Source organism: Pseudoalteromonas amylolytica, from assembly GCF_001854605.1.
In the GTDB taxonomy this organism is placed as follows: domain Bacteria; phylum Pseudomonadota; class Gammaproteobacteria; order Enterobacterales; family Alteromonadaceae; genus Pseudoalteromonas; species Pseudoalteromonas amylolytica.
Map to the genome: position 1 here is coordinate 183,511 of NZ_MKJU01000030.1, position 115,343 is coordinate 298,853.

The following is a 115,343-nucleotide window of genomic DNA, read 5'->3' on the forward strand; positions in this document are numbered from 1 at the left end:
AGTGTAGAACGTCTATTTGAGAACTTGTCTCAGTCTATTAATGCGATGGGTCTTGACAGTGATGCTTCAGAAGCTGGAAGAAGACAGCTAATTGAAACTAGCATAATGATGTATGACGTATAGCTCTCACCCGATGAGAAAACCCGAATCTGGATGATTCGGGTTTTTTTGCTCTAATCAGAGGGTATAAAATGAGGGCATGTAACACGGTATAGGTAAATACGTTATTACCCTTGCTGTTGCATGACATGAGTGTAAATTTGTGCTGTGCATACGCGTAATGAAGCAACTGGCAGTATCAACCAAAATTGCTAGATGGCGCTGCTGTCAGGCAGCATGACCTAGCGGTTAGGCTTGATTTTGCAGCCAATGTAGATAATAACTGACAAGATACTTTCTTTAGGAGTTTACTATGAGATACAAGCACATCAGAGCAGGCGCCGCTGAAGCGTACCACCTAGACGGTGGTGAAGTGACCTCAATTCTTGCCTCAGGCAGTGATACAGATAATCGCGTGTCGATTTTTGATAGTGTGCTCCCTAAAGGTAATGAAGCGCCGTGGCATTATCATGAAATTGATGACGAAATTTTTTATATCATTTCCGGTGAAGTCGAATTTGGTGTCGATAAAGAAGAGCTGATTGCAAAGCCCGGTGACTTAGTAATAGCTGGGCCAAATGTGCCAAGACGGTTTAAAGCTTTGCAAGACAGCAAAGTGCTTGTTATTAACACGCCATCAGGCCCATCGGAAGGCTTTATTAGAGATATTTCTAAGTTTAATCAAGACAACCCGCCAACAGAGTCTGATCGCCAACTATTTGTGCAAAAGTACAAAATACATTTACTTTAGTGTTTTAAAATCAAAGGCTCCATCAGTGATAAAGTACAAGGATTGATTGAGTCATAAAAAATAGCAGGTTATATATGTTTATCATTTCTTTGGCTTATCGTGTGCCACTCTCAGAGGTCGATCGGTTTATTCCAGAGCACATTGACTATCTGAATGAACAGTACCAGCAGGGCCATTTTATTTTGTCAGGTCGCAAAGAACCCAGAACGGGAGGTGTGATCATCTCAACGATAGAAGACCGTCAAAAGTTAAACAACGTGCTGGCCCAAGATCCTTTTTATAGAGAAGGGTTAGCCAGCTATGACATCACTGAAATGGTGCCCACAAAATCTTCTGAGCAGCTGGCGTTTCTGGTATCGAATACAACAGACAACTAGCGTGCTGGGTGGTCATTAGTCGCTAATCGAATTTTCTTAATATATAACTGTATAAATAAACAGTATTTGTGTTATGGTCTCTAATAATTAATAACAATACATAAGGTAGAATAATGTTAATGGATTTAGAGCCCAACGCCCCCAAGGATTTTGATGTCATCATCGGACAGTGGAATGTTAAACATCGCCGCTTAAAGGATATTTTGAATGGTGGCGAACAATGGATTGAATTTGAGGGGCAGTCTTCAACGGTTAAGACCCTTGGTGGGTTTGGTAATGTTGAGGACAATCACTTGCATCTTCCTGATGCTTCAATAAGAGCAAAGGCCATACGTTCTTACAACCCAGAAACCGCACAATGGTCAATTTGGTGGTTAGACGGGCGTAACCCACATAATCTAGACACCCCAGTGGTAGGTAAGTTTGCAAACGGTGTAGGGCACTTTTATGCAGACGAGGTATATAACGGCCAAACAATTAAAGTTAGATTTATTTGGGATTTCACTCATCCTGATGCGCCAAAGTGGGAGCAGGCATTTTCTGCAGATGATGGGAAAACTTGGGAAGTTAACTGGCAAATGGAGTTTACGCCTCGCTGTTAATAGGAGCAAAGCCCCATGAGTGCTGAACGATGGGGCTTTATTGTTGATGTGTAGTCTTAACGGGCTGTCGAGTGTCATACTGCTGCAAGGTGGGTGTAGCTTTTTCAACTTACAATACGTGAATTGAACAGCGGCTACCGAGTAGCCACTACGGAGTAGCCACTACCACGGGCTTGTTAATCGTCCTCTAAGCCTTCTTCCATCAGTTCAATGGCAACGATTTCAGAGCGATTCATGGTGAGTTTATAGCGCTCAAGTTGGGTGCCTTGCTCGGAGGTAAAACGCAACACAAGATTAATTTGATAACGCCGCTCTACAGACTTTTTCGATACCTTTTGCCCATCCAAGGTGTAGAGCTTTCCTGCGCCTTTTTTAAGGTAGCGAACAAATGAAGCCATGTTAAAGGTAAAGCGCTGCTGTACTTCATCATAGCCGGGTAAAAATTCACTGATATTAACTTGGTTCTTACTACAAAAATGCATCAAGTTGGCAGCTTGTTTATTTTGCTGTCTTCTTTGTTTGAGTATTTTTACCACGTCTTTGGGTAGGTCTTTTTTGCGAATATGCTCCAGCCAAATGGTTTGTGAACAGATGATGTCATCACCCACAGAACTTTTAAACTTATTACGCCATTTTGGCCGACCTCTTTGAATTAAGCGCCACGCCCATTGGGTTAAGTCTTCTTTAAAGGTTTCTCTAAGGCCATAGATGGCACCAAGTAAAGCGATCAGCGCAATGGTAACTTCTTGAAAGTTGGAGCGGGCATTGAGTACGATAAACATCACAAATGCCATAATAACGCCGGTCACTAGGCCTTTGACCAACCGCTTCAAATTAAGCGTTAAGTCAATGGTTTGCTTTTTGAATACCACGCCATACTCAATCAATCTCGCAAGCAGCTTCATTTTATTGGTGATCCGATTAGGGTCATCCAATGTTACCTGCGAATTATAGGTTTGCTCTGTTCGGTATTGATTTTCTTGTTGGCAAAACTCAATAAGCACTGCGCGTTCGTCACTAAATTCGCTAGACTTTGGACCATTAGCCAACAGCTTTAAAAAGGCCTGCTCGGTATGCCAGCTGAGGTAGTTATCCGCGTTTTGAAAGTAAGACTTTAGTTTGTTGTCAGGGGGCGTATAGCGGCGCAGCTTTTTCAGCAGACGATCTGTTTGCTCAACCAACATTGCTGCGGCAGGAAAGAATTCTTCAGGCTCTTTCAGTTGCAGTGTGGCTTTCACATCGGAATCAAGCGCGATTTTTATCTGATAACAAAACAGGTTGAGATTGAGTCGATAACCCGTTTTTTGCCCTTTACTTTGACTAATAAAGCGGCTGTGCACCAGCGGCAAATGTAGCTGCTCTGAGTAATAGGCGCTGTGGCTTTCTATATTGGCATTAAAAAAGTCTACTTCATTGAGCGTATTTTCGTTGATCCCCATATCGGTTGGAATGGAAAAATACAGGTCGAGTTGACAGGTCTCTTTGGGTAGGAGTTGGTAGTGGATTTTAAAGGATAGATTTTCATCTTGGCTTAATTGGGCTCTGCTCACGCTATATCATTACCTCCTTAAATGTATACCCGTTCATTTTAGCACAAATCCTTACGTTACATTGGCTTAAGTTTAACATTATGAAGTAAAAAACGTGATTTTTATCTTAAGCGATGATATTAAGTTCAAAGTAACAACAAAGTGACCCACCAAGGAAAACTTATGACACACACATCAAGCGAAACCGATATTAAAGCATTTATAGCGCGGCTAAACAGCGATGCGCTTAACATCGAGTTTGAGCACACTATGGCATTGATTGAGCAACACTACCTTTTTACACCTGTGGCGTTTAGCAATGGCGAGCAGCATAATGAGGCAGGCACTAACCTCGGCTCTTGTAAAATACTGGCGTTTGCACAGTTACACGAGCTTGGCGAGCAAGCAACGTTAAACTGCTTTGGACGCTTTTATCGAGAAGACGTGCTGCAACATCCAGATGGCAGCGATCACGGTAATATTAGAAACTTTATAAAGTTTGGCTGGGATGGCGTGTCGTTTACTGAACCTGCTTTAAAAGCACGTTAGCTTGGGTGTAAGGGTAGATAAGTGGCGATGCCGATAGAGTACAAGTAACACATATATTATGGAAACATATAAACCGCTGAAGCTGCGTACACCAGCGGTTGTTATGTTAGGCAACTTTACTTAGGGTTTTTTGGCATACTTACGCCAAGGTTTAAATGTTCTGAACTTGACGAATTACCACCAACGACTTTTTGGCAAGTTTTTAGGTTTAGTTCTTTCATGTTTCTTTCCTTGTGTTTAAGTAATTACAAACAACAATAAGGGAGCAAGACTTGTTAATTCAAGGTGGGCCCTTATTAGAGACAAAGTTAGCATCGTTTTGGTTGCATGTGAAGTATTGAAAGGTTGAAAATCACTCATTTCATGGCCTCGTTGACCATGTTATTCAGCCCTATTCAAACAAGGGAGGCATAATTGTTAGCGAATGAGGCGTTGAGGCTTGATAATTAGCTATCAAGCCTGATGGATTTTAAACCATATAACTAACTGTCTATTTCTGTTGTACTTTCTTGCGCTCTTGCCGCTTTGGTGAGCTTCACCAGTGCTTTACGTACATCAATGCTCTCTAAGCAGGGATTATCAAACTGTATATAGTAGTTTTTTTCGTTGGCACGCAAGTAACAACCATCGCTCACAAGCGTGGTCATCACCACCTCGTCGCAGTCTATACCATGAATAAGTTTTAAGATAAGGCGGTTGGCATCGCTGTGATCCTCATTCATATGATTAACCATATGGGCTTCATCCTCTAAATCCCATTGTGGAGCTGCCTGATACCATTCGTCTTTTTCAATCCAGAAAATATGACCAAAACCACCAATGTAACGTACTCGTTTAACGTCCATGCGCCAAAGTTGAAAGTCATGCGCTTGGCGGTAGCTTATGGCCTCTGGGTATTGGCGTTCGTAGCGAGTCAACAGAGCATCATGTTCATCGGCAGGCACGGGCGCGGCATCACCTACCACGGTTACGCGGGCATGGGCATTTTGATCCCCTTGTTCGGCGGCGTCAAAAACGGTCGCGCACATTTTACCGTCTTCAGATAAATTGCGAGAATGCTGGGCAATGCCTGCAATGTAAAAAATTAAGCGTCCTTCGTTGTCACTCATAAACGGTGAAACTGAGCCAAACGGATATCCAGCTAAGTTTTTTGATATGGTTGAGATCACGCAAACATTGGATTGTCTGACTAAAGTGCGTGCTTCAAAAGCAGCTTGTTCACGCATGGGTAACTCCTAGTTGTGGTTCCGAAAATATCATGGGTATTTGATAAGTTGGATGCGTTGTTATTTGCATATGTGTTTTATAAATCGGTTGTAATACTGAGGATTGTAAAACCTCTTGGGGTGTGCCGTCATGGCATAGTTGTCCTTTGTTGAGTAGCAATACACGATCAGCGTACAAAGATGTTAAGTTTAGATCATGTAACACGGCAATAACGATATTACCTTGTTTGGCAAATGCCTTGGCTTTACTGAGCGTGAGGTGCTGGTGGTGCATATCAAGGGCTGATGTGGGTTCATCCAGTAGCATTAGTTTACCCTTAGTATCAGCCTTATGGGCATTGAGTTGTGCCAAACAGCGTGCGAACTGTACCCGTTGGAATTCACCACCCGAGAGCGCTGTAACATCTCGTAGCGCCAGCTTTTCAAGGGCTAATTGAGCAATGAGTTGCTCAACCACTTGGGTTTGCTCATGTATTGATTCATGATAGGGGTAGCGGCCCATTGCGATAAGCTCCTCGGTGCTAAATGAAAAGTTAACGCGATTGTTTTGTAATAGCACAGCACGCTTTTGTGCCAAGGTCTGCTCATCAAAACTTTGTATAGGTTGCTCGTCGATTTTTATCTGACCTGAAAACGAGATATCGTTACAAATGGCGCTTAATAGCGTTGATTTACCCGCACCATTTTCACCCAGCAGCACAATCAACTCACCGTTATTTGCTTTCAAGTTGATATTGTTCAAGATAGGTCTGCAACCGCGCTCAATCGAGACATTGTGACAGCTAAGCATGTTGACCTCGCTTTTGTTTTAACAGTTGATAGATAAAAAATGGGCTACCAAAGAGTGCTGTGACAATGCCTATGGGTAATTCAGAAGGTGCAACAATCAATCGTGACACCCAATCTGCAAGCAACATGGCAACGCAGCCAAGTAAAATACTCAGTGGTAACATGCGCTTTAAATCAGGCCCCACCAACAACCGCGCGATATGTGGCACAAGCAGGCCAACAAAACCAATCATGCCAGACAGCGCCACCGCGCCTCCTACACCCAGTGCCACGATAAACACAATTTCTGATTTTAGCCGTTTAACGTTAACACCTAAGTGGCGGGCTTCAAGCTCTCCTAGCATTAAGACATTAATTTTTTTACGGCGTACAAATAGCGAATAGATACTTAATAGAATTAAGGGTGCGCCATATTGCATCGCAGGCCAGTTTGCGCCACCCAAAGATCCCATTTGCCAATAAGTCATTAAACGCAGCGAGCTGTCGTCGGCAAAAAAGCTAAACAAGCCAATAATTGCCATGGCCATCGCGTTGATTGCCACACCTGCCAACAATAACGTGGTGATTTGCACCTGACCATGGTGATTAGAAATCTTGTAAATCAGCGTTGTGACGGCCAGTGCGCCTAAAAATGCAGCAGGTGCCACCATGGCTTCGTGAACAAAGCTGACTTGTGCCGATAGTGCTATGACTGACACCGCGCCAACCGCAGCACCACCTGTGATACCCATCAGACTCGGGTCGGCGAGCGGGTTTCTGCATAGTGCCTGGGTTGCCGCGCCTGCGCTGGCAAGCATAGAACCGACTAAAATTGCCAGTAGTAGCCTTGGCAGACGAATTTGTGTCATGACAGTCAGGTGTAGTGGCTGTACATCGCTAGTCATTGAATCGGGTAACAACCAGACAATAGGCATTTTCCAATCCCAACCAAGTGCACCACTGCTAAGCGATAACCAAGCGAGTAGCCCTAGCAGCGTACAACTGAACCAATACCATTGTACATAGCGTTTGGTGTCAACGAATGTAGATGCCAAAGTGCTCATAACATCTCTCGTTGAAAGGCACTAAGTTGAGCGATGGCCTCAGGCAAGCGAGAAGTCATGCCAATTGAGATAAGTGAGTCCATCACCAGTAAACGACATTCTTGTGCCGCGCTTAGCAGTGCAAGGGCGGGCAATTGACAAAACTTTTCCGCTCCGCCGAGCGATTCGACCGTATGACTAGGGGCGACGATAAAGTCTGGGTTAGCGCTCACCAGCGACTCAATATTGTAAGGCTTGAATCCTGCCTCAGTAGCCAAGTTCTCAATGCCGGTGTAACCGAACAGAATATCGGGCACCGTATCTGTGCCCGCCACTAACACACCTCGTTCACTGGCAGAGAGAATAAACATCGCCTTATTGTGCGTTGGTGCAGCTTTGTCAGGGAGTTGCTGTTGTAACTTACGAATGAGTGCTCTGGCATTGTGTTGTTTATTCAGGTCATTACCTAGTCGCTCGATAAGGGCAAACAATTCTTTTACTTGTGTTGGCTTGGGGTAGTGAGTTACACGCACGCCTGTGCTTCTAAGCTGGGTAAGTACTTCGGGGCGGCCACTGCCTTCAAGTGTTAAAACCAGTGTCGGTGATTGTGATAACACGCCTTCGGCTGCTAAATCACGATAATAGCCAACTTTAGGCAGTGATTGTGCACGAGCAGGAGAGGTACTTGAGGTATCAATTGCAACCACTTGGTCACCTGCACCAATTGCAAAAACAATGTCTGTCAGTGTACCGCCGGCTATCACGACTCGCTCAGCGTGAACTGTAAAGCTTTGGCTGAATAAAGCAATGAACAGATATAAACGTAATTTCATACAGGACCTTTTTAGTTGTCATTAAATAGAGCGCTAAACATTAGGCCTTAAGCCATGAGCGCACTTAGGTTACGAGTGTATGAGCGAATAATACCGAATACGCAGACTCAAATCTACACAAATATACAAATGATAACTATTTTTATTTGCAATTAAATGTAAGGGCTTTTATAGTGCAAAAATAATGAAGCGTTCCCTTTTTGAGGTATTTACAGATGATATTAAAACACACGGCAATTTCATTGGGCATTCTAGTCGCTTGGTCGGGGGCACCCAGTGTACAAGCCGAAGAATTTGAGAAAAATAAGGAGGTGATCGTTGTCACCGGTTCGCGTATAGAGCAAGCCTTGGGTAATGTTGCTGGCAGTGTAAGTGTTGTCACCGAGCAAGACTTGAAAGAGGAGCTTGCAATCGACCTTAACACAGCATTTCGTTATCAAACAGGAGTCAGCGCAACAGGCAGTGCCGGACAGGCGCAAGCGCTGAATATAAGAGGTATGGGCGGCAATCGAGTGGTCTATATTAAAGATGGCCGCAGAGTTAATGACGCCTATGAGGGTGGACAAGGGCTGCTGGTTGGCCGTGGCTATTTAGATGTCGATGGTATTCGTCAAATAGAAGTGGCAAAAGGTGCGGCGTCATCGCTTTATGGTTCTGATGCGCTCGGTGGCATTGTGGTGATCACCACCAAAACGCCAAGCGACTATCTAAACGCTCGTGAGCAGTATACGAGTGTGCAAGCTGGATTTAATGGCTTAAGTGATGAAGCGTCACTTTCGGGTGTATTTGCAAAGCGCTTTGGTGATAATGCCACTTCAATTCAACTGACCCGCCGTGAAGGTAAAGAAACGCAAAATTATCATGAAACGCTCCCTGAATTTGATTATCAAAGTACGGCATTAATCTTAAAGTCTGAACATGATTTGACAGATACCAGCACGCTATTGGCCTCGGTGGATTATTTTGCGCAAGAAACCGAACAATTAATTGACCGTGGTACTCATGAAACCCTAGATGACAATAGCAATGTGTCACTCTCATTGGGGTATAAAAGTACACACCCAGTGCAGGTCTATGACAACCTAGACGCACTGGTTTATGTCACAAACTTTGAACAGCAGAGCGATCAGCTACGCGCTGGTAATGGACGTACAGGCTCATATATCGATCACAACGATTATCGTTTTGAACAGCAAATATTGGGGGCCAAACTGGTACTAGATAAAGCGTGGGCAACAGGCAGCATCAATCACCAGTTTGTATATGGCCTAGACTTTGAGCGTTATGACACGATACGTCCACGTACAAAATCACGTTTTGATGTATCTGGACAAAATGTGTTTGCAGGTGAGCCACAAAAGGCTTTTCCGGGGGCTGATACCGATATGCTGGGAATATTTGTGCAAAACAACGCGGCATTAATGGCAGACACGCTTGATTTGCAAATAGCACTGCGCTGGGACAGATTCGATATGCGTGCCAAGCGCAGTGATTTATACAGCACTGAATTTAAAGATATCGACGAAACCGCGTTTTCACCAAAAGTTGGCCTCGTTTATACACTGACTGACAACTTGCGTATGTATGCACAGTACGCAGAAGGGTTTAAGATCCCACCGCATGATCAAGCATACCAAAGCCATGGTGTAGAGCCATTCTATCAAATATTGCCCAATGCAGAGCTAGATTCTGAGTACAGCAAAGGTGTAGAGCTGGGCTTGCGTGGTGATTTTGACGATCACCAGTTTGTGCTTACTACCTTCAAGACACAGTTTGATGGTTTTATTGCTTCTGAGTTGGTGCGCAGCGAGGCCACCCGTATTCCTGGTGTGAACAAAGCTTACTACCAATATCGAAATTTGTCTGATGTTGAGATAGAAGGAGTAGAGGCTTCCTATAGCATTTGGTTGAACGATCAGTTTGCCGTTGATGGTGGTATCACATATGTAGATGGCAAAGATAAGGTGAATAATACTTACCTAGAATCGATTAGCCCGTTAAATGGCTACGTTAAGGCCAAATATGACGTCGGTGACTTGTCGGTGACGGCAGCACTTAGAGCGGCGCAAAAGATGGACAAAGTACCAGATGCTAGTAATGCGCAAACCCATGGTTGGGGCAGTGTAGACTTATTTGCACAATATCGTATTGGCCGCTGGCAGCTAAATGGCGGGTTATTTAACGTATTTGATAAGCAGTTTACGCTATATAATAATGTGGCGGGTCAAAATGCAGCGGATGATTTGAGCCAATATACGCAGCCTGGTCGCCATTTTGCGGTAAATATTAAGTTTACGCTGTAAGTAATATATAGTGGAGGTGAGCTTTGTTTAATAGCCACCTCTATTTGTGTACTCCATATACTTTATACACATTTGGCGCTGTGAGTGCCGTTGTAAGTGCGCACAATTCAACTCTTGAGGCGAGAAAAGTCAATTCTTACTTGCATTGTTGAAAAAAACTCGTACAATTCCCCAGCTTCCCAATAGTGGGAAGTAAATCTTATTAATGAAAACAGTCAATCTATTCAGAGGACGGTATGGTAACTATTCGTTTGCAACGTGGTGGCGCTAAAAAGCGTCCTTTCTATCAAATTGTGGTTGCGGATAGCCGTTTCTCGCGTGACGGTCGTTTCATCGAGAAAGTAGGTTTCTTTAACCCTATCGCTGCTGGTCAAGAAGAAAAACTTCGTCTAGACCTTGCCCGTGTTGATCACTGGGTAGGTCAAGGTGCAGGTCTTTCTGATCGTGTAGCTAAGTTAGTTAAAGACGCTCGTAAAGCGGCTTAATAGGCGTAAGTGTAACCATGAGTCAAGAAAACACCACGATTATTGTAGTAGGTAAGCTTGGTGCCCCTTATGGTATTAAGGGCTGGCTTAAGGTGCATTCATTTACTGATGATCCCCAAGGGATCTTCGATTTCAGCCCATGGTTGATAGGGCAACAAGGTAAATGGCAAACCCTTGAAGTAAGCGACTGGCGTCGCCACAACAAGGGCTTTATCGCCAAGTTTGCGCAAGTAAACGACAGAGACCAAGCAATGGCTTTAACCAATGCTGAAATTTCTGTAGATGCTGCGCAACTGCCAGAATTACCCGAAGGGGAGTTCTATTGGCGAGATCTCATCGGCATGTCTGTTGTAACCGATAAAGGTTACGACTTAGGACAAGTTGATGACTTGATGGAGACAGGCTCAAATGACGTTTTGGTTGTTAAAGCAAACAAAAAAGATGCATTTGGTCAGTCTGAGCGTTTGATTCCTTTTTTAACTGATTCAGTGATTAAAGAAGTTAAACACGAAGACAAACAAATTATTGTTGATTGGGATCCTAGCTTTTAATGAGCCAGGAAGACTCGTTGCAACAACATTCGCTATGGGTAGGAGTGATTTCACTGTTTCCTGAAATGTTTGATGCAATAACCCAACAAGGCGTTACAGGCCGCGCAGTTAAAAACGGTTTAATCGATTTTAACTGTTGGAATCCACGAGACTATGCCACTGATAAGCATAGGACTGTAGATGACAGACCTTACGGCGGTGGTCCTGGTATGTTGATGATGGTTGAACCATTACAACAAGCAATACTTGCAGCTAAAGCAGCCGCAGGTGAAAACGCTAAAGTAATTTATATGTCCCCTCAAGGGCGAAAACTAGATCAACAAGGCGCGGCCGAATTGGCCAAGTCAGAAAAATTGATTTTAGTAGCTGGTCGCTACGAAGGTATAGACGAGCGGATCATCGAGTCTCATGTAGACGAAGAATGGTCCATCGGTGATTTTATCCTCAGCGGGGGTGAACTACCGGCCATGACATTAATTGATGCAGTAGCGCGATTAGTGCCAGGGGTGTTAGGTCATAACCAATCTGCGGAGCAAGATTCATTTTCGGATGGCTTGTTAGATTGCCCTCACTATACTCGGCCAGAAACATTGGATGGCAAACGGGTACCTGCTGTATTACTCAGTGGTAACCACCAAGAGATAGCCAAATGGCGCACTAAGCAGTCATTAGGTAGAACTTGGTTACGACGTCCAGACTTGTTGCGTAACCTAGCTCTGACTGAGGAGCAAGCGACACTACTCGCTGAATTTCAGCACGAGTACCAAAAAGCTTGTGGCTAGAAGACAGTTACACCTAGGAATGTGAGAAATAAAATGGCAAAAGTAAACCAAAATATTATTAAAGAGCTTGAAGCTGAACAGCTAAAGCAAGACGTACCTGCGTTCGGCGCTGGTGACACAGTTGTTGTACAGGTACGCGTAAAAGAGGGTAACAAAGAGCGTCTACAGGCCTTTGAAGGTGTTGTAATCGCTAAGCGTAACCGTGGTCTACACTCAGCTTTCACAGTTCGTAAAATCTCGAGCGGTGAAGGTGTTGAGCGTGTATTCCAAACGCACAGCCCACTTGTAGATAGCATTGCAGTTAAGCGTCGTGGTGCGGTTCGCCGTGCTAAGCTTTACTACTTGCGTGAGCGTTCAGGTAAATCAGCACGTATTAAAGAGAAACTTAACTAATACGCGCGTTTACCACGCAAAAAAAAACAGGCCACTCATTGAGTGGCCTGTTTTGGTTTGTAACCCTGAAAATTTCATCTAACATAAAGTGGCTTTGCGCTTTTATCCTCCTTACTATCTTGGTAGACTCTCTGTATCATATTTTTTACTGCTGTAATTTTATCTTTACACCTTGTGGCGAGCGTAATGGATTTAAATGAATTAAGACAAGGTATCGACGAGTGCGATACCGAGCTAGTTAACTTATTGGCAAAACGCCGTGCTTTGACCGAGCAGGTCGGGGTTATCAAGCAACAAACGGGCGCGCCGTTACATGCACCAGAGCGAGAGGCACAGCTGATCGCATCAAGACGTGAACAAGCGCAAAACCTGAATGTAAATCCTGATTTGGTAGAAGATATTCTGCGCAGAATGATGCGTGAGGCATATGAAAATCAACAAGGCAGGCTGGCGTGTGTTGCTCCAGAGCTATCCCCCGTCGTGATTGTTGGTGGTAAAGGCGCTATGGGTCAGCTGTTTGCAAAGCAGCTTGAACGCTCAGGCTATGAAGTTAGAATTTTGGATAGGGAAGAGCAGGCTCAGGCTGGTGCTTTGTTAGCGGATGCTAAGTTGGTGCTGATCAGTGTGCCTATCAATGCTATCGAAGAGGTCGTCAACCATCTGCCTACTTTACCCGAAGATTGTATTTTGGCTGATATTACCTCGGTAAAACAACAGCCACTCAAGGTTTTGTTAAACAAGCATAGTGGGCCTGTGGTTGGGTTACATCCTATGTTTGGCCCTGATATCTCCCACTGGGTAAAGCAAACCATAGTTGTGTGCGAAGGGCGTGCTCATGAGAGATGTACAGGCTTGTTAGAGCAGCTCAGTGTTTGGGGAAGTCAATTGGTTGAAATAGATGCCAAGAAACATGACCAAGCCATGCAAATCATTCAGGTTATGCGACATTTGACCACGTTTGTATATGGTCAGTTTTTATCTAAGCAGTGTCATACGTTGGAAGAGCTACGAAGCTGTTCGTCACCTATCTATCAGTTAGAATTAATGATGGTAGGGCGACTGTTTGCACAATCCCCTGAATTATACTCGGACATTATGCTTGCGCAATTTGACGATGTTGAAGGACTACTTGCTAGCTACCAAGAAACCTTTGCCAGTACCTTAGAGAAGCTAAAAATGGGGGATAAGAGCGCACTTATCGAGGCATTTAGCCAGGCAAAGCATTACTTCTCCGACAGTGCCGCGCAGTTTTTAACACAAAGCCGTGGTTTATTGAACAAAGCCAATGATGCCAAAGTGTTGGATTAACTCGTGTGAAGAGACTTCTCCGATGAGAGATGTTTTTCAGAGGAGTTCGAAAGACGAATGTCAACAACGAAGTATCAAGCTCAAGCAAAGGAAGGTTTACTCCCTTTGCTTGGCAATTACTAAAATCGATTAACCTACCTCAACCGCCTTGATTGATTCGCTTTGATAGCAGCCTAAGATGCGCACATACTGGGTATGGTCCTTAAGCTCTTCCAGTGCTCTTTGCACATCTGGTGATGAAAGGTTAGCCACAAGGTCAACGTAAAAGACTTCTTCCCAAGGGTTACCAGGCACAGGGCGAGACTCAAGTTTCACCATATTAATGTTGTGTTGTTTAAATACCATTAATGCATCAGCCAGTGAACCCACTTGCTGTTTGGTCGCCATTATCAGGCTGGTTTTGGTTGGAATTTGTGTAGATACTTGTAGCGCTTTGCGTGCCACGACAATGAACCGACTATGGTTTTCGGCCTGATTGGCTAAGCCTGTTTTGATAACTTCAAGGCCAATATCTCTGCCCGCCTGTGCAGATCCAATAGCTGCACTATTTGGCGTATTCAAGGCGCTTTGTAGTGCGCTTGATGTTGAGTCGCACGTTTCGTGTAAGACATCGCCCAAGCCTTGAACAAACTTACTACATTGGGCAAAAGGTTGTGGATGCGCAAATAGTTTATTCACCTCTTTGAGCTGTGTATCTGGCAAAGCGAGCAGGCAGTGTTCAACGGTATGTGTTACTTCACCTACAATTGATACTTGGGCGTGCTGTAGTAAGTCAAACACTTCGTTGATACTGCCAGAGCTGGTGTTCTCTATCGGCAGTAGGCCAAAGTCTGCTTGACCTTTTTCCACTTGTTCGGTGATTTGCTCAAAACTCTGACAGCCCATCTCAATAAGCTTGCCAGGTCTGCGACTAAAATACTTATGACAGGCTAGTTGACTGTAGGAACCAGGGCCCCCTAAGTAGGCTACACGGTGGGTGTCACCCACAGCTTCTGGGTTTAAGCTTTTTTGTAGTAATGCTTGTTGGTTTAAAACCGAGTCTTCAAGAATGATCTGAAAAACATTATTGATATAAAACGCATCTAGCCCCAGTGATTTGCCATAACTTATCAGTTTTTCCAGCAGAATTTGTTCGCGATGCTCGTCACGAATAGGCTTCTGGTTGGCTATTTTATATTCAAGTACGCTGTAGCTTATGCGGCGGCGTTTGGCTAATAGGATTAACAGTTCGGAGTCAATCTCGTTTATGTCGCTACGCAGTGCGTTTAATGTATCTTCAGTCATAGGTCCTCATTCCCATTGGCAAAAAAAAACCTCCCAGTTGGGAGGCTTACTATTTGGTGTTACGCGCAAACAGACAAGCCTCCTCACCGAAAGAAGCTAAAAAAGAAAAATGCGTAAATGCGTGTAACAATTGAATTCATGTTTAAACTTTTAAGGATAATATTAAGTAGTCCGAGTACATTATTAACATACTTTAATTTGTTTCCACAAGTATTAGTTTTGTAAAAGGCGTATTAAAAACTTATTTAAGCTTGTTTGAGGCTTTATGGGCTTGGCGTCTGCGTTAAGTATCTGTTATATTTGTTCGATTAAAAGTTTTAAAAATAACAACTAATATAAGGGTTTAGCTGTGGTCAATCGCCGACCCCCTTCACGATTTGGAATACACTCGCTCAGTGTTAAGTTATCTGTACTTATCTCGGCAGTGTGCGTGATCGCGGGAATTTTTGCTGCGGCACTTATGCTGAAATCTGAAGAACGACAACTGATCCACGAAGAGTATAATGAACTTAGACGTGTGAGTAATCAGCTTATTTTACAGTTCAATCATCACCTTGAGCACAAAACAAATCTAGCAGAGCAAGCAAATGCCATCGTGGCGAAGGAGTTGTATTCAGAAGTCAGTAGCACCATTGACGCGCCGTTTATCGAAATTAAGCGAGACGAAGGCGTATACACCAGCACCGCAAGCAATGGTTTATCAGCGGCACAGCTGACGTCGGATGCGAAATTGGCTGAACAGCATAAGCAGCTATTTGCTCAGTCTGAATCTTTATGGAATGTAATAGCCCCGCCATTACTGCAAGATTTCTTCAATTTTTATTTATACACCAAAGACGATTTTGTGCGAGTTGCGCCGCCGAATGTGTTGATTAATCAAATTGATAGGCAAAAGGTGCTCAATGCGCACATTTTACCTATGCTCAGAGAAGAACTTAATCCAACTAGAGAAGCTCTGTGGTCGGATGTTCACTTCGATAAGGTTTGGAATAAGTGGGTGATTAGCGTGCTAGTGCCACTATATCACAAAGATGAATATCTTGGTTTCACAGGCTCAGACATCGAAGTAAACCATATGTTGGCGCAGATACTCCCTCTTGATGAGCATCAAGGCTACGTTATCTTCAGTGCTCAAGGTGAAATTATTGCGGCGCCAAGCCTAGGAAAAGCAGCATTACACGGTCATGATACCGAAAAAGCATCGGAGTTATTTCCGGCGTTGAACAAGGTTTTTCAACCGGTATTATCTTCTAAGCTGGCAGAGTACCAAGGTGAGTTTGAACGCGATGGACAAGGCCATATCATCAATATTACAGCGTTGAAAAAACTGGGTTGGTATATTGGCACCTACAAAAAACGAGATTTTACACTTTCCACCATTCAAGCGTTAAAAGTAAAGCTATTTGGGTTGTTTATTCTGTACGCGGTGTTTGTTGCACTGCTGTTGCACCAAGTGTTATATCAATTAGTTTTAAGTCGTATCAATGCGTTGCTCGGGGCTGTATCTGGGTTTGGTAAAGGGCAATGGGAGACGCCAAACTTGCCCAGTAGCAACGATGAAATAGGCTTATTGAATGATGCCTTCAACAAAATGAGTGGTGAAATCAAAGCACTAGTAGGTGGTTTGAACCAACGTATACAAGAAAAAGAAAAAGCAGAGAAGCAAGCTAATCGGTTATCAAAGGCGGTATCTTTCTCTGGTACTGCGGTGGCCATTACCAATGGTAATTTTGAAATTGAATACGTAAACCCAAAGATGATCGAAATGACAGGGTTCGAAGAAGAGCGATTTATCCATGCTCCGCTTTTGAGCATTATTTCATCGGATATGGCCATTTTAGTTGATGATATAGATATAGACTTGAGAAGCCGCAATTATTGGCGTGGAGATACTGTGTTAGAAGGGGCAGGTGTTGATCCTATCTGGGTTAGTTTGAGCATTTCACCGATACGTGAAGCTGATGGCACTATCTCAAGTTATGTGGCGTCAGCACAAGATATTTCGTTTGTTAAAGAAAGTCAGCGAAAAATGGAAGAGTTGGCTTATTTTGATACACTGACTGGGCTCGCAAATAGAACGTTTTTTAGAATGCAGCTGCGCAAATCGATGGCCTTGGCTGGTCGCGGTCATTATGCGTTTGCGCTGTTTTATTTTGATTTGGATGAATTCAAACGCATCAATGATACTTTAGGCCATGACGCTGGAGACAGACTTTTAGTAGAAGTTGCTGAGAGACTAAAGAACCGTTTACGAGCAGAGGATACCATAGCGCGCTTAGGTGGCGATGAGTTTGCTGTGCTGCTAAGTGGTATCGACAGCCGTGATAACGCAATGGAAGTGGCACACATTATCCAGCGGACTATCAATAAACCAATCAAGCTTGGCAATAACGAAGTGATAGTTAGTGCCAGTATTGGTATCACGATGGCACCGTTTGATAGTCAAGAAGAAGAACAGTTACTGAAACATGCCGACTTGGCGATGTATGAAGCAAAGGCCAAGGGGCGCAATACCTTTCACTTTTATTCACAAGAGCTGGATGCAGCCGCTAATGAAAGACTGTTTATCGAAAATGAATTGCGCATTGCCCTTAAAGCAAAGCAATTTAAGCTGCATTACCAGCCACAGGTTAACAGCCAGACCTTAGAAGTGATAGGGTATGAAGCTCTTATCAGATGGTATCACCCAGAAAAGGGTTATATCCCGCCCGATAAATTTATTCATATTGCAGAGGCAACCGGCATGATTGTGGAACTCGGCGAGTGGGTCATTGAAGAAGCATGTCGTTTTTCTATGCAATTACAAACACTCGGACAAGCGGGCAATATGTCGATTAATTTGTCAGCGCGGCAGTTTAAAGACGACCGTTTAATAAGCACCCTGTCCGATGTGCTAGAACGCACACAAATGCCACCGCATTTACTTCACTTAGAGCTCACTGAAAGTATGCTAATGGGTGATGTTGAAGCGGCGATAACACAATTGCATGAAATCAAGAAATTGGGTGTGGCTTTGTCGATTGACGATTTTGGCACAGGCTATTCATCGTTAAGTTATTTGAAACGCTTCCCAGTAGATATGCTTAAAGTTGACCGCTCATTTGTACAAGATATACCTGAGGATCAAAATGATATGGAGATCACAGCTGCGATAATCGCAATGGCCCAAAAACTTAAGCTTCAAGTGGTCGCTGAGGGAGTAGAAACGCAGGAGCAAATGGAGTTCCTACAAAAGAATAACTGCTTTATTGTACAAGGCTATTTTTATAGTCCACCCATTAAAGCATCTGAAGTTCATAGCTTTTACCAAAGCCTGCAACATCAGTCGTGACCAGAATAGCCAGTTATCCGCAGCAGAAGTTAATTAATTGACCGAAAATATGTAATAACTGGCTTTAGAGCACAGCTAAGCTTTTATTCACCGATGCAATCGCATAAAATGCTCCGCTATTGTGTTTGGAGGTAGTAGTCAGTATGCGTGTAGCATTAGGTATCGAATATAACGGTGCGAATTATAGTGGTTGGCAAAGACAGTCACATGTAAACAGTATTCAGCAAGAATTAGAAACCGCATTATCGCGGATCTGTAACCATCCTATCGATATCGTTTGTGCCGGTCGTACTGATGCAGGTGTTCATGCTACAGGTCAAGTTGTGCACTTTGATACCCATGCTCAGCGTGATATGAGTGCCTTTACCTTAGGTCTCAACTCTCAGTTACCCGATGACATAGCCATCCGCTATGCGCAACAAGTAGATGATGAATTTCACGCTCGTTTTAGTGCTACGGCGAGACGATATAGGTATGTCATTTATAATCATCCATTTCGCCCAGGTATTTTACGCAGTGGCGTGACGCATTATCACCACCAACTGGATGAAAAACTCATGCAGGCGGCGTGCCCTGCAATGATAGGTGAACAAGACTTTACTTCTTTTCGTGCTGTACATTGTCAATCCAATACTCCGTTTCGCAACATCCATCACCTCAATGTGGAACGTGTAGGGAACTATGTGGTGATAGATATAAAGGCTAATGCATTTTTACATCATATGGTCCGTAACATCACAGGCTGTTTGATAGACATTGGCATTGGTAAAGAGTCTCCCGATTGGATGCAGCACTTACTTGATATTAAAGATAGAACGCAAGCAAGCGCAACGGCTAAGCCAAATGGCTTATATTTAGTAGACGTAGATTATCCAGAGAAATGGGAGATCCCTTCGACACCGTTGGGGCCGCTGTTTTTACCTGAATAAATAGTTTTCAGAGAATGTAATAATATCGGACTACTAAGACCAGTTTTTTATATCTCTGATAACTAATTCATGTTTTAATTAGGAAAATTTGTCTGTATAGATACAGACTAGCGACACAGATTAGCAATAAGAGAGTTGCCATGAGTTGGTTAGAAAAAATCTTACCTAAGACCACAAAATCGTCAGGTAAAAAAGAGATCCCTGAGGGTGTTTGGGCTAAATGTACAGATTGTGATTCTATTTTATACAAAGCAGAATTAGAAAAGTCTTTGAATGTATGTCCTAAGTGTGATCATCACATGCGTTTGAGTGCGAGAAAACGTCTTGAGTTATTTTTGGATGACGCAGATCGTCAAGAATTAGGAGCGCATCATGAGCCAAAAGATGTACTCAAGTTTAAAGACTCAAAAAAGTACTCAGATCGAATCACGGCAGCGCAAAAGGTAAGCGGTGAAAAAGATGCATTAGTAGCAATGAAGGGTCGCCTAAAGGGCATGCCTGTTGCGGCGGTTTCTTTTGAATTTGCTTTTATGGGTGGTTCAATGGCATCAGTTGTTGGTGCTCGCTTTGTTGACGCCGTTGATGAGTGTTTAGCGCACAATATGCCGCTAATATGCTTTTCAGCATCGGGTGGTGCGCGCATGCAAGAAGCCCTTATGTCTTTAATGCAAATGGCTAAAACCAGTGCTGCACTTGCTAAAATGTCAGAGCGTGGTTTACCGTTTATCTCTGTTTTGACTGACCCGACTATGGGTGGGGTATCAGCGTCACTAGCAATGCTAGGTGATATTAATGTTGCTGAGCCAAAAGCACTTATTGGTTTCGCAGGCCCTCGTGTTATCGAACAAACAGTACGTGAGACGTTACCTGAGGGCTTCCAGCGCAGTGAGTTCTTACTTGAACACGGCGCTATTGATATGATTGTCGACCGTAGAGAAATGCGTGACACCTTGGCACGTGTTTTAGCTAAGTTTATGAACTTGCCTTCTACCGAACAAGAGCATAGAGTAGCGTAAATTTTTTAATTGAAGCTATTTTATCAATGACAGTTAAGACTCCTAGCCAATCATCTAGCCTTGATGATTGGCTTTGTTATTTAGAGGGTGTTCACCCTGCAAACATTGAAATGGGTTTGGAGCGTGTAAAACATGTTGCCGAACGCACCCAGTTACATAATACGCCAAGTAAAATTATCCTCATTGGTGGAACCAATGGCAAAGGCACAACAGCACGTTGTTTAGAATCGTTATTGCTTGCCCAAGGCCATAGCGTTGGTACATACGCCTCACCACACTTAGTTCGATACAATGAGCGTGTACGCATAAATGGCGCGCAGCTTGGTGATCAGGACCATGTTGACGCTTTTCATATGCTAGAGCAGGGTAGAGGCGAGACACAACTGACTTATTTTGAATATGGCACACTCGGCGCTCTGGCTATTTTTAAGCGCTATGCAGTGGACTTTATTCTACTGGAAGTCGGTCTCGGTGGTCGTTTTGATGCAACTAATATTGTCACACCTTATGCCAGTGTAATAACGACGATAGATTTAGATCATAAAGAATATCTGGGTGATACCCGAGAGCTTGTAGGGTATGACAAAGCAGGCATTTTCAGAGCTGCTACACCCGCTATTGTGGGTGACTTAGATATTCCTCACACTGTGACTGACTACGGTAATGAAATCAATGCAGATATGGTGCTAGCAAATAGAGACTTTAGCCATACTGTGACTGAGCAAGGATTCAAGTGGCATTATCAAAATTATTGCTATGAATTTGCCACGCCAGCTATTCCAATGCAGAATGTGGCCACAGCTTTGACTACATTGGCAAAGCTTGAGCTATTACCAAGTGAACAGCTGATCCGCTCATGTTTGTCACAATTGCAAGTTGAAGGGCGCTTTCAACAGCTCAGCGAATCGCCTAAAGTTTATACGGATGTGGCACATAACCCTGAATCAGCACGATATTTGCGGCAAAAGCTGGCATCATTTAAGGAACGAGGGTTTAAAATCCATGCATTAATCGCTATGCTTGCAGACAAGGAAAAAGCAAACGTTATCCAAGAAGTCTCTGATGTGATTGATGTTTGGTCGTGCGCTTCATTGCATGGGCCAAGAGCGGAGCAAGCCAAGAACTTGCAAGCTTTGGTGGTACAGCATACACAAACAGAGTGCTTGGGATATGACAACGTGACGGTGGCATTGGACAATATAATAGCCACACAGAACGATGATACTGTGTTAATTATATTTGGTTCATTTCTCACGGTGGCTGACGCCATTAAATATTGGCAAAAATAGAGAGTAGTAAAGTGGATTCAGGATTTATAAATCGCTTAGTGGGTACCAGTATTGTTGTGGTAGCCGCCATAATTTTTATTCCTAATATTCTTGATGGTGAAAAAGTTCACTATAAAGAGGGGTTTAAAGCTATTCCTGAGCGTCCTGAATTCACTACTGTTGATTTACAAAGCGTCATTGATGAAAGAGCTGAATTGGCGCCTGAGGTTAAAGGTACGCCAGTTGAAGACATCGCCTCAGACGACCAGCAGTTTGTAGCCGCCAGCACCGATGATGGACTTTCAAAAACGCAAAATGTATCGTCAGCAGAACCTACTATAACTAAGGCAAAACAGCCCGACAGTCAGCCAAAAGCTGCACCAAAAGCTTCAGCGCCTAAACGAAGTGCAGACTCAAACCTAACGAGTATGGCCTATGTGATACAACTAGGAAGCTTTTCGCATAAACCTAATGTGGATGCGCTCGTTGAAAAGTTGACCAGTAATGGCTTCAAAGCGTTCACCCGTCCGGTACAAACCCCGAATGGCACACTGACAAAAGTCTTCGTCGGGCCTGATTTAAATAAAGCTAAACTTGAAGCTAAGTTACCAGAATTAAAGAAATTAACTAAGCTAAACGGCCGTTTGACACAATTCGAAATTGCAAAATGATCTGGTAATTGCCCTACGGCTCTTATAGAATGCGCCCCAAATTAACGACTTATTGGTTTATATGAACTGGGTTGATTACACAATTCTTGGTATTGTCGGTTTATCGACATTCTTCGGATTAATTCGTGGCTTTGTAAAAGAAGCTATGTCATTAGCCGTTTGGATTGGTGCCTTTTTCATCTCCAGCTTATTTTATCAATATCTAGCAACCTTCCTAACTCCCATTTCAGAACCCCTTTTAAGAAATGCAGCCGCAATAACCATATTATTTTTTGCGACCTTACTGTTGGGCGGGTTTGTTAACTATATTTTAGGTGAGATTGTGCAACGCACAGGCTTGACCGGTACCGATCGGATCTTCGGACTCGTATTTGGTGCGTTACGGGGCGTGTTGGTCGTAAGCGCCTTATTGTTTTTTCTCGATGCATTCACCGGTGCGCCAAGTACGCAGTGGTGGCCAGCATCAACTTTGATCCCTGAATTTGGCTTTGTTATAGAGTGGTTTTTTACCTACCTAGAACATAACTCTAGCTTTTTGAATTCAGTAAACCGTTAATCGGCGAGGAAATTTTAATGTGTGGTATCGTTGGGATAGTCGGAAAGTCTCCTGTTAATCAGGCGATCTATGATGGCTTAACTGTTTTGCAGCACCGTGGCCAAGATGCGGCAGGTATTATTACCATTGACAACAATACGTTTAGTTTGCGTAAAGCAAATGGCTTAGTGAAGGATGTATTTCATACTCGTCACATGAAGCGACTACAGGGCAGCATCGGTATCGGCCATGTGCGTTATCCTACAGCGGGTTCTTCAAGCTCGGCAGAAGCGCAGCCTTTCTATGTTAACTCACCGTTCGGTATTGCGCTTGCGCATAACGGTAACTTGACCAACGCGGAAGCATTGAAAGAGCGTTTGTTCACTTTGGCTCGCCGTCATGTTAACACCACATCGGATTCAGAAATTCTACTGAATATCTTAGCCCATGAGCTTGGTAAGTCAGAAAAAATGAAGCTTGATGCTGAAGATATGTTTGCTGCCATCAATGAAGTGAACAGCCTAGCAACAGGTGGTTATGCAAGTATTGCGATGATCATCGGCCATGGTATTTTAGCGTTTAGAGACCCAAGCGGTATTCGCCCATTAGTATTTGGTAAGCGTGAGACTGAGCAGGGAACAGAATATATGTTCGCCTCAGAGAGCGTTGCTCTAAAAATAGATGGTTATGATTTTGTACGTGATGTTGCACCAGGTGAAGCGATTTACGTGACAGAAGACGGTGAGTTCCATTCACAGCTGTGTGCTAAACAGACGACACACGCACCGTGTATTTTTGAGTTTGTTTATTTTGCGCGTCCAGATTCAGTGATCGATAAAATGTCTGTATACGCAACTCGCGTAAATATGGGTACCAAGCTTGGCGAGAAAATTGCCAGAGAGTGGTCAGACAAAGAAATTGACGTGGTTATTCCTATTCCAGAAACATCATGTGATATCGCACTAGAGATTGCATCAGTGCTTGATTTGCCGTATCGTCAAGGCTTTGTGAAAAACCGCTACATCGGTCGTACCTTCATTATGCCAGGCCAAGAAATGCGTAAGAAGTCTGTACGCCGTAAGCTCAATGCTATCGACAGCGAATTCAAAGGCAAGAATGTTCTGCTGGTTGATGATTCGATTGTACGTGGCACAACCTCTGCGCAAATCGTAGAGATGGCACGTGAAGCCGGCGCAAAGAATGTGTATTTTGCATCCGCAGCACCTGAGGTACGCTTCCCGAATGTTTATGGTATTGATATGCCATCAGCCGCTGAGTTAATTGCTCATGGTCGTGAAGTGGAAGATATCAATGCGAGCATTGGTTCTGATGGTCTAATTTATCAATCATTACCTGATCTAATCGCTGCTGTACGTGAAGAAAACCCAGAAATTACCCGTTTTGAAACGTCAGTGTTTGATGGTCAATACATCACAGGTGATATCGATCAAAACTATCTAAACCGCGTCGATGCATTGCGTAACGATTCTGCAAAATCGACACGTGAAAAAGCAATGTCTGCGAGTTTAGAATTACATAATCAAGAGGCGGGAGAGGAGTGATCCTTACCTAGCTGAAAAAAGGAGCGTTTACGCTCCTTTTTTTGTGTCTCATTTATAAGTCAATAAGTTAACTGAAAGTTGGGCTGATGATGCCGTTTGTCCACAAGATGGCTGTAGCAGCTAAAATGATCACCAACAGAATGAGTCCACAGGTAACGACAGAACTTGCGTAGATAAAGCCACGCTCCTCAGGGATGTGCATAAGAATTGGCACGCCTGTATAGAGTAGGTAGACAGAGTAAGCCAGCGCAACAAGCCCGACGCTTGCCACAAACCATAGCTCCGGATAGAAGGCCGAAAACGCTGACATAAACATAGGCGTCGCAGTGTAAGCGGATAACTCTAGTGTTTGTGTAAACGTTGGCTTAGCACCAAAAGTTACCGCCATCCAATGTGAAAGATAAGACAAAGCAAAAATACCCACGATTAACGCGCAGTACATAGCAACACCAATCATTAAGGCACTATCATGGGTGAGAAATACCGCGTCTCCTGCGCCAATTCTCCAACCTAAATGAACTGATGAGTAATACCCCATAATGCTTGGAATAAGCGCTATAAGGGCGATGTGAGATAAACTATATTTGATGCTTTCGTGACGATTGTCGATAGTTTGCCACTCTTCGAGTGGGTGAGCATACAAGCCCCATAAATGATTAAGGATCATAACCTGTCCCTCATAAAATGTGTTGTGTTATTTTTATACAGTACCTTTTTAGTTATGAGAGACGGTCTGATTTTTGTCAAGATTAGGTTAAACTTTTGTCTAATTGAAACTTTCAGAATTGATCGAAATCAACTAATCTTTGGTGTTCGTTCCGCTGATGCAGGCTTCTAGAGCGAAACAGATATGTTACATAAACCACTTTTTAGAAACTTTTGTTATCACGCGTAGCCCAACCCAAACAAATAGCACAACTTTTAACACTAAAATAAACCTACTGCCTCCTGCGATCATATTAAGAAGATCGGCACATACGGCATCACAATTGTGAACTCCCCAAGCGTAAGAAAGCGGCATGAACAAGACCAACTATAAGAAAAATATACATTTTTATGTGTTTGTTTAGCGCTCCTGCGTTATTTGAGTATATGAGGCAACTCATCGAGCAACGCATAATGTACCTGTATAATCGGAGTGGCTTGGCTAATTTTTAGCTTGGTGTGGTTTGACTACGATTGTTGCCGATACGAAATTGATCCCAGTTAATTCGAACCAATTAGGTTTGTGATAGAATACTGTCCATATTGTATTAAGAGTTGCTGTAGCTGCTAAAAAGCAGTTGCTTATGTAGAGATAGAAAATTGGAAGAACTGTTAAAACCAATCAAAACTTTTTTGGGCTGCGAAACGCCTAATCAATGGATCGAAGAAGCCGCCAAAGAAGAAAACTTGTCTGTTGTATTAATAGATCACTTAATATGTGAATTGAAGGCTGCTCAATCAGCTATGTTCTTAATTCGCAAATATGCGGTTGATAAGGACAGTGGCGATGCACTGCTGGAGTGGCTAAAACCATTTGAAACACTCATCTATAAGCGCGAAGGCAATTGGCGTGATTTAGTAGATAAAAACAAACTCACAAAATCGATGATACCAAAATCGAACACGCCTTATGGACAAGATCTTATAGATAAGATGGTGCTGTTGATAAAGGAAGAGTTGCACCATTTTTATCAAGTGCTTGAAATTATGGATGAGTATGGCGTTGAGTATCAAAGTATTACGCCATGCCGTTATGCAAAAGGGATGTTACGCCACGTCAAAACGTTTGAACCAGATGCAATGATAGACAAGCTTATAGTTGGCGCTTATATCGAGGCACGATCTTGCGAACGGTTTGCTAAGCTAGCGCCTCATGTTGATAAACGTTTAGGTGATTTTTATATCTCATTGCTGCGCTCAGAAGCGCGTCACTATCAGGATTACTTAACGCTAGCCGAAGAAATCGCAGGCCATGATATTTCAGAGCGTGTGGCGTATTTTGCTAAGGTAGAAGCTGATTTGATTTCATCACCAGATGAAGACTTTAAGTTTCACAGTGGGGTGCCAGCTCAGCCTTGATAGGTGAGCGAGTATTTTAAGGCCATTCTGGCGTTAAGCGGTCTGGTCTTTTATCAATGTTTGTTCACCTAGTTCATTGACGACTAAAAATGAACCTTGGCTATACCAGTCACCTAATACGGTGCGCGTTAAGGTCTGGCCATGTTGCTCATAATGATGTACATCTGGGCGGTGCGTGTGGCCATGGATCATCTGTGTGACTTGATAGCGCTCAAACATCTCTATTACCGCGCTGTGTGTCACGTCTAAAATTTCGGCCGCTTTACCCATTTGATTGGCCTTGCTCTTGGCTCTTGCATCACGGGCGATTTTTCGCCTTATGCTCAGCGGTAAAGATAAAATCATTTTTGGCCACCACCAGCCACGGCTCTTTTTGCGAAACTTTTGATAGGCAATATCTTCAGTACACATTTCGTCGCCGTGTAGAATAACCGTTTTTATACCATATAAATCAATTACATGCTGCTCTGGTAGTAACGTCATTCCGGCCTGTTTGGCATAGCGCTTTCCTAACAAAAAGTCGCGATTGCCGTGAATAAAGTAAGTGCGAATACCCATTTCTTTTAATGCAGCGAGTTTTTGGACAACTTGTTGAGCGAGCGTGGAGTGTTCATCATCGCCAATCCATACTTCAAAAAAGTCACCAAGAATGTATAGCGCATCGACCTCAGCGCTCATGTGCTGAGATAAAAAATCAAAAAAAGCCTCAGTGATAACAGGGGAGTCTTCGCTTAGGTGTAGATCAGAAATGAAGTAGGTTTTACGCATGGGTCTTCTTTGTGGCATAAAGCGGGCATCGCCCGCTTAAACACATTACCAATTAGGCAACGGTGACTTTTTCGATAACCACATCTTCAAGTGGTACATCTTGGTGAAAGCCTGATGAACCAGTTGCAACCGCTTTGATCTTGTTTACAACGTCCATGCCTTCAACCACTTTTGCAAATACGCAGTAACCCCAGCCTTGCGATGTTTCGCTGCTGAAGTTTAAGAAGTCATTATCATTGACATTAATAAAAAACTGAGCCGTCGCAGAGTGTGGATCCGGTGTACGTGCCATGGCTAGGGTACCCACTTTGTTGCTCAAACCGTTGTTTGCTTCGTTTTGGATTGGTGCTTGAACAGACTTTTGTTCCATACCCGGTGCAAAGCCGCCACCTTGGATCATGAATCCATCGATAACACGGTGAAAAATAGTGCCATCATAAAAACCAGATTTGGCATAGTTTAAAAAGTTTTCAACTGTTTTAGGTGCGTCTTCAGCGAATAATTCAATGCTGATTTCACCAAAGTTAGTGTGTAGAACAACCATTTCGGCTTCCTAATCATTAATATATAGAAAGAAGCTATTCTATAGCACAATGGCCTTGCGTGACAATTTTCCTGATGGATTTAATCGGGTATCCGCAAAAATGTTTTGTATTTGGGAAAATAGCAGCACATTGGGTATAGAGTGGTGACGGGCCAAGTGTTATCATTGGGTTTCATGTCTATTTTGTTTAGGAATAACACTACATGTTGCAGATATACAACACACTTACTCGCCAAAAAGCGCCATTTAAACCTCTCGTCGAAGGCAAAGTCGACATGTATGTGTGTGGTATCACCATTTATGATTTCTGCCATGTAGGCCATGCGCGTACTTATGTATCATTTGATGTGATGAACCGTTACCTACGCTATCTTGGCTATGATGTAACTTATGTACGTAACATCACAGACGTAGATGATAAAATCATCAAACGTGCAGCTGAAAACAAAGAAGAGATCAATGATTTAACTGTTCGCATGACCAAAGCAATGCACGAAGATTTTGATGCGTTGAATATTCTACCGGCTGACATTGAGCCAACGGTAACGGGTCATATGGACGAAATTATAGCGATGATTGAGACGCTTATTGCGAAGGGTCATGCTTATGTCGCAAGCAGTGGTGATGTGTTGTTTGATGTTTCGACTTTTGAGCAATACGGCCAACTATCACAGCAAGACCTTGAAATGTTGCAAGCCGGTGCACGAGTTGAAGTTGCGCAAGATAAAGACGATCCATTAGATTTTGTACTTTGGAAAAAAGCCAAAGCAGGTGAGCCTGCGTGGCAATCGCCTTGGGGTGATGGTCGCCCAGGTTGGCATATCGAATGTAGTGCAATGAGCTCAAAGCACCTAGGTGAGTTTTTTGATATTCACGGCGGCGGCTCTGATCTACAGTTTCCTCACCATGAGAATGAAATCGCGCAATCATGCTGTGCAAACAATGGTAAGTATGTAAATACTTGGATCCACACCGGTATGGTGCAAGTAAATAAAGAAAAAATGTCTAAGTCTTTGGGCAACTTCTTTACTGTTCGCGAAGTTCTAAAGCAATATGACCGCGAAACTGTGCGCTACTTTTTGATCAACGGTCACTATCGTAGCCAGTTAAACTATTCGCAAGAAAACTTAGAACAAGCGCGTTCATCACTTGAGCGTATATACACAGCATTGCGTGGTGTAGAGTTGGTTGAAATCTCGCTAGAGGGTAACGACTACGCGAAACGTTTTGAAGCGGCAATGAACGATGACTTCAACACTCCTGAAGCGCTGCCAGTGATCTTTGAATTAGCGAAGGAAGTAAACCTGCTAAAAGACAAAGATAGCACGACAGCGGGTGAACACGCATATGTGCTGGTGCAACTTGCAAGTGTATTAGGTATTGCCCAGCAAGACCCTGAGCGTTTTTTACAGGGTGAGCAAGACAACGACGAAGTTGCAAAAATTGAAGCGCTTATTACCAAGCGTAACGAGGCGCGTGCAAATAAAGATTGGGCTGCTGCCGATGAAGCTCGTGATGCGCTTAATGCGCTGGGTGTGGTGCTAGAAGATAGTGCAGGAAAAACGACTTGGCGCAAGGCTTAAGCCACAAATCAAATAGTTGCGAATTTTAAATGTAAACGCCACACTCAAACGTGTGGCGTTTTTTTTTGGAGAAAAATAAATGGATATGAGCTGGCTGGATCAAGAGTTGGTAAAAATGGGTAACTTCTCTTTGCTTGTGGGTGAGCTGTTATCATTCTTTGTGGTGATAGTGGTAACTTTCATTCTATCGCGTGTATTGCGAGCTGCTTTTCAACGTTTAGCTATGCGCCAAGGTGTGATAGCGCACACGTCAGCTTATGTTATAGGTCGTATTATTCATTATATCGTACTGTTTATTGGCTTTATCATTGCCCTTACTGCTTTAGGTATGGAAATGACCGAACTTGCGCTGATTGCTAGTGCCTTAGGGGTGGGGATTGGCTTAGGTTTACAGGGCATGGTGAACAACTTTGTGTCTGGGCTAGTGCTGCTTCTAGAGAAAACCGTTAAAGTGGGCGATTTTGTAGAGTTATCCAATGATGTTGTTGGCGAGGTTATGGCCATTTATATGCGTGCGACCTTAATAAGAACTAATGATAATGTAGATATTCTTATTCCCAATGCTGAGCTGGTTTCAGGATTAGTGACGAACTGGACTTTGGCTGAAAAGGTAAGGCGTTTTCGCATCTCATTCTCGGTAGCATATGGCAGCGATAAAGAATTAGTAAAAACAGCTGTACTTGAAGCTGCTGACAACGTGCCATATACACTTAACAGCCCTGGTAGAGAGCCCACCGTATGGATGACAGGGTTTGGCGACAGCAGTTTAAACTTCACTTTGGGCGTGTGGGTGCAACCTGAGCAGGTCAAACGACCAACTGCGCTTGTTTCTGATTACTTATGGGCCATTGACGATGCGTTTCGCACACATGGTATTGAAATCCCATTCCCGCAACGAGATATTCATATTCGCTCAACAATAGAGAAAAAAGATTGTACACAATAGGTAAATAATTGGATGGTATGTAGACTTCATAAATATCGCGAATATAGAGATAAATCGGCTGTGATTTGCTTAAATTTCACAGCTTGAACGGCTAAATTTATGTTTTTTATATCAATCTAATAACCTCTCCGTGTGATGTAGTTAACTTAATTGACGCTTAAGTTGTCAAGCTGTAAACATTTAATTTTGCATAAAATGAAATTAGCATTATAGTTAAATTAGTGTAATTTAACTGAGTGATTAAGCCTATGGCTGACGGTGTAGTGGAGTTTGATTTTGATCATACGGCTACCTTTATTGATGCCATGAATAGCGGGCTTAAACACCTCAGCAGCAGGGTATTCACATGTAGAGCCATGGCGCGCAGCGGGGTCCACTTTCATCTGTATGCTCGGCGTAAAAGCCCATTTCGTGATGCCGAAACAATTCTAATTTGTAGAGAAGTGTCTGAGTTTGCTCTAACTGGGCATAATAACTTCGATTACAGTTGGAGCGATCAGGAACTCGCTGTCATTGATGCGCTCAAAGCTCAAGGCCATAGTCTTTTACCTATGTTTATTGTGGGTCGCAGAGGTCCTTCAATGGCATTTTTCCTCGAAGAGAATGAACTGCGTCATGGAGCCGTGTGTGCTCAGGAGGTATTGTGTCGTATGATGTCTGATCATGATGCAGCAAGGGCACTGGCTAGCACATTGGTATATTAGCTGCGACAAGAATTCCCAACCTATTAGGCACCGCAAGGTGCCTTTTCTTTTTATTCATCGTCTTTTTTCAGTGTGACAACCCTCTGTGGGAAAGGTATTTCTATATTGGCTGCATTTATCGCACGGTAAACTTGTTTATTGATAGCCAGTTTGGTTTCAATGATTTGGGTGGTTGGCACCCAGTATCGGTAGCTGATGATCACAGCGCTATCACCAAATTGCTCGATGCCTACTTGGGGCTGAGGACTTTTGGCCACTTGATCATTGGCTAAAATAACGGTGACGATTTCGTTTATTGCTGTATCACTACAAGCACTATAAGCAATTCCAATTTCTCCTTTTACAAGCGAATATTCAAAAGAGTTGTGTAGTATTTCTCCAATGATGTGTTTATTGGGAATGGTGATCTCTACTTTTTCCTCATTGATCAATATTGTGTGACCCAGCTCAATTTTTTTAACCTGACCACTTACGCCTTTTATCTGAATGGTGTCTCCGACGATAAACGGGCGTGTGGCGATAATAGCAAGTCCGGACCCATAGTTTGATAGCATTCCCTGTAGTGCTAAACCTGCACCCAATGATGCTGCACCAATCGCTGCTACGAACGGAGTTACACTGATACCAACTTTGCCAAGCGCAATGATCACGAACATCACAATCAGTAAAACTTTAACTAGGTTACTGATAAAATTAGTGAGTGTGATGTCTATGTGATGGCGCTGCATAAGCGCTTCGACCATTTTTGATATGCGATTGGATACCCATAATCCGAATAATAGAATTATGAGGGCACCCATTACCTGCATACTGTAGGTGACTAGATAGTCTCTGATCAGGTTAAAATAATGTTCAAACTGTTTCATTTCTTGTTCAATCAAAGTAAGTATCCTTTTTATGAGAGCGTAATTAACCAATGGTACAAGGGGGGGACCCAAATGGCGGTGACGACTGCGCTAACGGTCATTGCTGCGGATGCATAGGCTCCGGCCGCATGATGGTATTCTAACGCACTGGCAGTACCAATTGCATGGCAGGATACACCAAGAGCGATGCCTTTGGCTTGGGGTTGCATGATATTTAACCTAGTCAGTATCGCCACGCCAAATATACCACCGAATATGCCCACTAGGATCACCATGATAGCGGCGATAGCACTCATGCCACCCAGACTTTCGCTGATCAGCAGCGTGATAGGAGTGGTGACAGAAAGTGCCGCGAGGGACGCACTTAGTTGATCGTCAGCGGAGTATAACTGGCAAAGTATAAATGCAACTAAAGTGGCACAGGTTACACCTATAAAGCTACATGCGACTAGTGGCACAAAGTGTTGTTTGATGCTGCCGAATTGTGTGTACAAAGGGTAAGCAAGCGCAACCACAGCCACTTCGAGGAAAAAGTGTATTGGCTGTGTTGCTTGAAAGAATGTTTGGTAGTTAACTTCAAATGTTAGCAACCAAGCAATTATCACCATAATACAAAGTAATAATGGGTTAAGCGTTGGCGTTTGGTACTTTGTATGCAATGTGCGAAAGAGCAAATAAAGAGCTCCGACTAAGGCACAGATGAGCAGTGAGTTAATCATGAAAAGCCACTTTTTTAGCAATTATTCCGACCACACATAACCCTGTCAGGGGTACCAGAATCAATACACTCACTAGCAGGGGCCAATGCGTGCTCAGTAATGAAGTGTATTGTACGACTCCGACACCAGCGGGAATAAAAAACAGTGCCATATATTTTAAAATAGGCTCACAAGCAGGAGCTAGCCATTGTGGTTTTAATAATTTTGAGCTGAGCAACAAAAACATAAGTGCCATACCTGTTAGCGGGGCGGGTATAGATAGCTGTAGCCAAACATTGAGTAGCTTAGCACTAAACAAACACAGCAACAGTAATGTGATTGCTGTGCAGAACTTCATGATAGTTAACAAATTACTCTCCGCAAATCTGTGTGACTTGCTGGCAATCATAATTGACCAGCAACGATACCTCAATTGGACGAATTTACCACTTGGCCCGCTGTTGATAAGGTTTGTGCTCTTCGTTTGTTGCATTATGCATCGCAATTCTTGTGTTCTTGCTTAATAGTAATCTGATTTGCGAAAAGGTTTCTTTTGCGAGTGTTGCTCTGCGGTTTTGTTGATAGGCCGCTTGGTTGACCTTTTTTATCGCTGCGAGTGCATCGGGAGAGCGGGTCAGTAGTTGTGAAAGTAGCTTATCACAGTCATAGTGTAAGTCCTTACTAACCATTGACACCAAACCGACATGCAATGCTTCTTGAGCGTCGATTGGGGTGCCAAGGTAAGTTAGCATCAGTGCTTTGTCATAGGGCATTGTACTTGGCAATAGTGGGCCGGAGCCCATGTCTGGACAGAGTCCCCAGCGCGATTCCATAATCGCAAGCTTGGCACGAGAGGAAGCGATTCGATAGTCAGCGCCTAGGGCAATGTGCATACCACCACCAAAACAATTCCCGTCAATTAATGCAATGACAGGCACGGGCAGCGTACGCCAATCTATGCAGACGCGTTGCGCGAGATTGGCGTTGCCTGGCAACCATTTGAACAGCAGCCTCAAAATGGCTGAGGGTTGTTTCATAACAGACTTAACATCCAATCCTGAGCAAAAATTGTCTCCTGCGCCTTGCAATACAACTGCCTTAAGCTGACGATTTTTTTTAAGCTTCTTGATGGCTTGATCGATTGCAACAAACATCTCGAAAGTGAGCGCATTTTGCTTTTCTGGACGATTAAGCGTCAGCCAGGCAACATCGCCGTGATATTCTAGTGTAAGCATGTAGGTATCCTGTATTCTTTATTCTAAGTATTTGAATTAGAGTTTATATTCTAAAGACAATAATTTCAGCATAGAAATTTGCCCATTTAACGAAACACCATAGCCTTTAATTTTGTGATTTTGCTATCATATCAATTAATGCATTAATAATGAGTACCTCGACCATGTCAGCCCGTTTATGTAGTGTTGAAGAAATAACACATCAAGCCTATGAGATTTTTCAACAGCTAGCGCCAGATAACTTATCTGAGCAGGACATAGAGCAATTTAACCTGCACCATGAAGAATATGGTTTTATCGAAGATAGTGAGCCTGATGATAGTTGGCAAGATTTAGTGGCGTTGGAAGTTGAACCCGAGCACTTTGTGCAGGTGATGATCGGTATTGAATATGAAGATGGTGACGAAGTTTTAGCAAAAATACTGATCAGTCGCGATCTAGATGCGCCATTTTGTCATGTTTTGTGGAAGCAAAACGATTCAGAGTAACTATTACTAAAAGTTGTTGTAAAGTAGTGCGATACTTCAAAGTCTGTATTTTTATTTTAGGTCTGATGTGGGTGCCACATGGCTATAGCGCCGCTCCTTTAGAAGATTTCCATCAGTATGGTGAGGTTTCAGATGATGAAATTCATCAATTACATGTCGGAGATTTACTTTATGGGGATGTTGAGTTTGGCTTAATTGCCAACAAGGGAAACTCTGAGAACACTGCTTTTAAGCTAAAAAGCAATGTATATCAAGATTTTACTCAGTGGCGTAATCAGCTTAAGGTTGATGCGTTATATCGAGAAGATACTGAAAATGATACGGGGCATAACGAAGTAACGGCTTCGCGGTATTTTGTCTCCGCTCAAGGGAACTATAAAGTCGGTAAGGACAATGAATCGTTTTTTCTGTACGCGGATTATTTAAACGACAAGTTCAATGGTAAAGACTATACAACTACGGTTGCTATGGGGTACGGTAATCGCCTTTTTGAAGGGCGTAAGAATACGATTGATTTTGATATCGGACCGGGTTTGTATTTGTCGAAAAGCGACGAAGAATCAGCATTAGACGAAGGTCAATCTAGATTACAACGCGGTCACTTGTTGCGTATAGCTTTACAATGGGAGCGCAAGATTTCTGAGCGGACCCGTTTTAATCATGATATGAGTATGGAAATATCACTTTCTGGCTTAAATGATCGTATGGTGAGCGAAACTGCGGTTGTAAGCCAAGTTTTGGGTGGTGTGTCGTTGAAGGTATCCTATAGCTACCGTTATAATTCTCAGCCAGAAGAAGGTAAACTGAAAACTGACACAGAACTAGGCGCTACTTTGGTATACAGTTTTTAAAGAGGAAGGTTATGTACCGTCATACTCAATTTTCATGGGCAATTATGGCTATCTTAGCTTGGGTTGCGAGTTTTTTAATTTTGGCGACTTGGTTACTTGGATACAATGTTATGGTGTTGGTCTTTGCTATTATTCTAGCCATACTGTGTTGTACATTCTACGCGCTTACAATTGAAGTGGATAAGGAAAAGCGAACGCTGAGCTGGTGGTTTGGTCCGGGAGTGGCAAAAAAGACGCTGAATTTTGAGGATATTACCGAGATTAAAGGCGTCACAAATTCGTTTCGTCATGGCGTGGGGATGAGAATCACCAACGATGGATGGGTATATTCAGCCTCAGGGTTTTCTGCAATTGAGGTAAGTTTACCCGATGGTATGAAGTACAGACTAGGCACCAATGATCAAGCCAACTTATTAAGTGCACTAAGTGAAAAGATTGCAAGCGCTGACTAGCGCTTGCAATGACCCAGCTTAGTGGTCATGACCACAGCCACCTTCGCCATGAACATGGCCATGAGCTAGCTCATCTTCTGTTGCATCACGTACTTCAAGGATCTCGACGTCAAAGTTTAGCGTGATCCCTGACAGTGGATGGTTACCATCAACAACGACTTCGTCATCCTGTATATCAATAATCATGACTAATTGATCGCCGTCATCGGTGGTTGCACGAAACTGCATGCCCACTTCAATTTCCATGCCTTCAAACATTGACTTGGGTACAGCCTGCATCAGATTATCGTGACGTTCACCGTAGCCTTGCTCAGGCTCAACGGTAACGCTGAGCTTGTCACCCACTTGCTTGTCCATTAAAGCATTTTCTAAGCCTGGAATTAAATAGCCAGTGCCTACGATAAACACCAGTGGTTCACCATCAAATGTATTGTCTATGGTGTTGCTATCATTATCTAAAACAGCGTAATGCATACTTACCACTTTATTTGGTGCAATTTTCATAATATATCCCGTTTATTGGTCATCTAGAGAGTAAGGAAGGGGCACAATGGTTAATGTGACCTCAGGTGAGTGTTTGGCACGAAGGCTTACCGATTGCTCCGTATCGTTAGGTAATACTGCCAATGCACTGTAGGTGTTTGTGGCACTATTAAACACTTGATGAATCACTTTACCTGCACGGCGCCAGTTATCACCAAGTTGTAGTTCAAGCTCGGTCTCTATAATCGCTTCAGGGCATTTGCCTTGTACGATGTACATTGCTCGTTTGTTTTTTCCTAAGTAGCGCATGCGTGCTACCGTTTCTTGACCCGTGTAACATCCTTTTTTAAAGCTGATGCCATCGAGTGCTTGTAAATTTATCATTTGTGGCACAAATTCTTCAATGTTTGATCCATTGACTTGGGGCTCACCTGCTAAGATCCCAGCTTCAATAAATAAGCTTGGATCCTCTTTAAATTCGATGCCATCCGGTAGAGCAAAGTCACTGTCGACGTACAACATCAAACGTTGGCCATCTAGTTTCAGTGCTTTGTTACGGCCAAAGTCACAGGCGGTGCGGCCATCGTCAAAATTTAAGCCTAGCAAATCACAAACATTGTTCAATTGTGTTTGGCTATAGATTCCCATGATCTTTGGCTCTTCTACATTGTCAATTTCAACTTTTGCAAACACGCCGTACTTTTTTAGTTCTCGCGATGATGCCTGAACTTCAGCGTCTGAGCCGAGTAACATAAACTGTTGTTGATGTTTGAAAACACGAAATGCGCCCCATAGTTTGCCTTTTGGACTACAATGGCCTGCCCAAAGGAAATTATGCTCGGTTATCAGGTTCATATCTTGAGTCAGTTGGCCATGTAAATAACTTAACTGCTCGGGCCCTGAAACGGCAATTAATTGATATGGGAGATTAACGGCACACGCAAGTGACATAGAATTAATCCTTAAAATGAGAATTGGTGTTATGGTAGCGTATAACTACAATCGCATAAATGTTCGTACGAAAAGAATTGTATGGATGGTGTCATTGGTGTTGTTTTTCAAGTAAAGATCTGTGTTTCATTTCACAAACTAAGATATAATTAGCACGCAAAAAATAAACAATGATAGATTAAGGGTATTTAAATGGCAGAGCTGTATTCAAAGTCTCGCACAAAATGGGCATGTCGTCGTGGTATGTTAGAGCTAGATGTGTTGTTGGGGCCATTTGTTGATGAAGCCTACGATGCATTGAGTGAACAAGATAAGCTCGTTTTTCAGCGTTTATTAGCCGTTGAAGACCCAGATTTATTCGCGTGGTTTATGGGGCATGAGAATTGTCCTGATGCCGAACTTAACGCTATGGTAAAGCTGATCCTTGACCGAGTCCGCGTATAGATTTTCTTTTGAAAATAATTATTTAGACCACAAGCCCTTTGTGGTCTTATTCGCCTGTGTAACATTTATCTCAATCCTACTGTTTCCACAATTGTTATCAATTCTTCTCGCGCTATTGCTTGGTATATCCGGCTATTGTTTATGCCTGCGGCAATTGCGTTCGCGTACGCCAAAACGCGGAGTTGTGTTACTGACGCAAGAGGATAATTTTATTGAGCTTTATGGTGATATTGAATTTGTAGGCAAGATAGCTAAGGCGTTGGTATTTTTCGATATCTTAATTTTGCAGCTCGAGAGCTATTCTGGAGTAAACAAAAGAGTATTAATCGTGCGATCGGCGCTTTCGACACAGGCTTGGGCTCGCCTGTGCCGACTGAGTTTGCAGCACTGCGAAGCTACGGAACCAAAATAGTGGGTTTTGGGTCTTGGTTTTGTTGTGGGAAGTCAATTGTATAGTGTAACCCTCGACTTTCTTTGCGTGCCAATGCGCTGCGAATAATTAACTCGGCAACTTGCACTAGGTTTCTTAGCTCAAGCAAATTGTTACTTACTCTAAAATGTGCATAGTACTCTTGAATTTCTTGTTGAAGTAGTTCAACGCGACGTAATGCTCGTTCTAAACGCTTGGTTGAGCGCACGATCCCGACGTAATCCCACATAAATAATCTCAACTCATGCCAGTTATGGGTAATTACCACTTCTTCATCCGAATCGCTCACGCGACTTTCATCCCACTCGGGTAGTTCTGGTGGTGTTGGGCTTGATTTGATTTTTGCTAGAATGTCTTTCGCGGCGGCATGGGCAAATACAATACATTCTAATAACGAGTTACTGGCCATTCTATTTGCACCGTGCAGGCCTGTGTATGCTACTTCGCCCACCGCGTACAAGTTGTCTATGTCTGTTTTGCCATTAAAGTCTGTCATTACTCCACCACATGTGTAATGCGCGGCGGGCACCACAGGGATGGCTTCTTTAGTGATATCTAGGCCGACACTTAAGCATTTAGCATAGATGGTAGGGAAGTGCTCGATGATAAAGTCTTTGTCTTTATGAGAAATATCAAGGTAGACACAGTTGGCCCCAAGACGCTTCATTTCATAGTCAATTGCTCGTGCGACGATATCTCTTGGAGCAAGCTCTTCACGCTCATCAAAATCTGGCATAAACCGCGTACCATCTGGCCTTTTAAGCAATGCTCCTTCGCCTCTCATGGCTTCAGTGATCAGAAAATTTTGCAATTCGGGATGGTATAAACTTGTGGGGTGGAATTGATTAAATTCCATGTTTGCAACTTTACAGCCAGCGCGCCAAGCCATTGCAATGCCATCACCACTAGAAACATCTGGGTTCGATGTATATAAATAAACTTTACTGGCGCCACCTGTAGCCAGAGCAACAAACTTAGCAGAGATTGTTTCTACTTGGTCTTTCGCACGATTGAATACATATACGCCATGAATGCGGCGCTCATCAGCAGTTTTATCATTAATAAGGTCGATGGCATTGTGTTGTTCGAGTAGGGTGATGTTAGGGTGTAACTGTACCTGAGAGACCAAGGTTGTTTGTACGGCTTTGCCAGTGGCATCTGCTGCGTGTAAAATGCGGCGATGGCTGTGGCCACCTTCACGCGTTAAGTGGTAACGCTCTTTACCTTTGCTGTCGAATTCCATGTCAAAAGGAACACCTTGTTCAATCAGCCACTTTAAACAATTTTTGGCATTACTTGCGGTATAATGCACAGCATCTCGGTCACACAGCCCTGCACCTGCAGCGAGCGTATCTTCCACATGTGACTCGATACTGTCATTCTTTTTGTCAAATACAGCGGCAATGCCACCTTGTGCGTAAAGTGTTGAGCCTTCTTTCAGGGCGCCTTTGCTTATCACGGTAACATGACAATGATTTGCCAAAGACAAGGCTAGACTTAAACCTGCCGCGCCGCTTCCGATTACAACTACATCGGTGCTATGATTTTTTTTTGACTTCATGTTTTTTGGATCTTCACTTTTTCTAGGCACTACATACAGCTAGATGCAACATTTTTTGCTATTATACACCTAATTGGGCCAAACCAAATGGGCTTTATGTGAGTGGTATTTACACGATAATGTATGTGTCAGATATGCTGAATGTCATTATTTTAAAAAAAATATCAAAAAAACAGAACTTTTTATTCATGGCCTAGTCAGAGTAGCAGTAAATAATGGCAACGAAACATTAAGTTATAACGATAACAAAGAGGAGTACCGGCTCGAATGAGCGAGCAGGATTTGGATTTAGAACTGGTTAAGCGGGTTCAGCAAGGAGATAAAAATGCCTTCAACCTTTTAGTTGCCAAATATCAAAATAAGGTCGCCGCGCTGATTTCACGTTATGTGTCAAACCACGGTGATGTAGCAGATGTTGCGCAAGAAGCGTTTATCAAAGCGTATCGCGCACTCCCCAACTTTAGGGGGGAAAGTGCGTTTTACACTTGGTTGTATCGTATCGCGGTTAACTGCTCGAAGAATTATTTGGTGGCTCAAGGGCGAAAACCCCCAGCCAACGATGTAGATGCTGAAGAAGCTGAATTTTATGATGGCGCTGAGCAATTACGCTCAAATGCATCTCCGGAAAACTTATTGCTAAGTGATGAGGTACGATCGGTGATATTTGCAACTATCGATGGTTTGCCTGATGACTTAAAAACAGCGATCACCTTGAGAGAAATCGAAGGAATGAGCTACGACGAAATTGCAGTGGTAATGGATTGCCCAGTTGGTACTGTTCGTTCTCGAATTTTCAGAGCGCGAGAAGCAATAGATAACAATTTAAACCCACTAATAGGTGAGTCATAACATGACAAAAGCGAACCTCAAAAAATCACCACAAGAGTTGGCATCATCCGCACTTGATGGAGATTTGCAGCTTGACGAGTCATCTTTGAGTAACATAGACACAAGTAAGTTTGCGCGCTATGCGCAAATAGGTGACGTGATGCGTGAAGCTCAAACGGGTGGTATTAGCATTGATATTACTGCAAAGGTGGCAGAAGCATTGGAAAATGAGCCATGCCATAATCTCAATCTGCAAAGTGAGTATCAAGAGCAAGTTGATCAAGGTGCCAAAGTTGTAAAACTAAGCGCTTGGCGCAGACCAATTTCTCAAATGGCAATAGCAGCAAGTGTTGCGCTGGTCGCCGTGCTTGGTGTCAACACGATGCCACAACAAAGCAGCCCTGCAATGGACGAAATGCCGGTTTTACAGTCTCGACCTTTAGCGGGTGGCGTAGCGCCTGTTAGCTTTTCAACTGAGCAGTCAGCATTGCAAAGCGCTGAGAAGGGCATTCGCGATTTACAGCAGCAACGCATTGGTGCCCTTGTACTTGAGCATCAAAGACAGTCTCGAGTTGCCTACGCTTTACAGCAAAAAAGCAAAGTTGAGTCAGAACAATTAGAGGAAAAGAAGTAGTTAAATGAGATTACTTGCCTGTATTTTAGGTCTATGTTTGGCTTCATGGGTACATGCTGAGGAAGTTGTTTCTGCCAGACAGTTACTACAAAACATGGCCTCAGCGGTCCACAATAGAAATTTTGATGCTTCTTTTGTGGTCCTCAAAGGTAAAGGCATGGAGCCTTACCGTTGGGTTCATGCAAAACACGAAAACAAAGAATTAGAGTTGCTAAGTTTGCTTAACGGAGCCGGTTTAGAAATCGTCAGAGTTGATGATCTAGTTACTTATTATGAACCCCAATCCGCGCCTTACTCAGTGAGAACCGACTCAATAGCAGGTCCAATCCCTGAAGTACTTTTTAAAGATGTCAGTGCACTTTTAGAGCATTATGACTTTGTATTAGGAGGCAAAGGTCGAATTGCGGGCAGGCCAGCACAGCTTGTTAGGGTCGAAGCTAAAGATAGCAGTAAGTATAACTACTGGCTATGGATTGATACCCAGTCTTCTTTATTATTGAAAGCCGCATACGTGAATCAGCAAGGGGAGTTGCTAGAGCAACTGCAGCTTACTCATATTAGTGTAACACCAGAACCTGCAGAGCAACTGCTAGAGCTAACCCAAAGAAAGTTTCCAACACCATTACCCGCTTTGAAATTAAGCAAAGATGATACATTGCAAAATAATTGGCAAATAGGTTGGTTGCCAGAGGGGTTTAAATTGTTAAAATCAGACAGACATAAGTTAGATTTGAATAATGAATTGGCTGATTACTATTTGTTTTCTGACGGGTTAGTCGATATCTCTGTATTTGTACAGCGTCCGCTGCCAGGACAAAGGCCAAGTGGTGCATTGTCCTCTGGTGCAACGACTGTATATGTTCACAACTCCGGCGCATTTGATGTGTCTGTGGTGGGCAACATCCCTGCGATGACTGCAAAAAGTATAGCTGAGTCAGTAAAGCGACCGCTATGATTGAACAAACCCTAACTGTGGTGTCAGTTTCTGGCACTACAGCCTATTTGGAAGCCGAACAAAAGCCCGCATGTGAAGGCTGTAATGGTAAATGCGGCTCACAAGTCTTTAGTAAACTTTTTGGAACTCACAACAAGACTTTTCCAATAAAGGTTGATAACACTTTGGAAATTGGGCAAAAAGTTAAACTCAGTCTAGATGACTCCAAAGTCGTCAATCACGCCTTCTATGTTTATATGTTGCCTCTGATGATGGCATTTATATTCGTATTTATTGCGTCACTAGGGTTAGCTCTTAGTGAACCTTGGCAGATATTTTTGGCGTTAGCTGGTGGCTTTTTAGGCTACTTGTTCGCTAAAAAGCGCGTTCAGTCGATAAAACATGATGTAAAAGTGGTAAAAATTTACCCAATTAGCATGGCTGTGACGCAAATAGATGGTGATTGAGTTAAATAACAGGTAAAATCGGCGCTTTAATCCATTTAGTGACTTAATAGAAGTTTAGAATCCAGTATATGAAGCATATCCGTAACTTTTCTATCATCGCCCACATTGACCATGGCAAATCAACACTTTCTGACCGCCTAATTCAAGTATGCGGTGGCCTTACAGACCGCGAAATGCAGCAGCAGGTTCTGGATTCGATGGACATCGAGCGAGAGCGCGGTATTACCATCAAGGCACAAAGTGTTACTCTAAATTACACTGCCAAAGATGGCGAAACATACATGTTGAACTTCATCGACACACCAGGACACGTTGATTTTACTTATGAAGTATCACGTTCTTTGGCTGCGTGTGAAGGTGCACTATTAGTTGTGGATGCAGGTCAGGGCGTAGAGGCACAAACCCTAGCCAACTGTTACACCGCAATTGAAATGGATTTAGAAGTTATTCCAATTCTAAACAAAATCGACCTACCTCAAGCCGACCCACTGCGCGTCGCTGAAGAAATTGAAGACATCGTTGGTATCGATGCGCTTGATGCTGTGCAGTGTAGTGCTAAAACAGGTTTAGGTATTGAAGATGTTTTAGAAAATATCGTACGTGATGTACCGCCACCAGAGGGAAACCCCGAGGCACCGCTTCAGGCATTGATCATCGACTCTTGGTTTGACTCATACCAAGGGGTTGTTTCACTTGTGCGCATCAAGCATGGTGAATTACGTCAAGGTGACAAGATTAAGATTATGTCGACAGGGCAAACCCACATTGCGGACAAAGTCGGTATTTTCACGCCAAAGCAGAAAAATACCGGTATTTTGAAAACAGGCGAAGTAGGCTATGTGATAGCGGGTATCAAAGATATCCACGGTGCGCCTGTAGGTGATACAATTACTTTAACTAAGAACGCAGCCCCTGAGCGTTTACCTGGTTTCCAACGTGTTAAACCACAAGTATATGCGGGGATGTTCCCTATTTCTTCTGACGATTATGAATCGTTCCGTGATGCTCTTAATAAGTTGAGCCTTAACGACGCCTCGTTATTTTTCGAGCCAGAGAATTCTACCGCGCTGGGGTTTGGTTTCCGTGTTGGTTTCCTTGGTATGTTGCACATGGAGATCATCCAAGAGCGTTTAGAGCGTGAATACGATATGGATCTGATCACCACAGCGCCTACGGTAATTTACGAGATTGAAACCAAAAACGGCACTATCCAGATAGATAATCCATCGGCATTGCCGCCTGTGAACGATATTCTCGAAATTCGTGAGCCGATTGTGGAGGCGAATATCCTAGTTCCTCAGGAATATTTAGGAAACGTGATCACTTTGTGTGTTGAAAAACGCGGCATGCAAACCAAGATGGCTTATCACGGCAAACAAGTTGCAATAACGTATGAGTTACCAATGGCTGAAGTAGTGATGGACTTCTTTGACAAGTTAAAATCTACTAGCCGTGGTTTCGCGTCGCTTGATTATAACTTTAAGCACTTCCAAGCCTCTGATATGGTACGTGTTGATATTCTTATCAATGGTGACCGAGTTGATGCTTTAGCTATCATTGCACACCGTGACGGCGCGCAAAGCCGTGGACGTCAACTTGCAGATGCACTTAAAGAGCTGATCCCTCGTCAGATGTTTGATATCGCGATTCAAGCCGCAATCGGTGGTCATGTGATCGCGCGTACGACAGTAAAACAACTACGTAAGAACGTAATCGCAAAATGTTATGGCGGTGACGTAAGTCGTAAGAAAAAGCTACTTCAGAAACAAAAAGAAGGTAAAAAGCGCATGAAGCAGTTGGGTAACGTTGAAGTTCCTCAAGATGCGTTTCTTGCCATATTAAAAGTGGGCAAATAACAGGAAATTTTTAATGGCAGGCTATTTTTCAATATTTTTGGTGGTACTAACCATAGGCTCAGGTTTACTTTGGTTACTAGATCACCTGCTTTATGCACCGAAGAGAAAACAACGGATTGCGATAGCTCAAGGTGCTTCAGAGCAACCACTAGATGAAGATGTTATCTCACAAATAGCACCTGAACCTGCCATCATAGAAGGTGCTAAGTCTATTTTCCCAATGATCGCAGCGATCACAATTTTTCGCTCATTTATCTTTGAACCTTTCCAAATTCCGTCAGGTTCAATGATGCCAACGTTGCTGGATGGCGATTTTATTTTGGTACAAAAATATGCTTATGGCATCAAAGATCCAGTGTGGCGTTCGCAACTGGTTGAAGTAGGCCAGCCTGAACGTGGGGACGTTGCTGTTTTTAAGTTTCCTCTGGATGAGCGTATTGACTTTATCAAGCGTGTGATTGGTCTTCCAGGAGATCACATTGTTTATCGTAATCGCCAACTCTATATTAAGCCTAAATGTGCTCAAGGTGAGCAACAGCAAGGCAATTTAGTGTGTGGTGAGTATAATAAAATAAAGCTAGATATCGTTAACAACGATGAATATATGCAAGGTTCAATGCCGTTGGTTCGTTTGACAGAAAGCTTGCCGGATGTACAGCATGATATACTTATTAATCCTCAAGCAATTGAACCTGTAGAGCGCTATCGTCCGCAACAACCTGGTACTAGAAAAGACGAGTGGATTGTACCAGAGAACAGCTATTTTGCTATGGGTGACAACCGTAACAATAGCCAAGACAGCCGTATGTGGGGATTTGTTCCTAAGGAAAACCTTGTCGGTAAAGCTGTCTTTATTTGGATGAGTTTTGATTTTGAAAATGGCCCAGATAGCCTACTTCCAGGTTGGGTTCCAACTGGTGTTCGTTTTGGACGCCTAGGTAATATTCAGTAACAATGAAAAGAAACGTAGCAGAATTATACAGTAAGATAGGATATCACTTTAACAACGAGGCATTGCTTGAGCAGGCTATGACGCATCGCAGTCACAAGGGCCAGCACAACGAGCGATTAGAATTTCTTGGAGATTCAATTTTGAGTTTTGTAATCGCCAATGCCTTGTATCATCAATTTCCAAAAGCGCGCGAAGGTGACTTAAGCCGTATGCGCTCCACGTTGGTTCGAGGTCAGACGTTAGCTGAGTTTGGTGTAGAGTTTAATTTGGGTGACTATTTAAGATTGGGGCCAGGTGAGCTAAAAAGTGGTGGCTTTCGTCGCGAGTCAACTCTAGCGGACGCAGTAGAGGCAATTATTGGCGCTGTGTTCTTAGATTCAGATATAGATACTTGTAGTGAATTGATCTTAACTTGGTACAACACACGTTTAGAAGCCATTTCACCGGGTCATAATCAAAAGGACCCTAAGACTTTACTACAAGAGTATTTGCAAGCGCGCAAATTACCACTGCCAGGCTACACTGTAATAGATACAAAGGGCCAAGCACACAACCAAACATTCACGGTCGAATGTATTGTGGAAGGGATGGAGAGCATAATTTCAGTAGGTAGCTCTCGTCGTAAAGCGGAACAGAAAGCTGCCGAAAAAGCATTGAAGATATTAAAAAATGACGCCTAATACACACTGTGGCATGGTTGCCATTGTTGGTCGCCCAAACGTTGGTAAATCAACGCTATTAAATAAAATTGTTGAGCAAAAAGTAAGTATTACTTCGCGGAAGCCGCAAACTACTCGTCACCGCATCATGGGTATCCATACCGAGGATAATTACCAAGCGGTATATGTGGATACCCCAGGATTACATATCGAAGAAAAACGCGCTATCAACCGTTTAATGAACCGTGCAGCGTCTAGTTCAATTGGCGATGTTGAGCTCATAATTTTTGTACTTGAAGGTACACTTTGGAATAGTGACGACGAGATGGTGCTTAACAAAGTTAAGCAAAGTGGTCGCCCCGTCCTTGTAGTAATGAACAAGGTTGATCAGGTTAAAGAGCATGAAGAAGTGCTTAAGCACATGCAATGGTTATCTGAGCAAGGTGAGTTTGTTGGTATTGTTCCTGTTTCTGCAAAGCAGAATAAAAATATCGATCTTGTGAAAGAAGCGGTACGTTCTCGTTTGCCTGAGTGTGAGTTTTACTTCCCTGAAGATTATGTGACTGACCGTTCAATGCGTTTTTTAGCCGCCGAAATTGTTCGTGAAAAGCTGATGCGCTTTATGGGCGATGAACTTCCTTATTCAGTAACCGTGGAAATCGAGCAGTTTAAATGGCAAGACAATGGGGTGTGGCAAATTAATGCCTTGATCTTGGTTGAGCGCGAGTCGCAAAAGCGAATGGTGATCGGTAATAAGGGTGAAAAGCTCAAAGTAATAGGCCGTGAAGCACGTAAAGATTTAGAAAGCATGTTGGACAACAAAGTGTTTTTAGAGTTGTGGGTTAAAGTGAAGTCTGGTTGGGCTGATGATGAACGAGCACTGCGCAGCTTAGGATACGGAGAAGACTGATTGCAAAACGACTTTCGACAAGTGTATTTATTGCATCGGCGAGCTCATAGCGACTCGCAGTTAATGCTTAATACACTTGTTGAAGGGGTTGGACACCTTAGCATGATTGCAAGAGTCAAAGGGCGGCAAGCGCTTAAGCATAATGCCCACTTAAGACCTTTCACACCGATTCTTGCTCAATATGGCGGTCGCCATGATTTAAAATACCTAAACTCCTTTGAACTGGCACAAAATCCATTATCATTACATGGTAAGCAGCTATATTGCGGCTTTTATTTAAACGAGCTGACCTATCGGATTGTGCCACGTAATGAACCTCAAGAGCAGGTATTTACGCTCTATCAACAGCATTTAATGACATTGGCAAAGCAAGTCGATGTAGAGCCTGTGTTACGTAGCTATGAATTTCAATTGCTTGGTTTGCTTGGGTTTGGAGTGGAGTTTGATATCGATGCTTACGGTGAGCCCGTTAGCGCAAATTTAAGTTATCAATATTTACCAGAGCAGGGGTTTGTGCCAACAAACATGCCACATTATGGCTTTGCAGGTGCTGCTTTGCTGGCGATGGCCGAGCATGATTTTGCTAAGCCTCCGGTGCGAAGAGCGGCAAAACATCTCAGCCGGCATTTATTGAAACCGTTATTAGGAAACAAGGCTTTAAAAAGCCGAGAATTATTTATATCAAGGTAAGGCTATGAAAGATATTTTATTGGGCGTGAACGTGGATCACATTGCGACGCTGAGACAAGCACGTGGTACCAGCTATCCTGATCCGGCCCATGCAGCAAGCGTGGCAGAACATGCTGGGGCTGATGGTATTACGATTCATTTGCGTGAAGATCGCCGCCATATTCAAGATAGAGATGTATACGTAATGGCAAAAACGATTCAAACCCGTATGAATCTTGAGATAGCTGTAACTGATGAAATGCTTAAAATTGCCCAAGAAGTTAAACCTGAGTACGTATGTTTAGTACCAGAGAAACGTGAAGAGCTTACCACCGAGGGTGGCTTGGATGTACTTGGTAATCAGCAGGAGATAACTGACGCGGTTAAAGTACTCGCTGATGCAGGCATTAAAGTTTCGTTATTTATTGATGCGGACAAAGCTCAAATAGATGCAGCTAAGGCAACAGGTGCCCCTTACATAGAAATTCATACGGGGGCATATGCGGATGCGCACAACGATCAAGAGCAAGCCGCAGAGCTAGAGCGTATTCGTGAAGGTGTTAAGTATGCGCATGGCTTAGGTATTATTGTTAATGCTGGTCATGGTTTGCACTACCATAATGTTAAACCAATCGCGCAAATGTCAGAGATCTATGAGTTAAACATTGGTCATGCAATCGTCGCGCGTGCAGCAATTGATGGCCTGGAAAAAGCAGTCAGAGACATGAAGCGTCTGATGCTTGAAGCAAGACAAGCATAAGGTTTACAAATATAGGGGCCACTTTTGTGGCTTTTATTTTGTCAAAGGAATAAAGCATGATGCCTTGGCAGCAACACTTTATCGTACAGCATCAACTCCCTCCTAATTATGTTGAAGATGCTCAACCTATTTGTATATGGCTACGGGATTTAGTCAAGTCAGCCCCACAGCCACTGTGTATTGGCATCAATGGCGCTCAGGGGTCTGGTAAATCAACGCTAGCGGCATTTTTGGCAGTGTATTTACGCAGCTTAGGTTATACGGCGCGCAGTGTGTCGCTCGATGATTTTTATCTATCACCTGCTGAACGTGAAAAAGTGGCAAACCAACATCATCCACTATTCAAAACTCGCGGTGTGCCAGGTACACATAATGTGGCTATGCTTCAGTCCATATTGCGTGACTTTAAGCATCAAAAACCAATTACGTTACCAAGTTTTGATAAGTCAACAGATACCCCCGAGCCAAAACACAAATGGTTAAAGTGTGAAGACAAGCTTGAAATATTACTTCTTGAAGGGTGGTGCTTAGGGCTCAGCAAAGAGCCAGATGAACGATTACATCGCAATGTGAATGACTTTGAACGACGACAAGATAGTAATGGTAAGTTTAGAACCCAAGTAAATCAGTTTCTAGGGGGAGAATATCACAGTGCTTTTGCTGGCTTGGATAAGCTTATCTACCTCAATGTTGAAAGTTTTGAGCGCGTATTTGAATGGCGACTGAAACAAGAACAACAGCTTGTTACAAAAGCAAAGGTCGGTATGACAAAGAGCCAAGTGTATGATTTTATACAATACTTTCAAAGACTCACAGAGTGGGGGGTTGAATCTTTACCGCAGCGCTGTGACTTACACGTCAAGGTTCGAGAAAACCATAGATTTGCAGTTGAGTCGCTAATGTAGCAGTACAGCTTTAAGGGCTGTGGAGATTTTTGTTCCTTTATTGGTTCTTTTATATCATCTTGGTTCATCCGACCAGTATTATTTTCTTACCCTGTGCATAATTCATCCACATTTTGTGCTTAGCTTAATTACTTCCCTAATAATAGGTATTAAGGCGCAATATGATGATAAAGCTAAGCAAACAATTCTGCGCAAGTCTGCTATTGGGCTTGTTAACCATCACGTTGTTAACTGGGTGCGGTGGCTCTGGAAGCGACTCTAGCAGCGTCAATCCTCCTAGTGATAATAATTCGGGTGATACGCCAGATGATGGCGATTCAGGCGATGATAACTCAGGAAATAGTAATTACAGTGGTTCTGGTGCCATAACACAAGGCGTTGCAACGACAACTACAGCTAATTTGTTTCCGTCAGGGAGCCGTGTGTCAGCCGTGGGTTCTATCACTGATAGTAGTCAGCAAAGTTGGATTGTACCTGCTGATACGCTATTCCAAAGTAACTCAATGCCATTTGCAGCAGATTTATATAACAGTTATGTATCAGGACATAACTATGCAAGTGCTGCAGCGGCAGAAGCTGCACTAGATGGTACAGACATCATTGAGATTGACGCCGATGGTGAGGTGATCACTGCCTATATTTTCGCAGATAATTACTTTGAGATGTATGTTAATGGTAATGCGGTTGGTAAAGACCCCGTACCTTTCACTGAGTTTAATTCGAATATTGTTCGCTTTAAGGTGAAGCAACCTTTTACAGTGGCAATGGCATTGGTAGATTGGGAAGAAACACTTGGTACAGGCACTGAAAATAATCAGGGAAGTGCCTATGCTGCTGGTGACGGTGGTATGGTCGCTGTATTCAAAGACAGCAATGGACACATCGTTGGCGTCACGAACAATCAGTGGAAAGCTCAAACTTACTACACAGCACCTATTGTCGATCCTACTTGTCTGAGTGAGTCTGACAGTCAGCGCCTGTCATCAAGTTGTAGTACGGGAGCCGTTAGTGACATCTCTGCGGTTTATGGTGTGCACTGGAGCAGGCCTGCGAACTGGATGAGCGAGAACTTTGACGACAGTAGTTGGCCAAGTGCTTCATCTTATACTAACGAGACGGTTGGTGTTGATAACAAACAAGCATACACCAATTTTACCGCCGTGTTTGATGATGCTCAAAGTGATGCGCAATTTATCTGGAGCTCAAACTTAGTGCTAGATAATGAAGTATTAGTGCGAGGCACAATCGGTGACAGCACAGGTGATGATGACTCTACCGACAGTGGTGATTTCCAGTTGACCAGCAAAGCGGTAAAAAGCGATAACATAGTGCCATTGTCAGCAACGTGTGATGGTGCTGATGGCGGCAAATCTGTTTCACTGCAATGGAGTGGTGCACCATCACAGACTCAATCGTATGCGCTTTCAATGCATCATTTTCCAAATCCAAATGATGCAGGAGACTTTTCAAAAGCACATTCATACTGGACGGTTTATGATATACCTGCGGCGACGGTAAACCTAGCCTCAGGTGAAACCGCCATTGGCGTGTTTGGCATCAATAGTGTAAATAACCAGCAACAATACGCAGCGCCATGTTCAGCGGACTCTTCAGAGCATGATTATACAATTACGCTTTATGCACTTTCGTCGTCGGTGGGCAGCTTAGGCCTATCTGGTAGTACGACCGATCTTGTAACGCTTCGTGATGCGATTGCCCCGCATACTTTGGGTACGGCTAAGCTGTCACTGACGCGTTCTCGCTATAACCCTAACAATGACCAACACGTACCACAGAGTGTTGCAACAACTTGTGCCGCAAAATCAGCAGCATTTGCAGCCTACAGCGACCATGTTTCTGTCAGTTGCAGTGATAATACGATGAGCGTCACGACCCACACTTTACTACCTTACCGTTCACAGTTAGATAGTGATAAAGCAAATGTAGGCATTCGCTCTTGGATAGGTCGCGTGCCTATTGCAGAACAACTTACTTGGACTTTGCCAATCACACCGAGTTATTTGCCCACGCCACAGAGCAACATCAATATTCACCATGCGGTAGGGGTATCGGTAGAGGGGATCCCGATTCTTCACTATGCCAAAGAGAGCCAACCAGATGAGATTGCTCAACTGGGTCAAGACTATAGCAGTCGAGACACCGTATTATTAGGGGAAATAGATCAGTGTGGTGGTCACGCAGGCAATGGAGAAGACTATCACTACCATATGGCACCCATTTGCTTGATGGACAGTCATGACCCGTCACTGCCGCTGGCGTATATGTTCGACGGCTTACCACTTTATTTTGGTACGGGGGGAGGCGTAAAAACGACAGGTGGTACAGATTATGGGGCTGGTCGATATGAAGATTTGAACTATCTACCGTTAGATGTGAAAAACGGCAGTAATCCCCTTGATGACTGTAATGCATATGATTTACACGGTGATGGCAGCGAATATGTTTATTACAGCACCAGCGACGCGCCATACAGTATCGGCTGCTTTAGAGCACAAGCCAACCAAGAAGGTTCAGTTCCTGGTGGCCCTCATTGGGTTCAAGAAAGAGACTTGTCTTGGTCAGGAAATGATGTCTTACTCACTGACTACGACACAATGAGCTTTAGCGGAAAGACTTGGCAGTTTATCGAAGTGACACCGGGTGAAAGTAATAATCGCATTGCAGCAGGTAAGAAAGCGCTGATCATGTACCGACAACTGGCAAGTGGCGACAGCGGTTATGACCCTAATGCCAATTGCTATGCGTTTAGATATCGTCTTGATAGCACGGATACAGCTGGTACGAATGACACTTATTCGGAGCATTGTCGATGAGCCAAGGAGTGAGTATGGTAAACACAAAAAAGAGCATCAAAATTGCGTTGCTGGCGATGTTGATTAGTTGGGCAAGCCCGCTGCTTGCCCACGGGTTACAAATGACGACAGCACAAGTTGTGCAACGTCAGGGTAACTACTTATTTATTACCATTCATACTAGCGTGGCGAAGCTCTATCAGCAGATGAGCTATCAAGATAAGCCGGCGTCTATGATGCACTTGGCAAATGGCTCAGAACAGCAACTTGGTCAGTTTAGGGAAGCGTTGTTTGAGTTATTCAGAAACAATATGAATATGTCTGTTGCTCAGCAACCGTTGCAATCTGTAAAAATAAGGATTGCAACCTCAGCTGAATTGAAAAAGTTATTGCACAGTGCACTTGCCGAGCAAGTTTTAAGTTCACAACACCATGAGCAAAGTCATCATGCTGAACGCAAAAATTATCTGCGCGTTGAAGTGGATGGTTTTATTGCAGCAAGTCATGATACACCTCGTGTACTCAGTGCCAGCTTCCCGAAGGAGTTGGGGCAGGTATTGGTAAGTTACACCAAACCACAAATACAAACACTCACCCCGTCAGCGAACGGGAGCCAGTATATCCAAGCCTTATGGAAATAATATGTTTGGGTTAACTTTGCATAACAAGCCGTGGTAGACCACGGCTTTTCATTTTTGTGCGGGTTACTTTTGTGGCTCTGGTAACAATGCTGGAGTTGAGTCTTCAAAGGTTAAAAATGATGTCCACAAAGAATGTGTTCTTTGCTGCGTTAATGTTATTTTACAGCCCAACCCCATGGCCGTTCGGATTGTCCCTTCACGCCAAGTGTTGAAAACGGCACCACAGTGCGCTTGTCGATACTCAAGCCAAATCATCTGGCTTTTATTAATCGATGAGGCGGTGATGGGGTCTTGTATATAACGCGCAATACTCTTTGCTAAGTACTGTTCCATAACGGTTTCAGCGGCAAGCAGCTCTTTGTGCATGCACTGGTTTATCTGCATCGTAGTCCAAGCATTTTCGCAATCCAAGGGCTCGTCGGCATACACCCCAACACAGAAAAATAGCGCGATCAAGGTGCTGTTTCTCATCAATTTTCATCCTCGGGTATTCACCAAGTTGTTCAAGTTCGATAGGGTTGAGAGAGCATTTACCCTTTTTAAACCCTTCGACATCGTAGAATTTTGATTCTAAGTGCACTTGAGTTTGTTTATTCCACGTTTGCTTATTAATACTTAGGTAGTCCATTTGTGCTCTCGCTGCGCAATGAAATCAAATTGGTAACTTAACATGCTTAGCAAGCAGGCACTACGGGTATTTATGGGACCAAAAGCAAACAGTTACAGTTGATTATGTGAGAAAAAGAGAGGTGTGAGGGAGTGAAATCACTCCCTGTTTTTAAGCTTCGTAGCTGAGAGGGTCTTGTGCGTTGTTTAGCGCAAACGCTTCGAGTCTTTCTTGACAGGCACCACATTTACCACACGCTTTTTCCCTGCCGTTATAGCAGGTCCAAGTCTCGCTGTAATCTAAGCCCATTTTCAGGCCATCGGTTAGAATGTCGATCTTACTGTTGTTTAGGTATGGACAGACAATTTCAATTTCTTCGTAGTTAGCGATACGACATACATCGTCCATTTTTTTTACAAACTCGGGGCGGCAGTCGGGATAAATAGCATGATCGCCAGAGTGTGCGCCGTAAAATACCTTGTTGGCTTTAAGAGACACTGCATAACCTACCGCCAAAGAGAGCAAAATCATATTACGATTTGGCACCACGGTGCTTTTCATGCTTTCTTCTTCGTAGTGACCCTCTGGTACGTCAATATCATCGGTCAATGACGAGCCACCAATAAGTTGGTTGATTGTAGAGATATCGACAATTTTATGAGCGATATTGAGACTGTTACAGACTTGCTCTGCTACTTGTAGCTCTTTTACATGGCGTTGACCGTAATTGAAAGACAGCGCATAGACTTCGTAGCCAGCACGAATTGCTTTGTTAAGAACGGTGTATGAATCCATACCACCGGAGTAAATGACAACGACTTTTTCGCTCATAGGTGTTTTGCCTCGATTTTGATAGAGGTTTACGTCAGGGCGCGATATACTACACGGCCGCCGTGGAAATAACAATTTTCATTGGCGATTTTTTGAGTTTGTGAAGCTGTTACGGAGCTGTTTTGTACAAAATAAACGAAATCTTTGAAACCATTCAAGGTGAAGCCAGTTACACCGGCGTCCCATCAATCTTTTTACGACTACAGGGGTGTCCTGTTGGCTGTGCTTGGTGTGATACTAAGCAAACTTGGGAGATTGATCCGACATATAAAATTTCGTTAGATGGTACGGTCGAGAAAAAAACAGACTCTCAGTGGTGGGCCGAGGCCAATGCCGAGCAAATAATTGAGCTATTCCAGCAAAGAGGCTATTTAGCAAAGCATGTGGTGATCACTGGCGGTGAACCTTGTATGTTTGATTTAGTGCCGCTGTGTGAGCGCTTGCATCAGCAAGGCTATAGTACCCAAATTGAAACTAGCGGTACGTTTGAAATTAAAGTCCCAGAGCAAACTTGGGTGACAGTGTCGCCAAAAATCAACATGCGTGGTGGCTATGAGGTTTTAGCCAGTGCGATGCAAAGGGCCGACGAAATCAAGCATCCAGTTGCGATGCAAAAACACGTAGAAGAACTGGAAGCCTTATTTGAACAAACCGGTGTCACACCTAAGCTGGTTTATTTGCAGCCCATCAGTCAAAAGGCCAAAGCGACCAAACTGGCGATTGATACTTGCATGAAAAAGAACTGGCGACTGTCAGTGCAGGTTCATAAATATATTGGCATCAACTAAAACCACAGGTAGTAAATAGCAAAAAGGCGCTTATTTAAGCACCTTTTTAGTGATGTACTCAGGTTAGTTACTTTGTAGATAGTCAATCACAACCTGATGATGGTCTTTGGTTTTAAACTTATTAAACACGTGTTTAATTTTACCATCTTGGCCGATTAAAAAACTGATGCGATGGATTCCATCATACTCTTTGCCCATAAACTTTTTTAAACCCCACACACCAAATGCATCGGCAATGGCGTGGTCTTCATCTGACAACAAGTCAAAATTAAGGTCTTTTTTGTTTTCAAAATTCTTCAGCTTTTTCACAGGATCGGGGCTGATGCCAACGGCTACCGTGTTGAGTTGTGCCAGCTCAGATTTGTGGTCGCGTAATTGTTCAGCTTGTACAGTACAACCTGGCGTTAGTGCTTTTGGGTAAAAGTACACAAGTACTTGGTTTTGCTCCAACAGAGTCGCCAGAGAAACGGTTTCGTCGTTTTGGTTTTGTAATGAAAATAGTGGCGCTTGCTCGCCTACGGTAAGTGTTTTCATGTCAATCCTTAGCGAATTCGTCTTAAAATGTAATCTACGTTTAATGTGTGAGAAAGATCTTCAAATTGAATTTTAAATTTATCTAAATCGACACTGCTGGGAATATTAAACTCCAGCTCACAACGCATATGTAATTGTTCATCTTGCTCGAATGTGTCTGATTTAAGTGAGCAAATGCTCACCTTTTGCTCCGCAAAAAAGCGCGTCACTTTGCTCAACGTGCCAGGAGTATCCAGACCTTGGTATTCGAGCGTATAACCCGCACTGAAATCACCTTGTTGGTGAGAGTTTGTGCGTTTCATCATGGTCAACAGGCCAAGTTCCATTCCTTTAACTGGTAGGCTGTGCTCAACCCTGCTGATAGCGGACATATCTCCGCTAAGTAACATAATAAATGTAAACTCGTTACCAAGAATAGCAATACGGCTGTCAATGATATTACAGTGACAGTCACTTACAAGTTGCGTTAGCTCACTCACTATCCCTGAGCGGTCTTCACCTATAGCGGTTAACACCAGTTGTTGATTGGCAAATGCAGTCATTAATGAAACCTAACCTCTGTAAATGTACTCTATCGATACAAAGTGCCATGAAGAATACAGTGGATAATTGATATTTAACCAAAAATAGTACCACAGAACTTGGCGCTTAACATGCCTGTTTTGGGATTTCTTACGGTACTGAGCGGATAATTTTAAGGCTTTCTTGTGTTTATTCCCATTGGAAAGTACCATAGTTGCAAATTTTTCGGTTGATAACAACTAACCTATTCATTCCTAATGAAGTTGTCATCTTAGGAATTTTTCGAATTGACAGTGAACCAAACCAGCATTCCCTACTCATAGTAATGAAATAAAAATTAACGGGTCTGCTAAGGAGAATAATCAGTGCAGTATTGGATCCCAAAAACGTTGGCTTTCAGCGTATTAATTGGTTTATCTGGATGTAGTGTTTTTACTAACGATGCGCATCACAAGCGCAATTATCGTGTAAACGAGCCCGTTAAGGTACCCGCACACCTACAGCAGCCATCACAAGATCCTACTTATAAAATGCCAGTAGCAAGTTTCGATAGTGACCCAGTGGCTAAAAGCTACCGTCCACCGCAACAGGTGTTGACCGTAGCTAAAGGTAGTTGGGTAGAAGAAAATGAGGGCGAAGCTAGAGTTTATTTTGATAAAAATGATGGCATTGATGACTTGCCAGCGTTCATTTGGAAGGCTGTTGATAGTGTGATGGCTGGACATACAGTGGCGCTAGAGCAAGACAATCGTGAACAAGGCTTTGTAACAACAGGGTGGTATTCACTTATTAAACCCGTTGAAGGTTGGTTTTGGGAAGATGATGTTATTGTTTCTGAACAGAAAGTTCGCTTCACGGTTGAGCAAAAGGAGCACCAAAGAACCGCTTCGTTACGAGCTGAACTATTAGATTATCGCAGCGACAATGCGCCACTTAATGACTTATTGAAGCAACAATTAGAAGCGCGTGCCGTGAACGAAGTAGTGGCGGAGTTTGACTATTTGTATCGTCTGCTAGAAGTACAAATGAGAAAGCAACAAGGTGTACTTTCGTTGGTATCAGGGTTTGATGACGACGGCAACGGTGCAATGATCACCGAACAGAAACGTGATATTGTTATCGATAGATTTGCTGGATTTTTAGAACGAGTGAACTTCACTATTATCAAGATCGATAGAGATAATGGTTTGATTTCAACTCGTTATGAAAAACCACAGGATAGTGTCTGGGATTCTATCTGGGGTGATGAGGCAGTACAACTTCCAATTGAAAGCGGCGACTATAAGATTTCAGTTGCCACCGTAAAAGACGGGAGCACGTCCATTACTTGGAGAGATGCGCAAGGAGATGTGTTAGATACAGATGTTATGGCGCAGTTACAACAAGTACTCGTAGAAGTATTGCGCGATAAAGGCCTGACTATTTAATCAGTTGGTCGTTTTTTAATTGAGAAAAGAGCTTTAGGCTCTTTTCTTTGTTTTTGTAGGCTAAATATAATGACAACACAAACAAGTCGTACAGTGACGCCTGATTGGCGCACGCTTTTCGCATTTATTGTTCCTTCTTTGATTGGGGTATTTTTATTTATGACCCCTGTTGCGATAGGGGAAGCAATGACCATTCCTATCGCCGTCATGGCAAAATCTCTACAAGGGTTTGTTGGCCCTTACGTCGATACCTTGATTCTCTTTGTCATTTGTACAACAGGTATCATGAGCTTATTGGTAAAGTTTGTAAAACCAGCCCCATTGATGAAAATCTCTCTAGTTAAACATTTGTTTGAAGTCAGCTGGGTATGGCTAGTAACGCGTTTAGTCGGCATGGTGTTCATTTTAATGACTTATTTCCAAGTCGGTCCCAGTATTATTAACTCTTCACATACGGGCGCTTTGGTTTTAAATGATTTGCTGCCTGTGCTGTTTTCGGTATTCATTTTAGCAGGATTGTTGTTGCCTCTGCTGCTCAACTTCGGCTTATTAGAGCTAGTTGGTACCTTGTTAACTAAAGTAATGCGCCCATTATTTGGTGTGCCGGGTCGCAGTGCTGTGAACTGTGTGGCATCTTGGTTAGGCGATGGTAGTGTGGGGATTTTGATGACCGCTCGTCAATATGAAGACAAGTACTACACACAAAAAGAAGCGGCAATCATAGGTACGACTTTTTCAGCGGTGTCTATTACATTTTGCTTAGTGGTGATAGGTCAGGTCAAGTTAGAGCATCTGTTCGCACCATTTTATTTGACCGTATGTTTAGCGGGTTTTGTAGCTGCAATCATAGTGCCTCGCCTTCCTCCACTTAGATTTAAAAGCAATACATACATTGATGATACGATGCCTGATAGAGATGCAGAAGCGGTGCCTGAAGGAAAAACATTATTTAAACATGCACTTGATGTGGCACTCACAAAAGCGCAAAAAGCACCGGGTGTAAAAGGCACAGTACAAGAAGGTGTAAGTAACGCACTTGATATGTTATTCGCTGTTTTACCTGTGGTAATGGCGGTGGGAACATTAGCGTTGATTGTTGCTGAGCATACATCTATCTTCCAAGTGTTGGGTACGCCATTTGTACCTTATTTGGAGCTGCTAAATGTGCCTGAAGCTGCACAGGCTGCGCAAACCATCGTGGTTGGCTTTGCTGATATGTTTATTCCATCAATTCTGGCGGCGAGCAATATTGAAAGCGATGTTACTCGCTTTATCATCGCTGCGATGAGTGTCACTCAATTGATCTATATGTCTGAAGTGGGGGCCTTGTTATTAGGCAGCAAGATCCCAGTTAACCTATTGGAGCTTTTTGCGATTTTTATCTTGCGTACCTTAGTAACCTTGCCTGTGATTGCTTTGATGGCACATTGGTTAGTTGGTTAGGCAATTTTGTGTGGTTGAACACTTTGGGTGTTCAGCCACCACGTTACTTGTTATCTGTATTATTTTTGTCAGGCTTTGTCTGCTTATCTAGTTTTCCTTTCAAATCAAATTTAGCAGAGTACTTGAGCAATGCGATGTTGCTCCATATGACAGCAATAACCGTCGCGATGATCAACACGATGTGCCAAGTTTCTAATTGTTCTAACATGGTTTTACCTTTGCGGCTGCCTGTGACTCAGATATTGTAACGGCTTAAGGTTAAGATATGAAACTACATATTAAACACCAAGATTTGTTAAGCATTTTTATTGCGATGTTGGTATCATTCACCCAACAGTCAGACTAAAGCACTTAGGCTGATACAGATCGTAAATTTGGTTTTGAATAAGGTGAATAACTCGCTCATGGAACATGTTTTACTGTGGCCGTCTCAGTACCCTTTATTACTGCGTGGGTTAATAGAACAAAATGGGGCATTTATATTAGATGCGTTGGAATCTTGGCCAAGTTGCAGTACGAGTAAAGATGAACAAGGTGTTGAGACAACCATTCTTCCTCCCGTATTTTACTTGCAGTGGCTAAAACCCCTTGAGCCATTTGAGTCTTGTTATTTTCAGCATATAGATGAATATGACGAACAGCAGCAGGCTTATACGCAACAGTTGTTTGATCACATCGAACAGTCGGGTATGACGCGTCAAGCGATCAGTATTATGTTGTTGGAGCGCCTTGCTCATTACAGTGACTTAGCACTACAAATCGGCTCGACTACACTTCCCAATTTTTTCGAATTATTGGTGAGTTTAAAGTATGAACAAGTATTTGAATGGTGCCTAGCTGCTAACATGTCACTTACGGCGCAGGAAGTGATCACTGCGTGGGAGCATGAGGCATTTCGAGCAGCAATCGAACAGCATATCGAAACCTGTATCGCAGATAGAGCGCAGACAGCTACGCTTGCAACGGATAAGCTACTACAAGGTGAAGAATACTACTCGCTTTTAGAGCTGCTTTTTGATGACAAAGCAGAAATATCACTCCTGCTAGAACAAGCTCTACTGGCTCAAGTCATGCTTGATGATGTTAAACAGCCCAAACTGATGGGTTTGTTGGCACAAGGTGCCCAAGGTAGTGTGCGTGATGAACAAGGGCGTTCGGCGCTTATGTGGGCGGTGGAAAAGGGGTTTGTGAATGTGGTGGAAAAACTCATTGCATACCACGACATCAATGAATGTGATGAGCAGGGCCAGACATTGATGCACTTTGCAGTAATGTCTAATTTGGCCAGCATGATTGATTTAATGATAGCGTCGGGAGTAAACGCGACACAAACAGACATACACGGTCAGAGTCCTTATCGCCTAGCTATGAAGACTTCAGCACTGGTTGCTAAGAAGACCTTAGAGCAGCATGGTATCAAAGAGCTTTCTGAAAAAGGAAAACTGTTAAAAATTAAACAGGTTCATATTCTTTATGCTTTAGCTAGCCTATTACTACCAATACAGTTGGCGTTATTTTTTAGCGAGCAAGTGGAAGACAAGTCCTTGTTTGTATGGGGAGGAACCGCTGTAGGCTTACTGTTGTTTATATTCGCACGTAACGTAAGGCGCGGACAGTTATATCCTAACCTGCCTCACCCTTGGTCACTGAAAGGGTTAACTGCAATCAGCTGGTTGAGTGTCAGCGTCCAAGTTTTGTTTGCTTTATTAATTCTGAGCGCATTCTTCAGAGGTTAAAGTACGACTACTTTAACCTCTATGCTTGCATGCTAGTCTTCTTTATCATTCTGGTGGGCAGCTTTTTCTTCGGCCAGTTCATCATTGAGCTTGCGTATTTTAAGGCCTAACTCTTGACCTCTGTGGCGAGCATAGTAAGTGCACCCAACGAACATGGATGTTGCAAATACCAGCTCCAAGGTAACCCATAGCAGCTCATCTGGCGCGACCCACAGTAAACTTAAGCCGTGAATAAAGTAAATCATGACAATAAAGTTTGCCCACGCGTAGGTGTACGGCTTGTCCTGAATAATGCCCTTTAATGGCAGTAACAACGGCAAAATGTAAATCGTAAATATAAAGCCATTACTATAACCTTCACGGGGAGCTACTATAAAAAGCCAAATTGGCATAAGGAGTAATAGCCCTATATAGCCAAACAAAGCCAGTCTTTGATAGGTTATGGTGATGGGCTGTTTAATAGGTTTCGTCATTTTAGTTTACTTGCAATATTAAATAATCGAGTACCAACGGCACGACAAATTTTCTTTTCGCATTCACTGAGTTCACTGGAATTATCGCTCCCAGCGACATGCGTCGCGCCATAAGGTGTACCACCCGAGCGCGTACTTAACAGCTCTGGTACATCGTACGGCACGCCTAGCAACATCATACCATGGTGCAGTAGTGGTAGAGATAGGTTGAGTAGGGTGGCTTCGTTACCACCGTGCATACTACTGGAAGAAGAAAACACACATGCTGGCTTATCAATAAGCTGACCTTTGATCCATAGGTCGCTAGTGGTTTCCCAAAAAGCCTTTGCTTGAGCAGCCATCATGCCAAATCGTGTTGGGGTGCCAAACGCTAAAGCATCACATTCGATAAGGTCAGTTTTGCTGATAATTTGCTGGTGTTCATGTTTTTTCTCGAAAGTTCTGAGTTTGACATTCGCACCGTGAAACTCTAACGCATCACTGATCTCATGTGCCATGGCTTCAACTGAGCCATGGCTTGAATGGTATAGAACAACAACAGTAACCATTAAAGGATATTCAACACAGACTCAGGTGGACGTCCTAGCGCTGCTTTATCGTTGTTAACTACGATCGGGCGCTCAATCAGCTTTGGATTGTCAATCATAGCTTGGCGTAATATCGTTTCATCAGTATCTTTATTCAGCCCCAACTCTTTGTATAGCGTCTCTTTGCTGCGTACAAGTTGATGAGCCGAATCAAAGCCTAATTGTGTGAGTAATTTACTCAACGTTTCTAAACTAATCGGTTCTTTCAAATACTCAACTACGTTTGCTGAGACACCTTTTGTTTCAAGCAATGCGAGTGTTTCACGAGATTTTGAGCAACGAGGATTGTGATAAATAGTTACTGACATAATTGGTCCTGATAATTTTTTGCTTATTTTAAAGGATGTACTCTGTGACTTAAAGCTTAGCGAGTTCTTTTTGCATCTGCCGATATTGGCTCAACAGTGCTTTGAGTCGAGCTTCTTTGACTGTTTCTTGCTCATTTATATGGTTCAATGCTCGCTGAATTTCATCTGCTGCTTTGATGTAAGCGCCATACTGGGCCAGTAAACTGGCATACATTTCGTGATAGGCTGCTTTGTGATCTTGCTCCTTATAAACCTTACTGAGTAAATCTTTTGCTAGCGTACTCTGTGGCTTGTCGAGTAAAAATAGCTTGAGAACTTTTTCTGCAGTATCAAACTGTTTAGCTTCAATCGCAGCATTGGCTAAGTTGAGTGTCAGTACTTGGTTGTTGGGCCGAAATTCGTACTTCAACTGTAGTAATTTAGTAGCTTGTTCTGGCTTTTTTTGCGCAATCAGTAAATCGGTGTAGGCATCTAGGTAAAATAGGTTGTTTTCATCATGTTTAAGTAGTTTGTCTAACAAATCTTGTGCCAGCTCCAATTTGTTTTGATCTAACAACGCAAGTGCTAGCCCATACTCCAAGGCCTGTTTACTCATCTCCGTCGCTTTGAGGCGCAACTGATTTTCGAAATATGCTTGAGCGTCCTCACTTTTGTATTGATAGCGTGCAAGTACACGACTTTTTGCAAGATCAAACTTAAGGCTGGTAGGAACATAACGAGGCGCAAATTGTTGTGCTCTGAGCCTGACATCTGAAACCCGAGAATCAGGTAAGGGGTGGGTAAGCAAGAATGTGGGAGGTTTTGTTTGATAACGCACTTGTGCTGAAAGTTTTGACAAGAACTCACTTGCTTGAGATGGGTCAAAACCTGCCTCATACAAAGTTTGCATCCCAAACCTATCTGCTTCTTGTTCGGCCTTTCTGCTATGGGTCAATTGACTTAATTGTGCTTGCGTTGAGTTAGCTGCCAAGATTGCCATGCCCGCATCGGGTGCAACCACGGTGGTTAAAATACCCGCTATCATGCCTGCCAGTGTAAGTGCGTTGTTATCTTTGGCCTGTTGTATGCGTCTGGCAAGGTGGCGCTGTGTAACGTGCGCAATTTCATGGCCTAAAACAGACGCCAGTTGAGATTCATTATCTGCTTGCGCTATCAAACCGGTATGAACGCCAACATGACCACCGTAAAAAGCAAAAGCGTTAATCGCCTGATTATTGATCCAAAAGAAAGAAAATGGAAAACGCACGTCATTGGCATTGGCTACAAGCTTATTGCCTAAGCTGGTTAAATACTCATCGAGTACTGGGTCTTGTACAAGCGGCGATTGACTTCTGATTTGCATCATCATGACATCGCCGATGGCTTGTTCTTTTTCTAGTGGCAGAACTTGTAGTGCAGAAGTGCCTAAGTCAGGTAACTTTAAGGCACTTTGTCCGTGACTGGCGTGGCTTGCAATCAGAATCGCCGTTGCAACTGCGGCACGAACCAGGGAAGTTAATTGCATATTATTCCTTCTTAAGACCGTCACCGTACTTGAGGCGCGCGAGATCATATTCATCGCTGCTGGTACGGTTTTCTTTTTCACACATTAAATAAAAATCTTTTATTGTGACCCCATCTACGGAGGTGATGTTCAATTCTGCTTGCAAAAAACTAATAACTTTGTGCACGGCTTTATGTGCATGAAGTATGAGTGCTTTGTCAGCAGAGTCACCACGTTCAAAATAAAATCCAATAAATTTATGTAGTTGGTTGATTCTGAGTAAGCCCTTCATGCTATGCGGATCCCATATGTTAAAGCCAAGAAAGCGGTTATCTCTCATGTATTTATCAACCTTTACATTTTTTGCAACGGGAAAGGCCCAAAGTTCAAAGCCCCTCTCTGTAAATACTTGATGTAAAGATACTTTAGGTTTGTCATCGCAAAAAATTACGCCGTGATCATCTTCATAACCACCCAACAGTTCCAAGTTCCAATTGCGTCTATCAAGTACTCGTTTGACCGCATTGTCAAAGCCATGATGCAATATCCCTTCGGTTTCGCTAATTGATGAAGCAACCATATGATAGAAAGGGGGAAGTTCACCCCAATTAATCTGCTTTTTATACCAATTTATTTCTTTGAGAGTTGGGTTGGCAGGCAAGATAGCCTTGCTATTTGCTCTAGACATGGCAAGCCGTACTCCGATTCTATTTCTACTTAAAAGAATAAACCATTGTTTGATGTCAGGCCATAGTATAAGGCTTTTAAGTTGATTTAGCTTAGTGCTAACATATGGGTTTGTAGCAATGGACGGGATCCAGTAGGGAGTTTAAAAGGTGGGCGCGAAGACTCTAGTAAAGGTGGACCTATCCGCATATCAGTGTCCTCAATTGTTTGTACAGTTTAAATGGCATTTACGCCAAGCACAACAAACAGACTCTATAGTTCAATTTTATTATCATCAGGAACAAGATATTAATGATATAGTTCGTTACTTAAAGCAACATCAATATTTATACGTGCACTATAACGGTGCTCAGCCATCCATAGAGGTTAGCATTAACCATGTTTGAGTTAGTAAAAGCTTGGTACAAAAATAAATTTTCCGATCCTCATTCCGTTACGCTACTGTTGTTGTTGATAGCATCTGTTGCCGTACTATATTTTTTTGGACCTTTCGTTGTGCCAGTGCTTGTCGCTCTGGTAATTGCGTATTTGTTAGACTGGCCAGTCACAAGGTTACAGCGTATGGTGCCCAATAGGGTGCTGGCAACCACATTGGTTATTTTACTATTTGTTGGACTGTGCCTTGCTATGTTGCTCGGCATCGTTCCAGTGCTTTGGCATCAACTGAGCAACTTACTACAAGAAAGCCCACATATGATTGAGCAAGGTAAGGCGTTTTTGTTACATCTGCCTGAAGATTACCCTGCGCTTATCTCACAGGAGCAAGTACGTACTTTAGTGATAGGTGTTGAGGCAAAAGCTTTTGAGCTGGGACAAATGTTGGTGTCGGTATCTTTAACGTCTTTAAAAGACGCAGTGGCGTGGCTTATTTACCTTATTCTTGTACCTTTGCTAGTGTTCTTTATGCTCAAGGATAAAGTGGTCCTGATGAGCGGAATTGAAAGCTTGATACCAAGAGAAAGACGTTTAATTAGCCAAGTATGGTCTGAGATGGACCATCAAATTATGAACTATATTCGTGGCAAAGTGTTTGAAATTGGGATTGTTGGCGGTGCAAGTTTTATTGCTTTTTCAATATTAGATTTGCGCTATTCTGCCTTATTGGGCGCGCTGGTTGGTTTGTCTGTGCTTATTCCATTTGTAGGTGCTGCTTTGGTTACAATTCCTGTTGCAGCCGTTGCTATGTTCCAATTTGGCGTTGAGGCACAGTTTTGGACCGTGATTATTGTCTATGGCATCATACAAGCTTTGGATGGGAACGTTTTGGTACCATTACTCTTTTCTGAAGCTGTTGACCTTAATCCCGTGTATATTATTGTCGCAGTGCTATTCTTTGGCGGATTGTGGGGGTTTTGGGGTGTATTTTTTGCTATCCCACTTGCTTCATTGGTCAAAGCACTGGCTAACGCTTGGTCAAACGAGCGTGACGGTTCACATCAAGAAGGAAAAGGCACTATATAGTGCCTTTTACAATTTAGCAGGTCCGGTACTTTCTCGTATCACTATATTTGGTGTAAAAGTAGTTTTGATATCTTTGTCTTGCTTTCTTGAGCCCCTTGCTTTGCTAAACAACAGTCTTGCAGCATGTTCAGAAATTACATCATTGGCCTGATGTGCAGTGGTTAGCTTTGGCCAAGTTTGACGGGAGAAGGGGGAGTCTTCGAACCCTGTGATCGAAAGCTCTGATGGGATATCAATATTCATCAGCCTAGCCGCAAACAATGCGCCAGCTGCGACTTCATCGTTACCACCTAAAATGGCTGTGATCATCTTGGGGTTGCCATCTTTTAACAGCTCTTTAGCGCCATTTACACCTGATTCGAATGAATAGCTCCCTTCATATAAAAGATCTTTGCAAGGTTCAATATTATAATCTTTCAAAGCTTGATGATATCCAGCCAGTCGTTCTGACGTCGATTTATGCTCCTTGTCGCCCAGTACGAAAGCAATACGTTTGTGCCCCAACGAAATCAAGTGTTCGGTGATCTCATATGCCGCGGCGAAGTCATTCACTAAAATGCAGTTGTTGCGCTCCAAAATATCACTTTCACGACCAGAAAGTAGTCGCACATACTGTACGCCTAACTCGTCAAGCAAATCAATAATACTTTGTTGCTCTGATAGAGGTGGGGTAAGTACAAGGCCAGCAAGACGAGAGCGTTTGATCATCGTCTTGAATTCGTCCTGCATATTATCGTCATGGTAGCTACAAGGATGAATGACCAATTCATAGCCTTCATCTTTACAACGAGAGAGCACACCATTTTGCATGTCTATCACATAATATGCGTTGGGGTTGTCGTACACGAGCCCGATAGCAAATGAGGAAGTGCCAGCCAGATTTCGTGCAGCAATATTTGGTTGATAGTTCAACTCATTAACTGCACTCATTACTAAATCATAGGTTTTTTTACGAACCGAAGGTTCTTTATTGATCACCCGTGAGACGGTCTTCATTGAAACACCGGCTAACTTAGCGACATCATTGATGGTGACTTTCATTTTCTTGTTCTTTTATGTACGAGAGCATTGTAGTTCGCTCAAAATTCATTAAATGATCATGTGAGTAGCTTAGTCTATCTAATCTAAAACAAAAATAGCAGTACAAATATAACAAATAAATGAATGATACCGGTGTCAAAAATGTAAAATTGCGTTATTATCCACATTGTAGAATTGGAAATTAGATAATTGACAGCGTTGTCATTCTGGCATATTGTAAACGCTGAAGATAATCTTTTGCTTGTCGAAACAGCATTTTAAGCTAGTCGATGAGTTTGTTTTGTATGTAGGGGAATAAGTATGGGTTGCCGCAGCGAATTGAGTAGTTGGAAAGCTTTAGAGCAGTCAGCAACAAAATTAAAGCAACAGCATTTAAAAACCTTGTTTGCACAAGATCAGGCGCGTTTTGCCAAGTTTTCATCTCAAATTCCTGGTGTTTTATACGATTACTCAAAGCAACTTATTGATGAAGAGGTATTTTCTCAACTTATTTCGCTAGCAGAACAGACTGATATAGCAACCTGGCGCAGTAAAATGTTCAGTGGAGAAAAAATAAACTTCACAGAGCAGCGAGCAGTGTTACATGTGGCACTTAGAAATAGATCCAATTCACCAGTTATGGTCGAAGGTGAAGATGTCATGCCTTTGGTTAACGCTGAGTTGGCGAAAATGAAGGCATTTACTGAGAAAGTGCGTGGTGGCCAATGGTTAGGGTATACGAAAAAGTCAGTAAAAGACGTTGTTGCCATTGGCGTGGGGGGATCTAATCTAGGTCCTCAAATGGTTACCGAGGCGTTGAAAAATTATGCTGATGATACGCTTAACGTACACTATGTTTCAAACGTAGATGGTGTACAGTTAGCTGGGGTGTTAAATAACTTAAACCCAGAAACAACGATGTTTGTAATTTCCTCAAAAACGTTTACTACCTCAGAGACAATGACCAACGCACGCTCGGCAGTGAAGTGGTTTTTGCGCCATGCGCAGAGTCAAGAAGCAATTGCAAAGCACTTTGTCGCAGTGAGTACGAACCTTGAAAAGACCCGTGAATTCGGGATTGCGGATGAAAACGTGTTTACCATGTGGGATTGGGTTGGCGGTCGTTTCTCGCTGTGGAGCGCGATTGGCTTGCCAATTGCTTTGTATGTAGGCTTTGAGCGATTCCTCGAAGTGCTAGAAGGTGCATTTGAGGTTGATGAACACTTCAAACACGCTTCTTTCGATAAAAACATTCCGCTGATCATGGCTATGTTAAGTGTATGGAATACAAGTTTTTTAGGGTATACCGCACAGGCGATTTTACCTTATGATCAAGCGCTACATATGCTACCTGCGTATTTACAACAAGGCGAAATGGAGAGTAACGGCAAACATGTTACCTTCGCTGGTGAGACTGTGCCATATACAACAGTCCCGTTGATCTGGGGAATGACCGGAATTAATGGTCAACATGCTTTTTATCAGTATTTGCACCAAGGCAACACGATAGTACCAGCGGACTTTATCGCATCACTTAAGCCGCAGGTAGAAGTTGGTCAGCACCACGATATTTTATTGTCAAACTTTTTTGCCCAAACAGAAGCCATGATGGCAGGTGTGGATGAACAGCAAGTTCGTGCTGATTTAGCTGCCAAAGGTAAATCTGAGCAAGAGATTGAGCAATTACTTGCTCATAAGATACATCAGGGCAATAGGCCAACGACATCAATATTGCTAGATGTAGTAGATGCTAAAGCTATAGGTCGTCTTATAGCATTGTACGAACATAAAATCTTCTGTCAGGGCATACTGTTACAGATTTGCTCATTCGACCAATGGGGTGTGGAGCTTGGAAAAGGTTTAGCTTCGGCTATTGAGGCTGAGTTGACAAAAGAAGGGGTAAGTAACCCTCACGATAGTTCGACAGCTGGTTTGATAGCATATTATAAAAACAATAGATAATTGAAATAAATTCGCTTTCACTATGAAAGCAACCAGTTCACTTAATGTGAAAAATATACCTTTGAACGGGTAGCGCTGGAGTTCTTAGGGCCTGTATTTTTGTGAGAGGAATTACAGTGCCCCTAAGGCTCATTTATCAGGCTGAGCATTTCTTCATCAGCCACTTCTGATGAGGTAATTTAGTTAGCTTAAATGATTGCCGCCTGACATAGCATTTGAACTGTTACAATCGAATTCATTACCGCTAAAAAGCGGATGTTCTGGTAGGCTAGGAAGATGGCATGACCGGACATTAACAATAAATGCGCAGACAGTGAACAGGACTGTTTTGCTGCGCTTAACCTTGTAGAGAGTAATTTATGCTTAATCCTTTTGATATTGTAATTTTTGGTGGGGGCGGAGATCTAGCACTACGCAAGTTATTGCCTGCAATGTATCGCGCATATCAAGAAGGTAACCTACCTGAAGGCTCTCGTATTTTGCCGACTGTTCGAGAAGAAAGTAAAAAACAAGAATATATCGAAACGGCACAACAGGCTCTTAAGTCATTCCTAGGCGAAGGGGAGTTTAATAACCGTGACTGGAAAGCGTTTTCACAGTACTTAGTACCAGTCGTTATTAATGTTACCGAGCCTGATGGACACTGGGATGAACTACGCGTGATTTTACAGCAAGATGCTGAAGATAAATCTCGAGTTTTCTATTTGTCACTTCCGCCTGCGGTGTATGGCACTTGCTGTGAAATTTTGTCAAAGAAAAAGTTGATTACCGCAACATCTCGAGTGGTGGTTGAAAAGCCTATTGGTTATTGTGGCGAGTCAGCGGAAGAAATAAACGGCAAGATTGCACAATACTTTGCCGAAGAACAGATTTTCCGTATTGACCATTACTTAGGTAAAGAAACCGTACAAAATTTAATGGCGTTAAGGTTCTCTAATGCACTATTTGAGAACTTATGGGACGCCAAGTCGATTGATAATATTCAAATTAGTATCTCAGAAACCGTTGGGCTAGAATCTAGAGCTGGTTTTTATGACAAAGCGGGCGCACTGCGAGACATGGTGCAAAATCACTTGCTACAGTTGCTATGTTTAGTCGCGATGGAATCTCCACACAAGCTAAACGCAAACAGTATTCGTGCCGAAAAGTTGAAAGTACTTGAGGCGCTTCGTCCGCTTGTTGATGAGCAAGTAGATAACAATATCGTACGTGGCCAATACGTACCGGGTGAGCTCAGTGGTAAGCTAGTGCCAGGTTACTTGGAAGAGCTAGGTGAGGGGTCAAGTAAAACAGAAACTTACGTAGCGATTCGTGCCCATATCGATAACTGGCGTTGGGCTGGCGTACCATTTTACCTAAGAACAGGTAAACGTATGAAAAAGCGTTGTGCGGAAATTGTCGTTGAATATAAACCTGTGTCGCATAATGTGTATGACGAGTCTGTTGGACCAATTCAACCGAACCGCCTTGTTATTCGCTTGCAACCTGAAGAGACAATTCAACTTACGTTGATGTCTAAGCGTATGGATAATCTGAACATGGAATTGCAACCGGTTACACTGAATATTGAGCTTAGTGAACAGTATGGTTCAAGCTTCCACTCAGACGCGTATAAACGCTTAATGCTAGATGCAGCGGCGAACAATCCAGCTTTATTTATTCACCGTGATGAAGTTCGTCAGGCTTGGCAATGGATTGACCCGATTATTGAACGTTGGCAAAGTAAAGGGACTCCGGCACTTTATCGTGCGGGTTCTTGGGGACCTGAAGACGCAGATGAGTTGTTGCAAGAAAACAATCACACCTGGTTCAATGTTGGAGAGCAAGTTTAATGGCGCAAATAACAGAACGATTCTTTGAATCAAAAGAAGAACTTAGCAATGCTTTGGCGAGCTTACTCGAAGCTGGCCTTGTGGCAGGAATTGAGCAAAAAGGTAATGCTGTTCTTATGGTGTCGGGTGGCTCTTCTCCTGCACCAGCTTATCGGCACTTGTCGCAGCTCCCTCTTGCATGGGATAAGATTTCTGTGGCTATGGTCGATGAACGTTGGGTTGACGCCAGTCACGAAAAATCTAACGAAGCGTTTATCAAGTCGACGTTGTTACAAGAGTATGGGGCAAAAGCTAATTTTGTCACCATGAAAAATTCTGCTACAACGGCGCAAGCAGGCCAGGCGGAGTGTGAACAAGCTTACCGCGCACTTGGTAAGGCAGATGTAACTATTTTAGGCATGGGTCCTGATGGTCACACTGCGTCTTTGTTTCCACACGCTGATGGGCTGGAGCATGGTCTAAACACAAGCGATACGGTGTGTGCTATCAACGCTAAACAAAGTGAAGTTACAGGTAGCATCACTGAGCGTATGACTTTGACTTTAAATGGAATTGCTAACTCTCAACAGGCAGTTTTACTGATCAGCGGGGACGAAAAGCGAGCCATGTATGAGCTTGCTAAGCAACCAGGTTCAGAGTTAGATATTCCGCTACGAGCAGTTCTAAATCATTCAGATATTAACCTTACAGTTTTCTGGTGCCCTTGAGCTTAAAATCAGTAAAATAAATCATCCAAGGCATTGATATACAATGCCTTGCTATTTTGAATTGCAAATCAACATTTAACATCTCATCAGCTTATCCCAAATACGTTCCGCATCCTACAACTAGAATTAACCACCGAAAAGTCGGTGAGAATCGTGCTTTTCTGGGAGATCGGCCTAGACATTTAAGGCATGAAAAATTATAATGACAGCGTTGTCATTATTGCGTGTTGTTACCCTTGAACACTTCTGCCAAAGTTTCGTTGCGCAAACTCAACTATTCTTCATAGTTATAAAAAGCTACGAAAAGATTATGATCCAGTCTAAAAGAAATATTTTTGTCCCTAAAATATACTTTTTCATGCTATATTCTATCCAGAATTTGTAACAAAGCATAACAAAGATAAATTAATATTATTTTAAATCAGCCACTTAAATTTATTGTTGAATATTTTTTGATTAATTCGGCAAAAAAGATGTAGCGGATTTGTAATTTACGGTGTATGGTTTGTTATTAGATGACAGCGTTGTCATCATCACTGGGCAGAAGTGATAAAAAATCCAACAAAATGATTCAAGGGGAATCCTGTGTTAGCTAATAATTTTAAAAAGAGCTTACTAGCAGTTAATGTCGGACTTGTACTAAGTGCAAGCGTATCAGGCATGGCTTATGCTGCTGATGAAAACCAAGTAAAAGAAGACGTTGAAGTTATTGAAGTGCGCGGTCTTCGTGCCTCAAATAAAGCCAACATCAATGCAAAGCGTTTTTCAAATGCCGTTGTTGATGCGGTAACTGCAGAAGATATCGGTAAATTTCCTGACTCAGATGTAGGTCAAGCTTTAGGTCGTGTACCTGGTATCACCGTTGGTCGTTCATTTGGTCAAGGTGGTTCTGTGTCTATTCGTGGTACTGATCCTCGCATGACATTGACAACGCTAAATGGCCAAAACGTTGCTTCAACAGGTTGGTATGATCAGCTGAACATCGACCGCTCATTCAACTACTCAATGCTTCCAGCTGAACTTATCGGCGGTATGGAAGTGTACAAATCAACGCAAGCGAATATTGTTGAAGGCGGTATTGGCGGTACGGTTATCGTTAAAACTCGCAAGCCATTAGATTTGGAAGCAAATACAATTTTCGCGTCTGCAAAAGGTGAATATGGTTCATTGAACGAAAATGTTGCACCAGATCTTTCAGCACTTTATAGCTGGAAGAATGAAGATGAAACATTTGGTATCTTGGTGTCCGGTGCGTATGTAGACCGTGAGTATTTACGCCAAGGTACAGAAGCTGACTTAGACTGGGGTTTACGTTCTTCAATTCAGCCTTCAAGCTTCTTACAAGACCAAGAGCGCACAGCAATTGATGCAACATTGCAATATCGTCCTAACGATCGCTTTGAAGTTGGCGCGCATGTTATGACCTTGGAACTAGGTGCTGACAGTATTGGTGCAAACATGTACATCAATACCGACACAGACTGGGGTGAAGGTGATTCGTTCTGTCAAAAATTCAATGGCGCAGGTGTATGTACATTAAGTGTTACTCCTGAAGAGCAAGCATCTCGTATCTTCTTCCAAAACTGGGCACGTAAAGGTGAGATGACTTCAGATACTTTCGAACTAAACGCGAAGTACGAAGGTGATGGTTACGTGATCAGCGCAGTTGCGGGTAACACGAAAGCTGAAGGTGGTACTCAAATGAGTGCAAACTTCGGTTATGGCTGGTGGGGTGATAAGTTCCATGAAGTGAAGTGGGCTGGTACCGTTGACGCACAAGGTAAACAGATCAAAGTAAATGGCCGTGATATGGGCTTCACACGTGATCAATTAGATAGCACGGTTGGCACATCTACGTGGACAGGTATTAAAGGTCCTAACTCAGACGAAGAAACTTATGCTCAAATCGACCTTGATTTAGATTTAGACTTGGGTGCAATCAACAAGTTTGAAGCGGGTATACGTGTTACTGATCATGAATTTGTAAAGTCAGAGTATCGCGCAGTATATGTTGATGATGTTGCTGATAGAAACGTTTTCAACACGGAAGACCTATACAGTGGAACTATGCCGCTAGGTTATGACGGTTGGACAATTCCTAAAGCAAACTTAGATGCTATGATCAACAGCACAATTTCATTAGTTGATGAGTTCGTATATAGCCGTCCAGCATATGGTAAGATTGAAGAAGATAACTTCTCAGCATATGCCATGTTCGGTTTTGATTCAGATGGTATTCGCGGTAACTTCGGTGTTCGCTACATCAGTACTGATGTGACTTCAAGCGGCCACGTTATTGATAACACCCCTGCTGATAATCTAGCGGTAAACGCAGGTTGGAGCAGTGCAGTTAAATCTGTAGAAGGTGAGTATAGCGACGTATTACCAAGTGTTAACGTGTCGTTTGACCTTTCTCCTGACATGATCTTACGTTTCTCAGCGGGCCAAGCGATTACGCGTCCAAACTACGATACATTATTCCTATCTAGCTCAAGTGGTTACCCTGATGACCGTGACTTCAACGAGCAGATCACATACGGTAACCCAGCACTAAAACCGATGAAGTCGTCACAAGCCGACTTGAGCCTAGAATATTACTATGGCGATGGTAACTTAGTTTCAGCAACTTACTTCATCAAAGACATCAGTAACTTTATCGTTGCCACAACACAGTTTGATCAACAGATTGGTGTTATTAACAACGATATTCCTGAGCCAGCTGATACATGGACTGTGAATAACTATAAAAACGCAGGCGGCGGTGAAATCGAAGGTATTGAATTTCAGATCAACCACGCGTTTGATAATGGCTTTGGTGTAAATGCTAACTATACATATACAGACGCAGCAGCACCTGCGGAAGTTTACACAGATAACTTGAGCTTGTTTACCGAGTCGTCAAAGCACAGTGCTAACTTGGTTGGTTACTGGGAAAATGACGAGTTTTCAGCTCGTGCTGCATACAACTGGCGTTCAGAGTACATGATCCGTGAATATGGCTACTACTACGGGAACCGTATGCATGATGACTTTGGTACTTTAGATGTTACACTTGGTTGGAACGCAACGGAGAACATCACAGCAACACTAGAAATCGTTAACCTTACCGAGGAAGATGATGTTCAATACGGTGCAGCTGGCGTGAACAGTGACGTTAAGGCGGCATTAAAAGACAACTTCCCTACTTGGTCTTTCCGTGGTGAAACGACTTATAAGCTAGGTGTTAGCTTCCGTTACTAATTCAGTAAGTGAACTGTAAAAGCCCAGCGTAGCTGGGCTTTTTTGTGGGTAAGAATATGAAAATTAAACGTATTGCAATCCTTGGGGGTGGCACAGCGGGTTGGTTGTGCGCCAATCACATAGGTCACGCTCTGAGTCATCATGGTGATATCCAAATCACAGTTATTGAATCTGCGACGATTGACTCAATTGGTGTCGGCGAAGGGACCGTACCTTACATTCAAAATAGCCTTAAGCGCTTTGGTATCTCCGAGGCTGAGTTTCTTGTTAAGTGCGACGCAACGTTTAAGCAGGGAATTAAGTTTGTTGATTGGCTAAATCCTGATGTACATGGTGCCAACTATTATTACCACCCATTTGATGAGCCCTTCGCGCAAGGTTATGACATAACAAACTATTTACTCAGTAAGCAGATCAAATTTGAAAATGTGGGTATTCAGGCGCGAATCTGTGAACTTGGGTTAGCACCAAAAAGGAAAAGCGACACTGAGTATCAGGGGAGTCTGGCGTATGCATATCACTTTGATGCTGCAAAATTTGCAGCCTTATTGGCTTGTAATGCGAAAGAAAAATTTTCCGTAAAGCATCAATTTGCCACAATAGTTGACGCGACATGTGACGAACATGGAAATATAGTGAGCCTTATTGATGAGCAAGGTGAGCAACTGGAGTTTGATTTTTATTTAGATTGTAGTGGCTTTAGGGCATTACTGACTGACAAAGCGCTTAAAATTCCCTTTGTGGATAAAAGCGACGAACTGTTGGTAGACACTGCATTAGTCAAGCAAATTCCCCTTGAGAAAGATGAGCAGTTGCCACCGTATACCACCGCAACCGCACATAAAGCTGGGTGGATATGGGACATACCTTTGACAACTCGCCGCGGCACTGGGTTTGTATATGCGAGCAAATATATGAGCGAGGATGAGGCAAAAGCCAGTTACGCGGATTATCTAAATATTCCAGTAGCAGAACTGAGCGTGCGCAAGCTGGATATGAAAGTAGGTTTTAGAGAGCAGTGTTGGCACAAAAACTGTGTATCATTTGGTTTAGCACAAGGGTTTGTTGAGCCTTTAGAAGCAACATCCATCTTATTGACGGACTTTTGTGGCGAATTGCTCGCTAAAAACTTTCCTAAAACTATTGAAGAAAGTAACGCGATGAGCACATATTTCAACGATGTGATGAGGTATGTGTGGGAAAGAACAACCGACTTCATCAAGCTGCATTATTGTATTTCAGATAGAATAGACTCTGACTTTTGGCAAGAAAATAGAGATATGCTGGCGAGCTCTGCAGAGCTTAAACAACGCTTAGACAAGTTTAAATTTCGAGTGCCAACTCAATCTGATTTTTTCAGCCGTTTTGATTTGTTTGATCACAAGAATTTTTTGTATGTCCTATATGGCATGGAGTTCAAAACTGAATTAAAAGAACTCTCTGATACAGAAAAGCAAATGAGTGAACAGTTATTGGCGCAAAATACTCAGATGATTAATAGCGCAAAAATGCAGTTACTAAATCATCGTCAATGGCTTGAATCATTGAAAACGGCTTATCAAAAGATACATGGTGAATAAATTGTGTCACAGCGACGATACCAAAGTGGTGGCTATCAGATAAATTGCCTCAATGGTATTTTGACTTCGTATACCCAAAGACACGCGGCTTTAACATAATGAGCTGTTATATAAGTAGTTGTGTGTTGGGCGCTGAAAAGTTGTTTTAGGTTTACAAAAGCAGGGCCAATTATATGTGAGTTTTCACTTCCAATTTGTGCCTAAAACCTTTAGCCTTAGGGCCACAAAAGTAATAATTACGTAAATGAATGGAGTAGTATTATGGCGGAGCAACAAGTGCAGCCTTTACACAACGAGAAACATGCCAACACTAAAGTACAAAATGGCATCAATGTTGAGTTTCTTAAATCACAGCACTTAATCCCAGTCGTTGCACACGAGTTCGCACGCGTTGCAACTGAATTCCCAATGGCGTTTGTAAAAAATAACGAAACTGACAAATTTCAAGCTGTTGCTATGTTCGGTTTAGAACCTGGTGAGAACTTATTTGTTGAAGATGGCAAGTGGACAGCAGGTTTTGCACCATTAGCGGTTACTCGTTACCCGTTTGGTTTGGTTAAGCATCCAGATGGCGAACAGTTCGGTATTGTTATCGACGAAGCAAGCTCACTCGTTGGTGAAGAGCAAGGTAATGCATTGTTCGAAGATGGTAAAGAGACTGAGTACCTAACACGTCGTAAAGAAGCGTTAGTAAACTTTATCGAGTTTTCTCGTGTTACTGAGACTTTCACTCAATACCTTGCTGACAAAGAACTTTTGATCCCACAAACATTAACAGTGGAAATCAAAGGCGAGAAGAAAGACATCAACGGTATTTACCTTATCGATGAGCGTAAACTAAACGAATTGAGCGATGAAGAGTACCTAGAGCTGCGCAAGCGTGGCTACTTAGCACCAATCTTTGCATTCTTAACGTCAACACACCAAGTTGCACGTTTAGCGCGTTTAAAAGCAAAGCAAGCATAATCATTTAGTAAGTGATATCGTAGAAAAAGCACCTAAGGGTGCTTTTTTTATGCCTGTCGACATCAAATCGAGTGCAGTTAATCGCGTTTAATTGCAAGTGACGTTTGTGCGCTGCATGTTGGGTTTTTATGGTGGAGAAAAATAATGAGAAATAGACCTATATTGATCGCAATGTGTGGGCTTTTGTTAGGTACGAGTAGCCAAGCTTTGGCACAAACTAAGCCGATTGCTATCGCCATACATGGCGGCGCAGGAACCATAGACAAAAGCCGTTTTAATGCACAGCAAGAGGAGGCATACAGAGCCAAACTTAAAGAAGCGGTTGAAGCAGGCTACGCGGTCCTAGAAGCGGGAGGAGAAAGCCTCGATGCTATCACTGCCGCGATAAATATATTGGAGGATTCAGAGTTTTTTAATGCTGGAAAGGGGGCAGTGTATACCTATGATGAACAACATGAATTAGATGCCTCCATTATGGATGGAAGAGACCGACAAGCAGGGGCAGTAGCAGGCGTTAAGCATATTAAAAATCCAATAAACTTAGCCCGAAAAGTGATGACTGACTCTGTACATGTGATGCTCAGTGGGCAAGGGGCGGAACAATTTGCCAAGCAGCAAGGCTTTACGTTTGTAGAAAACAGTTATTTTGATACCCCGCACCGTCTCGAAGCGCTAAATAAAGCAAAACAAAAGCTTGATGCTGCCCAAAAGCAGAGTTCGTCTTACCAAGCCGCACATCGTGGCTTGCCCGAAGAGTATAAGATGGGGACTGTTGGCGCTGTTGCATTAGATAAACAAGGTAACTTGGCAGCAGGAACCTCAACTGGAGGAATGACGGCGAAGCGTTTTGGACGTATTGGAGATTCTCCAGTAATCGGCGCGGGTACATTTGCTGATAATCGCTCTTGCGCTGTATCGGCAACGGGTCACGGCGAGTACTTTATTCGTTACAGTGTCGCCAGTGATATTTGTGCGCGTGTACAGTATCAAGAACAATCAATTTCAGATGCAGGCAATGATGTTATTCACAATGTGCTTGCGCCTATCGGTGGTACTGGCGGTGTCATCATTGTTGATAGTAAAGGAAATATCAGCATGCCATTTAACACGAAAGGCATGTATCGTGCGAGCAAGTCACACGTTCAGCCAACCTATGTGGGGATCTTTAAAAAGGATTGAAAAACAGGCAATTCCATGCACGCCAGCTATAGTTAAAATGCTGGCGTTTTCATATGGAGCAAATAATTATGCAATCAATAAAAGTGGCTGACTATTTAAATCATCGCCCCGTCACCTTTTCTGTAGAAATGAGAGTTGAATTAGCAGTTGAGAAGCTGCTACAAAGTGGACAGCCAGGCGGGCCGGTGATTGACTCAAACAAGCGAGTAGTGGGTTTTCTATCGGAACAAGACTGCCTTAGAAAAATGCTCGAAGCAACCTATCAAAATGAGTCTCACAGCGTGGTAGGAGATGTAATGACGGCGAATCCCGTGTGTGTAAAGCCTGAAGACAGCATTGTACAAATAGCCGATAAAATGACAATTAATAAGCCCAAATTGTACCCTGTCATTGATGATGAAGGACGTCTACTCGGTGTAATCAGTCGCGCCAATGTACTGTTAGCACTCGACAAACACCTTCACGATACGTATCTGTCTGGGCATAGGTACGTTTAAAAATTATTGTAAATAACAAAAATAGAACGAGTTCCTATCTCTTTTACTTTCGTTTGTGCATAAAAGGCGCTCAAAGGTAGCCTGCTATATTTGAGCGTTTGATCTACACAGTATTTTTCTCATACATACAACTATCATAAAACTATTAAATAGGAGTTAGTTAGGATAAGCGAATTATTTTGTTGAACATCCTTAGCTGTTATACCCAAACCGTTGGGCCTATGAAATTACGAGCGCGTCATGCGGCGATTGTCAAATAAGGTCAAAATCAAAACCCATTTTAGCGTTTTTTGGTTGGGTTACTTCTGTTGCTTTGTCTGTGCCTGCCAACGAACCTGTGCAGATCGCGGCTGGAGTATTTATTGGTATTGTAATTGAAGATGGGCAGGGACCATACCAACGTTTGGTCAATCACGCTGTCATGTGTGCAGTGTCAAGAGTCAGTTGATCCCTTGGCTCATGCCGTTTGGGCATTCAAGAATCAACATGTGCTGGCCATCTATGGAGTGACTGAGGCTGCGATAGATAGCGTTGGCAGATATGGGCGCGTCTTTTCGAACCTGCCCTTTCTTCTTGGGGCTTTATCCAGATAAGTAAGCCAAAGCGTTTGTATGCTCCTCGATAGAATATTACCGCTAGAGCATAGGCTCAGAGATTGGTTTTTGATACACTACGCGCTCTTCAATTTACGATGATAGGTAATGTGTAGTGAGTGTAGGACCACTGTTTGCTGAGCTCAAGTCTTGTCTCAAGAAAGATCAGTTTCTCCTTAAAAAGCGTTTGCATGGTGCGAATAAAATCACAGATGCAAACAAGCAAAGCAAAGTGGTTGCATCCATTGAAGAAGCGATTTTAAAAAGTCAATCGCTAAAAGTGCAACGCACAGAGCGACTTCCTAAAGTTAGCTACCCAGAGTTGCTTCCGGTTAGCCAGAAAAAAGACGAAATCAAAGCCGCAATTGAACAACATCAGGTGGTGATTGTTGCCGGTGAAACAGGCTCAGGCAAAACCACACAGTTACCTAAAATATGTTTGGAACTAGGTAGAGGCGTTGATGGCTATATCGGCCATACGCAACCAAGAAGGTTAGCAGCGAGAAGTGTTGCCAATCGTATTGCAGAAGAACTTGAATGTGAGTTAGGTCAGCAGGTTGGCTTTAAAATCCGTTTTAGCGACCAAGTGTCAGACAATACCTACGTTAAGCTGATGACGGATGGTATTTTACTTGCAGAAATACAACAAGATCGTTATTTGAATCAATATGATACTATCATTATTGATGAGGCACACGAACGTAGTCTGAACATTGACTTTATTCTGGGTTACTTAAAGAACCTGTTGCCTAAACGTCCAGATCTGAAAGTGATCATCACATCGGCAACCATCGACCCTGAGCGTTTTTCTAAGCATTTCAACAATGCACCTATCATCGAAGTATCGGGCCGAACGTATCCTGTTGAAGTGAGATATAGACCAATTCTCGATACAGCGTCTGATGATAGCGAAGCGCAGAGTGATCAGCTACAGGGCATTTTTGATGCAGTTGACGAGCTATGTGCAGAAGGCCCTGGTGACATTCTCATTTTTATGAATGGTGAACGGGAAATTAGAGATACAGCAGAGGCACTCGATAAGCGCAATCTCAAGGGGGTAGAAGTATTGCCTTTGTATGCACGTTTATCAAATGCTGAGCAAAATCGTATCTTCGCACCACATAGTCAGCGTCGTATTGTTTTGTCTACCAATGTGGCAGAAACATCACTTACTGTGCCCGGTATCAGATATGTTATTGACCCAGGCACTGCCAGAATTAGTCGCTATAGTTATCGAACAAAGGTACAGAGATTACCCATTGAGGCGATTTCTCAGGCCAGTGCAAATCAAAGAAAAGGTCGATGTGGTCGTGTTGAAGCGGGTATCTGTATTCGACTGTACTCTGAAGAGGACTTTCTTTCTAGGCCAGAGTTTACAGACCCAGAGATCTTGCGTACCAACTTAGCCTCAGTTATTTTGCAAATGTTAGGCTTGGGACTGGGTGATATCACCCAATTTCCTTTTGTACAAGCGCCTGACAGCCGCAATATAAATGACGGCATTGCTTTGCTTGAAGAGCTTGAGGCGGTGCACCCGAGCAAGCGTCGTCAAAGTACCAAATTAACCCAATCTGGACGCACGCTCAGTCGTCTCCCCATTGACCCTCGTTTAGCGAAGATGGTATTTACTGCAGACAAATTGGGCGCATTACGTGAAGTTATCGTCATAGTTGCTGCGCTGTCTATCCAGGATCCTCGAGAAAGGCCACAGGAAAAACGCGGAGCGGCGGATGAAAAGCATGCACGGTTTGAACATCCAGACTCAGACTTTGTGGCATTTTTAAACTTATGGTACTACATCGAGCAGCAACAAGAAGCACTCACGCGCGCGCAGTTTCGTAAACTATGTCAGAAAGACTTTCTTGCCTACATGCGCATTCGTGAATGGCAAGACATCGTTTACCAGCTGAGCACCATCTGCGAAGAAATGAACATGCAATTGAGCGACAGCCCAGCTGATTTGGATAATGTGCACCAAGCCTTACTCAGTGGCATGCTCAGCCACATTGGTGCTAAAGATGAAAAACAACATTACAAAGGTGCGCGCAACAGTCAGTTTCATATATTCCCAGGCTCTAGTTTATTTAAGAAAAGCCCGAAATGGCTAATGTCGGCAGAACTGGTTGAAACGAGTAAGCTATATGCAAGGGTCAATGCCAAGATTGATGTTAATTGGATAGCGCCTTTGGCGCAGCATGTGGTTAAGCGTAGTTTTAGCGAACCACACTGGGAGAAGAAACCAGGTTGTATCATTGCTTTTGAACAGCAAACGCTGTTTGGATTGATCATCGTTGCGCGTAAGCGCACCGTGTATAGTCAAATTGAGCCTGTATTGTGTCGTGAGTTGTTCATCAAAGAGGCGCTGGTGGCGCAGCAGCTCGGTCAAAACGAAGCTTTTTTACAGCATAATCAGTCTTTAATTGATGACATTCATGTACTGGAACAAAAGGCACGCCGCCGCGATATTCTCGTCGATGAGCAAACCTTATTTGAGTTTTATGATCAACGTATTCCGAAGGATGTTTGCACGCGCGCTGGTTTCAATCATTGGTGGAAAAGTCAAAAGCAAAAAGATAAACGCTTTTTGCATATGAGTCGTGAGCAGCTGATGCAACACGATGCGCAGCAAATCACCGAGTATGATTATCCAGACGTATGGCATCAAGGCAACCTAATGTTGCCGCTAGAGTATCACTTTGAGCCAGGGCAAGCCGTAGATGGCGTAATGGTCAATATACCCTTAGCATTGTTAAACCAAGTTGATGAGCAGGGATTTGACTGGCATGTGCCTGCCTTTAGACATGAGTTAATCTGTGGTTTGATTAAAAGTTTGCCCAAGAATCTGCGTCGTAATTTTGTGCCAGCTCCAAACTATGCGGACGCGGTGCTCGCAGCGGTAGAGCCAATGCAAGGGGCATTGCTTGATGCCTTGGCAATGCGACTTTTACGTATGACTGGGGTAAAAGTTGAACCTGAGGACTGGGATCTAAACGTTCTGGAACCGCATTTAAAAATACAATTTCAAGTGATGGGGGATGATGGCAAGGTCATTGCCCATGGGTTTGATTTACAAGCTTTGAAAGACAAATTGCAAGGCCGTGTATCGGATACGCTTTCTCAAGTCGCAGAAGCAGGCATTGAACGCCAAGAAATTACCCAGTGGCAATTTGGTGAGCTACCCAAAGAATATACTAAAAAACAAGGTAACTACGAAATTAAGGCGTTCCCCGCGTTAGTAGACAAAAAGGCGACCACGGCAATCGAGTTATTTGATAGTCCTATTAAAGCTTCAGCTGCGCACCAAAAAGGGATACGCCGACTGGTGTTACTCAATGTGCCTTCGCCTATCAAATACTTGCAACAACATTTACCAAACAAAGCCAAGCTAGGCTTGTATTTTAACCCATTTGGAAAAGTACAAGACCTGATAGACGACTGTATTGCCGCAGGCGTTGACTTGCTACTAGTCAAAGACGCTGATATTCGAGACGAGCATAGTTTTGAGCAAGCAAAGGAGCGTATTCGTGGTGAACTCGGTGATACGGTGGTGCAAATTGCTACACAAGTTGAACAAGTATTAAGTATCGCACATGCTATTAATAAGCGTATGAAAGGCAGGGTAGATTTAACCATGATAACAGCTCATGGCGATGTCAAGTCACAGCTAGAGGCGCTGGTTTTCAAAGGCTTCGTAAGTGAACATGGCGCAGCTAAGCTGCCTGATTTGTTACGCTATATGAAAGCGATAGAAAAACGACTAGAAAAGCTACCAGTTGATCCAAATCGTGATCGTTTATGTGTACTTGAACTGGAAAAGGTTGCACAGGCGTATCAGAAAGTGGTCGCACGTATTCCAAAAGGACATCCTTTGCCTGATAATATACAGAGCATTTTTTGGATGCAGCAGGAGCTTAGAGTTTCACTGTTTGCGCAAACACTCGGTACGCCTTATCCCATCTCCGCCAAGCGGGTGATGAACGCACTGAGAGACTGCGAATAATTGCTTAATTAGCTTGCAATTTACTCTGAGCCAATTACCTTATTAGAAGGAAAAGTTTTTGGATTTTGAAAAGGAAGTGACATCAACTATGTCCACTCGCAAAAAAGGGAATAACACACCGCATGTACTTGTGGTTGATGATGAATATTTTAACTATGAAATGCTCAGTATGGCTTTATCTGATGCGTTTAAGCTTAGTTATGCAGACTCAGGAAAGAGTTGTTTATCCAACGCGATAGCTCATAAGCCTGATGCAATTTTGCTTGACGTATGTATGCCTGGCCTTGACGGGTATGACACGTGTCGTATGTTGAAAAATACTCCAGAAACGAAAGATATTCCCGTTGTGATGGTATCAGGCTTAGAGTCAGAACAAGAGCAACAAGCGGGCTACGAAGCCGGCTGCGATGCTTACGTGATAAAACCTTTTGCCATCCAATCCTTATTAGAAAAACTAAAATCCATGGTATAAGGGGACAGCGATGTTGCACGAGGATAAGCGCAGATTCATGCGTATGATGGTTAATGCAAAGGCCAGATTGACAATATTAGAAACGGGCTTGACGTTTGAAGGTAAATGCCATGACCTAAGTGCAACTGGGTTGTCGATAGAGGTCAGTGAGCCTGTTGAACCGAATACCATGATGGAAGTACACATTAACTCGTCCAGCACAGCTATCCCGCCATTGAATGCTCACGCCAACGTAGTGCGTTGTGCTCAAGAGCAAGATGGCACATATATATTAGGCTTGGAAATTACTCAGTTTAACTGACGACTAACTACAAAATACCTTACTTTGTAGTAACAATGAGCTTAGCGCAGTGTGCTCGGTATTGTTCTTGGTATGTAAGGTTTTGTCCGTGTTCATGTTTAAAATCAAGGCCGACCATGACGCGATCGTCAGGGCATAGATATGTTTGATGTAACTCAAACTTGCTTTGCCAACTAGATACTTGAATATCTTCAAGGTCGATATGGATACTGCCAATGTAGCTGCTTAGCTCTTGCTCCTTTTTACGTAGCTTTTCAACAATCTTAAGAGCTTCTTGATCGCTTGTTTTGAGTCGTTCAATGATCTTGGCAATAGTCTGCTCTTTTAATGCTTTTTTAACGCTGTCTTCGGTATGTTCGACTACGAACTGATATATGCCAAGGCTGGTCAGTAGAGTGACAATCAAAACTACAAATGCAAGTGCACCTATCGCTTGATTTCTGGCCGTATCGGCCTTTTCTTTAATTAGTAATTGGACCTCTGGGGCTATCATAACTCACTCCTTTTGGTTTCACAGCTGGTATAGCTTTGGGCCGAAAAAGCTATCCTTGAATGCAAATATAGAACAGCTATTTCTTATCGCCACTTTATCGGCAGGTAAATATGACGCAAATACGGTCGTATACATGATTGTAAGAAAACGCTTTTATAGAGTGATGAGGTTTGGGAAGACTGGAGACAGCAAAGGCGTTGTTTTCAACGCCTTTGGCCGATAAGCTGCTAATTTAGTAAACCTTACAGATTAACCCTTTTAGATAAAATCCTTCTGGATAGTTGCCTGAAATCGGGTGATCTGCCGCTTGATTTAGACGTTCCATAATCAGTAGTTCTTTGCCTGCATCGAGGGCCGCATCTGCTACCACCTTTTGAAACAGGTTTTGTTCCATAAGGCCAGAGCATGAGAAGGTTAATAACGTTCCGCCGGGCTTGAGGATTTGCATCGCTATCATGTTTATGTCTTTATAGCCACGGCATGCACCAGTGAGCTGAGCTTTACTCTCGGCGAATTTTGGTGGGTCCATGACAATTGTGTCGAACTGACGACCTTCGTCGCGATACTGCCTAAGCAGCTTAAAGACATCTTGCTTAACAAATTCTGCTTTTGAGAGGTCTAGATTATTGTGTTCGACATTGCGCTTAGCGGTATCCAGCGCAGGTTGAGAGACATCGACATTAATAACCTTGTCACAACCTCCGCGTAGCGCGTACAAGCCAAATGTGCCAGTGTAACAGAAACAGTTCAGGACCGTTTTGCCTTTAACAAAGCGCTCTAATGCCGCGCGACTGTCTCTTTGATCAAGATAGAACCCTGTTTTATGGCCATTGATGATATCAACCTCAATTTTCAAGCCATTCTCTTCAATGAGTACAGGTTCTGCAGGCGCATCACCCCATAGTGCGCCCGTGGTTTTTTCCAGGCCTTCTTTTTTACGCACATCGACATCTGAACGTTCATAAATGTAGCAATCAGGAAATAGCTCTCTCAGTGCCATAAGTAAGTCACCTTTATGACGTTCAGCACCTGCACTGAGCAATTGACACACTATATAGTTGTCGAATTTATCAATGGTAATTCCTGGTAAGCCATCAGATTCCGCTGCACTTAGTCGAAATCCTGTTAATCCACCCTCTTCAATGGTCTGTTGGCGAGCATCCAGCGCACGACGTAGCCTTTTGACAAAAAACTCGGTGTCAATCTGCTCGTTCTGATCAAAACTCCACACGCGGGCACGAATTTGTGAATCTGGACTATAAGCCGCAGTTGCAAGATATTGCCCATCATGGGTATAAATGGTGACCGTATCACCTAAGGCTGGTTTGCCCTTTATTTTCTTGATTGCTTTAGAGAAAATCCACGGGTGCTTACGTTTTAGCGACTTTTCTCGACCGGGCTGTAAATACAGGGCACAAGACATAAAAATTCCTTACTCAATAGAATGCTTGCCATTTTAGTGAAGGGCATGCCAACATACAATCTTAACCTATTAATATTGGCCAGCTAGGGCCTTGAGCTGTTAAATTGTGGGTTATGAATTGTGGCTATGTACGTCATCAATTGAACTGAGAATCCGCTAATAAATTTATAAAAGTCATAAGAGAATGTAATGCATAACATTGAACAGGCATGTAAAAGCTTTATGTTAAACAGCGTCTTTGCTGATACGGCCCATGATTTAACGCATGTTGAAAGAGTGGTTAAAACTGCCAAGCAGCTCGCTGAGCAAGAGCAGGCAGATTTGGCTGTAGTGTTACCGGCTGCATGGCTACATGACTGTGTTGCCGTAGCTAAAAATCATCCTGATAGAGCGAAAGCCTCAAAAATGGCGGCAGACAAAGCTGTGACGTTTCTTCAGTCAGTTGGTTATGATGAGTCTAAACTCAATGCGATTCATCACGCAATCGTAGCTCATAGCTTTAGCGCCAATGTCACGCCTGAAACCTTAGAGGCTAAAATTGTTCAAGATGCGGATAGAATGGATGCGTTAGGCGCAATCGGTGTGAGCCGTTGTATGAAAGTAGGAGGGGCCATTGCTCGCCACTTATATCATCCCGAAGATCCATTTTGTGAGCGCCGTGAAGCGGATGATATGCGTTATACGCTAGATCACTTTTTTATTAAACTGCTACATATTGCTGAGCAAATGCATACTCCTTCAGCCAAAGAGGAAGCGCGTAAACGAACTGACTTTATGTGTGCATTCTTAGAGCAGTTAAAACAAGAGATTGCCTAATTCGTTATATGTATGTCATCGAGTCATGCGCTTTACAAACACAACCACGAATAGGGCTAACGAGAAGCTGCCGGTAAAGGCCTCAACGGCGGCAATAAATCGCGAGAACCCAACGGGTGTGATATCTCCATACCCTAATGTCGTAAATGTCACAACGCTGAAATAGAAGCTGTTCAGCAGAGCGCCGATATTGTCAGAGAAGCTGTTGGCAAAGTCTAACTGTAGGCGTTGCTCGTCGTAGGTTACGCCGAATATAAAGTACATTAATGCACAAAATACGATCATCGTTAAACTGAAACGGATGACGTTTTCTGGTTTTTCTCCATAGCCGCAGAGTAAATTGATAAAACTAGAAACAATGCGCCTTTGTGAAAACTTAGGGTATTGCTGGTGGCGCATCCGTAGTTCTTGATAGGTGAATTTGCCAGCCATTTCAAATAAACCTTGTTGCTCAGCGCCTTTTCTGAGTGAACGATATATTTCCTCAGACTGTAAAAATAAGTCATTAGCGTCATCAATACGTTTTTCTTTTAAAGCGTTAAAGGCTTGTTGCTCTTGTAATAGCTTGTCACCTAAATATAGGTTGTCGATACGGGTATTATTGAGTTTAATTCCCAGCAGGTTTGTGCCCTCAAGATGGCAGCAATGTAGATTAGCCTCTCTTAAATCTGCTTTCATTAAAGAAGCATGGCAAAATGTATTATTAAACAGATGAGCACCTTGTAAATTTGCGCGATAAAAGTTGCTGTACGACAAATCATAGCCATTGTGATCACCAAACTTCACTAAATTAAGCCCTTCGAGGTTTGCGCGCTTTAACTCTAAGCCATGCAGTAGACCGCCACGTTTGGCGTAGCGCTCTAGTTTTTGAGTAAGCTCTAAGCCACTTTTGTCAAATTTAGCATCGTGCCAAAAACAAAGTCCTGAACCCATATCAATCTCTTGGCATTTATGACCGTCGGGTGATTTATATTGACAACATGGTTTATCACTCATAGATATCTGATCTCTTTAGCCATTTATTTTTATAGATTAGCAGCTAATTGGCGCGGTAGAATGACTGCAAGAAAACTTTTTTTAATTGAAGATGTTTGAATATCAGCTAAAACTCAGCAAAAGACGTAAGACAGTTGCATTAAAGGTTACAGATACAGGCGTTCATGTGTATGCGCCATATGGTGCATGTATAATGGAAGTTGAGCGGTGGTTAAGCACTAAAAAGTCTTGGGTAGAAGCTCAACAAACAAGACTCGCGATTGGTGTACAAATACAAATACCTTGGCAGAGCAATAAGGTAATGATCTTTGGTGAAGCGTTTGAGTTTTTATTTGGCACTTGTAATTATATTGATCATCAAAAAAAGCAGGTTGTTATCAAAACCTCCACACGCTCTTCAGTCAAATCAATCAGAGCTCAGCTCATAAAGTTGCTGGCAGTTGAGCTTGAACAGTACGTAGATAGCAAGTTACATCACTTCAGTACACAAATGAATGCGCCTGTAGCAATTGTAAAATTCAGAGAGTATAAAAGCCGTTGGGGAAGTTGTTCGAGTCAGTACGCACTTACATTCAACGTGTTGCTCGCTGGTGCGCCAAAGAGAATGATTGATTATGTGATGGTGCATGAGTTAGCGCACTGTCATGTTTTATCGCATAACAAGGCGTTTTGGCAGCTTGTCGGTAAATATGACCGAGATTATAAACAAGCGGTAAAATGGTTTAGAGAAAATGCTAAGCAGTTATTTATAGCTAAAGAATAAAAGAGATGGTGGAGGGGGCTGGATTCGAACCAGCGAAGGCAGTGCCGTCAGATTTACAGTCTGATCCCTTTGGCCGCTCGGGAACCCCTCCTCAGTGGAGTATACAATTTGGTGGAGGGGGCTGGATTCGAACCAGCGAAGGCAGTGCCGTCAGATTTACAGTCTGATCCCTTTGGCCGCTCGGGAACCCCTCCAAATTGTATTTGTGTTGTTGATGGTGGAGGGGGCTGGATTCGAACCAGCGAAGGCAGTGCCGTCAGATTTACAGTCTGATCCCTTTGGCCGCTCGGGAACCCCTCCTAAACAACGGCGGTGATAATATCAAAGTTTTTTATTAAGTAAAGAAAACTGCTAAAGAAATTTTAAAAAATGCCGATAAAAGTCTAGTTCAGTAGTTAATTGGCGAAACTCTATGCAATTTGATGTGGTATTAACCAGAGAAGACCAACTCGGTAACGCACTTTCGGTGAGTGTGACCGAGCATCGTCGTGCTGATTTTTCCATGTTACTGGCGATGCTTTCTCAAGACGCCTTAGAATTTAGTCAATTTCATTTGCCAGAGTCAGAACTGAACGAAGCTGATCTGAGTGAGTTAGCACTTAAGAAAGAGCTACAAATTGGCCCTCAGCAAGCACTGGCACCAGAAACATACGATATGTCGATAGGTCAAAACAATGCGTCGCGATTAGCACAAAGCAGTTTAACAACTTTAAAACTGCAACAGTGCCTGTCGCCAGAGCCGTTGGCAATACGCAATGACAAAACTCATATTCCACTGGAGGTAGTGGATAATTGTGAAATAGCGGTAAGGAAACGTTTGGAGTCGATTAAAAGTGGCGCTTCAATAGAAGAAAAACCCGCTATGAATGCAGCGGGCTTTTACGATCAGCTTGCCAGCGGACAGATGCAAAGTGCGTTGCAGCTCACCGCTTAAGTAATGTCTATCAGGTGCTATGACACTTTTTAAACTTTTTACCACTGCCACAAGGGCACATGTCATTCCTACCTAGTTTAATTTCAGGTGTTGGATAAATATGGCCGTCTAAATACTTCCATAGACCGTCTTCTAAAATAAAATTTGATAACTCATGAAGCGCACAGACTTTGTTGTCAGCAATATATGTTGCTTGAAATTCAACAAAACTGCCATCATTTGTATCGCCAACCGATAATATGTCCAATTTTATAAAGTTAACGGCATTGGCAAATGCCAAAATATCTTCAACACTATGATGCTTTTTTTCTTCTTGAGCGTAAGTCGCCCTAATATATTGAGCATTTTTTACTACATATGCACTATAGCGCGAACGCATAAGCTGTTCTGCTGTTTTAGGAGTTTGTGCTCCTGAAATAAAAGGTTCGCAACATTGTTGAAAAGGCGCTTCACTTGGACAATAACACATCACTGATACACATTAAGACATAAATGCAGGCATTGTACACTTTTCTGGTTGCTTAGTATGAGAAAAACAGAAAATTTCAGTGTTCGTGTTGGGTAAATTCATCCTACTTAGTTCATTGGCACTGAGAACGTCCGTCCAAGTGATCACGGCTGCAAAATTACCATTGTTTAGCGCAGAAGATAAAACGTAGCTTAAATCAACAATATGCTTTCTTCTAATCACTAATAATTTATTGGTATCAATAGAGCAGCTATCTATCATTGCTTTATTTGGTACATTATCGGGCGCGATTAACAATGTCCACCCTTGTTTTTGATTACATTGATGAACAATTTTGAGCAATGCTAAACTTGCACAAATATCATCTTCTGTTGTCACATGATGGACATTACTTACCGGTGACTTTGGTAAACCTGAAGTAATTTCTAAAACTGAACTTGTTTGCAACATAATCAACTCACTGGTGTTATATACAGTATTTGTATACAGTAGTTTATACAGTTATTAGATGCAAGCGAAAATTGTCACTTTTTTATACAAATATACAGTTATGGTCGAGGAAAAGCGCATGAATGCTTGTCATGTCTATGAAATTTATTATAAAAAGGTGGCTAGATTACGACTGGATAAAGGTTAACTGATGTATTTGTTCGTACAGTGTTGCGGCATAACAGTGCGCATCTTTGATGCGCTTGGTCGTTAAGTGCGGTTTTAGTTGTTCTATCATAGCGCTGGCGGCTTCCATACCCTGACTTTGTGCGAGCACCAACCAAGCCATCGCATGGAAGGGGCTTTGTGGCACTCCTTGTCCTTTAACAAAGAGTAAGCCAAGATAAAACTGCGCTTTATAATTGCCAGACATAGCAGACATACGGAACCACTTCGCAGCAAGCGGAAATGCTTGCTCTTTGAGATAATACAAGCCTTTTTTAAAAGCGATTTGAGGATCATTGTCCTGGGGTAACTGGGCGTCACTGCTAATCGGAGAAGTTACAAAGTCCAATACATTAAGCAGCTGTTGCTCTAAATCTTGGCTTGCTGAATTTTCGAATTGATCTCGTTCCATAGTATAACCGCAATAATAAGCCCATTAGCAAGTGTAGCTGAATTCTAACTAATTTGTCCGAATAAACCAGTAGTTTATGTTAAAATCCAAACACTTGTTTCCAATTTAAAACCTTAACTATGTTAGAACGGTTATTCAATATACGCCAGCAAGGCTCTAGTGTGAAAACAGAGATAGTTGCTGGGTTAACCACATTTGTAACTATGGTCTATATCATCTTTGTAAACCCACCGATGTTAGCCGAAGCGGGGATAGACCTTGGCGCAGCATTTGTCGCAACCTGTGTCGCGGCAGCCATTGGCTGTTTTATTATGGGCTTTTGGGCCAACTACCCACTGGCACTGGCACCGGGAATGGGGCTGAACGCATTTTTCACCTATGGTGTGGTGCTTGGCATGGGGCACAGTTGGCAATCTGCATTGGGAGCGGTCTTTTTATCTGGGTGTCTATTCTTATTGCTCAGTATTTTTAAAATACGAGAGTGGGTGATTCAGGCTATTCCTTTGGTCTTAAAACAGGCTATTGCAACAGGAATTGGCGCATTCTTAGCACTAATTGCATTGAAAAATGCTGGTATTATTATCGCCAGTCCGGCCACTTTGGTGCAGCTTGGAGACATTACTCAGGCGGGCCCATTGCTGGCAATATTGAGCTTTTTTATTATCGCTGCTCTGATGTTCAGAGAGGTGAAAAGTGGAGTGTTGATCAGCATATTCGTTGTCACTGCAATAGCATTAAGCATGGGGTTGGTGTCATATCAAGGGGTGATGTCTGCCCCACCGAGTGTTGTACCAACTATGATGCAACTGGATGTTGCCAGCGCATTGGAGTTATCTATGCTCAGTGTGGTGTTTGCGTTTTTGTTCGTTGACTTGTTTGATACGTCAGGCACATTGGTTGCAGTGACACACAAGGCGGGTCTGGCAGACAAACAGGGTCGTATGCCAAGAATGGGCCGCGCGCTATCTGCAGACAGCACTGCGACGATTGCAGGCTCAATGCTTGGAACCTCGACGACGACATCTTACATAGAGTCAGTCTCTGGTGTTTCAGTGGGAGGAAAAACAGGGTTAACAGCTGTCACGGTTGGGGTGTGCTTTCTCCTGATGATGTTTTTTGCACCGTTGGCAAAAATGGTGCCGGCCTATGCGACGGCGGGAGCAATTTTATATGTTGCTGTGTTGATGTTGCAAAATCTTAAGTCGGTGAATTGGGATGATATGAGTGACGCCATTCCGGTCAGCGTAGTGCTGCTGATGACTCCACTGACTTTTTCTATCGCCCATGGCATTGCACTGGGTTTTATCGCTTACACCGCGGTTAAAGTTGTTTGTCACAAGTCGCATGAAATCACGTTTAGTGTGTGGCTATTGACGGCATTGTTTATATTTAAATTCGCGATAGAGTAGGTAAGGTATCAATGAAAAAGTGGTATTGATTACCACTTTTTCTTAGGTGCAAATAGGACGTCGAGATCGTCTTTTTCTTTTTCTTTTTTCTTTTTAACCGCAGACGCATTGGATGCCTTAAGCTCGGTACTTATCTCATCTAGATAGGTTGTGAGCTGTGCTTTTTTCTCTTCAACGTATTCATCTGTATAGCTTACAGAGTTGATAGTCGCATATGCCTTTTCAAAATATTGGCGCGCCGAACCAACCATGTTAGCGGTTCTAGCAGATACGCCGCGTTTGATCTGACTTTCTACATTAATACGCAGTTGTAACTTTTCCAGTCGTCTATCTTCGGCAACGAACAGTTGTGTATCAACCTTACCTTTAGAGTGCTCCGTACGAAGTACGTGACGCAGACGCTTTATACCTTGCACCAGAGCGATCAATTGTTTGTCAGCATCAGGTAAGCTTAAACCATCAACCTGTGACTCTGGGTTAATTGAGGAGCTTAAGCGCTCTTTGGCTTCATTCAGACGGTTTTTCAATTCTTTATTTGTTGGAGAAAGCTCAACCATGGTGGTGAGTGCGTCGAAAACTCTGCGTTGTAGAACCCGCAAAATGAGATCTGACATAGGAATGTTAGAGCTATTTACGATGATGTCCTCAGATTCCTCAATAATCTTTTTCTGTTTTGCTAATTCCTTTCTACGCTCAGCTTCTTGTTTTTCTCTATGCTGTTGTACGGCACTAACCCAAACCGCAATAACGATCAGTGCAACAATTAGCATAATTATAATAGAAACGAACATAACAAATTTCTCTTAGACCACGAATCAAAAGATGAATTTTTATCTTACATCAATTAATTGCATTCTGAACAGTTTTCCGTTCAGTTGTATGAAAAATAATTTGAAAATCATTATTTATCATTATAGACCAAGACAAGGTTTTATCTGATAAACAAACAGATATGTCTAGAGCTATCTCCATAGATGTAATTATGCTAGCCTTAGGAAGATTGGCTTTGTCTCAAGCATATACCATTTAATAGCGCGCCGTGTTCATTGCCTTGTAAAAACTAAAAAGAAAAAATAAGCTATGAAATTACAACAACTTAGATATATTGTAGAAGTTTTAAACCATAATCTGAATGTGTCAGCCACTGCTGAAAGCCTTTATACTTCTCAACCGGGCATATCAAAACAAGTTAGAATGCTGGAAGATGAACTTGGCGTACAAATTTTTGGTCGAAGTGGTAAGCATTTAACTCATGTCACTAATGCGGGCAATGAGATCATAAATATAGCGCGTGAGATCTTATCTAAGGTCGAAGGCATCAAGGCGGTTGCAAACGAACATACATTGCCCGATCAAGGTAAGTTGAACATTGCGACTACCCATACCCAGGCTAGGTATGCGTTGCCGGGTGTTATCCAGGGTTTTATGAAGAAGTATCCTGCGGTTTCTCTTCATATGCATCAAGGCACCCCACAACAAATATCTGACGCGGCGGCAAGAGGCGATGCTGATTTTGCTATCGCTACGGAGGCACTGCATTTATACTCAGATTTAGTGATGTTACCTTGCTATCACTGGAATCGCTCAATCGTAGTTGCTAAGGATCATCCACTTGCTCAAAAAGCACATAATCTGACTGTACATGATGTAGCAAAATACCCGCTCATTACCTATGTGTTTGGTTTCACTGGCCGCTCTGAATTAGATAAAGCGTTTAACGCGCATGGCTTAGAGCCTCACATTGTGTTTACTGCCACTGATGCTGACGTCATAAAAACCTATGTGCGCTTGGGCCTTGGAGTGGGGGTGTTGGCATCGATGGCTATTGATAGTGTGGCTGATAAGGACCTTGTTTGTATCGATGCGAGTCATTTATTTGAAGCCAGTACGACTAAAATTGGCTTCAGAAAGGGCAGCTTTTTGCGAGGTTACATGTATGACTTCATTGAACGTTTTGCGCCACACTTGAGCAAAGACTTAGTTGAAAAAGCCAGTTTGCTGCGTAATCAGGATGATGTAGACGCGTTGTTTGCAGATATTCCGTTACCTATCAAGTGATCTCCTAGTTGTTGCGCATGGATTCAATGACTGTGCGCAACGTTGTTTTTCAACTGCTGTAATGAACAGTAATGGCAGTTTTTTGGGATTAGTCTAACGTTTAATGTGTGTTACCTGTTGGATACATACTGTGGAAGGATTGTCTCAACCAAGCGCTCGCTTTTCTCTTAACCATATATTTTTTGACAGTTTACTCGATAGGCTGTCTGAGTTCTCATTGATTCCTGAGCCGGCGAGTAATCAAACATCTGCTCCGGTTGCACATAATCAAGTCTTTCTAGGAAAAATCTATACACAGTTTTGTCCCACGGTTGAAACTGTAGAGGCGATGTTGGTGAGCAACAACAAAGTAGTTATTTTGGGCAGCCAGCATGAAATTGAGCAATATATTACTCGTCTAGATATGAGTGTTCGTTACCAATACTTGGGTGAAGAACAGAGCCTGTGCCCTGGGTTTATAGAGCCGAATATTAACTTAATTCTCAGTGCGATACTGCAACAGTGGTCGCATATTGGACCATTTGGCTTTGACTGTGGTTGGCAAAAATTGATGCCCAATTACGGGTTAAATTATATTGCGCGCGCATTACTGTATCTTGACAAAGGTTTATCAGCTGAGGATTGGCTGCTAGGTTACGGGCTTTACAGTGTGTTACTGGATGAGAGCGCACAAACGAGCCAGCATGATGTTTTTCAACTGGTGCAGCAAGTGTGTATCGATAGACCTGTTGCTATCTTGGATGCCACCAGTGCCATTGCATACGTGAATGAAGCCGCACTAGAGAAAATATATAGCTATTTGCAGCATCATGATGCGAACCCCTTTGCATCAAAAGCAATGTTTTTTGATTTGGTACGTCGTCAAAATGGTTTAATTAACGAACAGTTAGTGTGGTTGGTCGAAGCCTTGCCAGCTAGGCAGCTTAAACGTCAATTAAAAAGTGTGTTTATACAAATTGATGAAATTGTTGCACGTGCGTATTCGTTGGGTATCACCCATATGGGCACGATTGATACTCACCCATTTGCTCGCAAGTTGCTTAATCTATATCAAAAAACAAATTCAGCAATAAGCATAATGGAACCAAGAAATAGTTGGTTACAAGAGTTAAACAGTCTAGCTTGTTTAAGTGAGCAGTATACAGAAGTCGAGCCTGCGGCTAATCGCTCAATAGCCATTAACATTGGAGAGGTTGGCTATTGCGGTTATGACTGGGTGAAAAGTTATCACGGACAGTCAATGTTACAGCCTTGTCAGCAGTTAATGGATCAAGGGTATAATGTATGTTTGCAATCAGGGTTTCCTATTTTACCTTTGAGCCCCTTACGTGCTGCGGAGCAAGCCTGTAGCCGAATTATGGAGTATGCGCCAGGCTGCTATACCCGTCATGAACGGGTCTTGCTACCAGATCAATGTTTGTCAAAGCCCCAGTCACTCAATGCTATTACCAAAGCAGCAGCGGAACACTTAGGGTCTAACCTCGGCACTTTAAAAGAAGGTGAAACCGCAAACTTCGTTCACTTATCAGCCGATCCACTTGCTAGCAACTCTAATTTTAGGGAGTTGGCTGTGATAGCTTGTTACACCAACTAGCTAACCCAAGATCTTAGAAATTTCATTTATTTTCTTCATTCAATATGATTTACATTTAAATTTTAAATTATCAGTGTGTTAAGTGATTTTATGTGTGTCAATGTTTACTGTACACATATAAATTCGCGGAGTTATTCATTAAAGTTATGTAAAATATATTGTATACATTGTGTATTTGGTGTTAATAATTAAAAAGCCCGTTATCAAAAGTGATGGGTTTGGATACACAACATACAAAGGTACATTATGAAACTTAATAAAATAGCGTTAGCTCTGCCTGTGCTTGGGATGAGCCTAAACTTGACTGTTAGCGCAGCACAGCATTCTGGTTCCGCGCCGACACAGCCTCAAACAGAGCAATCAGTGCAACATATTCACCATGGTCATGAACATGAACAAGTGGATGAACGAGCACCTGTTGCTGCGTCCCAGCTTCAGGATGTGACACGTATTAATCCTCAGCTAAAATTGCAACAAGTGATGTCATCACAAGCATCAGAAGCGGCGCTAAGTTGTGATGCAAGTGCATTTGCAAATTCTTCAGGCAGCCAGCTGGTTGAGCAAGTTAAATCACAAGGCAGCAATTGTGTGAATGAGCTATTCACAGCGAGCAGCAGTGATCAAGTAGCAATCTTCACCAGCAGTAAAATGAACACCATCACTGATCATGCACGCACTTTAGCAACCAGCTACACAGGCTTAGGTGGTGATGAACTAAAAGCGATGTTTTTGTTTATTCGCGCAGGTTTTTACGTAGAGTTTTATAACGACGCGGTGACATTTGACAGCCAAGTAGCAATTAACGTTAAAAGTGCCATTGATGTATTTGTAAATAACAGCCACTTTTATGACAACAATGACGAACACGGCAAGGTACTACAGGAAGTCATAACGACCATGGATAGTGCGGAACTACAGCACGAGTATATCGATGTAGTGCGCCAGTGGTTGCTACGTTTTGATGAGAATTACGCCAATAACCGCAATATGCGTAATGCGGTAAATGGTATCTTTAACATCTTATTCCGTGGTCAATGGAATAGTGAGTATGTAACCAAAATTAAAACTGATAGTGCTTTGGTGAGTGCCTTAGTTGCCTTTACGCAAAAATCTTGGATGGTAGGCTCAGACTCTGAGTTCTTGATTACCAACTCAGCTGGAGAATTAGCAAGGCTTACCCAGTATCGCCCAAGTGATATCGATGAAGCGGTTACCAATGGTCTGAAAACTTTGTTCTCTACCTACAAGAGCTACGGGTACGGTGATTCACTGTGGCTCAATGCTGCTGATGTGGCATCGTATTTTGGTCATTGTAGTGAGTTTAACATTTGTAACTTTGAAGAGAATTTGACACAGCAAGTATTGTCGCAGATTCATCAATGTAGCAGTACGATTCGCATCAGAGCACAGGAAATGACAGCAGTTCAGCTTTCTTCAGCATGTGACACCATGGCAGCTGAAGAAACCCGTTTCCACACCCGCTTAGCGACTAATCAAACACCGGTAGCGGATGACAACAACTCGTTCTTACAGGTGAATATTTTTAATAGCAGTAATGACTATAAAAAATATGCCAAAGTCATCTTTAATATTGATACCAACAATGGTGGCATGTACTTAGAAGGGGATCCAAGCAAAACCGACAATCAGGCAAATTTCGTAGCTTATGAAGCAAGCTATGCTAAAGCTGACCACTATGTTTGGAATTTAGAGCATGAATATGTGCACTATCTAGACGGACGCTTTGATTTGTATGGTGGTTTCAATGCTCCAACAGAAGACATTGTATGGTGGACCGAAGGTGTGGCGGAATACATTGCAAATCAGAATGATAATCAGGCTGCCATTGACACGATTAAAGATGGCTCTGTTTATAATCTGCAACAAGTTTTTGCAACCACTTATGATGGCTTCGACCAAGATAGAATCTACCGTTGGGGTTATCTTGCGGTTCGTTTTATGTTTGAGCGCCATAACGACGAAGTGAATAAGATGCTAGGCAAAACCCGAGTGGGCGATTGGACAGGTTATAAGTCGTTACTCAATGGTTGGCAGGTAGCTTATGATGCAGAGTTTACGCAATGGACACAAGAGCTGGCAGGTGATGTAAACACAGCCCCTGTGGCAGAGGTTAATGGTCCATACAGTGGTGTAGCTGGTGAACCTGTGTCCTTCTCAAGTAATGGTAGCAGTGACGCGCAAGGCCCGATCGCAAGCTACTTGTGGGACTTTGGTGATGGTAATCAAAGCCAACAAGCGAACCCAACACATACCTATAACGCCGCGGGCGATTACACTGTGACATTAACTGTTACTGATTCAGAGGGCCTTTCAAACAGTGCCAGTACGAGTGCGCAAATTGAACAAGGGCAGAGCGTGCCACAGTTGCAACGCGGTCAAGCGGTCACTATCAATGGTGCGCAAGATGAGCAGTTGCTATTTGTGCTTAGTGTTCCGCAAGGGGCGAGTGACCTAAATATCGCTATTTCAGGCGGTGACGGAGATGCAGATTTATATGTTCGTTATGGCAGTGAGCCGACACTTAGCAGCTATGACTGTCGTCCGTATGTTGGTGGTAACTCTGAGCAGTGTGACTTTGCAACACCTCAAGAAGGTCAATACTACGTCATGATAAGAGGCTACAATGCATTTAACAATGTGTCTTTGGTTGCGAACTTCGATGCACCCATAGCGTCTCTACCAGATGCCTGTCAAACACAAGCTGCGAAAACGGGTGGACGCGCTACAGCGGGTGAGCTTATCTGTCTTGGTGATCAATCTGTGATGTGGTTTAGTTTGGAAAATGTCAGCGGACAAGACACCGTTCGTATTGAGACAGCCAACGGTAGTGGTGACTTAAAGCTTGAATATAGCAATGCAGGCTGGCCAGATGGCAGCAATGTGGATGCGACATCAGATAACCTAGGTAATGCAGAGTGCATTAGTGTTAGTGCACAGTCTCAATATTGGGGTTATTTGAAAATATCAGGAGACAGTCAAGCCGCTTCTCTAAAAGTTACCTATAACGAAGGTGGTTGTAACTAATTGATGATTAGGTACTTGTGATAAGCTAATAGCAGGGCGGCCTTTTTGAGCCGCCTTTTTATCATCATAATATTGCTGAGTAATAATTCTGGTTGCAAAGCGCAAATCACTGGTTAACACTATAGTCATGTACACTGCGTAATAGAGTAAACCTATCAAAACACTTCTTCTCCTAAAAAGGTCACTCATCCTATTTGGCATGAGCTGTTTGATGATCACAAGTGGAGTGTTATCTGCTAAGCAAACGGTGACACTTTATGCTTATCACCTAAAGCCACCTTATCTTATCGATGTTGAGCAAGAACAAGGGTTGTACTTTGACTTTGCGTTGCTACTTAATCAACACCAAGCAGACTACTCCTTTAAAGTTGAGTATATGCCACGTAAGCGTCTTAACCGCGATATAGAGCAAAACACCTTAGATGGCTTAATTATTGGTGTAAATCCAGTCTGGTTTCGGGATCAGCAACAGACAAAATTCGCGTGGTCTGAACCTTTTATGACCGACAGAGACGAGTTTGTATCGAATATTTCAGCGCCGTTCGAATTTGTAGGTCAGGCTTCATTGTATGGCAAAACCGTTGGTGGCGTGAGAGGCTATCACTACTTTCAGGTAGCGCCTGTGGTAAAAATAGATAAAGCAACCCAACTTGAGATGGGAACTGAGTTACAGTTGCTGGAAATGCTGGTAAAGAAGCGTATTGAAATTGCGGTGATTAGTAATGCTACCCTGAACTATTTATTGGCTAAGAACAAACACTGGGAAAACGCTGTGCACTTGTCAAATCAGCCTCACGAATCATACAGCCGAGCATTACTCGCACCAAAAGATATGCGTAATGCTGTTGATGTGATAAACACGGTACTTCAAAAGAGCGAATTTAAAGAACAGCTCCAACGGCTGTTAATGCGCTATCACATTACAAACTCAGCACTAGGTGTAAAAAGCTAAGCGAGCCATTGAGTCGCTTAGCACCAACTTGTCATTACCAAGTGCCGGTATTTTCCATTGAAGCCCAAGGCTCTTGTGGCTCTAAGGCTTTGCCTTTTTGTAACAGCTCAATAGAAATACCATCAGGGGACTTAACAAATGCCATGTGCCCACAACGAGGAGGACGATTGATCACAACTCCTGCTTGTTGGAGTGTTTGGCAAATAGCGTATATATCGTCAACTGCAAAGGCTAGATGACCAAAGTTTCTGCCACCTGTGTACTGTTCAGGGTCCCAGTTATAAGTCAGTTCTATGGTTGGTTTAAGAGAGGTTTTGGCTTCTTCTAGTTGGCCTGGAGCTGCCAAGAAAATTAAAGAGAACCTTCCTTGCTCACTGTCATATCGCTTGACTTCAACCAAGCCCAACAGGTTACAGTAAAAGTTAAGTGATGCGTCTAAATCTTTAACACGCACCATAGTGTGTAAAAAATCCATGTATTGCCCCTTGTTTCAATTAAGCTATAGACTTATGGTCATTTGCTTAAATAACAAGGGGCAAAGTTCATTACTCAGCCTGTGCGCTTAACAACACACCAGAGAAACTTCGATATGCTTTTATACCTAAATGCCATACGCCCGATTGAGGGTTAGTGATGCTACAAAGTTCATCATTACCATCTTCATACGGGCGGCATTCATAACTAGAAGTTGTGGGCTGCTGTGCAAATCTAATGTATAAGTCTGCATCACCTGAGCCGCCGCTCGTTTGTACATTTAGGCTGCTGGAGCCTGAAGGCACTTCAAAGGTGTAGTATAGCCACTCGCCTTTACTGGCACTTTGGTCGGGCCATTGCTGTTGTTTACCCGGTGTTGTGCCGACATTGAAGTTAGCTACCAAACTCAAGTTAGAATAGGCCTCATAAGCGTGCAACATCACATAGTATTTACCTGATTGAATGGTATTGATAGTACAGTTTTCAGCATTACCATTTTCGTATGGGCGGCAGTCATAATCTTGTTGTGTAGCAAGCTGGGCAAACTTAACATATAGGTCTGCATCACCACTGCCTCCTGAGGTAGTAAATGATAGGCTGGATGTGTTTTCTGGCACATCAAGTACGTAGTGGGTTTCGTTGTCTTTTGCGGCATTTAACCCTGTTAGTGCTTCACCATTTTGTAACGCGATAGCATCAGGCGGCTCAACTGGGCCCGAACCATTATCGATAACACTTAATTTATTACTCGCTTGTTTGAGTGTAAGCACTTCCCCAATCTCATTTGCGTGCCACCAATTGATATTGGCAGGGAGCGCAAGAGGGTCTGCTGCGCGCTGTTCACGCGTCAGTGTGTCGGCCGATGCGTCAAATTGTGCGGTGCGTACCAATAAGTTATCTGTACTGACAGAGAGTACTTTAAATTGCTGAATACTTGCCAAATCAATCGTCCAAGACTTAGGGTCGTTGGCGGAGCGGGCAGGTGCACCCCAGCTGCCTTCACCCACGTAAACAGTGCCGCCTGAGGTAGTCGCGTTAAAGCCATTATTGGTTGGCTGTAATGCTTGGGTGAGTTTGTTGATATGAGTATCTGATTCAACAACTAGGTTCATTGCATGGTTATAAAATGCATCGGCCCACCAAGTATGTAAAATGGTATTGTCAGACTTACCAGAGTAGTGCGGATACATAGGTTTGTGGTATTGCGCGCTACGCCAAGTGGTTGTATCACCATTGTTGCTAAGATCTTGCGTTAACCAGTTGTTCATCGCGGTAGCATAGCTTGACCAGCCACTGTTTTTATATTGACTATTTAGCGTGTAAACACGAAGCAAGGTGCCGACGTTAAAAGCACCGTAGGTATCTGAACTGGTACATTCACCATCTTGGTTGTAGTCAACCCCAAACACTTGGCACAGTGTTTTGTAATTGTCATCTTCATGATTGCCATGGGTGGCTACAAACGGATAAATACGTTGGTAATTTACGCCGTCAATCACATCGTCTGAGAAGGTTAGCTGCCAGTCTTGCAGATACTCTTTCATTTCTGAGACGGAGTTTGCATTGGTGTAGTCGCCACCATGCATGATGAACAGAGGGCGAATTTTTGCGATAAGCTGATTACCTTGGCGGCGTGTTGTCCAACCCGTTCGGGTGTCACCGCCAGCGATGGCCGTAAACGGTTGGTTGTCAGTTGGCGCAGTTTTAAACCACAGCGGCTGTGAACAGCCTTGGCTGTCACAAACACGATAATAAATAGCGGTATTTGCACTGAGGTTTTGCAATGTTACAAACTGACTTTCAAGACCTCCATCAAAGGTGTGAGATGCGCTGATGTTTTGCACCGTCCAACTTTGCTCATCTGTTGATGTACCATATTTGACGTGATGATTACTTCCCCCGTTTGGGGTGAAGCCAATAGTCGCTTGTGATGAGGGGTTATGATCCCAGATCAGTCTATGGTATTGACTACCGGCTTGGGCGCTGGCGGCAAGGGTTAAACCGACAGCAAGGCTCACGATACGTGTGCTCATTTCCTTGATCCTATATTAATGTGTAGTTGAAGTGTCGCGACTGCTTAGCTGCGCATGAGAGTAAGCCTTAGTGATATCACTCACTAAGATAACAAAGGCGGCGTTTCTATAGGGCAAGGTAACAACTTTACCGTTATGGAAGTTCACCGCTTTGGCACCTTGTTTTAGGTGCGCAAATTGTTGCTGTAATTTGACGTTGGCATGGTTTGTCCAGTAATCACCTTTTTTGATGTGAGTAAAATAGTCATAGGCGATATAGGGCTGACCAGGGCGTGCAGGCGGCTGTATTAAACTGGCGAGTTCACGCTCGGTTGGTAGTCGCCAGTTCTTTTGGCCACACAGCGTTTTATCATTGGTATGGCGGATAAGGTCTTGGGTATCGCAGCGCGCAGACTCAAAATAGCAGTCACCAAAATTAGCTTTGCCTAAACCTTGGTCATACCAAGAGTATGTCCAGTAGCCATCATGAATAGACTCATCGTCTGTTTTTACTTCCCACAACAGATTGTGCTGGTGATCCAGCACGCAGGCCCACGGACCTTGCCATGGCGATAACGGCTGGCCTTGCGCGGTTATTTTTGTAAACCTTGGGTGCGTGATGGGCGTCATCAGTATGTCGTCAAAAACAACGTACATGCTCACTATCGCAACAATGAGCATTGAAATGAAAAATCTTTTGATCACAGTAAATACCTAAGTTTGATTGCACGCTGGTGGCGAGTGTGGGCAATTTGGCTGCTATCAAAGGCTGACACCCAGATACACGTATCGCTATTAAGCGGCACATCATATTTAGACTGAGTCTGGTTTTTTCTTACCAACTCCAAGGTCCAAAAACCGTCTTGCCAATGGCCTTTAGCTCGTACGTCGGCACGATCGCCTTCGAACCGATTGGAGCGATAAAGTACGGAGCTTAGTTGTGTGCCTATGGGATAGGTATCTTTTGACTTGTGGTAGGGCCGAGAACCAAACCAAGGTAATACCGCTTTGTTACTGTTGTCGTCGTGGGTGGGCAATCTTTTTGGGGTAACCTGATTAGGTGAATACCACAACCAATTCATCACATATGCGCCACTTTCTTTACCATCCGTCTGGTAGCCTGCCTTGTAGCGACGTTGACCACTCAGAGGCGTTGCCAGTGGGCCGATAAAATTGTCATCGGCTAGCACCATATCGTTGGTACGAACGGCTTTCCAATGCCACAGATCACGTACTTTACCATCTAAACTGGCATGGTAACCCTTACCATGCCAGTTGGCTGGCTTATCGGCAAAGGGCTTTTTACCTAAGTAGCTGGTGCCATCTGCACCCAGATCACAGCTGTTTGAGAGCATCACCGCGAATTTATCTTCATAGTGACTTTGCTCATCAAATTGATAAAAGCCGTTCTCTTGGACCTTCCAACCCTGTGATGTTTTTGTCAAAGGCAAGTGTCGCAAACTCTTGCTTGGATCTGCCCAGCGAAACAAAAAAAATGTTTCCTGCTGGTTACTCAGTGCCTTTATTTGCACCTGCGTACGGCCATTGTCAAAGTTGGCTCCACCGGCGGTATCAACCAAAAACGAATGTGCTTGTTGCCACTGAGGTTCATTGGCTAGGCCGTCTATCTCCATCAAGACTTGGTTCGAGATAGGTGCAATATTCAATGTGTGTGTTAGCGCATTAATGATAAAAAAAACGGCTGTGGTACATAGGCTTAGCCCTGCAAGCAAGGCAACAGGAACGTGTTTGTTGCTCATCAGCAGAATTTTCTTAAAGGCTTTACGGCCAAATTGGAGCATATACACCCAACTGTGCAGTAATAAGTAAACAACAATGGCCAATGCACTGTAATAATGTAAAGACGTAACTTGTTTGGGCGTTATATCGAGATAATTTAGTAATCCGCTCACTAAACATACTGTTAAACTAATATAACCAAACCATGTAACCATGCGGTGGTAGTGGCTTTGTGAGGTAACGGCGCCTCTGCTTATTCTAAAATATAAATAATACACACTGACAATCAATAGCAGACTGGCAGATAGCAAGTGTAAGTTATGGACCTGCCCTGATGGAAACAGCGTTGCTACGGTTAGTAAGTATGGTTTAGTTAATGTTGCGATACGAAAGCCAGATAGCAAGCTTAGCGTAATTGCGAATATAGCAGCGGTGTGTAAAAGGATAAAAATTGAACGTCGCACGAAATTTCACTGAGTAAAATAAATGTAAATATATACTGCATTTTATTTACGTAGTGTGAAGGGGGGATGACAATCTATTAATTATCAAAGTATTTTTTAGAGTTCTTAGCGAATGCAAGATCCTATCCTATACTCAAATATAATCAGCTTTAAGCGTTTCATCTTCACTAGGGGGGGCGATGACTGTGTCAAAAATAGCGAATGATAGCGTTATTGACAGCATGACAGATATCGTTGCTTGTTTGAATACGAGTGATTCGATACAACGCTTCTTGCTGGATATTCATTGTATATTGCAAAAAGTCACATACGCGGATAACTTTTACGTCGTCTTGTTTGGACGTGATGATACGCTTCACTTCCCATATTTTCATGATGTGATGGACAACATCAGGGCTGAAGACCTAGAAGACATCAATTTGAATGTGGTTGAAAAAACGCTGACAGGGTATGCCATCAGTCAACGGAAAATTTGCAATTTTACCGAGCAAGATATACAGCAGCTTATTGATTCTGGAGAACTACAGGTACTAGGCACGATGCCTAAACAATGGTTGTGCTTTCCGTTACTTAATCGCAGCTCCTATCTTGGTGCGTTTATTATTCAGTCCTATCGTAATGAGCAAGAATACTCAGGTGTGATTGTTGATGTACTTTTTACGATTAGTCATGTGATCTCTTCCGCATTAGATGCTTTCAATAACCAACGTGCTTTACTCGAAGCAAATGAAGCGTTGCAAATCTATCAAAGAGAATTAGAAGAGAGAGTACAGGCGCGTACGCAAGAGCTACAAAAAAGCCTTGAAGAAGTTCGTCAGGAGGTGCAAAAACGTGAGCAGTTGCAGCAGCAACTGGAATATGAATCGTTACACGATAACTTGACGGGTCTGGCTAATCGGAAATATTTGTTTAAAGAGTTATCTCGACTGGCCGCAAAATCACAGCGTTCAAATCTGGAAATCTATGTGTTGTATATCGATCTAGATGATTTTAAGCCGATCAATGATAATTACGGTCATCACGCTGGCGATATTGTCTTACAAACGGTAGCTAAAAGACTGGTCGAAGAAGTGAGAAGTTACGATCTCGTTTCTCGCCTAGGTGGTGATGAGTTTGTGGTGCTGATGACTGAGCCACTTCACTTTGGGGTATTACAGCAAGTTTGTGAGAGGTTGCTTAAAGCTGTTTCTATGCCAGTTGATGTACCTGACAATAGTCAGGTTCGATGTGGTTGCAGCATTGGCGTGACCGGGAACTATGCTCAGGCTTTCAGTGCAGAAGCCATTTTACATCAAGCAGATGACGCGCTTTATCAAGCTAAGAATAATGGCAAAAAACAAATCTCTTTTTCAGTGTCAAAGTAACGGTAAACTTTTTAAGGCTTTGCTTTAGTCTGGCTTTGCTTTAGGATCGAGCCACAAAGATTTCCTGTAGCTTAAGTTATGGCATTGAGAATACTGTTTATTTTTTGTTGTTTATGGTCGATTCATACACCAGCAGTTGAAGTGACTGATTTGTATCAAAGCGAGCTGTATGTCACTGATAAAAGTCGCGACACGCGAGTCGAAGCCAGCAAAAAAGCGTTGTACAACGTAATAAAAAAACTCACAGGTCGCCATGAAGGTGGGGACTCTACGCTTATCAAACAAGCAATGCGCTCTATCTCAGACTATATGCTCAAGTATGAATATTTAGATGCGCAAGATGGAACGGTTAAAATACGTGTAAAGTTTGAGCCAACCAAAGTCGAAGAATTGGTCAGAGATGCCCAGCTACCACTTTGGGGGAATCGTCGACCACTGATCGCGATTTGGCTTGCTATTGAAGACAATTTTCGCCGTGAGTTTGTTACCCAAGACAGTTATCCGCAGCTTGAACGTTTAATTTACGATACGGCAGCGGAGTGGGGTGTGCCTGTCATAGTGCCATTACTTGACCTTGATGACCTGGCCAAGGTAAGCGTTGCTGAGGTTTGGGGAAACTTCTCTGAGCCTGTGGAGCTTGCATCGCAAAGATACAACGCGGAGCGCGCTATCACAGCACGTATGTTCCAACAGCGTAACAGTAGCAGCTGGCAGTTGGAGTGGCGCTATACCGATGCGCAAATGTTTGAAGTCAACAAATTAGTTGGCGATAAACAGCAGATCCTCATCACCATGGTGAATGACTTTTCATCAGCATTAGCAAAAAATTACGCGATTGACCCGAATGTTTCTTTGGCGACTCAAACCACTTCTTTGATTGTTGATAATCTCAAGACCTTCACATCAATTGAGTTGGCAAAAAGGCAACTTACCAGTTTGAGTACAGTGGTGGATGTGGATGTTGTGTACCGCTCTGCAGATGTGGTTAGGTTTGAGATCCAACATAGCTCGACGTTAGACGATCTCGTTAAATCATTGAACTTAGAGCAAGCGTTTAACATTTATGTTGACCCGCATGCGTTTTATCAAATCGCCAACGCCTCGAATTTACGCTATAGCTGGGTAGGCCAGTGATGAGTAACGAACCCATGCAAATGGCGCTGCCAGTGACCCTCCCAGATGACGAAACATTTGAGTCTTACTTTGGCGGCGCTCAGTCATTAGAGGTCAACCATTTAAAAGCGTCATTGAGAAATCTTGCCAAGGATTTCCAATATACGTATTTATGTGGGTTGGCGGATTCTGGCAAGTCACATTTGCTTTATGCCACATGTATCCATGCTCAGGAGATGGGGTTGTCGACCATTTTATTAAGTCTTAGAGAAGTGATTGATTTTGGCCCAGCGGTCTTAGATGGTTTAGAGTCTTTGGATGTTGTATGTATCGATGATGTACATTTGGTGGCAGGTGTTGAGCATTGGGAAAAGGCGCTCTTTAACTTTTTCAATCGATTCAATGAACCCAATAAGTGCTTGGTTGTGACCGCGGATCTGTTGCCCAACATGCTGAACATAAATCTACCAGATCTTGAGTCTCGTTTGGCATGGGGAACCACATTTCAAATCCGCTCGATGAGCGATGATGATAAAGCCGAGGCCCTAGTAAAACGTGCAAATATGCGGGGCTTAGAGTTGAGCGATGAATGCGCACGCTTTTTGCTCACTCGATTGAGCCGTGATATGCGTGCCTTGCTCGATGTACTAGATAAACTCGATCATGCCTCGATGGCAGCACAAAGAAAGCTTACCATTCCATTTATTAAAACCACGCTGCGATTGTGATGAACTTGCAAGTAAAATGGCGAAAATTTTTGTAGATTTATCCCAAAGGTGCAAGTTTTTACAAATATTCACCCACAATAGTAAACTCAACCCGAGTTAGGGCTAGAATCTAGTCCTTGCTTTCAGTTATCATACGCGATTAATACAACAGCAAATTACCTCCATAAAGATCAGGTATAGAATGAACTTAGAGAATATTTTAGCGCAAGCGTTAGAAGCCGTATCGGTAGCCCGCGAAATTGCGCACCTTGAGGATGTCCGAGTTAATTACCTTGGTAAAAAAGGTGAGATCACAGGATTATTAAAAACTCTGGGCACGCTCGCACCAGAAGAGCGAAAAGAAGCCGGAGCCGTTATCAATCAGGCTAAAACTCAGGTGCAAGATGCGATAAATGCAAAGCGTGAGCAATTGACTCAGCAAGCACTTGAGAAAAAATTGGCGGCAGAGACCATAGATGTCACGTTGCCTGGCCGCAACATGCCAATTGGTGGTTTGCACCCAGTGACACGCACGATAGAGCGTATCGAATCATTCTTCGGTGAATTAGGGTTTGCTGTTAAATCTGGTCCAGAAGTTGAGGATGACTTCCATAACTTTGATGCGCTAAATATTCCTGAGCACCACCCAGCACGTGCTGATCATGATACATTTTACTTCAACCCTAAATTGGTATTGCGTACACAAACTAGTGGCGTACAAATCCGTACCATGGAAGCTGAGCAGCCGCCACTTCGTATTATTTCTCCAGGTCGCGTATACCGAAATGATTACGACCAAACCCACACGCCAATGTTCCATCAGGTAGAAGGGTTGATGGTTGACACAGATGTGAGCTTTACTGAGCTTAAAGGTATTTTGCATGACTTCTTACGTAACTTTTTTGAGGAAGACATGGAAATTCGTTTCCGCCCATCTTATTTCCCATTTACAGAGCCTTCAGCTGAAGTGGATGTAAAAGGAAAAAATGGAAAATGGCTAGAAGTACTAGGCTGTGGCATGGTACACCCAAATGTATTGCGTTCAGTCGGTATCGACCCACAAAAGTATACGGGCTTTGCTTTTGGTATGGGTGTTGAGCGTTTAACCATGTTGCGTTATGGCGTAAACGACTTACGCGCATTTTTCGAAAACGATTTAAAATTCCTAAACCAATTCAGATAAGAGCGAAGTTAATAATATGAAATTTAGTGAAAAGTGGTTACGTGAGTGGGTTAATCCAGCCATTGATACTGAGGCTCTATCTGAACAGCTCTCTATGGCGGGTTTAGAAGTTGACGGATTAGAAGCCGTTGCTGGTGACTTCTCAGGCGTGGTGATTGGGGAAGTGGTTGAATGTGGTCAACACCCTGATGCAGACAAACTACGTGTGACCAAAGTGAATGTTGGCGAAGATGAACTACTTGATATCGTGTGTGGTGCAGCAAACTGCCGTACAGGACTGAAAGTTGCGGTAGCAAAAGTAGGTGCGGTATTACCAGGCGACTTTAAAATTAAAAAGGCCAAATTACGTGGTCAACCTTCACACGGCATGCTGTGTGCGTTTGAAGAACTTGGCATGGCTGAAAGCTCTGATGGTATTTTAGAGTTACCAAGCGACGCGCCAATCGGCCAATGTATCCGTGAGTACTTTTCTTTAGACGACGTAACAATTGACGTTGATCTTACTGCTAACCGCAGTGATTGCCTTGGTATAAAAGGTCTAGCTCGTGAAGTGGGTGTATTGAATTCAGTGGATGTCACAGACGTTGCGATTGAAGCAGTACAGCCAACGATTGATGATAAGATTTCAATTGAGCTGGTAAACAGTGCGTCATGTCCTCGTTATTTGGGTCGTGTGATCAAGGGAATTAACCTTGATGCAACTACACCACTTTGGATGGTAGAAAAGCTACGTCGCTCAGGTGTACGTTCAATTGACCCAGTTGTTGATGTAACCAACTATGTGCTACTTGAGCTTGGTCACCCAATGCACGCGTTCGATTTGAATGCGATTGAAGGCGGCATTAAAGTACGTAACGCTAATGAAGGCGAGGAACTAGTATTGCTTGATGGCAATACAGCCAAGCTAAATCCAACAACTCTGTTGATTGCTGACGATAAGAAAGCGCTCGCCATGGCGGGTATTTTCGGTGGTGAAGGCTCAGGTGTTACACAAAGCACTCAAGATATCCTACTAGAAAGCGCATTTTTCTCTCCTTTAGCCATTGCTGGGCAAGCGCGTAGTTACGGTCTTCATACCGATGCATCACACCGCTATGAGCGTGGTGTTGACTACAAGCTACAACACGATGCAATGGAACGTGCCACAGCGTTATTGCTAGACATTGTTGGTGGTCAGGCAGGTCCTGTGGTTGAGGCAGTATCAGAAGCTGATCTACCCAAAGAAAGGTCAGTAACGTTGCGCCGTGAACGTTTAGACCGAGTAATTGGTTACCACATCGCTGATGAAAAGGTTTCTGATATTCTTACCCGTTTAGGGTTGAGTAACACGTTTGCAAACGATACGTGGCAAGCACAGGTGCCAAGCTATCGTTTTGATATCAGCATTGAAGAAGACTTGATTGAAGAAGTGGCGCGTGTATTTGGTTACAACAACATTCCAAATGTTGCGCCAAAAGCGGCATTAAAGATGACTCAGCATAATGAAGCCAATGTGCCAGTGTCACGTATGCGCAACGAGTTAGTGGCACGTGGTTACCAAGAAGCGATTACCTACAGCTTCGTTGAACCAAAAGCACAAAAGCTATTGCACCCAGAGTCAGATGCGTTAATTCTACCACACCCGATTTCAGTAGAAATGTCAGCCATGCGTGTAAGCCTGATGACAGGGTTAATTAACGCTGTGGTGTATAACCAAAACCGTCAACAATCTCGTATTCGTTTATTTGAGCATGGTTTGAAGTTCCTGAAAGATGAGTCTGCAGAGAATGGCGTTGCTCAAGTAGCTGTTTTAGGTGGTATTGTTTATGGCAACACACACAACGAGCATTGGTCGGTGGCATCGCGTCCAGCGGACTTTTTCGATGTGAAAGGTGATGTGGAAGCCCTATTAGCACTAACTAACGATGGCTCACGTTTTAGCTTCAAAGCAGAGCAATGTGACGGCCTACATCCTGGTCAGTCAGCGGCGATTTATTTTGATGATGCAAAAGTTGGCTTTATCGGCGCAGTTCATCCACAATTACAAAAGTCTCTAGGTTTGAATAGCACGGCCTATGTGTTTGAAGTTGAAGTGGATGCATTGAGTACTCGTAAGTTGCCAGAAGCGGTAAGTGTGTCTAAATTTCCATCAAATCGAAGAGATATCGCTATTTTAGTTGCAGATGATGTAAAAATAGGCGATATTTTAGAAAGCATTGAGAAAGTTGGCGGAAATCAATTAGTTGACCTAAACTTATTCGATGTGTATAAGGGCAAAGGTATTGAGCCAGATTTTAAGAGTTTGGCGATTGCTCTGACACTACAAGCGGTTGATAGAACGCTCGAAGAGAAAGACATCAATCAAGTTGTAGAGAACGTGGTGGCCGAACTGGCCAAACAATTTAATGCATCGTTGAGGGACTAGATATGGCGCTTACTAAAGCCGACATAGCTGAACACCTATTTGAAAAATTGGGGATAAATAAAAAGGATGCCAAAGACTTAGTTGAAGCGTTTTTTGAAGAAATCCGCTCAGCGCTTGAAAAAGGAGAGCAAGTTAAGCTCTCTGGATTTGGTAACTTTGATCTCCGTGACAAAAAAGAGAGACCGGGTCGAAACCCTAAAACAGGTGAAGACATTCCAATCTCTGCGCGTCGCGTAGTAACTTTCCGTCCAGGCCAAAAACTAAAGACTCGCGTCGAAGTTGGTACTAGTAAAGAAAGTTAATATTTTTTTAAAAGTTTAAAGCTATTTTTAAGGCCTTGAGTTTACGCTCAAGGCCTTTTGTTTTGTCATAAAAAAGTCATAAACCTTCTCTACACTGTCGCCTTTCATATCTGGCAGGCTGAGGTTTAAATCATGCCAAGGGCACGTTTGTTCGCAAAGCAGTTGAAACATATCGCTTTTGCTTGGTTGGCTTGCACTGTTGTGTTTGGCATATTGCTCGCTTTACTTTTCGTCCAGCATCGTGATGCAGAGCAATTACATATTCAAAATGTCGCTCAGAAGGTGCACTTCGAACTTAACGCTCAACTGAAAGAGATTGACTCGTTTTTACGCCAGGCTGAGTCGCTCGATGTTACATGTCCGAAAGAAACACTGTTTCGGCTCAGACAGCAGGTATTTAAAAATCCTGCCATGAGTGAGGTTGGCATTGTTGACCATAATGGCCAGTTGTTGTGTAACACTTATGGTGTGCTTAACCCGCCAATTCAAACAACAGCACCTATCAAAAGCAAAGAACTACGTTATCATGGCCCTGTCATAAGCGACTATATGGAAATGTCAGCCTTTGTACTGGCAAGAACGCGGCAAGATGGCTATGAAGTCAACGTACTGTTACCGAGCGACTGGCTGCGCCATACGCTTGATTTACAGCAATATTCTAAGCTTGATTTTATTGCACTCGTTGATAGCCAAACGGGGGTGCCAATACTATTGCAAGGTAACTATAGTTTACCTTTACATCAGCCATTGTTTCCTATTGAACTGTCGCTACAGGCGCATGGAGAGTTTGATGATGGCATGAACAAATATCTATTTGCTAAGCCACTGGCCTCGCTTCCAAAACTTTCAGTGGTGGCCTCAAGTAATAGCAACCCAATTTTTACTATCCGTTCAACTCCCTTCGTGGCGCTTGTGGTTGCGTATCTGATTGTTTGGGTATTGCTTAGCTATCTACTTTACTTTATTGAAAAACGACAGCTTAGTTTGAAATATCAGCTAAAACACGCCATTTCACAGCGCCAGTTATTCAATGTTTATCAGCCGCTTATAGATGCGAAAACACAAAAGATTGTGGGCGTAGAGGTACTCATTCGCTGGCAACATCCAAGTGAAGGAGAGTTGGGCCCCGCTTATTTCATTCCTGAAGCCGAAAGAAGTGGCGCAATCGTGGAGATTTCTATTGCACAAGTACAAAACGCGGTTCAGGAGTTGGCTCCGTTGTTGGCGTTAAACCCGCAGCTTAAAGTGTCATTTAATGTTAATGGGCAGTTGTTGAGTTGCGCCAGCTATTTAGCTGCACTTGAGCAAGCAAAGCAACATATTCGCTCGCTTACCATAGAGTTGACTGAACGAGACGTGTTGTCTCAGGCACAAGTAAAACATACCTTGGAGCAGCTCGTTGCCCTGGGAATTGAGGTGGCTGTAGATGACTTTGGTACCGGATATAGTGGTCTGCAATATTTACAAAGCTTTCCAATCGATTTATTAAAGATAGATCAAAGCTTTGTAGCTTCAATCGGGCTGGATAATTTACAATCACCGGTGCTCAACGCGGTGATAGAAATGGCGACCAAGCTCAACAAAAAGTTGATTGCGGAAGGGGTAGAAACTGCCTATCAGGCTGACTATTTACTCAAACAGGGGGTCGAGGTCCATCAGGGCTGGTTATATGCCAAGGCTTTGGCAATTGAGGCTTTAATAGTAATGGTACAAAGGGAGCCATCAACACTCCCTTCATACTCTTAATTATGAGGCTTTGGATTATACGGCTGCAAAGTAGCAGCCAAAGCCTGGCATGGTTAAAGTCCCCTCGTTAAGCGAGCCATTATGGTGCTGCAACTGAGTGTGCTCAGTGTGTATCTTGTCGCTCAATGGTAGTGCGTGCGACTGGTCGCCAAGGTTGAACACACACAGCATACTTTGCTGTTCGTAACGACGATAAAAAGCGAGTATCGGCTCAGGCGTGTCGATAAACTCAATATCACCGTATTGCAACGCAGGCATCGTTTTTCGCCAAGCCATAAAGTGTTGAAAACGTTTTAACACTGATTCTTCTGAGTTTAACTGAACATCAACGGCAAGTGCTTGATGTTGCTGCTCAACTGGCAACCAAGGAGTGCTAGTACTGAATCCAGCATGGGGCTGTTCATGTTGCCATGGCATAGGTGTTCTACAGCCATCGCGGCCCTTAAAGTTAGGCCAGAAGGTAATCCCATAAGGGTCTTGTAGGTCCTCAAAAGCAACCTGAGCCTCACCCAAGCCAAGCTCTTCACCTTGGTACATACAAACACTGCCGCGCAGTGAGCCTAGCAATGCTGTTAACATGCTAACTTGTTTTGAGTCAGTCTTCGCTGATGGATGCCAGCGACTTGCAACGCGCTCTACATCGTGGTTACTAAATGCCCAACATGGCCAGCCTTGAGTCATGACAGACTCAAGTGTGCTTACTGTTTCGCGAATATATTGCGCGCTGTAATCTTTTGTCAGTAACTCAAAGCTATAACCCATATGCAGTTTATCGCCATCGGCGGTGTATTCTGCCATGGTTTGCAGTGAATCTTCTGATGAGATTTCACCTAAACTAACGGTACCGGGGTAGCGGTCCAATAAACTGCGGATCTCCTGCATAAATGCGAGGTTCTCTGGCTGCGTATTGTTGTAGTAATGATATTGGAACGCATAAGGGTTGTCTTCGCTAAATCCACGACCTTGGCGAAGCTCTTTGGGCTTTGCTGGGTTGTCGCGTAGCTGTGCATCGTGGTAACAGAAGTTAATCGCGTCCAAACGAAAACCATCCACGCCTTTTTTCAACCAAAATTCTACATTATCTAACACGGCTTTACGCACATCTGGGTTGTGAAAGTTCAGATCTGGCTGTTCGGTCAAAAAATTATGTAAGTAATACTGACAGCGTCTTGGTTCCCACTGCCAAGCTGTACCACCAAAGATAGATAACCAGTTATTTGGTGCACTACCATCTGGCTTTGCATCTGCCCAAACATACCAATCAGCCTTATCGTTATTGGTGTTTTCACGACTTTCTATAAACCATTGGTGTTCATTGGACGTGTGACTCAACACCTGATCGATAATTATTTTTATGTCACGTTGGTGCGCTTGGGCAATTAAAGTATCGAAATCATCCAAGTTCCCAAACATAGGATCGATGTCACGGTAGTCACTGATATCATAGCCGAAGTCTTTCATCGGAGATTTAAAGAATGGTGAGATCCAAATGGCATCTACGCCAAGTGACTTTATATAATCTAATCGATTTATGATCCCAGGCAAATCGCCAATACCATCGCCATTTGTATCTTGAAAACTGCGAGGGTAGATCTGATAGATAACCGCACCTTTCCACCATTGCTGTTGAGCCATGTATATTCTCCAAGTTTCTGCTCAATACTGCCATTTATGAAGGAAGTTATGTAAACCTAACCAACATGGGGCATTAATGGCAAAAAGCATACGTTATCGCCCAAATGCTGTAAAAAGGTTGCATACGTATGCATCATAAATACCGAAATTAGAAGCAAAAAAGTGACGTAAAAAAACTAATATAGTTTCTGTAATAAAAGTTTACCAATTTAATCTTAACTGATCTGATAGCCTTTTACTGTCCAGTAATGTGTGTTGTGGCGGGGTGTCAAAATGGTAAGACCAATTTATCGTTGTTGAAACTTCAACAGTTTTAACACGCCTATGTTATGGCGTTTTTGTGACAAAAAAAAGAAATCAGGTTAAGTTTGCAGCAAAAATCCGCTATATATTTGTGATCAGAGAAGTCACTTTTTAGTTTTATTAAATGTTTTTAAAACATAGGGTTAATGCACTTTTGTGTGAAATAAATGTAAACTTGGTGATGTTGGCTATAGTTTGAATACGTATGCATAAAGTTGTTTATAAAATTAGCTCAGCGCTAATATGCATCCTGACAACAAAAGTAGCTGGGCATCGATACGCTTGTCATCCAAGCAAGCGCAATAGAAAAAGATGTTTCAGTAATAAAATTGGGTAATTGGGATAAAACAC

109 protein-coding genes and 3 tRNA genes (1 of these 112 running past the window's edge) are annotated in these 115,343 nt (G+C 43.0%); 70 read left to right on the forward strand and 42 right to left on the reverse strand.

Annotated elements, in window-relative coordinates; genetic code table 11:
* The 4 genes from BET10_RS21900 to BET10_RS16730 all read left to right on the forward strand — a co-directional run.
* Positions 1-123 carry the end of a calcium-binding protein gene (locus BET10_RS21900; protein WP_083330587.1) on the forward strand. 9,009 nt of this gene lie to the left of the window's left edge, so the window shows 123 of its 9,132 coding nt (coding positions 9,010-9,132); the start codon falls outside the window, past its left edge; it ends in the stop codon at positions 121-123.
* A gap of 289 nt (positions 124-412) precedes the next feature.
* The gene (locus BET10_RS16720) at positions 413-850 is read left to right on the forward strand and encodes a cupin domain-containing protein (RefSeq protein ID WP_070986730.1); all 438 of its coding nucleotides are present in this window, start codon (positions 413-415) and stop codon (positions 848-850) included.
* A 74-nt stretch (positions 851-924) separates the two neighbouring features.
* Positions 925-1,227, forward strand: a complete 303-nt coding sequence (locus tag BET10_RS16725; protein ID WP_070986731.1) for a YciI family protein — start codon at positions 925-927, stop codon at positions 1,225-1,227.
* A gap of 119 nt (positions 1,228-1,346) precedes the next feature.
* A complete protein-coding gene (locus BET10_RS16730; RefSeq protein ID WP_096348964.1) occupies positions 1,347-1,829 on the forward strand; it encodes a DUF1579 domain-containing protein in 483 nt (160 codons plus the stop codon).
* A 176-nt stretch (positions 1,830-2,005) separates the two neighbouring features.
* On the opposite strand, the gene BET10_RS16735 is transcribed toward BET10_RS16730, so the two are convergent.
* Entirely contained in the window at positions 2,006-3,379 is a 1,374-nt protein-coding gene (locus BET10_RS16735; RefSeq protein ID WP_070986733.1) for a hypothetical protein, read from the reverse strand.
* A gap of 162 nt (positions 3,380-3,541) precedes the next feature.
* On the opposite strand from BET10_RS16735, the gene BET10_RS16740 reads away from it, so the two are divergent.
* Positions 3,542-3,907, forward strand: a complete 366-nt coding sequence (locus BET10_RS16740; protein ID WP_070986734.1) for a HopJ type III effector protein — start codon at positions 3,542-3,544, stop codon at positions 3,905-3,907.
* Positions 3,908-4,389: 482 nt separating this feature from the next.
* Here BET10_RS16740 and BET10_RS16745 read toward each other — a convergent pair whose 3' ends face one another.
* From BET10_RS16745 to BET10_RS16760, 4 genes are read right to left on the reverse strand one after another with little or no spacing between them, the layout of a single operon-like run.
* Positions 4,390-5,133 carry a HugZ family pyridoxamine 5'-phosphate oxidase gene (locus tag BET10_RS16745; RefSeq protein ID WP_070986735.1) on the reverse strand — a complete coding sequence of 248 codons (744 nt, stop codon included), beginning with the start codon at positions 5,131-5,133 and terminating at the stop codon, positions 4,390-4,392.
* Positions 5,126-5,875: a heme ABC transporter ATP-binding protein gene (locus BET10_RS16750; RefSeq protein ID WP_240503712.1), complete on the reverse strand. Its 750-nt coding sequence runs from the start codon at positions 5,873-5,875 to the stop codon at positions 5,126-5,128. The genes BET10_RS16745 and BET10_RS16750 overlap by 8 nt, the downstream gene beginning before the upstream one ends.
* 40 nt (positions 5,876-5,915) lie before the next feature.
* The gene (locus tag BET10_RS16755; RefSeq protein WP_083330588.1) at positions 5,916-6,965 is read right to left on the reverse strand and encodes a FecCD family ABC transporter permease; all 1,050 of its coding nucleotides are present in this window, start codon (positions 6,963-6,965) and stop codon (positions 5,916-5,918) included.
* Positions 6,962-7,777 (reverse strand): heme/hemin ABC transporter substrate-binding protein, encoded by an 816-nt coding sequence (locus tag BET10_RS16760; protein WP_070986737.1) that lies wholly within the window; start codon positions 7,775-7,777, stop codon positions 6,962-6,964. The genes BET10_RS16755 and BET10_RS16760 overlap by 4 nt, the downstream gene beginning before the upstream one ends.
* A 215-nt stretch (positions 7,778-7,992) precedes the next feature.
* On the opposite strand from BET10_RS16760, the gene BET10_RS16765 reads away from it, so the two are divergent.
* The 6 genes from BET10_RS16765 (at position 7,993) to tyrA (ending at position 13,599) form a co-directional block, all read left to right on the forward strand.
* Positions 7,993-10,080, forward strand: a complete 2,088-nt coding sequence (locus BET10_RS16765; protein WP_070986738.1) for a TonB-dependent receptor domain-containing protein — start codon at positions 7,993-7,995, stop codon at positions 10,078-10,080.
* A gap of 236 nt (positions 10,081-10,316) precedes the next feature.
* Positions 10,317-10,565, forward strand: a complete 249-nt coding sequence (gene rpsP, locus BET10_RS16770) for a 30S ribosomal protein S16 (RefSeq protein WP_010382415.1) — start codon at positions 10,317-10,319, stop codon at positions 10,563-10,565.
* A 17-nt stretch (positions 10,566-10,582) separates the two neighbouring features.
* Positions 10,583-11,116, forward strand: coding sequence for a ribosome maturation factor RimM (gene rimM, locus BET10_RS16775; protein WP_070986739.1), 534 nt, complete (start codon positions 10,583-10,585; stop codon positions 11,114-11,116).
* Complete coding sequence (trmD, locus tag BET10_RS16780) at positions 11,116-11,898, forward strand: tRNA (guanosine(37)-N1)-methyltransferase TrmD (RefSeq protein ID WP_070986740.1); 783 nt, start codon at positions 11,116-11,118, stop codon at positions 11,896-11,898. Before rimM ends, trmD begins: the two co-directional genes overlap by 1 nt.
* 33 nt (positions 11,899-11,931) lie before the next feature.
* Positions 11,932-12,291, forward strand: a complete 360-nt coding sequence (rplS, locus tag BET10_RS16785) for a 50S ribosomal protein L19 (RefSeq protein WP_070986741.1) — start codon at positions 11,932-11,934, stop codon at positions 12,289-12,291.
* A 186-nt stretch (positions 12,292-12,477) separates the two neighbouring features.
* Positions 12,478-13,599, forward strand: a complete 1,122-nt coding sequence (gene tyrA, locus BET10_RS16790; protein ID WP_239032235.1) for a bifunctional chorismate mutase/prephenate dehydrogenase — start codon at positions 12,478-12,480, stop codon at positions 13,597-13,599.
* Between the two features lie 129 nt (positions 13,600-13,728).
* Here tyrA and BET10_RS16795 read toward each other — a convergent pair whose 3' ends face one another.
* Positions 13,729-14,883: a chorismate mutase gene (locus tag BET10_RS16795; protein WP_070986743.1), complete on the reverse strand. Its 1,155-nt coding sequence runs from the start codon at positions 14,881-14,883 to the stop codon at positions 13,729-13,731.
* Between the two features lie 349 nt (positions 14,884-15,232).
* Here BET10_RS16795 and BET10_RS16800 point away from each other — a divergent pair, with 349 nt between their 5' ends.
* The 7 genes from BET10_RS16800 to purF all read left to right on the forward strand — a co-directional run bounded on the left by BET10_RS16800 (position 15,233) and on the right by purF (position 24,195).
* A complete protein-coding gene (locus tag BET10_RS16800; protein ID WP_070986744.1) occupies positions 15,233-18,214 on the forward strand; it encodes an EAL domain-containing protein in 2,982 nt (993 codons plus the stop codon).
* 143 nt (positions 18,215-18,357) lie between these two features.
* Complete coding sequence (gene truA / locus BET10_RS16805) at positions 18,358-19,143, forward strand: tRNA pseudouridine(38-40) synthase TruA (protein ID WP_070986745.1); 786 nt, start codon at positions 18,358-18,360, stop codon at positions 19,141-19,143.
* 140 nt (positions 19,144-19,283) lie between these two features.
* Positions 19,284-20,159 (forward strand): acetyl-CoA carboxylase, carboxyltransferase subunit beta, encoded by an 876-nt coding sequence (accD, locus tag BET10_RS16810; RefSeq protein ID WP_070986746.1) that lies wholly within the window; start codon positions 19,284-19,286, stop codon positions 20,157-20,159.
* 26 nt (positions 20,160-20,185) lie between these two features.
* The gene (gene folC, locus BET10_RS16815; RefSeq protein WP_070986747.1) at positions 20,186-21,448 is read left to right on the forward strand and encodes a bifunctional tetrahydrofolate synthase/dihydrofolate synthase; all 1,263 of its coding nucleotides are present in this window, start codon (positions 20,186-20,188) and stop codon (positions 21,446-21,448) included.
* Between the two features lie 11 nt (positions 21,449-21,459).
* Positions 21,460-22,098: an SPOR domain-containing protein gene (locus BET10_RS16820; RefSeq protein WP_070986748.1), complete on the forward strand. Its 639-nt coding sequence runs from the start codon at positions 21,460-21,462 to the stop codon at positions 22,096-22,098.
* Between the two features lie 61 nt (positions 22,099-22,159).
* Positions 22,160-22,654 (forward strand): CvpA family protein, encoded by a 495-nt coding sequence (locus BET10_RS16825; RefSeq protein WP_070986749.1) that lies wholly within the window; start codon positions 22,160-22,162, stop codon positions 22,652-22,654.
* Positions 22,655-22,671: 17 nt separating this feature from the next.
* Entirely contained in the window at positions 22,672-24,195 is a 1,524-nt protein-coding gene (purF, locus tag BET10_RS16830; RefSeq protein ID WP_070986750.1) for an amidophosphoribosyltransferase, read from the forward strand.
* 67 nt (positions 24,196-24,262) lie between these two features.
* On the opposite strand, the gene BET10_RS16835 is transcribed toward purF, so the two are convergent.
* Complete coding sequence (locus BET10_RS16835; RefSeq protein ID WP_070986751.1) at positions 24,263-24,862, reverse strand: Yip1 family protein; 600 nt, start codon at positions 24,860-24,862, stop codon at positions 24,263-24,265.
* Between the two features lie 638 nt (positions 24,863-25,500).
* On the opposite strand from BET10_RS16835, the gene miaE reads away from it, so the two are divergent.
* The gene (gene miaE, locus BET10_RS16840; RefSeq protein ID WP_070986752.1) at positions 25,501-26,259 is read left to right on the forward strand and encodes a tRNA isopentenyl-2-thiomethyl-A-37 hydroxylase MiaE; all 759 of its coding nucleotides are present in this window, start codon (positions 25,501-25,503) and stop codon (positions 26,257-26,259) included.
* 33 nt (positions 26,260-26,292) lie between these two features.
* Here the strand turns inward: miaE and BET10_RS16845 are convergent, their stop codons facing one another.
* Positions 26,293-27,027, reverse strand: a complete 735-nt coding sequence (locus BET10_RS16845; RefSeq protein ID WP_070986753.1) for a UDP-2,3-diacylglucosamine diphosphatase — start codon at positions 27,025-27,027, stop codon at positions 26,293-26,295.
* Between the two features lie 52 nt (positions 27,028-27,079).
* Positions 27,080-27,571, reverse strand: coding sequence for a peptidylprolyl isomerase B (gene ppiB, locus BET10_RS16850; RefSeq protein WP_070986754.1), 492 nt, complete (start codon positions 27,569-27,571; stop codon positions 27,080-27,082).
* Between the two features lie 203 nt (positions 27,572-27,774).
* Between ppiB and cysS the strand changes: the two genes are divergently transcribed.
* The 3 genes from cysS (at position 27,775) to BET10_RS16865 (ending at position 30,804) form a co-directional block, all read left to right on the forward strand.
* Positions 27,775-29,154, forward strand: coding sequence for a cysteine--tRNA ligase (cysS, locus tag BET10_RS16855; protein WP_070986755.1), 1,380 nt, complete (start codon positions 27,775-27,777; stop codon positions 29,152-29,154).
* A gap of 79 nt (positions 29,155-29,233) precedes the next feature.
* Complete coding sequence (locus tag BET10_RS16860; protein WP_070986756.1) at positions 29,234-30,100, forward strand: mechanosensitive ion channel family protein; 867 nt, start codon at positions 29,234-29,236, stop codon at positions 30,098-30,100.
* 248 nt (positions 30,101-30,348) lie between these two features.
* Positions 30,349-30,804: a hypothetical protein gene (locus BET10_RS16865; RefSeq protein WP_070986757.1), complete on the forward strand. Its 456-nt coding sequence runs from the start codon at positions 30,349-30,351 to the stop codon at positions 30,802-30,804.
* Positions 30,805-30,854: 50 nt separating this feature from the next.
* Here the strand turns inward: BET10_RS16865 and BET10_RS16870 are convergent, their stop codons facing one another.
* The 4 genes from BET10_RS16870 to BET10_RS16885 are packed head-to-tail and all read right to left on the reverse strand — an operon-like array spanning position 30,855 to position 33,603.
* Positions 30,855-31,670: a mechanosensitive ion channel family protein gene (locus tag BET10_RS16870; protein WP_420820129.1), complete on the reverse strand. Its 816-nt coding sequence runs from the start codon at positions 31,668-31,670 to the stop codon at positions 30,855-30,857.
* A gap of 29 nt (positions 31,671-31,699) precedes the next feature.
* Positions 31,700-32,389, reverse strand: coding sequence for an LrgB family protein (locus tag BET10_RS16875; RefSeq protein ID WP_070986759.1), 690 nt, complete (start codon positions 32,387-32,389; stop codon positions 31,700-31,702).
* On the reverse strand, positions 32,382-32,861 hold the full coding sequence (locus tag BET10_RS16880) for a CidA/LrgA family protein (RefSeq protein WP_083330589.1): 480 nt from the start codon (positions 32,859-32,861) through the stop codon (positions 32,382-32,384). The genes BET10_RS16875 and BET10_RS16880 overlap by 8 nt, the downstream gene beginning before the upstream one ends.
* On the reverse strand, positions 32,812-33,603 hold the full coding sequence (locus BET10_RS16885; protein ID WP_070986760.1) for a crotonase/enoyl-CoA hydratase family protein: 792 nt from the start codon (positions 33,601-33,603) through the stop codon (positions 32,812-32,814). The genes BET10_RS16880 and BET10_RS16885 overlap by 50 nt, the downstream gene beginning before the upstream one ends.
* Before the next feature lie 164 nt (positions 33,604-33,767).
* On the opposite strand from BET10_RS16885, the gene BET10_RS16890 reads away from it, so the two are divergent.
* The 3 genes from BET10_RS16890 to BET10_RS16900 all read left to right on the forward strand — a co-directional run bounded on the left by BET10_RS16890 (position 33,768) and on the right by BET10_RS16900 (position 35,394).
* The gene (locus tag BET10_RS16890; RefSeq protein ID WP_070986761.1) at positions 33,768-34,091 is read left to right on the forward strand and encodes a DUF440 family protein; all 324 of its coding nucleotides are present in this window, start codon (positions 33,768-33,770) and stop codon (positions 34,089-34,091) included.
* Between the two features lie 65 nt (positions 34,092-34,156).
* On the forward strand, positions 34,157-34,942 hold the full coding sequence (locus BET10_RS16895) for a DUF481 domain-containing protein (RefSeq protein WP_070986762.1): 786 nt from the start codon (positions 34,157-34,159) through the stop codon (positions 34,940-34,942).
* A gap of 11 nt (positions 34,943-34,953) precedes the next feature.
* Positions 34,954-35,394, forward strand: a complete 441-nt coding sequence (locus tag BET10_RS16900; RefSeq protein WP_070986763.1) for a hypothetical protein — start codon at positions 34,954-34,956, stop codon at positions 35,392-35,394.
* Between the two features lie 18 nt (positions 35,395-35,412).
* Here the strand turns inward: BET10_RS16900 and BET10_RS16905 are convergent, their stop codons facing one another.
* Together BET10_RS16905 and ygfZ are read right to left on the reverse strand one after the other, a co-directional pair.
* Positions 35,413-35,898 carry an FKBP-type peptidyl-prolyl cis-trans isomerase gene (locus BET10_RS16905; RefSeq protein ID WP_070986764.1) on the reverse strand — a complete coding sequence of 162 codons (486 nt, stop codon included), beginning with the start codon at positions 35,896-35,898 and terminating at the stop codon, positions 35,413-35,415.
* Between the two features lie 12 nt (positions 35,899-35,910).
* Positions 35,911-36,828, reverse strand: a complete 918-nt coding sequence (ygfZ, locus tag BET10_RS16910; protein WP_070986765.1) for a CAF17-like 4Fe-4S cluster assembly/insertion protein YgfZ — start codon at positions 36,826-36,828, stop codon at positions 35,911-35,913.
* 192 nt (positions 36,829-37,020) lie between these two features.
* Here ygfZ and BET10_RS16915 point away from each other — a divergent pair, with 192 nt between their 5' ends.
* A complete protein-coding gene (locus BET10_RS16915) occupies positions 37,021-37,272 on the forward strand; it encodes an FAD assembly factor SdhE (RefSeq protein ID WP_070986766.1) in 252 nt (83 codons plus the stop codon).
* Between the two features lie 395 nt (positions 37,273-37,667).
* On the opposite strand, the gene nadB is transcribed toward BET10_RS16915, so the two are convergent.
* Entirely contained in the window at positions 37,668-39,263 is a 1,596-nt protein-coding gene (nadB, locus tag BET10_RS16925) for an L-aspartate oxidase (RefSeq protein WP_070986768.1), read from the reverse strand.
* Between the two features lie 267 nt (positions 39,264-39,530).
* Between nadB and rpoE the strand changes: the two genes are divergently transcribed.
* The 13 genes from rpoE to BET10_RS16990 all read left to right on the forward strand — a co-directional run bounded on the left by rpoE (position 39,531) and on the right by BET10_RS16990 (position 52,291).
* Positions 39,531-40,112, forward strand: a complete 582-nt coding sequence (gene rpoE, locus BET10_RS16930; protein WP_070986769.1) for an RNA polymerase sigma factor RpoE — start codon at positions 39,531-39,533, stop codon at positions 40,110-40,112.
* 1 nt (position 40,113) lies between these two features.
* Positions 40,114-40,725, forward strand: coding sequence for a sigma-E factor negative regulatory protein (locus BET10_RS16935; protein ID WP_070986770.1), 612 nt, complete (start codon positions 40,114-40,116; stop codon positions 40,723-40,725).
* A gap of 4 nt (positions 40,726-40,729) precedes the next feature.
* Positions 40,730-41,680, forward strand: a complete 951-nt coding sequence (locus tag BET10_RS16940; RefSeq protein WP_070986771.1) for a MucB/RseB C-terminal domain-containing protein — start codon at positions 40,730-40,732, stop codon at positions 41,678-41,680.
* Positions 41,677-42,126: a SoxR reducing system RseC family protein gene (locus tag BET10_RS16945; RefSeq protein ID WP_070986772.1), complete on the forward strand. Its 450-nt coding sequence runs from the start codon at positions 41,677-41,679 to the stop codon at positions 42,124-42,126. Before BET10_RS16940 ends, BET10_RS16945 begins: the two co-directional genes overlap by 4 nt.
* 68 nt (positions 42,127-42,194) lie before the next feature.
* A complete protein-coding gene (gene lepA, locus BET10_RS16950) occupies positions 42,195-43,982 on the forward strand; it encodes a translation elongation factor 4 (RefSeq protein WP_070986773.1) in 1,788 nt (595 codons plus the stop codon).
* Between the two features lie 13 nt (positions 43,983-43,995).
* Positions 43,996-44,934: a signal peptidase I gene (lepB, locus tag BET10_RS16955; protein WP_070986774.1), complete on the forward strand. Its 939-nt coding sequence runs from the start codon at positions 43,996-43,998 to the stop codon at positions 44,932-44,934.
* A gap of 2 nt (positions 44,935-44,936) precedes the next feature.
* The gene (gene rnc / locus BET10_RS16960; protein WP_070986775.1) at positions 44,937-45,614 is read left to right on the forward strand and encodes a ribonuclease III; all 678 of its coding nucleotides are present in this window, start codon (positions 44,937-44,939) and stop codon (positions 45,612-45,614) included.
* Positions 45,604-46,503: a GTPase Era gene (gene era, locus BET10_RS16965; RefSeq protein WP_070986776.1), complete on the forward strand. Its 900-nt coding sequence runs from the start codon at positions 45,604-45,606 to the stop codon at positions 46,501-46,503. Before rnc ends, era begins: the two co-directional genes overlap by 11 nt.
* Positions 46,504-47,193 (forward strand): DNA repair protein RecO, encoded by a 690-nt coding sequence (gene recO, locus BET10_RS16970; protein WP_070986777.1) that lies wholly within the window; start codon positions 46,504-46,506, stop codon positions 47,191-47,193.
* Positions 47,194-47,197: 4 nt separating this feature from the next.
* Positions 47,198-47,932: a pyridoxine 5'-phosphate synthase gene (gene pdxJ / locus BET10_RS16975; protein ID WP_070986778.1), complete on the forward strand. Its 735-nt coding sequence runs from the start codon at positions 47,198-47,200 to the stop codon at positions 47,930-47,932.
* Between the two features lie 56 nt (positions 47,933-47,988).
* Entirely contained in the window at positions 47,989-48,837 is an 849-nt protein-coding gene (locus tag BET10_RS16980) for a hypothetical protein (protein WP_070986779.1), read from the forward strand.
* 161 nt (positions 48,838-48,998) lie between these two features.
* Positions 48,999-51,671 (forward strand): YHYH protein, encoded by a 2,673-nt coding sequence (locus BET10_RS16985; RefSeq protein WP_083330590.1) that lies wholly within the window; start codon positions 48,999-49,001, stop codon positions 51,669-51,671.
* Between the two features lie 14 nt (positions 51,672-51,685).
* Positions 51,686-52,291: a hypothetical protein gene (locus BET10_RS16990; protein WP_070986781.1), complete on the forward strand. Its 606-nt coding sequence runs from the start codon at positions 51,686-51,688 to the stop codon at positions 52,289-52,291.
* A 63-nt stretch (positions 52,292-52,354) separates the two neighbouring features.
* Here the strand turns inward: BET10_RS16990 and BET10_RS16995 are convergent, their stop codons facing one another.
* Positions 52,355-52,762 carry a lysozyme inhibitor LprI family protein gene (locus BET10_RS16995; protein WP_070986782.1) on the reverse strand — a complete coding sequence of 136 codons (408 nt, stop codon included), beginning with the start codon at positions 52,760-52,762 and terminating at the stop codon, positions 52,355-52,357.
* A 307-nt stretch (positions 52,763-53,069) separates the two neighbouring features.
* Complete coding sequence (gene queC, locus BET10_RS17000) at positions 53,070-53,729, reverse strand: 7-cyano-7-deazaguanine synthase QueC (RefSeq protein WP_070986783.1); 660 nt, start codon at positions 53,727-53,729, stop codon at positions 53,070-53,072.
* A gap of 122 nt (positions 53,730-53,851) precedes the next feature.
* On the opposite strand from queC, the gene queE reads away from it, so the two are divergent.
* Entirely contained in the window at positions 53,852-54,517 is a 666-nt protein-coding gene (queE, locus tag BET10_RS17005; protein WP_070986784.1) for a 7-carboxy-7-deazaguanine synthase QueE, read from the forward strand.
* A 63-nt stretch (positions 54,518-54,580) separates the two neighbouring features.
* On the opposite strand, the gene bcp is transcribed toward queE, so the two are convergent.
* Together bcp and BET10_RS17015 are read right to left on the reverse strand one after the other, a co-directional pair.
* Entirely contained in the window at positions 54,581-55,051 is a 471-nt protein-coding gene (gene bcp / locus BET10_RS17010) for a thioredoxin-dependent thiol peroxidase (protein WP_070986785.1), read from the reverse strand.
* A gap of 8 nt (positions 55,052-55,059) precedes the next feature.
* Positions 55,060-55,593 carry a glycine cleavage system transcriptional repressor gene (locus BET10_RS17015; RefSeq protein ID WP_070986786.1) on the reverse strand — a complete coding sequence of 178 codons (534 nt, stop codon included), beginning with the start codon at positions 55,591-55,593 and terminating at the stop codon, positions 55,060-55,062.
* Positions 55,594-55,938: 345 nt separating this feature from the next.
* Between BET10_RS17015 and bamC the strand changes: the two genes are divergently transcribed.
* Both bamC and BET10_RS17025 read left to right on the forward strand, forming a co-directional pair.
* Entirely contained in the window at positions 55,939-57,000 is a 1,062-nt protein-coding gene (gene bamC / locus BET10_RS17020; protein ID WP_070986787.1) for an outer membrane protein assembly factor BamC, read from the forward strand.
* A gap of 69 nt (positions 57,001-57,069) precedes the next feature.
* On the forward strand, positions 57,070-58,443 hold the full coding sequence (locus BET10_RS17025; RefSeq protein ID WP_070986788.1) for a YjiH family protein: 1,374 nt from the start codon (positions 57,070-57,072) through the stop codon (positions 58,441-58,443).
* Positions 58,444-58,486: 43 nt separating this feature from the next.
* On the opposite strand, the gene BET10_RS21235 is transcribed toward BET10_RS17025, so the two are convergent.
* Positions 58,487-58,651 carry a DUF2897 family protein gene (locus BET10_RS21235; protein WP_083330591.1) on the reverse strand — a complete coding sequence of 55 codons (165 nt, stop codon included), beginning with the start codon at positions 58,649-58,651 and terminating at the stop codon, positions 58,487-58,489.
* Between the two features lie 196 nt (positions 58,652-58,847).
* Between BET10_RS21235 and BET10_RS17030 the strand changes: the two genes are divergently transcribed.
* Positions 58,848-60,179 (forward strand): ankyrin repeat domain-containing protein, encoded by a 1,332-nt coding sequence (locus tag BET10_RS17030; RefSeq protein WP_070986789.1) that lies wholly within the window; start codon positions 58,848-58,850, stop codon positions 60,177-60,179.
* A 32-nt stretch (positions 60,180-60,211) separates the two neighbouring features.
* On the opposite strand, the gene BET10_RS17035 is transcribed toward BET10_RS17030, so the two are convergent.
* The 5 genes from BET10_RS17035 to BET10_RS17055 are packed head-to-tail and all read right to left on the reverse strand — an operon-like array spanning position 60,212 to position 63,718.
* Positions 60,212-60,652 (reverse strand): DUF2069 domain-containing protein, encoded by a 441-nt coding sequence (locus BET10_RS17035; protein ID WP_070986790.1) that lies wholly within the window; start codon positions 60,650-60,652, stop codon positions 60,212-60,214.
* Positions 60,649-61,200 carry an NAD(P)H:quinone oxidoreductase gene (gene wrbA, locus BET10_RS17040; RefSeq protein ID WP_070986791.1) on the reverse strand — a complete coding sequence of 184 codons (552 nt, stop codon included), beginning with the start codon at positions 61,198-61,200 and terminating at the stop codon, positions 60,649-60,651. Before wrbA ends, BET10_RS17035 begins: the two co-directional genes overlap by 4 nt.
* Complete coding sequence (arsC, locus tag BET10_RS17045) at positions 61,200-61,547, reverse strand: arsenate reductase (glutaredoxin) (RefSeq protein ID WP_070986792.1); 348 nt, start codon at positions 61,545-61,547, stop codon at positions 61,200-61,202. Before arsC ends, wrbA begins: the two co-directional genes overlap by 1 nt.
* Positions 61,548-61,596: 49 nt before the next feature.
* Entirely contained in the window at positions 61,597-63,051 is a 1,455-nt protein-coding gene (gene bepA / locus BET10_RS17050; protein ID WP_070986793.1) for a beta-barrel assembly-enhancing protease, read from the reverse strand.
* A gap of 1 nt (position 63,052) precedes the next feature.
* Positions 63,053-63,718 carry a hypothetical protein gene (locus tag BET10_RS17055; RefSeq protein ID WP_070986794.1) on the reverse strand — a complete coding sequence of 222 codons (666 nt, stop codon included), beginning with the start codon at positions 63,716-63,718 and terminating at the stop codon, positions 63,053-63,055.
* 377 nt (positions 63,719-64,095) lie between these two features.
* On the opposite strand from BET10_RS17055, the gene BET10_RS17065 reads away from it, so the two are divergent.
* Complete coding sequence (locus BET10_RS17065; RefSeq protein WP_070986796.1) at positions 64,096-65,178, forward strand: AI-2E family transporter; 1,083 nt, start codon at positions 64,096-64,098, stop codon at positions 65,176-65,178.
* 6 nt (positions 65,179-65,184) lie between these two features.
* Here BET10_RS17065 and BET10_RS17070 read toward each other — a convergent pair whose 3' ends face one another.
* Positions 65,185-66,219, reverse strand: a complete 1,035-nt coding sequence (locus BET10_RS17070; RefSeq protein WP_070986797.1) for a LacI family DNA-binding transcriptional regulator — start codon at positions 66,217-66,219, stop codon at positions 65,185-65,187.
* Between the two features lie 300 nt (positions 66,220-66,519).
* Between BET10_RS17070 and pgi the strand changes: the two genes are divergently transcribed.
* From pgi to BET10_RS17125, 11 genes are all read left to right on the forward strand, one after another.
* Positions 66,520-68,160 (forward strand): glucose-6-phosphate isomerase, encoded by a 1,641-nt coding sequence (pgi, locus tag BET10_RS17075; RefSeq protein ID WP_070986798.1) that lies wholly within the window; start codon positions 66,520-66,522, stop codon positions 68,158-68,160.
* Positions 68,161-68,519: 359 nt separating this feature from the next.
* Positions 68,520-69,992 (forward strand): glucose-6-phosphate dehydrogenase, encoded by a 1,473-nt coding sequence (gene zwf / locus BET10_RS17080; RefSeq protein ID WP_070986799.1) that lies wholly within the window; start codon positions 68,520-68,522, stop codon positions 69,990-69,992.
* Entirely contained in the window at positions 69,992-70,699 is a 708-nt protein-coding gene (gene pgl / locus BET10_RS17085) for a 6-phosphogluconolactonase (protein WP_070986800.1), read from the forward strand. Before zwf ends, pgl begins: the two co-directional genes overlap by 1 nt.
* Positions 70,700-71,284: 585 nt before the next feature.
* Complete coding sequence (locus tag BET10_RS17090; RefSeq protein WP_070986801.1) at positions 71,285-73,939, forward strand: TonB-dependent receptor; 2,655 nt, start codon at positions 71,285-71,287, stop codon at positions 73,937-73,939.
* A 56-nt stretch (positions 73,940-73,995) separates the two neighbouring features.
* On the forward strand, positions 73,996-75,519 hold the full coding sequence (locus BET10_RS17095) for a tryptophan halogenase family protein (protein ID WP_070986802.1): 1,524 nt from the start codon (positions 73,996-73,998) through the stop codon (positions 75,517-75,519).
* A 261-nt stretch (positions 75,520-75,780) separates the two neighbouring features.
* Positions 75,781-76,485, forward strand: a complete 705-nt coding sequence (locus BET10_RS17100; RefSeq protein WP_070986803.1) for a SapC family protein — start codon at positions 75,781-75,783, stop codon at positions 76,483-76,485.
* A 171-nt stretch (positions 76,486-76,656) separates the two neighbouring features.
* A complete protein-coding gene (locus tag BET10_RS17105) occupies positions 76,657-77,664 on the forward strand; it encodes an isoaspartyl peptidase/L-asparaginase family protein (RefSeq protein WP_420820130.1) in 1,008 nt (335 codons plus the stop codon).
* A 68-nt stretch (positions 77,665-77,732) separates the two neighbouring features.
* A complete protein-coding gene (locus tag BET10_RS17110; protein ID WP_070986805.1) occupies positions 77,733-78,161 on the forward strand; it encodes a CBS domain-containing protein in 429 nt (142 codons plus the stop codon).
* Positions 78,162-78,869: 708 nt separating this feature from the next.
* Positions 78,870-82,754, forward strand: a complete 3,885-nt coding sequence (hrpA, locus tag BET10_RS17115; protein WP_070986806.1) for an ATP-dependent RNA helicase HrpA — start codon at positions 78,870-78,872, stop codon at positions 82,752-82,754.
* An 88-nt stretch (positions 82,755-82,842) separates the two neighbouring features.
* Positions 82,843-83,226: a response regulator gene (locus BET10_RS17120; protein ID WP_070986943.1), complete on the forward strand. Its 384-nt coding sequence runs from the start codon at positions 82,843-82,845 to the stop codon at positions 83,224-83,226.
* A 10-nt stretch (positions 83,227-83,236) separates the two neighbouring features.
* Positions 83,237-83,527 (forward strand): PilZ domain-containing protein, encoded by a 291-nt coding sequence (locus BET10_RS17125; RefSeq protein ID WP_070986807.1) that lies wholly within the window; start codon positions 83,237-83,239, stop codon positions 83,525-83,527.
* A 19-nt stretch (positions 83,528-83,546) separates the two neighbouring features.
* Here the strand turns inward: BET10_RS17125 and BET10_RS17130 are convergent, their stop codons facing one another.
* Together BET10_RS17130 and BET10_RS17135 are read right to left on the reverse strand one after the other, a co-directional pair.
* The gene (locus BET10_RS17130) at positions 83,547-84,020 is read right to left on the reverse strand and encodes a hypothetical protein (RefSeq protein WP_070986808.1); all 474 of its coding nucleotides are present in this window, start codon (positions 84,018-84,020) and stop codon (positions 83,547-83,549) included.
* Between the two features lie 232 nt (positions 84,021-84,252).
* A complete protein-coding gene (locus BET10_RS17135; protein WP_070986809.1) occupies positions 84,253-85,443 on the reverse strand; it encodes a class I SAM-dependent methyltransferase in 1,191 nt (396 codons plus the stop codon).
* A gap of 189 nt (positions 85,444-85,632) precedes the next feature.
* Here BET10_RS17135 and BET10_RS17140 point away from each other — a divergent pair, with 189 nt between their 5' ends.
* Positions 85,633-86,259, forward strand: a complete 627-nt coding sequence (locus BET10_RS17140) for an HD domain-containing protein (protein WP_070986810.1) — start codon at positions 85,633-85,635, stop codon at positions 86,257-86,259.
* 15 nt (positions 86,260-86,274) lie between these two features.
* Here the strand turns inward: BET10_RS17140 and BET10_RS17145 are convergent, their stop codons facing one another.
* A complete protein-coding gene (locus BET10_RS17145) occupies positions 86,275-87,255 on the reverse strand; it encodes an ion channel (protein WP_070986811.1) in 981 nt (326 codons plus the stop codon).
* A 91-nt stretch (positions 87,256-87,346) separates the two neighbouring features.
* Here BET10_RS17145 and BET10_RS17150 point away from each other — a divergent pair, with 91 nt between their 5' ends.
* A complete protein-coding gene (locus BET10_RS17150) occupies positions 87,347-88,018 on the forward strand; it encodes a M48 family metallopeptidase (RefSeq protein WP_070986812.1) in 672 nt (223 codons plus the stop codon).
* 6 nt (positions 88,019-88,024) lie between these two features.
* Here BET10_RS17150 and BET10_RS17155 read toward each other — a convergent pair.
* From BET10_RS17155 to BET10_RS17165, 3 genes are all read right to left on the reverse strand, one after another.
* Positions 88,025-88,109 (reverse strand) — tRNA-Tyr (locus tag BET10_RS17155).
* 18 nt (positions 88,110-88,127) lie between these two features.
* A tRNA-Tyr gene (locus BET10_RS17160) sits at positions 88,128-88,212 on the reverse strand.
* A gap of 21 nt (positions 88,213-88,233) precedes the next feature.
* A tRNA-Tyr gene (locus tag BET10_RS17165) sits at positions 88,234-88,318 on the reverse strand.
* 112 nt (positions 88,319-88,430) lie between these two features.
* On the opposite strand from BET10_RS17165, the gene BET10_RS17170 reads away from it, so the two are divergent.
* Complete coding sequence (locus BET10_RS17170) at positions 88,431-88,952, forward strand: VC2046/SO_2500 family protein (protein ID WP_070986813.1); 522 nt, start codon at positions 88,431-88,433, stop codon at positions 88,950-88,952.
* 10 nt (positions 88,953-88,962) lie between these two features.
* Here the strand turns inward: BET10_RS17170 and BET10_RS17175 are convergent, their stop codons facing one another.
* From BET10_RS17175 to BET10_RS17185, 3 genes are all read right to left on the reverse strand, one after another.
* On the reverse strand, positions 88,963-89,421 hold the full coding sequence (locus BET10_RS17175; RefSeq protein WP_070986814.1) for a YchJ family protein: 459 nt from the start codon (positions 89,419-89,421) through the stop codon (positions 88,963-88,965).
* 12 nt (positions 89,422-89,433) lie between these two features.
* Positions 89,434-89,871: a SulA-like leucine-rich domain-containing protein gene (locus BET10_RS17180; RefSeq protein WP_070986815.1), complete on the reverse strand. Its 438-nt coding sequence runs from the start codon at positions 89,869-89,871 to the stop codon at positions 89,434-89,436.
* 166 nt (positions 89,872-90,037) lie between these two features.
* Positions 90,038-90,487, reverse strand: a complete 450-nt coding sequence (locus tag BET10_RS17185) for a tetratricopeptide repeat protein (protein WP_070986816.1) — start codon at positions 90,485-90,487, stop codon at positions 90,038-90,040.
* Between the two features lie 119 nt (positions 90,488-90,606).
* Here BET10_RS17185 and BET10_RS17190 point away from each other — a divergent pair, with 119 nt between their 5' ends.
* Positions 90,607-91,896 (forward strand): NCS2 family permease, encoded by a 1,290-nt coding sequence (locus BET10_RS17190; protein WP_070986817.1) that lies wholly within the window; start codon positions 90,607-90,609, stop codon positions 91,894-91,896.
* Positions 91,897-91,925: 29 nt separating this feature from the next.
* Here BET10_RS17190 and BET10_RS17195 read toward each other — a convergent pair whose 3' ends face one another.
* Positions 91,926-92,687, reverse strand: a complete 762-nt coding sequence (locus tag BET10_RS17195) for a hypothetical protein (RefSeq protein ID WP_070986818.1) — start codon at positions 92,685-92,687, stop codon at positions 91,926-91,928.
* A 289-nt stretch (positions 92,688-92,976) separates the two neighbouring features.
* On the opposite strand from BET10_RS17195, the gene cysB reads away from it, so the two are divergent.
* The 4 genes from cysB (at position 92,977) to BET10_RS17220 (ending at position 99,545) form a co-directional block, all read left to right on the forward strand.
* On the forward strand, positions 92,977-93,954 hold the full coding sequence (gene cysB / locus BET10_RS17200) for an HTH-type transcriptional regulator CysB (RefSeq protein WP_070986819.1): 978 nt from the start codon (positions 92,977-92,979) through the stop codon (positions 93,952-93,954).
* 130 nt (positions 93,955-94,084) lie between these two features.
* Entirely contained in the window at positions 94,085-95,548 is a 1,464-nt protein-coding gene (locus BET10_RS17205; RefSeq protein WP_070986820.1) for an amidohydrolase family protein, read from the forward strand.
* Between the two features lie 246 nt (positions 95,549-95,794).
* Positions 95,795-98,593 (forward strand): collagenase, encoded by a 2,799-nt coding sequence (locus BET10_RS17210; RefSeq protein WP_170829172.1) that lies wholly within the window; start codon positions 95,795-95,797, stop codon positions 98,591-98,593.
* A gap of 211 nt (positions 98,594-98,804) precedes the next feature.
* On the forward strand, positions 98,805-99,545 hold the full coding sequence (locus tag BET10_RS17220; protein WP_170829173.1) for a substrate-binding periplasmic protein: 741 nt from the start codon (positions 98,805-98,807) through the stop codon (positions 99,543-99,545).
* 34 nt (positions 99,546-99,579) lie between these two features.
* Here BET10_RS17220 and gloA read toward each other — a convergent pair whose 3' ends face one another.
* The 4 genes from gloA to BET10_RS17240 form a co-directional block, all read right to left on the reverse strand.
* Positions 99,580-100,020, reverse strand: coding sequence for a lactoylglutathione lyase (gene gloA, locus BET10_RS17225; protein ID WP_070986824.1), 441 nt, complete (start codon positions 100,018-100,020; stop codon positions 99,580-99,582).
* Between the two features lie 70 nt (positions 100,021-100,090).
* Complete coding sequence (locus tag BET10_RS17230) at positions 100,091-102,052, reverse strand: pre-peptidase C-terminal domain-containing protein (RefSeq protein WP_070986825.1); 1,962 nt, start codon at positions 102,050-102,052, stop codon at positions 100,091-100,093.
* A 15-nt stretch (positions 102,053-102,067) separates the two neighbouring features.
* Positions 102,068-102,736 (reverse strand): Lcl C-terminal domain-containing protein, encoded by a 669-nt coding sequence (locus BET10_RS17235; RefSeq protein WP_240503713.1) that lies wholly within the window; start codon positions 102,734-102,736, stop codon positions 102,068-102,070.
* A complete protein-coding gene (locus tag BET10_RS17240; RefSeq protein ID WP_070986826.1) occupies positions 102,733-104,235 on the reverse strand; it encodes an ethylbenzene dehydrogenase-related protein in 1,503 nt (500 codons plus the stop codon). Before BET10_RS17240 ends, BET10_RS17235 begins: the two co-directional genes overlap by 4 nt.
* Positions 104,236-104,414: 179 nt before the next feature.
* On the opposite strand from BET10_RS17240, the gene BET10_RS17245 reads away from it, so the two are divergent.
* From BET10_RS17245 to BET10_RS17275, 7 genes are all read left to right on the forward strand, one after another.
* Complete coding sequence (locus BET10_RS17245) at positions 104,415-105,599, forward strand: GGDEF domain-containing protein (protein WP_070986827.1); 1,185 nt, start codon at positions 104,415-104,417, stop codon at positions 105,597-105,599.
* Positions 105,600-105,677: 78 nt separating this feature from the next.
* Positions 105,678-106,733: a DUF2066 domain-containing protein gene (locus BET10_RS17250; RefSeq protein ID WP_070986828.1), complete on the forward strand. Its 1,056-nt coding sequence runs from the start codon at positions 105,678-105,680 to the stop codon at positions 106,731-106,733.
* Positions 106,730-107,440 (forward strand): DnaA inactivator Hda, encoded by a 711-nt coding sequence (gene hda, locus BET10_RS17255; protein WP_083330593.1) that lies wholly within the window; start codon positions 106,730-106,732, stop codon positions 107,438-107,440. The genes BET10_RS17250 and hda overlap by 4 nt, the downstream gene beginning before the upstream one ends.
* A gap of 181 nt (positions 107,441-107,621) precedes the next feature.
* Complete coding sequence (pheS, locus tag BET10_RS17260) at positions 107,622-108,602, forward strand: phenylalanine--tRNA ligase subunit alpha (protein ID WP_070986829.1); 981 nt, start codon at positions 107,622-107,624, stop codon at positions 108,600-108,602.
* Positions 108,603-108,618: 16 nt separating this feature from the next.
* On the forward strand, positions 108,619-111,006 hold the full coding sequence (gene pheT, locus BET10_RS17265) for a phenylalanine--tRNA ligase subunit beta (RefSeq protein WP_070986830.1): 2,388 nt from the start codon (positions 108,619-108,621) through the stop codon (positions 111,004-111,006).
* Positions 111,007-111,008: 2 nt separating this feature from the next.
* Entirely contained in the window at positions 111,009-111,308 is a 300-nt protein-coding gene (ihfA, locus tag BET10_RS17270) for an integration host factor subunit alpha (RefSeq protein ID WP_010362644.1), read from the forward strand.
* Between the two features lie 132 nt (positions 111,309-111,440).
* On the forward strand, positions 111,441-113,054 hold the full coding sequence (locus BET10_RS17275; RefSeq protein WP_070986831.1) for an EAL domain-containing protein: 1,614 nt from the start codon (positions 111,441-111,443) through the stop codon (positions 113,052-113,054).
* Positions 113,055-113,069: 15 nt separating this feature from the next.
* Here BET10_RS17275 and BET10_RS17280 read toward each other — a convergent pair whose 3' ends face one another.
* Positions 113,070-114,689 (reverse strand): alpha-glucosidase family protein, encoded by a 1,620-nt coding sequence (locus tag BET10_RS17280; RefSeq protein ID WP_070986832.1) that lies wholly within the window; start codon positions 114,687-114,689, stop codon positions 113,070-113,072.
* Positions 114,690-115,343 lie beyond the last annotated feature (654 nt).

Coding starts and splice junctions, on each gene's coding strand:
- BET10_RS16890 (WP_070986761.1), top strand. CDS start 33,768: ATGTCAGCCCGTTTATGTAGTGTTGAAGAAATAACACATCAAGCCTAT.
- rpsP (WP_010382415.1), top strand. CDS start 10,317: ATGGTAACTATTCGTTTGCAACGTGGTGGCGCTAAAAAGCGTCCTTTC.
- BET10_RS16795 (WP_070986743.1), bottom strand. CDS start 14,883: ATGACTGAAGATACATTAAACGCACTGCGTAGCGACATAAACGAGATT.
- pheT (WP_070986830.1), top strand. CDS start 108,619: ATGAAATTTAGTGAAAAGTGGTTACGTGAGTGGGTTAATCCAGCCATT.
- BET10_RS16940 (WP_070986771.1), top strand. CDS start 40,730: ATGAGATTACTTGCCTGTATTTTAGGTCTATGTTTGGCTTCATGGGTA.
- BET10_RS17145 (WP_070986811.1), bottom strand. CDS start 87,255: ATGAGTGATAAACCATGTTGTCAATATAAATCACCCGACGGTCATAAA.
- rpoE (WP_070986769.1), top strand. CDS start 39,531: ATGAGCGAGCAGGATTTGGATTTAGAACTGGTTAAGCGGGTTCAGCAA.
- pheS (WP_070986829.1), top strand. CDS start 107,622: ATGAACTTAGAGAATATTTTAGCGCAAGCGTTAGAAGCCGTATCGGTA.
- BET10_RS16995 (WP_070986782.1), bottom strand. CDS start 52,762: ATGAGAAACAGCACCTTGATCGCGCTATTTTTCTGTGTTGGGGTGTAT.
- BET10_RS16720 (WP_070986730.1), top strand. CDS start 413: ATGAGATACAAGCACATCAGAGCAGGCGCCGCTGAAGCGTACCACCTA.
- BET10_RS17110 (WP_070986805.1), top strand. CDS start 77,733: ATGCAATCAATAAAAGTGGCTGACTATTTAAATCATCGCCCCGTCACC.
- BET10_RS16765 (WP_070986738.1), top strand. CDS start 7,993: ATGATATTAAAACACACGGCAATTTCATTGGGCATTCTAGTCGCTTGG.
- BET10_RS16865 (WP_070986757.1), top strand. CDS start 30,349: ATGGCTGACGGTGTAGTGGAGTTTGATTTTGATCATACGGCTACCTTT.
- pgi (WP_070986798.1), top strand. CDS start 66,520: ATGGGTTGCCGCAGCGAATTGAGTAGTTGGAAAGCTTTAGAGCAGTCA.
- trmD (WP_070986740.1), top strand. CDS start 11,116: ATGAGCCAGGAAGACTCGTTGCAACAACATTCGCTATGGGTAGGAGTG.
- BET10_RS16835 (WP_070986751.1), bottom strand. CDS start 24,862: ATGATCCTTAATCATTTATGGGGCTTGTATGCTCACCCACTCGAAGAG.
- BET10_RS16885 (WP_070986760.1), bottom strand. CDS start 33,603: ATGCTTACACTAGAATATCACGGCGATGTTGCCTGGCTGACGCTTAAT.
- BET10_RS17250 (WP_070986828.1), top strand. CDS start 105,678: ATGGCATTGAGAATACTGTTTATTTTTTGTTGTTTATGGTCGATTCAT.
- BET10_RS16870 (WP_420820129.1), bottom strand. CDS start 31,670: ATGAAACAGTTTGAACATTATTTTAACCTGATCAGAGACTATCTAGTC.
- purF (WP_070986750.1), top strand. CDS start 22,672: ATGTGTGGTATCGTTGGGATAGTCGGAAAGTCTCCTGTTAATCAGGCG.
- bcp (WP_070986785.1), bottom strand. CDS start 55,051: ATGAAAACACTTACCGTAGGCGAGCAAGCGCCACTATTTTCATTACAA.
- BET10_RS17230 (WP_070986825.1), bottom strand. CDS start 102,052: ATGAGCACACGTATCGTGAGCCTTGCTGTCGGTTTAACCCTTGCCGCC.
- BET10_RS17065 (WP_070986796.1), top strand. CDS start 64,096: ATGTTTGAGTTAGTAAAAGCTTGGTACAAAAATAAATTTTCCGATCCT.
- BET10_RS17170 (WP_070986813.1), top strand. CDS start 88,431: ATGCAATTTGATGTGGTATTAACCAGAGAAGACCAACTCGGTAACGCA.
- cysS (WP_070986755.1), top strand. CDS start 27,775: ATGTTGCAGATATACAACACACTTACTCGCCAAAAAGCGCCATTTAAA.
- BET10_RS17245 (WP_070986827.1), top strand. CDS start 104,415: ATGACTGTGTCAAAAATAGCGAATGATAGCGTTATTGACAGCATGACA.
- queC (WP_070986783.1), bottom strand. CDS start 53,729: ATGAGCGAAAAAGTCGTTGTCATTTACTCCGGTGGTATGGATTCATAC.
- BET10_RS17190 (WP_070986817.1), top strand. CDS start 90,607: ATGTTAGAACGGTTATTCAATATACGCCAGCAAGGCTCTAGTGTGAAA.
- BET10_RS16725 (WP_070986731.1), top strand. CDS start 925: ATGTTTATCATTTCTTTGGCTTATCGTGTGCCACTCTCAGAGGTCGAT.
- BET10_RS17035 (WP_070986790.1), bottom strand. CDS start 60,652: ATGACGAAACCTATTAAACAGCCCATCACCATAACCTATCAAAGACTG.
- BET10_RS17195 (WP_070986818.1), bottom strand. CDS start 92,687: ATGTTCGTTTCTATTATAATTATGCTAATTGTTGCACTGATCGTTATT.
- bepA (WP_070986793.1), bottom strand. CDS start 63,051: ATGCAATTAACTTCCCTGGTTCGTGCCGCAGTTGCAACGGCGATTCTG.
- BET10_RS17185 (WP_070986816.1), bottom strand. CDS start 90,487: ATGGAACGAGATCAATTCGAAAATTCAGCAAGCCAAGATTTAGAGCAA.
- lepB (WP_070986774.1), top strand. CDS start 43,996: ATGGCAGGCTATTTTTCAATATTTTTGGTGGTACTAACCATAGGCTCA.
- BET10_RS17015 (WP_070986786.1), bottom strand. CDS start 55,593: ATGACTGCATTTGCCAATCAACAACTGGTGTTAACCGCTATAGGTGAA.
- accD (WP_070986746.1), top strand. CDS start 19,284: ATGAGTTGGTTAGAAAAAATCTTACCTAAGACCACAAAATCGTCAGGT.
- BET10_RS16915 (WP_070986766.1), top strand. CDS start 37,021: ATGGCAGAGCTGTATTCAAAGTCTCGCACAAAATGGGCATGTCGTCGT.
- truA (WP_070986745.1), top strand. CDS start 18,358: ATGCGTGTAGCATTAGGTATCGAATATAACGGTGCGAATTATAGTGGT.
- BET10_RS16875 (WP_070986759.1), bottom strand. CDS start 32,389: ATGATTAACTCACTGCTCATCTGTGCCTTAGTCGGAGCTCTTTATTTG.
- BET10_RS17120 (WP_070986943.1), top strand. CDS start 82,843: ATGTCCACTCGCAAAAAAGGGAATAACACACCGCATGTACTTGTGGTT.
- BET10_RS21235 (WP_083330591.1), bottom strand. CDS start 58,651: ATGTTAGAACAATTAGAAACTTGGCACATCGTGTTGATCATCGCGACG.
- BET10_RS17030 (WP_070986789.1), top strand. CDS start 58,848: ATGGAACATGTTTTACTGTGGCCGTCTCAGTACCCTTTATTACTGCGT.
- BET10_RS17220 (WP_170829173.1), top strand. CDS start 98,805: ATGATCACAAGTGGAGTGTTATCTGCTAAGCAAACGGTGACACTTTAT.
- pdxJ (WP_070986778.1), top strand. CDS start 47,198: ATGAAAGATATTTTATTGGGCGTGAACGTGGATCACATTGCGACGCTG.
- BET10_RS16935 (WP_070986770.1), top strand. CDS start 40,114: ATGACAAAAGCGAACCTCAAAAAATCACCACAAGAGTTGGCATCATCC.
- lepA (WP_070986773.1), top strand. CDS start 42,195: ATGAAGCATATCCGTAACTTTTCTATCATCGCCCACATTGACCATGGC.
- BET10_RS16980 (WP_070986779.1), top strand. CDS start 47,989: ATGATGCCTTGGCAGCAACACTTTATCGTACAGCATCAACTCCCTCCT.
- BET10_RS17125 (WP_070986807.1), top strand. CDS start 83,237: ATGTTGCACGAGGATAAGCGCAGATTCATGCGTATGATGGTTAATGCA.
- pgl (WP_070986800.1), top strand. CDS start 69,992: ATGGCGCAAATAACAGAACGATTCTTTGAATCAAAAGAAGAACTTAGC.
- BET10_RS16760 (WP_070986737.1), bottom strand. CDS start 7,777: ATGAAATTACGTTTATATCTGTTCATTGCTTTATTCAGCCAAAGCTTT.
- rnc (WP_070986775.1), top strand. CDS start 44,937: ATGAAAAGAAACGTAGCAGAATTATACAGTAAGATAGGATATCACTTT.
- era (WP_070986776.1), top strand. CDS start 45,604: ATGACGCCTAATACACACTGTGGCATGGTTGCCATTGTTGGTCGCCCA.
- BET10_RS17100 (WP_070986803.1), top strand. CDS start 75,781: ATGGCGGAGCAACAAGTGCAGCCTTTACACAACGAGAAACATGCCAAC.
- BET10_RS17210 (WP_170829172.1), top strand. CDS start 95,795: ATGAAACTTAATAAAATAGCGTTAGCTCTGCCTGTGCTTGGGATGAGC.
- BET10_RS16845 (WP_070986753.1), bottom strand. CDS start 27,027: ATGCGTAAAACCTACTTCATTTCTGATCTACACCTAAGCGAAGACTCC.
- BET10_RS17105 (WP_420820130.1), top strand. CDS start 76,657: ATGTGTGGGCTTTTGTTAGGTACGAGTAGCCAAGCTTTGGCACAAACT.
- BET10_RS17025 (WP_070986788.1), top strand. CDS start 57,070: ATGACAACACAAACAAGTCGTACAGTGACGCCTGATTGGCGCACGCTT.
- folC (WP_070986747.1), top strand. CDS start 20,186: ATGACAGTTAAGACTCCTAGCCAATCATCTAGCCTTGATGATTGGCTT.
- BET10_RS17280 (WP_070986832.1), bottom strand. CDS start 114,689: ATGGCTCAACAGCAATGGTGGAAAGGTGCGGTTATCTATCAGATCTAC.
- BET10_RS16905 (WP_070986764.1), bottom strand. CDS start 35,898: ATGAAAATTGCACCAAATAAAGTGGTAAGTATGCATTACGCTGTTTTA.
- rimM (WP_070986739.1), top strand. CDS start 10,583: ATGAGTCAAGAAAACACCACGATTATTGTAGTAGGTAAGCTTGGTGCC.
- BET10_RS16860 (WP_070986756.1), top strand. CDS start 29,234: ATGGATATGAGCTGGCTGGATCAAGAGTTGGTAAAAATGGGTAACTTC.
- ygfZ (WP_070986765.1), bottom strand. CDS start 36,828: ATGTCACTTGCGTGTGCCGTTAATCTCCCATATCAATTAATTGCCGTT.
- BET10_RS17135 (WP_070986809.1), bottom strand. CDS start 85,443: ATGTCTTGTGCCCTGTATTTACAGCCCGGTCGAGAAAAGTCGCTAAAA.
- BET10_RS17150 (WP_070986812.1), top strand. CDS start 87,347: ATGTTTGAATATCAGCTAAAACTCAGCAAAAGACGTAAGACAGTTGCA.
- rplS (WP_070986741.1), top strand. CDS start 11,932: ATGGCAAAAGTAAACCAAAATATTATTAAAGAGCTTGAAGCTGAACAG.
- BET10_RS17175 (WP_070986814.1), bottom strand. CDS start 89,421: ATGTGTTATTGTCCAAGTGAAGCGCCTTTTCAACAATGTTGCGAACCT.
- BET10_RS16945 (WP_070986772.1), top strand. CDS start 41,677: ATGATTGAACAAACCCTAACTGTGGTGTCAGTTTCTGGCACTACAGCC.
- BET10_RS16880 (WP_083330589.1), bottom strand. CDS start 32,861: ATGCAACAAACGAAGAGCACAAACCTTATCAACAGCGGGCCAAGTGGT.
- BET10_RS16730 (WP_096348964.1), top strand. CDS start 1,347: ATGGATTTAGAGCCCAACGCCCCCAAGGATTTTGATGTCATCATCGGA.
- BET10_RS16985 (WP_083330590.1), top strand. CDS start 48,999: ATGATGATAAAGCTAAGCAAACAATTCTGCGCAAGTCTGCTATTGGGC.
- BET10_RS16900 (WP_070986763.1), top strand. CDS start 34,954: ATGTACCGTCATACTCAATTTTCATGGGCAATTATGGCTATCTTAGCT.
- BET10_RS17275 (WP_070986831.1), top strand. CDS start 111,441: ATGCCAAGGGCACGTTTGTTCGCAAAGCAGTTGAAACATATCGCTTTT.
- BET10_RS17070 (WP_070986797.1), bottom strand. CDS start 66,219: ATGAAAGTCACCATCAATGATGTCGCTAAGTTAGCCGGTGTTTCAATG.
- BET10_RS17055 (WP_070986794.1), bottom strand. CDS start 63,718: ATGTCTAGAGCAAATAGCAAGGCTATCTTGCCTGCCAACCCAACTCTC.
- zwf (WP_070986799.1), top strand. CDS start 68,520: ATGCTTAATCCTTTTGATATTGTAATTTTTGGTGGGGGCGGAGATCTA.
- BET10_RS16825 (WP_070986749.1), top strand. CDS start 22,160: ATGAACTGGGTTGATTACACAATTCTTGGTATTGTCGGTTTATCGACA.
- cysB (WP_070986819.1), top strand. CDS start 92,977: ATGAAATTACAACAACTTAGATATATTGTAGAAGTTTTAAACCATAAT.
- ppiB (WP_070986754.1), bottom strand. CDS start 27,571: ATGGTTGTTCTACACACTAACTTTGGTGAAATCAGCATTGAATTATTC.
- BET10_RS17095 (WP_070986802.1), top strand. CDS start 73,996: ATGAAAATTAAACGTATTGCAATCCTTGGGGGTGGCACAGCGGGTTGG.
- BET10_RS16895 (WP_070986762.1), top strand. CDS start 34,157: ATGTGGGTGCCACATGGCTATAGCGCCGCTCCTTTAGAAGATTTCCAT.
- nadB (WP_070986768.1), bottom strand. CDS start 39,263: ATGAAGTCAAAAAAAAATCATAGCACCGATGTAGTTGTAATCGGAAGC.
- BET10_RS16740 (WP_070986734.1), top strand. CDS start 3,542: ATGACACACACATCAAGCGAAACCGATATTAAAGCATTTATAGCGCGG.
- BET10_RS17180 (WP_070986815.1), bottom strand. CDS start 89,871: ATGTTGCAAACAAGTTCAGTTTTAGAAATTACTTCAGGTTTACCAAAG.
- BET10_RS16745 (WP_070986735.1), bottom strand. CDS start 5,133: ATGCGTGAACAAGCTGCTTTTGAAGCACGCACTTTAGTCAGACAATCC.
- arsC (WP_070986792.1), bottom strand. CDS start 61,547: ATGTCAGTAACTATTTATCACAATCCTCGTTGCTCAAAATCTCGTGAA.
- gloA (WP_070986824.1), bottom strand. CDS start 100,020: ATGGATTTTTTACACACTATGGTGCGTGTTAAAGATTTAGACGCATCA.
- BET10_RS16755 (WP_083330588.1), bottom strand. CDS start 6,965: ATGAGCACTTTGGCATCTACATTCGTTGACACCAAACGCTATGTACAA.
- tyrA (WP_239032235.1), top strand. CDS start 12,478: ATGGATTTAAATGAATTAAGACAAGGTATCGACGAGTGCGATACCGAG.
- BET10_RS16990 (WP_070986781.1), top strand. CDS start 51,686: ATGGTAAACACAAAAAAGAGCATCAAAATTGCGTTGCTGGCGATGTTG.
- BET10_RS17140 (WP_070986810.1), top strand. CDS start 85,633: ATGCATAACATTGAACAGGCATGTAAAAGCTTTATGTTAAACAGCGTC.
- wrbA (WP_070986791.1), bottom strand. CDS start 61,200: ATGGTTACTGTTGTTGTTCTATACCATTCAAGCCATGGCTCAGTTGAA.
- BET10_RS17130 (WP_070986808.1), bottom strand. CDS start 84,020: ATGATAGCCCCAGAGGTCCAATTACTAATTAAAGAAAAGGCCGATACG.
- ihfA (WP_010362644.1), top strand. CDS start 111,009: ATGGCGCTTACTAAAGCCGACATAGCTGAACACCTATTTGAAAAATTG.